Origin of the sequence: Streptomyces sp. NPDC014656 (genome assembly GCF_043084305.1) — a bacterium.
Lineage (GTDB): Bacteria > Actinomycetota > Actinomycetes > Streptomycetales > Streptomycetaceae > Streptomyces.
On the sequence record NZ_JBIBZN010000002.1, the window covers coordinates 288,358 to 389,975 of the forward strand.

93 protein-coding genes, 2 tRNA genes, 1 pseudogene and 1 riboswitch (1 of these 97 running past the window's edge) are annotated in these 101,618 nt (G+C 73.5%); of the genes and pseudogenes, 40 read left to right on the forward strand and 56 right to left on the reverse strand.

What is annotated here, in order from left to right:
* From ACF1ED_RS05090 to ACF1ED_RS05100, 3 genes are all read left to right on the forward strand, one after another.
* Positions 1 to 74 carry the end of an ASCH domain-containing protein gene (locus ACF1ED_RS05090; RefSeq protein WP_391757011.1) on the forward strand. 292 nt of this gene lie to the left of the window's left edge, so 74 of the gene's 366 nt are visible here — the last part of the coding sequence; the start codon falls outside the window, past its left edge; the stop codon is at positions 72 to 74.
* Positions 75 to 409: 335 nt separating this feature from the next.
* Positions 410 to 952: an SLATT domain-containing protein gene (locus ACF1ED_RS05095; protein WP_391757012.1), complete on the forward strand. Its 543-nt coding sequence runs from the start codon at positions 410 to 412 to the stop codon at positions 950 to 952.
* A 7-nt stretch (positions 953 to 959) separates the two neighbouring features.
* On the forward strand, positions 960 to 1,829 hold the full coding sequence (locus ACF1ED_RS05100) for a nucleotidyltransferase (RefSeq protein ID WP_391757013.1): 870 nt from the start codon (positions 960 to 962) through the stop codon (positions 1,827 to 1,829).
* Between the two features lie 156 nt (positions 1,830 to 1,985).
* Here ACF1ED_RS05100 and ACF1ED_RS05105 read toward each other — a convergent pair whose 3' ends face one another.
* Complete coding sequence (locus tag ACF1ED_RS05105; protein WP_391757014.1) at positions 1,986 to 2,438, reverse strand: hypothetical protein; 453 nt, start codon at positions 2,436 to 2,438, stop codon at positions 1,986 to 1,988.
* 316 nt (positions 2,439 to 2,754) lie between these two features.
* Positions 2,755 to 3,714, reverse strand: a complete 960-nt coding sequence (locus ACF1ED_RS05110; RefSeq protein WP_391757015.1) for a LysR family transcriptional regulator — start codon at positions 3,712 to 3,714, stop codon at positions 2,755 to 2,757.
* A gap of 188 nt (positions 3,715 to 3,902) precedes the next feature.
* Here ACF1ED_RS05110 and snpA point away from each other — a divergent pair, with 188 nt between their 5' ends.
* Complete coding sequence (gene snpA / locus ACF1ED_RS05115) at positions 3,903 to 4,562, forward strand: snapalysin (RefSeq protein WP_391757016.1); 660 nt, start codon at positions 3,903 to 3,905, stop codon at positions 4,560 to 4,562.
* A gap of 39 nt (positions 4,563 to 4,601) precedes the next feature.
* Here snpA and ACF1ED_RS05120 read toward each other — a convergent pair whose 3' ends face one another.
* The 5 genes from ACF1ED_RS05120 to ACF1ED_RS05140 all read right to left on the reverse strand — a co-directional run bounded on the left by ACF1ED_RS05120 (position 4,602) and on the right by ACF1ED_RS05140 (position 8,618).
* Positions 4,602 to 5,018 (reverse strand): DUF6304 family protein, encoded by a 417-nt coding sequence (locus ACF1ED_RS05120; protein ID WP_391757017.1) that lies wholly within the window; start codon positions 5,016 to 5,018, stop codon positions 4,602 to 4,604.
* A 42-nt stretch (positions 5,019 to 5,060) separates the two neighbouring features.
* Entirely contained in the window at positions 5,061 to 5,324 is a 264-nt protein-coding gene (locus ACF1ED_RS05125) for a hypothetical protein (protein WP_391757018.1), read from the reverse strand.
* Between the two features lie 36 nt (positions 5,325 to 5,360).
* A complete protein-coding gene (locus ACF1ED_RS05130; RefSeq protein WP_391757509.1) occupies positions 5,361 to 5,942 on the reverse strand; it encodes a dihydrofolate reductase family protein in 582 nt (193 codons plus the stop codon).
* 113 nt (positions 5,943 to 6,055) lie between these two features.
* Positions 6,056 to 7,105 carry a family 2 encapsulin nanocompartment cargo protein polyprenyl transferase gene (locus ACF1ED_RS05135; RefSeq protein ID WP_391757019.1) on the reverse strand — a complete coding sequence of 350 codons (1,050 nt, stop codon included), beginning with the start codon at positions 7,103 to 7,105 and terminating at the stop codon, positions 6,056 to 6,058.
* Positions 7,106 to 7,205: 100 nt separating this feature from the next.
* Positions 7,206 to 8,618, reverse strand: coding sequence for a family 2B encapsulin nanocompartment shell protein (locus ACF1ED_RS05140; protein WP_391757020.1), 1,413 nt, complete (start codon positions 8,616 to 8,618; stop codon positions 7,206 to 7,208).
* A 250-nt stretch (positions 8,619 to 8,868) separates the two neighbouring features.
* Here ACF1ED_RS05140 and ACF1ED_RS05145 point away from each other — a divergent pair, with 250 nt between their 5' ends.
* Together ACF1ED_RS05145 and ACF1ED_RS05150 are read left to right on the forward strand one after the other, a co-directional pair.
* Positions 8,869 to 9,459, forward strand: a complete 591-nt coding sequence (locus ACF1ED_RS05145) for an N-acetylmuramoyl-L-alanine amidase (protein WP_391757021.1) — start codon at positions 8,869 to 8,871, stop codon at positions 9,457 to 9,459.
* Positions 9,460 to 9,568: 109 nt separating this feature from the next.
* Positions 9,569 to 10,474, forward strand: a complete 906-nt coding sequence (locus ACF1ED_RS05150; RefSeq protein ID WP_391757022.1) for a 1-aminocyclopropane-1-carboxylate deaminase/D-cysteine desulfhydrase — start codon at positions 9,569 to 9,571, stop codon at positions 10,472 to 10,474.
* Here ACF1ED_RS05150 and ACF1ED_RS05155 read toward each other — a convergent pair.
* On the reverse strand, positions 10,453 to 12,048 hold the full coding sequence (locus tag ACF1ED_RS05155; protein ID WP_391757023.1) for a Na+/H+ antiporter: 1,596 nt from the start codon (positions 12,046 to 12,048) through the stop codon (positions 10,453 to 10,455). The genes ACF1ED_RS05150 and ACF1ED_RS05155 overlap by 22 nt on opposite strands.
* Positions 12,049 to 12,125: 77 nt before the next feature.
* On the opposite strand from ACF1ED_RS05155, the gene ACF1ED_RS05160 reads away from it, so the two are divergent.
* The 3 genes from ACF1ED_RS05160 to ACF1ED_RS05170 all read left to right on the forward strand — a co-directional run bounded on the left by ACF1ED_RS05160 (position 12,126) and on the right by ACF1ED_RS05170 (position 14,156).
* Positions 12,126 to 12,386: a UBP-type zinc finger domain-containing protein gene (locus ACF1ED_RS05160; RefSeq protein ID WP_391757024.1), complete on the forward strand. Its 261-nt coding sequence runs from the start codon at positions 12,126 to 12,128 to the stop codon at positions 12,384 to 12,386.
* A gap of 289 nt (positions 12,387 to 12,675) precedes the next feature.
* Entirely contained in the window at positions 12,676 to 13,089 is a 414-nt protein-coding gene (locus ACF1ED_RS05165) for an anti-sigma regulatory factor (protein WP_043225060.1), read from the forward strand.
* Positions 13,086 to 14,156 (forward strand): RNA polymerase sigma factor SigF, encoded by a 1,071-nt coding sequence (locus ACF1ED_RS05170; RefSeq protein WP_391757025.1) that lies wholly within the window; start codon positions 13,086 to 13,088, stop codon positions 14,154 to 14,156. The genes ACF1ED_RS05165 and ACF1ED_RS05170 overlap by 4 nt, the downstream gene beginning before the upstream one ends.
* A gap of 33 nt (positions 14,157 to 14,189) precedes the next feature.
* Here ACF1ED_RS05170 and ACF1ED_RS05175 read toward each other — a convergent pair whose 3' ends face one another.
* The gene (locus ACF1ED_RS05175) at positions 14,190 to 14,618 is read right to left on the reverse strand and encodes a hypothetical protein (protein ID WP_391757026.1); all 429 of its coding nucleotides are present in this window, start codon (positions 14,616 to 14,618) and stop codon (positions 14,190 to 14,192) included.
* Positions 14,619 to 14,742: 124 nt separating this feature from the next.
* Between ACF1ED_RS05175 and ACF1ED_RS05180 the strand changes: the two genes are divergently transcribed.
* The gene (locus tag ACF1ED_RS05180; RefSeq protein WP_391757027.1) at positions 14,743 to 15,711 is read left to right on the forward strand and encodes a diacylglycerol/lipid kinase family protein; all 969 of its coding nucleotides are present in this window, start codon (positions 14,743 to 14,745) and stop codon (positions 15,709 to 15,711) included.
* 318 nt (positions 15,712 to 16,029) lie between these two features.
* Complete coding sequence (locus ACF1ED_RS05185) at positions 16,030 to 16,287, forward strand: WhiB family transcriptional regulator (RefSeq protein ID WP_003953983.1); 258 nt, start codon at positions 16,030 to 16,032, stop codon at positions 16,285 to 16,287.
* Between the two features lie 170 nt (positions 16,288 to 16,457).
* Here ACF1ED_RS05185 and ACF1ED_RS05190 read toward each other — a convergent pair whose 3' ends face one another.
* Positions 16,458 to 17,924 (reverse strand): sensor histidine kinase, encoded by a 1,467-nt coding sequence (locus ACF1ED_RS05190; protein ID WP_391757511.1) that lies wholly within the window; start codon positions 17,922 to 17,924, stop codon positions 16,458 to 16,460.
* 386 nt (positions 17,925 to 18,310) lie between these two features.
* A complete protein-coding gene (locus tag ACF1ED_RS05195; protein ID WP_391757028.1) occupies positions 18,311 to 18,907 on the reverse strand; it encodes a TetR/AcrR family transcriptional regulator in 597 nt (198 codons plus the stop codon).
* Positions 18,908 to 18,990: 83 nt separating this feature from the next.
* On the opposite strand from ACF1ED_RS05195, the gene ACF1ED_RS05200 reads away from it, so the two are divergent.
* Positions 18,991 to 19,740: an SDR family oxidoreductase gene (locus ACF1ED_RS05200; RefSeq protein ID WP_391757029.1), complete on the forward strand. Its 750-nt coding sequence runs from the start codon at positions 18,991 to 18,993 to the stop codon at positions 19,738 to 19,740.
* Positions 19,741 to 20,099: 359 nt separating this feature from the next.
* Positions 20,100 to 20,885: a glucosamine-6-phosphate deaminase gene (nagB, locus tag ACF1ED_RS05205; protein WP_391757030.1), complete on the forward strand. Its 786-nt coding sequence runs from the start codon at positions 20,100 to 20,102 to the stop codon at positions 20,883 to 20,885.
* A gap of 76 nt (positions 20,886 to 20,961) precedes the next feature.
* On the opposite strand, the gene ACF1ED_RS05210 is transcribed toward nagB, so the two are convergent.
* The 4 genes from ACF1ED_RS05210 to ACF1ED_RS05225 all read right to left on the reverse strand — a co-directional run bounded on the left by ACF1ED_RS05210 (position 20,962) and on the right by ACF1ED_RS05225 (position 25,826).
* Complete coding sequence (locus ACF1ED_RS05210; protein WP_391757031.1) at positions 20,962 to 22,488, reverse strand: glycoside hydrolase family 3 protein; 1,527 nt, start codon at positions 22,486 to 22,488, stop codon at positions 20,962 to 20,964.
* A gap of 9 nt (positions 22,489 to 22,497) precedes the next feature.
* Positions 22,498 to 23,334 carry a carbohydrate ABC transporter permease gene (locus tag ACF1ED_RS05215; protein ID WP_391757513.1) on the reverse strand — a complete coding sequence of 279 codons (837 nt, stop codon included), beginning with the start codon at positions 23,332 to 23,334 and terminating at the stop codon, positions 22,498 to 22,500.
* A gap of 53 nt (positions 23,335 to 23,387) precedes the next feature.
* A complete protein-coding gene (locus ACF1ED_RS05220) occupies positions 23,388 to 24,410 on the reverse strand; it encodes a carbohydrate ABC transporter permease (protein ID WP_391757032.1) in 1,023 nt (340 codons plus the stop codon).
* Positions 24,411 to 24,536: 126 nt separating this feature from the next.
* Positions 24,537 to 25,826: an extracellular solute-binding protein gene (locus tag ACF1ED_RS05225; protein WP_391757033.1), complete on the reverse strand. Its 1,290-nt coding sequence runs from the start codon at positions 25,824 to 25,826 to the stop codon at positions 24,537 to 24,539.
* A 282-nt stretch (positions 25,827 to 26,108) separates the two neighbouring features.
* Here ACF1ED_RS05225 and ACF1ED_RS05230 point away from each other — a divergent pair, with 282 nt between their 5' ends.
* From ACF1ED_RS05230 to ACF1ED_RS05255, 6 genes are all read left to right on the forward strand, one after another.
* Positions 26,109 to 26,873, forward strand: coding sequence for a GntR family transcriptional regulator (locus ACF1ED_RS05230; RefSeq protein WP_351106017.1), 765 nt, complete (start codon positions 26,109 to 26,111; stop codon positions 26,871 to 26,873).
* Positions 26,874 to 27,063: 190 nt separating this feature from the next.
* Complete coding sequence (locus tag ACF1ED_RS05235) at positions 27,064 to 27,327, forward strand: DUF3311 domain-containing protein (protein WP_391757034.1); 264 nt, start codon at positions 27,064 to 27,066, stop codon at positions 27,325 to 27,327.
* Positions 27,324 to 28,928, forward strand: a complete 1,605-nt coding sequence (gene mctP, locus ACF1ED_RS05240; protein WP_391757035.1) for a monocarboxylate uptake permease MctP — start codon at positions 27,324 to 27,326, stop codon at positions 28,926 to 28,928. The genes ACF1ED_RS05235 and mctP overlap by 4 nt, the downstream gene beginning before the upstream one ends.
* Positions 28,929 to 29,011: 83 nt before the next feature.
* Positions 29,012 to 29,515 carry a GNAT family N-acetyltransferase gene (locus tag ACF1ED_RS05245; RefSeq protein ID WP_391757036.1) on the forward strand — a complete coding sequence of 168 codons (504 nt, stop codon included), beginning with the start codon at positions 29,012 to 29,014 and terminating at the stop codon, positions 29,513 to 29,515.
* 50 nt (positions 29,516 to 29,565) lie between these two features.
* A riboswitch (cobalamin riboswitch) is annotated at positions 29,566 to 29,724 on the forward strand.
* Between the two features lie 130 nt (positions 29,725 to 29,854).
* Positions 29,855 to 32,224, forward strand: coding sequence for a ribonucleoside-diphosphate reductase subunit alpha (locus ACF1ED_RS05250; RefSeq protein WP_391757037.1), 2,370 nt, complete (start codon positions 29,855 to 29,857; stop codon positions 32,222 to 32,224).
* Positions 32,224 to 33,240 (forward strand): ribonucleotide-diphosphate reductase subunit beta, encoded by a 1,017-nt coding sequence (locus ACF1ED_RS05255; RefSeq protein WP_391757038.1) that lies wholly within the window; start codon positions 32,224 to 32,226, stop codon positions 33,238 to 33,240. Before ACF1ED_RS05250 ends, ACF1ED_RS05255 begins: the two co-directional genes overlap by 1 nt.
* Positions 33,241 to 33,311: 71 nt before the next feature.
* Here the strand turns inward: ACF1ED_RS05255 and def are convergent, their stop codons facing one another.
* The 8 genes from def to ACF1ED_RS05295 form a co-directional block, all read right to left on the reverse strand.
* Positions 33,312 to 33,962 (reverse strand): peptide deformylase, encoded by a 651-nt coding sequence (gene def, locus ACF1ED_RS05260; RefSeq protein ID WP_391757039.1) that lies wholly within the window; start codon positions 33,960 to 33,962, stop codon positions 33,312 to 33,314.
* Positions 33,963 to 34,028: 66 nt separating this feature from the next.
* Positions 34,029 to 35,009 (reverse strand): tetratricopeptide repeat protein, encoded by a 981-nt coding sequence (locus tag ACF1ED_RS05265; RefSeq protein WP_391757040.1) that lies wholly within the window; start codon positions 35,007 to 35,009, stop codon positions 34,029 to 34,031.
* A gap of 79 nt (positions 35,010 to 35,088) precedes the next feature.
* Complete coding sequence (locus tag ACF1ED_RS05270) at positions 35,089 to 36,345, reverse strand: HD-GYP domain-containing protein (RefSeq protein ID WP_391757041.1); 1,257 nt, start codon at positions 36,343 to 36,345, stop codon at positions 35,089 to 35,091.
* Positions 36,342 to 37,700, reverse strand: coding sequence for an HD-GYP domain-containing protein (locus tag ACF1ED_RS05275; protein WP_391757515.1), 1,359 nt, complete (start codon positions 37,698 to 37,700; stop codon positions 36,342 to 36,344). Before ACF1ED_RS05275 ends, ACF1ED_RS05270 begins: the two co-directional genes overlap by 4 nt.
* A gap of 120 nt (positions 37,701 to 37,820) precedes the next feature.
* Entirely contained in the window at positions 37,821 to 38,183 is a 363-nt protein-coding gene (gene rsrA, locus ACF1ED_RS05280; protein WP_391757042.1) for a mycothiol system anti-sigma-R factor, read from the reverse strand.
* Complete coding sequence (locus tag ACF1ED_RS05285; protein WP_030758313.1) at positions 38,180 to 38,836, reverse strand: sigma-70 family RNA polymerase sigma factor; 657 nt, start codon at positions 38,834 to 38,836, stop codon at positions 38,180 to 38,182. The genes rsrA and ACF1ED_RS05285 overlap by 4 nt, the downstream gene beginning before the upstream one ends.
* 251 nt (positions 38,837 to 39,087) lie before the next feature.
* Entirely contained in the window at positions 39,088 to 39,729 is a 642-nt protein-coding gene (locus ACF1ED_RS05290; protein ID WP_391757043.1) for an alpha/beta family hydrolase, read from the reverse strand.
* Positions 39,730 to 39,821: 92 nt separating this feature from the next.
* Positions 39,822 to 40,637 carry an SOS response-associated peptidase gene (locus ACF1ED_RS05295; RefSeq protein ID WP_391757044.1) on the reverse strand — a complete coding sequence of 272 codons (816 nt, stop codon included), beginning with the start codon at positions 40,635 to 40,637 and terminating at the stop codon, positions 39,822 to 39,824.
* Positions 40,638 to 40,686: 49 nt separating this feature from the next.
* Between ACF1ED_RS05295 and ACF1ED_RS05300 the strand changes: the two genes are divergently transcribed.
* The 4 genes from ACF1ED_RS05300 (at position 40,687) to ACF1ED_RS05315 (ending at position 44,173) form a co-directional block, all read left to right on the forward strand.
* Positions 40,687 to 41,370, forward strand: a complete 684-nt coding sequence (locus tag ACF1ED_RS05300; protein WP_391757045.1) for a M50 family metallopeptidase — start codon at positions 40,687 to 40,689, stop codon at positions 41,368 to 41,370.
* 20 nt (positions 41,371 to 41,390) lie between these two features.
* Complete coding sequence (gene aroA / locus ACF1ED_RS05305) at positions 41,391 to 42,743, forward strand: 3-phosphoshikimate 1-carboxyvinyltransferase (protein WP_391757046.1); 1,353 nt, start codon at positions 41,391 to 41,393, stop codon at positions 42,741 to 42,743.
* A 3-nt stretch (positions 42,744 to 42,746) separates the two neighbouring features.
* Positions 42,747 to 43,757, forward strand: a complete 1,011-nt coding sequence (rsgA, locus tag ACF1ED_RS05310) for a ribosome small subunit-dependent GTPase A (protein WP_391757047.1) — start codon at positions 42,747 to 42,749, stop codon at positions 43,755 to 43,757.
* A 92-nt stretch (positions 43,758 to 43,849) separates the two neighbouring features.
* Positions 43,850 to 44,173, forward strand: coding sequence for a multidrug efflux SMR transporter (locus tag ACF1ED_RS05315; protein WP_351111513.1), 324 nt, complete (start codon positions 43,850 to 43,852; stop codon positions 44,171 to 44,173).
* On the opposite strand, the gene ACF1ED_RS05320 is transcribed toward ACF1ED_RS05315, so the two are convergent.
* Positions 44,065 to 44,700, reverse strand: a complete 636-nt coding sequence (locus tag ACF1ED_RS05320; RefSeq protein WP_391757048.1) for a TetR/AcrR family transcriptional regulator — start codon at positions 44,698 to 44,700, stop codon at positions 44,065 to 44,067. The two genes, ACF1ED_RS05315 and ACF1ED_RS05320, sit on opposite strands and share 109 nt — an antisense overlap.
* 160 nt (positions 44,701 to 44,860) lie before the next feature.
* Here ACF1ED_RS05320 and hisN point away from each other — a divergent pair, with 160 nt between their 5' ends.
* From hisN to ACF1ED_RS05335, 3 genes are all read left to right on the forward strand, one after another.
* Positions 44,861 to 45,673, forward strand: coding sequence for a histidinol-phosphatase (gene hisN / locus ACF1ED_RS05325; protein WP_391757049.1), 813 nt, complete (start codon positions 44,861 to 44,863; stop codon positions 45,671 to 45,673).
* A 138-nt stretch (positions 45,674 to 45,811) separates the two neighbouring features.
* Positions 45,812 to 46,198, forward strand: a complete 387-nt coding sequence (locus ACF1ED_RS05330; protein ID WP_043225018.1) for a cyclic nucleotide-binding/CBS domain-containing protein — start codon at positions 45,812 to 45,814, stop codon at positions 46,196 to 46,198.
* Positions 46,199 to 46,327: 129 nt separating this feature from the next.
* Positions 46,328 to 46,747: a Fur family transcriptional regulator gene (locus ACF1ED_RS05335; protein ID WP_391757050.1), complete on the forward strand. Its 420-nt coding sequence runs from the start codon at positions 46,328 to 46,330 to the stop codon at positions 46,745 to 46,747.
* Positions 46,748 to 46,860: 113 nt separating this feature from the next.
* Here ACF1ED_RS05335 and ACF1ED_RS05340 read toward each other — a convergent pair.
* From ACF1ED_RS05340 to ACF1ED_RS05355, 4 genes are all read right to left on the reverse strand, one after another.
* Positions 46,861 to 46,934 (reverse strand) — tRNA-Met (locus ACF1ED_RS05340).
* A 48-nt stretch (positions 46,935 to 46,982) separates the two neighbouring features.
* Positions 46,983 to 49,019, reverse strand: a complete 2,037-nt coding sequence (locus ACF1ED_RS05345; RefSeq protein WP_391757051.1) for a tetratricopeptide repeat protein — start codon at positions 49,017 to 49,019, stop codon at positions 46,983 to 46,985.
* A gap of 203 nt (positions 49,020 to 49,222) precedes the next feature.
* Positions 49,223 to 49,296: transfer RNA gene (locus ACF1ED_RS05350), tRNA-Met, on the reverse strand.
* A 44-nt stretch (positions 49,297 to 49,340) separates the two neighbouring features.
* Positions 49,341 to 52,247 carry a UPF0182 family protein gene (locus tag ACF1ED_RS05355; protein ID WP_391757052.1) on the reverse strand — a complete coding sequence of 969 codons (2,907 nt, stop codon included), beginning with the start codon at positions 52,245 to 52,247 and terminating at the stop codon, positions 49,341 to 49,343.
* A gap of 135 nt (positions 52,248 to 52,382) precedes the next feature.
* Between ACF1ED_RS05355 and ACF1ED_RS05360 the strand changes: the two genes are divergently transcribed.
* Complete coding sequence (locus ACF1ED_RS05360; RefSeq protein WP_391757053.1) at positions 52,383 to 52,922, forward strand: PPA1309 family protein; 540 nt, start codon at positions 52,383 to 52,385, stop codon at positions 52,920 to 52,922.
* 50 nt (positions 52,923 to 52,972) lie between these two features.
* Here ACF1ED_RS05360 and ACF1ED_RS05365 read toward each other — a convergent pair whose 3' ends face one another.
* The 4 genes from ACF1ED_RS05365 to ACF1ED_RS05380 form a co-directional block, all read right to left on the reverse strand.
* Positions 52,973 to 54,061 carry a PDZ domain-containing protein gene (locus ACF1ED_RS05365; RefSeq protein WP_391757054.1) on the reverse strand — a complete coding sequence of 363 codons (1,089 nt, stop codon included), beginning with the start codon at positions 54,059 to 54,061 and terminating at the stop codon, positions 52,973 to 52,975.
* A gap of 85 nt (positions 54,062 to 54,146) precedes the next feature.
* Positions 54,147 to 54,359: a hypothetical protein gene (locus ACF1ED_RS05370; protein ID WP_391757055.1), complete on the reverse strand. Its 213-nt coding sequence runs from the start codon at positions 54,357 to 54,359 to the stop codon at positions 54,147 to 54,149.
* A 203-nt stretch (positions 54,360 to 54,562) separates the two neighbouring features.
* A complete protein-coding gene (locus tag ACF1ED_RS05375) occupies positions 54,563 to 55,024 on the reverse strand; it encodes a molybdenum cofactor biosynthesis protein MoaE (RefSeq protein WP_391757056.1) in 462 nt (153 codons plus the stop codon).
* 80 nt (positions 55,025 to 55,104) lie between these two features.
* On the reverse strand, positions 55,105 to 56,214 hold the full coding sequence (locus ACF1ED_RS05380) for an SDR family oxidoreductase (protein ID WP_391757057.1): 1,110 nt from the start codon (positions 56,212 to 56,214) through the stop codon (positions 55,105 to 55,107).
* A gap of 190 nt (positions 56,215 to 56,404) precedes the next feature.
* On the opposite strand from ACF1ED_RS05380, the gene ACF1ED_RS05385 reads away from it, so the two are divergent.
* Positions 56,405 to 57,877 (forward strand): zinc-dependent metalloprotease, encoded by a 1,473-nt coding sequence (locus tag ACF1ED_RS05385; protein ID WP_391757058.1) that lies wholly within the window; start codon positions 56,405 to 56,407, stop codon positions 57,875 to 57,877.
* Positions 57,874 to 58,395, forward strand: a complete 522-nt coding sequence (locus ACF1ED_RS05390; protein ID WP_391757059.1) for an NUDIX hydrolase — start codon at positions 57,874 to 57,876, stop codon at positions 58,393 to 58,395. Before ACF1ED_RS05385 ends, ACF1ED_RS05390 begins: the two co-directional genes overlap by 4 nt.
* Positions 58,396 to 58,457: 62 nt before the next feature.
* On the opposite strand, the gene ACF1ED_RS05395 is transcribed toward ACF1ED_RS05390, so the two are convergent.
* The 4 genes from ACF1ED_RS05395 to ACF1ED_RS05410 all read right to left on the reverse strand — a co-directional run bounded on the left by ACF1ED_RS05395 (position 58,458) and on the right by ACF1ED_RS05410 (position 62,286).
* Positions 58,458 to 59,213: an AIM24 family protein gene (locus tag ACF1ED_RS05395; protein ID WP_391757060.1), complete on the reverse strand. Its 756-nt coding sequence runs from the start codon at positions 59,211 to 59,213 to the stop codon at positions 58,458 to 58,460.
* A 19-nt stretch (positions 59,214 to 59,232) separates the two neighbouring features.
* The gene (locus tag ACF1ED_RS05400) at positions 59,233 to 59,913 is read right to left on the reverse strand and encodes an AIM24 family protein (RefSeq protein WP_043225037.1); all 681 of its coding nucleotides are present in this window, start codon (positions 59,911 to 59,913) and stop codon (positions 59,233 to 59,235) included.
* Positions 59,914 to 59,927: 14 nt separating this feature from the next.
* Entirely contained in the window at positions 59,928 to 61,589 is a 1,662-nt protein-coding gene (locus ACF1ED_RS05405; protein ID WP_391757061.1) for a TerD family protein, read from the reverse strand.
* A gap of 112 nt (positions 61,590 to 61,701) precedes the next feature.
* A complete protein-coding gene (locus tag ACF1ED_RS05410; protein ID WP_391757062.1) occupies positions 61,702 to 62,286 on the reverse strand; it encodes a M48 family metallopeptidase in 585 nt (194 codons plus the stop codon).
* Positions 62,287 to 62,397: 111 nt separating this feature from the next.
* Here ACF1ED_RS05410 and ACF1ED_RS05415 point away from each other — a divergent pair, with 111 nt between their 5' ends.
* Both ACF1ED_RS05415 and ACF1ED_RS05420 read left to right on the forward strand, forming a co-directional pair.
* Positions 62,398 to 63,606, forward strand: a complete 1,209-nt coding sequence (locus ACF1ED_RS05415) for a TOMM precursor leader peptide-binding protein (protein WP_391757063.1) — start codon at positions 62,398 to 62,400, stop codon at positions 63,604 to 63,606.
* Positions 63,599 to 64,948 carry an ABC1 kinase family protein gene (locus ACF1ED_RS05420; RefSeq protein WP_391757064.1) on the forward strand — a complete coding sequence of 450 codons (1,350 nt, stop codon included), beginning with the start codon at positions 63,599 to 63,601 and terminating at the stop codon, positions 64,946 to 64,948. Before ACF1ED_RS05415 ends, ACF1ED_RS05420 begins: the two co-directional genes overlap by 8 nt.
* Before the next feature lie 52 nt (positions 64,949 to 65,000).
* Here ACF1ED_RS05420 and ACF1ED_RS05425 read toward each other — a convergent pair whose 3' ends face one another.
* The 5 genes from ACF1ED_RS05425 to ACF1ED_RS05445 form a co-directional block, all read right to left on the reverse strand.
* A complete protein-coding gene (locus tag ACF1ED_RS05425; protein WP_391757065.1) occupies positions 65,001 to 65,183 on the reverse strand; it encodes a hypothetical protein in 183 nt (60 codons plus the stop codon).
* A 98-nt stretch (positions 65,184 to 65,281) separates the two neighbouring features.
* On the reverse strand, positions 65,282 to 65,641 hold the full coding sequence (locus ACF1ED_RS05430; RefSeq protein WP_391757066.1) for a hypothetical protein: 360 nt from the start codon (positions 65,639 to 65,641) through the stop codon (positions 65,282 to 65,284).
* Positions 65,638 to 66,006 carry a WhiB family transcriptional regulator gene (locus ACF1ED_RS05435; RefSeq protein ID WP_031013886.1) on the reverse strand — a complete coding sequence of 123 codons (369 nt, stop codon included), beginning with the start codon at positions 66,004 to 66,006 and terminating at the stop codon, positions 65,638 to 65,640. Before ACF1ED_RS05435 ends, ACF1ED_RS05430 begins: the two co-directional genes overlap by 4 nt.
* 171 nt (positions 66,007 to 66,177) lie before the next feature.
* Positions 66,178 to 66,492 (reverse strand): hypothetical protein, encoded by a 315-nt coding sequence (locus ACF1ED_RS05440; RefSeq protein WP_391757067.1) that lies wholly within the window; start codon positions 66,490 to 66,492, stop codon positions 66,178 to 66,180.
* 171 nt (positions 66,493 to 66,663) lie between these two features.
* Positions 66,664 to 68,856, reverse strand: coding sequence for an ATP-dependent DNA helicase UvrD2 (locus ACF1ED_RS05445; protein ID WP_391757068.1), 2,193 nt, complete (start codon positions 68,854 to 68,856; stop codon positions 66,664 to 66,666).
* Between the two features lie 252 nt (positions 68,857 to 69,108).
* On the opposite strand from ACF1ED_RS05445, the gene ACF1ED_RS05450 reads away from it, so the two are divergent.
* On the forward strand, positions 69,109 to 69,363 hold the full coding sequence (locus ACF1ED_RS05450; RefSeq protein WP_391757069.1) for a mycoredoxin: 255 nt from the start codon (positions 69,109 to 69,111) through the stop codon (positions 69,361 to 69,363).
* A gap of 61 nt (positions 69,364 to 69,424) precedes the next feature.
* Here the strand turns inward: ACF1ED_RS05450 and nudC are convergent, their stop codons facing one another.
* The 7 genes from nudC to ACF1ED_RS05485 all read right to left on the reverse strand — a co-directional run bounded on the left by nudC (position 69,425) and on the right by ACF1ED_RS05485 (position 81,219).
* Positions 69,425 to 70,372 (reverse strand): NAD(+) diphosphatase, encoded by a 948-nt coding sequence (nudC, locus tag ACF1ED_RS05455; protein WP_351855266.1) that lies wholly within the window; start codon positions 70,370 to 70,372, stop codon positions 69,425 to 69,427.
* A 58-nt stretch (positions 70,373 to 70,430) separates the two neighbouring features.
* Entirely contained in the window at positions 70,431 to 71,849 is a 1,419-nt protein-coding gene (locus ACF1ED_RS05460) for a dipeptidase (protein ID WP_391757070.1), read from the reverse strand.
* 10 nt (positions 71,850 to 71,859) lie between these two features.
* On the reverse strand, positions 71,860 to 75,168 hold the full coding sequence (locus ACF1ED_RS05465) for an ATP-dependent helicase (protein WP_391757071.1): 3,309 nt from the start codon (positions 75,166 to 75,168) through the stop codon (positions 71,860 to 71,862).
* A 60-nt stretch (positions 75,169 to 75,228) separates the two neighbouring features.
* Positions 75,229 to 76,041 carry a hypothetical protein gene (locus tag ACF1ED_RS05470; protein WP_391757072.1) on the reverse strand — a complete coding sequence of 271 codons (813 nt, stop codon included), beginning with the start codon at positions 76,039 to 76,041 and terminating at the stop codon, positions 75,229 to 75,231.
* A gap of 76 nt (positions 76,042 to 76,117) precedes the next feature.
* The gene (locus ACF1ED_RS05475; protein ID WP_391757073.1) at positions 76,118 to 76,885 is read right to left on the reverse strand and encodes a hypothetical protein; all 768 of its coding nucleotides are present in this window, start codon (positions 76,883 to 76,885) and stop codon (positions 76,118 to 76,120) included.
* 159 nt (positions 76,886 to 77,044) lie between these two features.
* A complete protein-coding gene (locus ACF1ED_RS05480) occupies positions 77,045 to 80,449 on the reverse strand; it encodes an ATP-dependent helicase (RefSeq protein ID WP_391757074.1) in 3,405 nt (1,134 codons plus the stop codon).
* A gap of 329 nt (positions 80,450 to 80,778) precedes the next feature.
* The gene (locus tag ACF1ED_RS05485; RefSeq protein ID WP_391757075.1) at positions 80,779 to 81,219 is read right to left on the reverse strand and encodes an MGMT family protein; all 441 of its coding nucleotides are present in this window, start codon (positions 81,217 to 81,219) and stop codon (positions 80,779 to 80,781) included.
* Between the two features lie 150 nt (positions 81,220 to 81,369).
* On the opposite strand from ACF1ED_RS05485, the gene ACF1ED_RS05490 reads away from it, so the two are divergent.
* The 3 genes and pseudogenes from ACF1ED_RS05490 to ACF1ED_RS05500 all read left to right on the forward strand — a co-directional run.
* Positions 81,370 to 84,021: a flippase-like domain-containing protein gene (locus tag ACF1ED_RS05490; RefSeq protein WP_391757076.1), complete on the forward strand. Its 2,652-nt coding sequence runs from the start codon at positions 81,370 to 81,372 to the stop codon at positions 84,019 to 84,021.
* Between the two features lie 101 nt (positions 84,022 to 84,122).
* A complete protein-coding gene (locus ACF1ED_RS05495; protein ID WP_391757077.1) occupies positions 84,123 to 85,703 on the forward strand; it encodes an alpha/beta hydrolase in 1,581 nt (526 codons plus the stop codon).
* A 210-nt stretch (positions 85,704 to 85,913) separates the two neighbouring features.
* Positions 85,914 to 86,087 (forward strand): annotated as a pseudogene (locus ACF1ED_RS05500) (alpha/beta hydrolase); the annotation flags it as partial.
* Between the two features lie 57 nt (positions 86,088 to 86,144).
* On the opposite strand, the gene moeZ reads toward ACF1ED_RS05500, so the two are convergent.
* The 7 genes from moeZ to ACF1ED_RS05535 all read right to left on the reverse strand — a co-directional run bounded on the left by moeZ (position 86,145) and on the right by ACF1ED_RS05535 (position 95,597).
* On the reverse strand, positions 86,145 to 87,323 hold the full coding sequence (gene moeZ, locus ACF1ED_RS05505; RefSeq protein WP_391757078.1) for an adenylyltransferase/sulfurtransferase MoeZ: 1,179 nt from the start codon (positions 87,321 to 87,323) through the stop codon (positions 86,145 to 86,147).
* Between the two features lie 79 nt (positions 87,324 to 87,402).
* Positions 87,403 to 88,143 (reverse strand): spherulation-specific family 4 protein, encoded by a 741-nt coding sequence (locus ACF1ED_RS05510; protein ID WP_391757079.1) that lies wholly within the window; start codon positions 88,141 to 88,143, stop codon positions 87,403 to 87,405.
* Positions 88,131 to 89,102 (reverse strand): NAD(P)-dependent oxidoreductase, encoded by a 972-nt coding sequence (locus tag ACF1ED_RS05515; RefSeq protein ID WP_043228915.1) that lies wholly within the window; start codon positions 89,100 to 89,102, stop codon positions 88,131 to 88,133. The genes ACF1ED_RS05510 and ACF1ED_RS05515 overlap by 13 nt, the downstream gene beginning before the upstream one ends.
* A 123-nt stretch (positions 89,103 to 89,225) precedes the next feature.
* Positions 89,226 to 90,836, reverse strand: coding sequence for a hypothetical protein (locus ACF1ED_RS05520; protein ID WP_391757080.1), 1,611 nt, complete (start codon positions 90,834 to 90,836; stop codon positions 89,226 to 89,228).
* A gap of 13 nt (positions 90,837 to 90,849) precedes the next feature.
* Positions 90,850 to 92,511 (reverse strand): glycosyltransferase, encoded by a 1,662-nt coding sequence (locus ACF1ED_RS05525; RefSeq protein ID WP_391757081.1) that lies wholly within the window; start codon positions 92,509 to 92,511, stop codon positions 90,850 to 90,852.
* A 685-nt stretch (positions 92,512 to 93,196) separates the two neighbouring features.
* Positions 93,197 to 94,609, reverse strand: coding sequence for a DUF3152 domain-containing protein (locus tag ACF1ED_RS05530; protein ID WP_391757082.1), 1,413 nt, complete (start codon positions 94,607 to 94,609; stop codon positions 93,197 to 93,199).
* Positions 94,610 to 94,616: 7 nt separating this feature from the next.
* A complete protein-coding gene (locus tag ACF1ED_RS05535; protein WP_391757083.1) occupies positions 94,617 to 95,597 on the reverse strand; it encodes an alpha/beta fold hydrolase in 981 nt (326 codons plus the stop codon).
* A 185-nt stretch (positions 95,598 to 95,782) separates the two neighbouring features.
* Here ACF1ED_RS05535 and ACF1ED_RS05540 point away from each other — a divergent pair, with 185 nt between their 5' ends.
* The 4 genes from ACF1ED_RS05540 to ACF1ED_RS05555 all read left to right on the forward strand — a co-directional run bounded on the left by ACF1ED_RS05540 (position 95,783) and on the right by ACF1ED_RS05555 (position 97,935).
* Positions 95,783 to 95,998, forward strand: coding sequence for a hypothetical protein (locus ACF1ED_RS05540; protein WP_391757084.1), 216 nt, complete (start codon positions 95,783 to 95,785; stop codon positions 95,996 to 95,998).
* 147 nt (positions 95,999 to 96,145) lie between these two features.
* Positions 96,146 to 96,805: a TetR/AcrR family transcriptional regulator gene (locus ACF1ED_RS05545; protein ID WP_391757085.1), complete on the forward strand. Its 660-nt coding sequence runs from the start codon at positions 96,146 to 96,148 to the stop codon at positions 96,803 to 96,805.
* A gap of 137 nt (positions 96,806 to 96,942) precedes the next feature.
* Entirely contained in the window at positions 96,943 to 97,170 is a 228-nt protein-coding gene (locus ACF1ED_RS05550; protein WP_043228927.1) for a DUF3107 domain-containing protein, read from the forward strand.
* A gap of 489 nt (positions 97,171 to 97,659) precedes the next feature.
* The gene (locus tag ACF1ED_RS05555; RefSeq protein WP_391757086.1) at positions 97,660 to 97,935 is read left to right on the forward strand and encodes a hypothetical protein; all 276 of its coding nucleotides are present in this window, start codon (positions 97,660 to 97,662) and stop codon (positions 97,933 to 97,935) included.
* 81 nt (positions 97,936 to 98,016) lie between these two features.
* Here the strand turns inward: ACF1ED_RS05555 and ACF1ED_RS05560 are convergent, their stop codons facing one another.
* Entirely contained in the window at positions 98,017 to 98,769 is a 753-nt protein-coding gene (locus ACF1ED_RS05560) for a ferritin-like fold-containing protein (RefSeq protein ID WP_391757087.1), read from the reverse strand.
* 483 nt (positions 98,770 to 99,252) lie between these two features.
* Between ACF1ED_RS05560 and ACF1ED_RS05565 the strand changes: the two genes are divergently transcribed.
* On the forward strand, positions 99,253 to 101,618 hold a 2,366-nt coding region (locus ACF1ED_RS05565), incomplete at its 3' end, for a DEAD/DEAH box helicase (protein ID WP_391757517.1).

The following is a 101,618-nucleotide window of genomic DNA, read 5'->3' on the forward strand; positions in this document are numbered from 1 at the left end:
TCTACGGCCCTGAGAAGGAAGCCCTCGGAGCCCTCGCCATCGAGATCACCCTTTCGCGAGCATGCCAGGCGTGACAGTCCCATCCGGGTCGTTCGCTCTGGGTCCCTGGTCTCCCCATCGGCAATCAGGCGACGGGAATCGGTGACGGTCAACTCGATCAACGGGCTGTCCTGCCGCTCGGCATTAACAGGCCCTTGCGGCGTTGACGCCCAGCAGTCACGGCGCCAGCGCGGCGGCTGTCCGGTCTCTGCACACCTGGCGAACGACCGCTCAAGCTGGCGAACTTTGGGCTCTCTTGTCCCGATGAACCTGGCGAAGGTGGCAGGCAGGAAGTCCACGACGGCGGGAGGGCCGCCGGACGGTGAAAACCGCGGACTAGCTGTCACTGTCTGCCCGTACCTTGGTCGGCATGACGGAACCTGATGGCCCAACCGAGGCCACACGCCGAAGCGCGATAGAGACCGAACTGAAGCGGCTAGAAGAGAGCGCGAAGTACAGCGGGCAAATGCAGTTCGAGCTGACCAAGCAGTGGCGCGGTGTCAATCTTGGGCTCGGTCTGCCAGCAAGCGTGCTGGCAGGCATCTCTGGCGCTGCCGCGCTCGTTTCCACAGCCGGGCGGGTCCCTGCTGGCATCCTCGCGCTCGTCGCGTCTGGTTGCGGTGCCATCCTCACCACCATCAACGCCTCGCATCGGATGAACCAAGCTGCGGCGGCAGGCAATGCCTACTTGGAGATCCAGACCGCAGCCCGTCAGGCCAGGGAGATCGACCTGCCTTACTCGTCCATCGATGAGGCACGCCAGGCCCTGGCCGAGCTCACGGCTCGGCGGGATGAGCAGAACAAGACCGCCGAGCCCCCGAACAAGCGGGCCTACAGGCGGGCCCAGCGCAACATAGACGGCGGCGGGCAGACCTATGCCGTCGACGAATCGACCATGCCGACGGGGCGGTAGAGCAGCGATGACACTCACGGTTTCCCAAGCATTCGGCGTCTTCTTGGAACGCCTCACACCCCTCCAGAGCGATCGAGACGCCAAAGCCCGGCATAGGTCCAGCGTCGAAACCTCGCTGAAGGGTTCCACTCGTTTCGGCGTGTACCTCTTCCGCGAGACCGGATCATTTGGTCACGGAACCGGCGTTCGGAACCACTGCGACGTTGATCTGCTGGTCAGCATGACCGGCAGCAAGCCCACTTCCGACACCGCTCTGCAATGGGTGAAGGAAGCCCTGAAAGCCAGCTTTCCGGCGACCACCGTCGAGATCCGCCGGCCCACCGTCGTCGTCAGGTTCGCCGGTGGAGCGGAGCAGTGGGAGATCCTCCCGGGGTTCCGCACGTCCCCCAAAGGCACAACACCCATCTACGACATCCCCGGACCAGCCAACGGGTGGATGAGTTCGGCCCCGACAGTGCACTTGGACTACGTCAACGGGGTCAATCAACAGGCTGGCATCGTCGGCGGCGCGAAGAAGTTGGCCCGTCTCGCCAAGGCGTGGAAGTACTACAACCAGGTACCAATCTCCTCCTTCTACCTGGAGATGCGTGCAGCCCAGTACATGGCGGTCCAGACACACTTCAGTGCCGCCCTACATCTATGCGGCTATCTGGAGTGGCTCGACAAGATCGCGCTAGCAGACATGAACGACCCCCTGGGGAAGGCAAGCCGGTTCTCCGCGTGCTCCAGCACGGCAACGAAGACAACGGCCTTGTCCAACCTCCGCACCGCCGCGACTCGCGCCCGCAAGGCCGTCACCGCCGAGAATGCCTACAACATGCCGCAGGCTTTCGACTACCTGAACCTGCTGTTCGGCCACCAGTTCCCCAAGCGCTGACTGGCCGGTACCCCTGCGGGCGGGAACAGCAGACCTGCGACCGTTGTGTACGCCCCCGAGGGCCTCGACGCTCCCGTGGAGCGGACAGTTCCCGCCAAGTAGCGGCGAGGGTGCCCACGGCCTCGCCCCCGGGCCGTCCGGCTGCCAATCTTGCGATCAGTGGAACCAGACGACAAGCCGCACCTGGTCCGCTCCGTGGAGTTCGCCGAGCGTTCGCATCACGCTCCAGACCGGTCCCCAGTCGGTCTCGTTCCCCGCGACGCCGTCGCGACTGCGCGTACCGGAACCGTCCGTTTCGCTCCAGTCAGCGGCGGCGAGCTCGGACCAGGTGATCCACGTTGTGCCGTGTACGTCAGGAGGGCCGCCGTAAGTGGCGTACTCGGTTCGCAGTGCCTCGGACGCGTCGGCTGGAAAGCCGCGGCCTTCGGCCAGCGGACGGAAGCCGAAGGAGTTGCGGATGCCGAAGAGGCAGGCGAGGCCGTCGTAGGCGTTGCCGTTGTTGACGAGGAAGAGGTCCATGGCGACCCACCACACGGAGTCCTCGTCTTCGGGGCCCCAGAGGCGGGCTCCCGGGCGGCACTCGATCATCCCGCTGACTTCGGTAGACATAGCGGGATCGTGCCCGACGAGCGCCTGGCGCGGCATCCGTATTTGCCGCCACCACGCTGCGCCCATCAGTCCAGCTTGAACGCAGTGTCGCTCGTGCCGGGTCCTCGGCCAGTCCGCACACAATCCGCAGGACACCCGATCAAGACCGTCGCACCCCATCGCCACCCAACACCAAAAGGCCAGGTCAGCGACCTGCGGCACTCATCCCCACAGGTCACCGACCCGCCCCATTACTAGGAGACCAAGAAGGCCTGACCCGGCCTCTCCCTGTCGAAGGGGTCCCGCCGTCACGAGCGGTGGGGCCCCTTCGGTGTGTCTACGGGTGGGCGGGGAGGAGGCAGGGGGCGGCCGTGCCGCCGGCGTGGAGCCAGGCGCGGTAGGGGGGCGAGCGGTGGGCGGCTTCGCGGTAGGCGGCGGTGAGGTCGGTGTGCAGGGGGTCGAGGGGGGTGCCGGGGCGGGCGTAGAGGAGCAGGCGGACGGCCAGGGGGTCGCCGCGGAGGGGGCGGACCGCCAGGTCCTCGCGGGGGACGGAGGTCGGCTGGCAGGGGGCCACCGCCTCGCCCAGGGAGATGAGGGAGGCGGCCGTGTGGTAGTCGCCGTGGAGGAGGGGCGGGGCGATGCCGGCGGCCGTCAGGACGCGGCGCAGGCCGTCCCACTCGCCGTCCACGTTCGGGTCGACCATCCAGTGGTCGCGGGCCAGGTCCGCGAGGTCCACCACCGTCCGGGCGGCGGCCGGATGGGTGGGGGCCAGGGAGACGAACTGGGGCTCGCGGGCGACGAGGACGCGGTGGACGAGGCCGTCGGGCACCTGGAGGGGGCAGCCCTCCACCTCGTGGACGAAGGCCACGTCCAGGCGGCCGGCCGCCAGCTCCCGCAGCAGCGCGTGCGCGGAGACGTCGACGCGCAGGCCGACGTCGGCGCCCGGGAAGCGGTCGCGCAGCCGCCGCAGCCAGCCGGGCAGGGCCCGGCTGGCGGTGGAGCCCACGCGCAGCCGCGGGCCGTCGGCGCGGGCCGCCTCCGCGCGGGTCTCGGTGACGAGCGCGGCCATGTCGGCCACCAGCGGGCGGGCCCGGCTGAGGACGGAGCGGCCGAGCGGGGTGGGGCGGCAGCCGGTGCGGCCCCGGGAGAAGAGCTCGGCGCCGAGCGCGTTCTCGATGCGGCGCAGCTGGGTGGTCAGGGAGGGTTGGCTCATGCCCAGTTGCCGCGCGGCCTTGTGCAGGCTGCCGGTGTCCGCGATGGCGCAGAGCGCGCGCAGGTGTCTCACCTCCAGCTCCATGCGTCGAGCGTAGGGCGGGGTTCCGGTCCCGCACCAGATGGCCGGATGCGCTCAACTCTCCTTAAAGGGGGGCCAATTGAGGATTGCCGAGGGTGGTGATGCGTCCGCGTTATCGGGAGTCGGCATCCTTCCCCCGCTCCCCCGTCGCCCCGAGACTCACTCCCGACCCCGATCAGGAGGAGCCCCCCATGCGACACCCCAAGGTCCTCACCCGCACCCTGACCGCCGCCCTCGGCCTCGGTCTGGCCGTCTCGCTCGGTGCCGCGGCGCCGGCCGGCGCCGCGCCCGACACCGCCGCGGACCGGTCCGCGCGGGCGTACGCCGCCTACGCCGGTTCCGCCGAGGAGGCCAGGGCCAACCAGGCGTTCTTCGACGCCGTCATGAAGTCGGTGGCGAAGAAGCGGGCCGCGGCCCCGAGCGCCACGGCGGCCGTCACCGTCGTCTACAGCGCGTCCAACGCGCCCAGCTTCCGCACCCAGATCGCCCGTTCCACCCAGATATGGAACAGCTCGGTGGTGAACGTGCGGCTCGTCGAGGGCAGCAACCCGGACTTCCGCTACTACGAGGGGAACGACTCCCGGGGCTCGTACGCGAGCACCGACGGGCACGGCAGCGGTTACATCTTCCTCGACTACCGGCAGAACCAGCAGTACAACTCCACCCGCGTGACGGCCCACGAGACGGGGCACGTGCTCGGTCTCCCGGACCACTACAGCGGTCCGTGCAGCGAGCTGATGTCGGGCGGCGGCCCGGGCACGTCCTGCCAGAACGCCACCCCGAACTCCCAGGAGCGGGCCCGCGTCGACCAGTTGTGGCGCTACGGGCTCGCTTCGGCCTTCAAGGGCTGACCGGTACGGACCCCGCCAGGGGCCCCGAGGGCGCCGTCGTCACGCGGCCGACAGGATCCGCCGGCCGAAGTCGGCGCCCTCGGGGAGCTGGCCGCGCAGCCGGGCCAGCGCTCCCTCGAAGTCGCCGCCCGCGACGACCGCCTCGAAGGCGGTGCCGCCGTAGTGCAGGGTCAGGCTGAGGTCGGCGCGCTCACCGAGGGTGAGCAGGCAGCTGAGCGTGGCCTGTTGGGCGGTGCCGTCGGTGACGACGGGGAGCGGCAGGTCCCACTCCAGGACGCATCCGGTGAGGGCCTCCCCGCCCTCGCCGGCGGTGAGCGCGGCGAAGCTCGCGCCCGTGTACTCGATTCCCCTGACGCGGACGGTGAGGTGCCCGCCGTCGGCCGTGATGACGAGCGCTTCCGCACCGCGGCGGTCCCGGTACCAACCGGTCCAGACTTCTGTCGACTCCGATGACATGCGCGGACTGTAGCGGTATGACCGGCTCCGGCGCGCGGCCGGTCACCCGGTGGCCGGACTTCTCCCGTTCTCGCCGTTCTTGCCGGTGACCTGCGTGGTAGTGGCTTCCGTACCCTCGGAACCCTCGGATTCCACCGCCTCGTAGAGCGGGCAGTCGGGGTTGCGGCAGGGCCGCACCTGCCACTCGGGCACCCAGGCGCCGAGGACCTTGTGCCGGGTGGCCGCGACGGCCAGAGCGCTTCCGCAGGCCGGGCACTTCGGCGCGGCCAGCGGGTCCCGCGTCGTGCGGGGCGTCTCGTCACCCATGTCTCCAGGGTAGGCCGCCCCGCCGCGGTCCGCCCGCTACCGCTTCCTGGTGTACGTGCGGACCAGCACGCCGTTGTCGAAGGCGCGGACGGTGCCGAGCGCGAAGTCGCGGGGCTCGAAGCCGGCGCCGAACATCGGCATGCCGGAGCCGTACACCTGCGGGTAGGTCTTGATGACCAGCTCGTCGATCTCGTCGACGAGGGCGCCGGCGACGGTGGAGCCGCCGCAGAGCCAGACGCCGAGCCCGCCGTCCTCGGCCTTGAGCTCCCGGATCCGGCCGACGAGGTCGTCGGCGATCAGCTCGACGTTCGGGTCGGGCGACTCGGCGAGCGAGCGGGTCGCGACGAGCTCGCGGAGGTGGCCGTACGGGCTGGTGATGCCCGCGTCCAGGGCGATCCGGTACGAGGCGAGGCCCTGGACCACCGTGTCGAAGTGCTTGTTGTCGGCGTCGATCCCGAGCGCGGCCCGTGCGTGGGCGGGGATGGTCTCGGGGTACTCGGCGTTCATCCACGCCTGGTACTCCTCGTTCACGAAGGAGTACATGGACGAGGCATCGCCCTGCGGGTCACCGATGAAGCCGTCGATGGAGCAGGCGATGTAGTACGTCAGCTTGCGCAAACCGGGTCCTGTTTCTTTCGGGGGCGCGGCCGCGAGCGCGACCACGACAGACATAGTGCTTCATCTGTAGTGGTCGCGCAAGCCCGAAAGGGGACCGACTTCGGGGCCCCGCGTCAGCGGGTCCTGCGGGTCACGAACTCCGCCAGCGCCAGCAGGTCCCCGGCAGCCGAGAGGTCCGGCACCGCCCGCGCCAGGTGCTCGACGGCCCGGCCCATCCGCTCGGCCGCCTGGGCCTGGGCCCAGTCCCGGCCGCCGGCCCGCTCCACGGCGTCGGCCGCCGCCCGCACCGCCCGCTCGTCCAGGGCCGTACGGGAGTACAGCTCGGCCAGCTCCTCGCCGGCGGCGGTGCCGGAGGCGAGCGCCGCGACGACGGGCAGCGACTTCTTGCGGGCGGCCAGGTCGGCGCCGGCGGGCTTCCCGGTGCGCTCCGGGTCGCCCCAGATGCCGATGAGGTCGTCGATCAGCTGGAAGGCGAGACCGGCCTCGCGGCCGAAGGAGTCGAGCGCCGCGACCTCCTCCTCGTCCCCGCCCGCGTAGAGCGCGCCGAGGGCGCAGGAACAGCCGAGCAGGGCCCCGGTCTTGGCGGTGGCCATGGCGAGGCACTCGTCGAGGGAGACCTCGCGGGGGCCGCGCGCCTCGAAGGCGCAGTCGGCCTGCTGACCGGCGCAGAGCTCGATGACGCAGGCGGCGAGGCGCGCGGTGGCCGTGGCGGAGGCGGGGTGCGGGTCCTCGGCGAGCAGCCGGAGCGCCAGGGCGTTCATGGCGTCGCCGGCCATCATGGCGTCGGGGATCCCGAAGACGGTCCAGGCGGTGGGGCGGTGACGGCGGGTCGGGTCCTCGTCGACGATGTCGTCGTGGAGCAGGGTGAAGTTGTGGGCCAGCTCGACGGCGGCGGCCGCCTTCACGGCCCGGGCCTCGTCGGCGCCGAGCGCGCGGGCGGCGGCGAGCACCAGGGCGGGGCGGATCGCCTTGCCGGCCCGGCCGTCGACGGGCGTGCCGTCGGCGTCCTCCCAGCCGAAGTGGTACATCGCCACACGGCGCATCGAGGCCGGCAGGGTCTCGACGGTGGAGCGGATCTGGGGGTCGACGGCGGTCCTCGTCCGGTCGAGGAGCGCCACGGCGCCCGGCCCGTCGGTGACGGGGTCCGCGCTCGTCAGCGTCACGGTCTTTGTCGTCCTTCTTCGCGGCTGGTTGCGTTCACGGCTGGTCCGTCGCGTGCCGGGGCCGGCCGGACCGGGGGTGGGGCCCCGGTCCGGCCGGAGCTCAGCGGCGGCGGCTGATCTCGACGTTCTCCAGGACGCCGAGCGCGTCGGGCACGAGGACCGCCGCGGAGTAGTAGGTCGTGACGAGGTAGGAGATGATCGCCTGCTCGTCGATGCCCATGAAGCGGACGGAGAGGCCGGGCTCCACCTCGTCGGGGAGGCCGGTCTGGTGCAGGCCGATGACGCCCTGGTCGGACTCGCCGGTGCGCATGCAGATGATCGAGCTGGTGCCGGCGGCGGTGACCGGGATCTTGTCGCAGGGGTAGATCGGGACCCCGCGCCAGGTCGGGATCCGGGTGCCGGCCACGTCGAGGGTGTCGGGCACCAGGCCCCGCCGGTTGAGCTCGCGGCCGATGGCGGCGATGGTCCTCGGATGGGCGAGGAAGAGCTTGGAGCCCCGGCGGCGGGAGAGCAGCTCGTCGAGGTCGTCGGGGCCGGGGACGCCGTCGCGCGGCTGGATCCGCTGCCCGTAGTCGCAGTTGGCGAGGAGGCCGAACCGGCTGTTGTTGACCAGTTCGTGCTCCTGGCGCTCGCGCAGGGCCTCGACCGTGAGCCGCAGCTGGTGCTCGGTCTGGTTCATCGGGTGGTTGTAGAGGTCGGCCACCCGCGTGTGGACCTTGAGCACGGTCTGGGCGAGGCTCAGCTCGTACTCGCGCGGGGCGGCCTCGTAGTCCACGAAGGTGTGCGGGACGACGGCCTCGCCGACGTGGCCGGCGGAGAGGTCGATGGCCGCCTCGCCGTAGTCGTTGGTGGGCCGCTCGGCGCGGCCGGCGACCCCGGCGAGGTGCGAGGCGAGCGAGCCGGCGCGGGCGGCCAGGGCGGTCACGTGGGCGCGGGTGAGCTCCAGGACCGTGCAGGAGGTGGCGGCGCGGGCGGTCCACTCCCAGGCGGCGTCCTCGGCGAGGAGGGCGGCGTCGCCGAAGTGGGCGCCGTCGGCGAGGACGTCGAGCACCGTCTCGTCACCGTACGGCCCCTCGCCGATCCGTTCGACGCGGCCGTGCGCGAGGAGGTAGACGCGGTCGACGGGGGCGCCGGCGGCGGCGATGACCTCGCCGGCGGCGATCTCGCGCTGGGTGCAGCGGGCGGCCAGCTCACCGAGGGCCGCCCCGTCCTCGTACCCGCGCAGGGCCGGCAGCTCGCCGAGCTCGGCGGGGATCACGGTGACGCGGTCGCCGGTCTGGACGAAGGTGACGCGGCCGTCGCCCACGGAGTGGCTGAGCCGCCGGTTGACCCGGTAGGCACCGCCCTTGGCCTCGACCCAGGGCAGCGTCCGCAGCAGCCAGCGGGAGGTGATCTCCCGCATCTGCGGGGCCGACTTGGTGGTCGAGGCGAGGTTCCGCGCGGCGGCGGTGCCGAGACTCTGCTGCGGGACCCGCTCCGCGAGGACCTCGTCGCCGACCGAACCAACGGACATGGAACTCCCTCTCGTACGTCTGGTTTGCGAAAGGAAGCCTTTCAGCACGGAGCGTGTCGACGCCATTACACAATCGGGTGGGACTGTTCGGCGACCTTCGGGGCATGTCGCCCGATTTCCCGCCGGTCGGAGGAGCGCACGGCTCGGCCGGACTGTCCGGATCGGCTCGCACACGGTCCGAACGGATGGCGGTGGAAGATCGGAGTCCGGTACTCCGGAAGCTCGGTCCTCCCTCTGGAAGGAGCACGCCATGGCGGTTCCGCTGTCCGCGAGCAGGATCCTCCGCGCACTGCGCGACGAGGGCCTGTCGGTCGTCGAGGTCGGCGACTGGTCCACCCACAACAGGAACCACAAGGGCCCCTGGGGGCCGGTGCACGGGGTGATGGTCCACCACACCGTCACCCGGGGCACCGCGCACACCGTCCGGATCTGCCGCGACGGTTACCAGGGGCTGCCGGGCCCGCTGTGCCACGGGGTCGTCGCCAAGGACGGCACGGTCCACCTGGTCGGCCACGGGCGCGCCAACCACGCCGGGCTCGGCGACGACGAGGTGCTGCGGGCCGTGATCGCCGAGCGGAGGCTGCCGGTGGACGACGAGGCCACCACCGACGGCAACCGGCACTTCTACGGCTTCGAGTGCGAGAACCTCGGCGACGGCGAGGACCCCTGGCCCAAGGTCCAGCTGGAGGCGATCGCCAAGGCGTCGGCGGCGCTCTGCCGGGCGCACGGCTGGACCCACCGCTCGGTCATCGGCCACCGCGAGTGGCAGCCGGGCAAGGTGGACCCCCGCGGCTTCACCATGGCCTCGATGCGCGAGCGGATCGCCGACCTGCTGCGCTGAGCCCCGGCTCCGGCACGCGCGCGTGCGGCCGGGGGCGGCTCATCCGCGCGCGTGCCGGCGGAGCCGCCCCCGGCTCCCCCACGCGCGCGTGGCCCGCGAGAATGGCCGGGTGGACACGTACGCCCTCACCGCCCTCCGGCCCCGGCTCCCCTCGCCCCTGGAGCCGGTGGAGGACGAGCGGTTCACCCGGCGCGGGCTGACGCTCCTGCTGAAGCGGGACGACCTGATCCACCCCGACCTGCCCGGCAACAAGTGGCGCAAGCTCGCGCTCAACCTCCGCGCGGCGGACGGCCGGCCGGTGCTGACCTTCGGGGGCGCGTACTCCAACCACCTGCGGGCCACCGCGGCCGCCGGGCGCCTCCTGGGCTTCCCCACGATCGGGGTGGTGCGCGGCGACGAGCTGGCCGGGCGGCCGCTGAACCCCTCGCTGGCCCGGTGCGCGGCGGACGGCATGCGGCTGGAGTTCGTGGACCGCTCCACGTACCGGGCGAAGCACGAGCCGGCGGTGCTCGCCGCGCTCCTCGGCCGGGCCCCCGGGGGGACCTACGTGGTGCCCGAGGGGGGCAGCAACGCCCTCGCGGTGGAGGGGTGCGCGGCGCTGGGGCGGGAGCTGGCGGGGCGCGCGGACGTCGCCGCGGTGGCCTGCGGCACCGGTGGCACCCTGGCCGGCCTCGCGGCCGGTTTCGGCGGCCGGACGCTGGGGGTGCCGGTCCTGAGGGGCGGTTTCCTCGGAGGGGAGGTGCGGGCCCTCCAGGAGGCCGCCTTCGGCGGCCCGCGCGGCGACTGGTGGCTGGACGAGCGCTTCCACTGCGGCGGCTACGGCCGGACGACCCCGGAACTCGACGCGTTCGCACGGGATTTCGAGGCGCGGCATGAACTCGCCATCGAGCGGCTGTATGTCGCCAAAATGCTCCTCGCGGTGGTGTCCCTCGTCGAGGAGGGCGCCTTCCCGCCCGGGACCCGGATCGCGGCGGTGGTCACCGGGACCCGGGATCAGCCGGTCTCCTCGCGGTAGGCGGCGGCCTCCTCCAGGTCGAGGCGGCGCAGCAGGCTGCGCATCATCTCGTCGTCGATCCGGCGCTCGTCGCGGAGCCGGACGAAGACCTCCCGCTCGGCCTCGATCATCTCGCGCGAGAGCCGGCGGTAGGTGTCGTCGGCGGTCTCTCCGGTGAGGTCGTTGACCGCGCCGAGGCGCTCCCAGACGCTGTTGCGGCGGCGCTCCAGGACCGTGCGGAGGCGGTCGGCGAGGGGGCCGGGGAGGGCGTTGCGCTCGTCGGCGAGGAGTGCGTCGAGGCGGGCCTCGGCGGCCCGGGACGCCTCGCTCTGGGCCTGGGCCTCGGCCAGGGTCTCCTGGTGGCGGTCGCGGCCGGGGAGCTTCAGGGCGCGGATCAGCGGCGGCAGGGTGAGGCCCTGGACGACGAGGGTGCCGATGACGGTGGTGAAGGTGAGGAAGAGGACGAGGTTGCGGGCGGGGAACTCGACGCCGTCGGTGACGACCGGGATGGAGAAGGCGATGGCGAGGGAGACCACCCCGCGCATGCCGGCCCAGCCGACGACCACGGGCGCCTTCCAGTCGACGCCGGGCTCGCGCTCCCGGACCCCCGCGGAGAGCCAGCGGGGCAGGAAGGTGGCCGGGAAGACCCAGACGAAGCGCACCACGACGACGAAGACGAAGACCCCGGTGGCGTACCAGAGCGCCTCCCCGATGCCGTACTGGCCGAGCCCCTGGACGACGTAGGGCAGCTGGAGGCCGATGAGGGCGAAGACGGCCGACTCCAGGACGAAGGCGACCATCTTCCACACCGCCTCCTCCTGGAGGCGGGTGGCGAAGTCGACCTTCCACGCCTTGTGCCCGAGGAAGAGGCCGACCACGACGACGGCGAGCACTCCGGAGGCGTGCACCTCCTCGGCCGCCGCGTAGGCGATGAAGGGGATGAGGAGGGAGAGCGTGTTCTGGAGCAGGGGCTCGGTGAGCCGGGTCCGCAGCCAGTGGATGGGCACCATGAGGACCAGGCCGACGCCGACGCCGCCGATCGCGGCGAGGGCGAACTCGCCGAGGCCGCCCGCCCAGCTGACGCCCTCGCCGACGGCGGCGGCGAGGGCGACCTTGTAGGCGGTGATCGCGGTGGCGTCGTTCACCAGGGACTCGCCCTGGAGGATCGTGGTGATCCGGTGGGGCAGGCCGAGGCGGCGGGCGATGGCGGTGGCGGCCACCGCGTCCGGCGGGGCGATCACCGCGCCGAGGACGAGGGCCGCGGTGAGGGGCAGGTCGGGGACGAGGACGTACGCGAGCCAGCCGACGGCCACGGTGGCGAAGAGCACGTACCCGACGGAGAGCAGGGCGACGGGCCGGATGTTGGCCCGCAGGTCCAGGTAGGAGGACTCGACGGCGGCCGTGTAGAGCAGCGGCGGCAGGATCAGCGGCAGCACGACGTGCGGGTCGAGGGTGTAGTCGGGGACCCCGGGGGCGTACGAGGCCAGCAGGCCGACCGCGACGAGGAGGAGCGGAGCGGGTACGGGGGTGCGGCAGGCCAGTCCCGCCACCGCCGCGCTCGCCGCCACCAGTGCCACCAGCCGCAGTGCGTCCATGCCGCCCCTCCACCGTCCCGTCTCGCCGCTCGCCTCGTCCGCCCGGTCCGGGGCGTCCGCCACGTACCCTGGCCATCATGATCGAGTGCCCGCACGTAGCAGAAATGCCGCGCCCCGAGCCGGCCCCGCTCCACGAGACCTGCCCCGAGTGCCTGGCCGACGGGACGAACCCGGTGCAGCTGCGGCTCTGCCTGACCTGCGGGCACGTGGGCTGCTGCGACTCCTCGCAGGGGCGGCACGCCACCGGGCACTTCGACGCGACCGGGCATCCGGTGATGCGGACCTTCGAGCCGGGCGAGGCATGGCGCTGGTGCTTCCTGGACGAGGCGCTGGTCTGAGGGGGCCCGGTCTCTTCGGGGGCCGGGCGGTTCGACGGGCGGGCCGTTGGGTACGTCACCCCTCCGCCGGTCGCCGCTCTTTTCCACCCCCGCGCACCCCTGGCCACGTTCCGCACCCATGGGCCTACCATGAGTGACGGACCGGGCTCGGGGGCCGGGGGGCTTGCGGCGACACGGCAGGATGGATCGCGATAGCGTCACGGCGGACCGCGCAGCCCTGCGTGACCCGCCCGGTCCGGGGGCCTTCCCCCCGGGCCCCGAATGAGCTTGTGCCACCTTGGAGGTGAGGGTGTCCCAGATCGCAGGCGAGCCCGGGACCCAGGACTTCGTGGAAGTCCGGCTGCCCGCTGCGGGTGCCTATCTGTCCGTGCTGCGTACGGCCACGGCCGGTCTCGCGGCGCGCTTGGACTTCACCCTCGACGAGATCGAGGACTTGCGGATCGCGGTGGACGAGGCGTGCGCGATCCTGCTCCAGCAGGCGGTGCCCGGCTCGGTCCTGAGCTGCGTCTTCCGGCTGGTGGGCGACTCCCTCGACGTGACCGTGTCCGCGCCGACGACGGACGGCCGGGCCCCCGAGCGGGACACCTTCGCCTGGACGGTGCTGTCGGCGCTGGCCGGGAAGGTGGAGTCCTCGGTCGCGGAGGACAACACGGTCTCGATCAGCCTGTACAAACAGCGCGGCGCGGGGCCAGGCCCGGCGTGAGGAGCGGGGACGCGACGGCCGGCATCCCTGGGCAGCAGGCACGGCCGCATGAGGTCGCTACGGAGCAGCAGGCGGACCAGATGAGCGAGCACGAGCAGCAGCACGACGAGGCTCCCCCGGCACCGGACGGGAGCACCGGGCCCGGCGCCGCCGCGGCTCCGGCCGCCGCGGCTCCGGCCCCCTCGGACGCGGCACTGCCGGACCCGGCCACGGGGGCCGCGGCGGGGGAGGCCGAGCCGGCGGACCACGAGCCGGCGGACGACGGGGCCGCGGACGCGGCGGCCGGAGCCGTCGCCACGCACGGTCACCATCCGCAGGACCGCAGCGGTGCCCGGGCGCTCTTCGTGGAGCTGCGGTCGCTGCCGGAGGGCTCCCCGGAGAAGGCCGAGCTGCGCCACCGGCTGGTACGGATGCACCTGCCGCTCGTCGAGCACCTGGCGCGGCGCTTCCGCAACCGCGGCGAGCCGCTGGACGACCTGACGCAGGTCGCGACGATCGGCCTGATCAAGTCGGTCGACCGGTTCGACCCGGAGCGGGGCGTGGAGTTCTCCACGTACGCGACGCCGACGGTGGTCGGCGAGATCAAGCGGCACTTCCGCGACAAGGGCTGGGCGGTCCGGGTGCCGCGCCGGCTCCAGGAGCTGCGGCTGTCGCTGACGACGGCGACGGCGGAGCTGTCCCAGCAGCACGGCCGCTCGCCCACGGTCCACGAGCTGGCCGAGCGCCTCGGGATCTCCGAGGAGGAGGTCCTGGAGGGCCTGGAGTCGGCGAACGCCTACTCGACGCTCTCCCTCGACGTGCCGGACACCGACGACGAGTCGCCGGCGGTCGCGGACACCCTGGGCGCCGAGGACGAGGCCCTGGAGGGCGTGGAGTACCGGGAGTCGCTCAAGCCGCTCCTGGAGGACCTGCCTCCCCGGGAGAAGCGGATCCTGCTGCTCCGGTTCTTCGGGAACATGACCCAGTCGCAGATCGCACAGGAGGTCGGCATCTCGCAGATGCACGTCTCCCGGCTGCTCGCCAGGACCCTGGCGCAGCTCCGGGAGAAGCTCCTCGTGGAGGAGTGAGGCCCGAGGAGCGGGGCCCCGGGCTCCGGGGTCTCAGCTCTCCTGGCCGGGGCGCCGGATGCCGAGCGCCTCGGTCGTGGCCGGGTTGACCAGGAGGACGAGCCCGGTCACGGCGAGCGCGGCGAGCACGATGCCGTACGGGATCACGCCCTCGGTCCGCAGCATCTGCCAGGCGACCGGCAGGGCGAGGATCTGCGTGATGACGGCCGGGCCGCGGCTCCAGGAGCGCATCCGCCACAGGCCGCGGGCGGCGGCGAGCGGGATCAGGCCGAGTGCGAGGAGCGTCACACCGCCGGTCACCCCGCCGGTCAGGTCCGCGCCGTCGTCGAGGAGCGTCCGCACCAGCAGGTAGACGCCCCCGGCGAGGAGCCCGACGGCCTCCACGAGGGCCACGCCCGCGGCGGCGGCCAGCCGGGCCGGGCGGGGGGTCTGCTCCGTACTGCTCTGCTCCGCACTGCTCATGGAGGGCAGCGTAACGGGGGCGGCCGGGGAGCCGGGGCCGGGACCCCGGAGGGGGCCGCGGCGGAGGTGTCCGGGAGACGGTCGGGGCTGGGATCGGTACCGCCGGGTAGGTACGCTGGCGGTCATGCGCGCACTTCTCGTGGTCAACCCGGCAGCCACCACCACCAGTGCCCGCACCCGTGACGTGCTGATCCACGCGCTGGCCAGCGAGATGAAGCTGGAGGCCGTCTCCACCGAGTACCGGGGGCACGCGCGGGACCTCGGCCGGCGGGCCGCCGAGTCGGGGGAGATCGACCTGGTCGTGGCCCTCGGCGGCGACGGCACGGTGAACGAGGTCGTGAACGGGCTGCTGCACGGCGGGCCCGACCCGGACCGGCTGCCGGGCCTCGCGGTCGTGCCGGGCGGTTCGACCAATGTCTTCGCCCGCGCGCTGGGACTGCCGAACGACGCGGTGGAGGCGACCGGCGCCCTGCTGGACGCGCTGCGCGAGCGGAGCGCCCGGACGGTGAGCCTCGGGCTCGCCTCGGGGACGCCGGGCACCCCGGACGAGGAGGTGCCGGCCCGCTGGTTCACCTTCTGCGCCGGCCTCGGTTTCGACGCCAGCGTGATCGGCCGCGTCGAACAGCAGCGCGAGCGGGGGAAGCGGTCCACCCACGCCCTCTATCTGCGCCAGGTGTTCCGCCAGTTCCTGGAGGAGCCGAACCGGCGGCACGGGACGATCACCCTGGAGCGGCCCGGCGCCGAGCCGGTGGAGGACCTGGTCCTCTCCATAATCTGCAACACCTCCCCCTGGACCTACCTGGGCAATCGCCCGGTGTACGCGTCCCCGGAGGCGTCCTTCGAGACCGCGCTCGACGTGCTCGGACTGAGCCGGCTGTCGACCCCGGCGGTGGCCCGGTACGCCACTCAGCTGCTCACTTCCAGCCCCGAGAAGGGGCCCCGCGGCAAGCACGCGACGACTCTGCACGACCTGACCGACTTCACCTTGCATTCGAAGGTGCCGCTCCCGCTCCAGATGGACGGAGACCACCTGGGACTGCGTACGAGCGTGACGTTCACAGGCGTACGCCGTGCACTGCGTGTGATTGTGTGAGTGGAAGGGCCGAAAGTCCTTGCACTCGAACGTTTAGGCGCGCATCCACCCCTTAGAAGTACGGCTGTGACCTAGCCGACACCGAGGAATCAAAAAAAACTTTCCGGAAGGGGTTGTATCCGCTGCCGAGGTTTGCGAGTCTCTTCTTGGCGATCGGGACGGCCCGCAAGACCGGCCTCCACTGAAAGCCAGAACCCCTCCTCAAACCAAGGACCACACCGGTTCATCCGGCAGTCGGCCCTTCACTTGTTGAGGGATTCGTGAAAGCGTTCACATTCACAAGCAACTTGCACGTAATAACCAAGAGAGGTAGCAGCCATGGACTGGCGTCACAACGCCGTTTGTCGTGAGGAAGACCCCGAGCTGTTCTTCCCCATCGGCAACACCGGTCCTGCGCTGCTGCAGATCGAGGAAGCCAAGGCCGTCTGCCGCCGCTGCCCCGTCATGGAGCAGTGCCTGCAGTGGGCGCTCGAGTCCGGCCAGGACTCCGGCGTCTGGGGTGGCCTCAGCGAGGACGAGCGCCGCGCGATGAAGCGCCGCGCCGCCCGCAACCGGGCGCGCAACGCCAGCGCCTGAGCCACCTGCACAGCCTGAGGCACGCGGCGCGTACACCGCGTACGCATTCACCGCCCCCGAGCCGCAGCGCGCAGCAGTAAGCAGTACCCACAGCATTCGAGCCCCGGACCGATTCACTTCGGTCCGGGGCTCGCTGCTGTGCGTCACCGCCCGGGGGCGGTGACGGGAGGTCACTTCTGCGGGCGCACCGGGACGTCCAGGACCACCTTGGTGCCGCCCTCGCTGCCGGGCCGCATGTCGAAGGTGCCGCCCAACTCCCCTTCCACCAGGGTCCGTACGATCTGGAGCCCGAGGTTGCCGGCCTTCTGCGGGTCGAAGCCCTCGGGCAGGCCCCGGCCGTCGTCCCTGACGGTGATGAGGAGCCGGGCGTCGGGGCGGGGCTCGCCGCGGACCGCGCTGACCTCGACCGTGCCGTGCTCGCCGGGGGCGAAGGCGTGCTCCAGGGCGTTCTGCAGGACCTCGGTGAGGACCATGGAGAGCGGGGTGGCGACCTCCGCGTCCAGGATGCCGAAGCGGCCGCTGCGCCGGCAGGTCACCTTGCCCGGGGAGATCTCGGCGACCATCGCGATGACCCGGTCGGCGATCTCGTCGAACTCGACCCGTTCGTCCAGGTTCTGGGACAGCGTCTCATGGACGATGGCGATCGAACCGACGCGCCGGACCGCCTCGTTGAGCGCCTCGCGACCCCGGTCCGAATCCATCCGGCGGGCCTGGAGGCGCAACAGGGCGGCCACCGTCTGGAGGTTGTTCTTCACCCGGTGGTGGATCTCCCGGATGGTGGCGTCCTTGGTGATCAACTCGCGCTCGCGGCGGCGCAGTTCGGTGACGTCCCTGAGCAGCACCAGGGAGCCGATCCGGCTGCCCTTGGGCTTGAGCGGGATGGACCGCAGCTGGATGACCCCGCCGCTGCCCTCCACCTCGAAGTTCCTGGGGGCGTAGCCGGAGGCGAGTTTGACCAGGGCCTCGTCGACCGGGCCGCGGGAGGGGGCCAGTTCGGCGGTGATCTGGCCGAGGTGCTGGCCGACCAGGTCGGCGGCGAGGCCGAGCCGGTGGTAGGCGGAGAGGGCGTTGGGCGAGGCGTACTGGACCATGCCGTCGGCGTCCAGGCGGACCAGGCCGTCGCCGGCCCGCGGCAGCGAGTCCATGTCGGACTGCTCGCCGGGGTAGGGGAAGGTGCCGGCCGCGATCATCTGGGCGAGGTCGGAGGCCGACTGGAGGTAGGTGAGCTCCAGCCGGGAGGGGGTGCGGACGGTCAGCAGGTTGGTGTTCCTGGCGATCACGCCGAGGACCCGGCCCTCGCGGCGCACGGGGATCGACTCGACCCGGACCGGGACCTCCTCGCGCCACTCGGGGTCGCCCTCGCGGACGATCCGGCCCTCGTCGAGGGCGGCGTCCAGGAGCGGCCGGCGGCCCCGCGGGACCAGGTGGCCGACCATGTCGTCCTGATAGGAGGTGGGGCCCGTGTTGGGCCGCATCTGGGCGACGGAGACGTACCGGGTGCCGTCGAGGGTGGGGACCCACAGGACGAGGTCGGCGAAGGAGAGGTCGGAGAGCAGCTGCCACTCCGACACCAGCAGGTGCAGCCACTCCAGGTCGGAGTCGCTCAGGGCGGTGTGCTGGCGGACGAGGTCGTTCATGGAGGGCACGGTGCGAGCGTACCCGCGGAATTAACGGCTGGTGAACCTGGCTCTTCCGGGCTCCGTGTTGGAGGATGGGCCCGGAAACACCGCGTTCAGGTGGATGGACAGACAAGAATGGTCTAGTCCACAATGAGCGCATCGAACTCCACACAGCCTCCATCCTCCCCGCACAGGAGGATGGACGAGGTACCCGGCGCTCTCTGCCCTGACTGCGCCGAGACCTCCCTACACGGCCGAGGGTCCGCACACCCCCGGCCGGGCACACCCGGGCTGCGGTGCCGGGCGGGTTGAGGGTCCCGCCAGGCGCCGCGGCCCGCGGTCTTTTCCGGCGCCGGGAAGGTGCGGGCCGGCCCGTGGCCCGGCCCCGGGGCCGGGCCTCCGGTTCAGGCCGTGGGCCAGAGCCGCATCGCCGCCTCGGCCACCGCCGCCAGCTCCTCCCCCGTCGCCCCGTCGCGGGCCTGCTGGGACATGCCCTGGAGCACGGCGCCGCTCAGACGCGCGAGGGCACGGGGGTCGGTGGCGGCGGGCAGCGCGCCGGCCTCGACGTCCCGGCGGATCCGCTCCTCGATGGCGGTCAGATTCGCGTTGCGCCGGTCCCGCAGGGCGTCCTCCACCTCCGGGGTGGAGCAGTTGACGGCGGCGGAGATCACCAGGCAGCCCGGCGGGTGGCCCGCCTCCGTGTACGCGACGGCGGCCTCGCGGAGCATGCGCGCGACGGCCGCGCGGGCGGTCGGCTCCTCCTCGAAGGCGCGGGTGCCGAAGGCGCCGTGCGAGAGCGCGTACGCCGCCACGACCTCCTCGAAGAGCGTCCGCTTGTCGCCGAAGGCCGCGTAGAGGCTGGGGGCGCTGATGCCCATGGCCCGGGTGAGGTCGGAGACCGAGGTCGTCTCGTAGCCGTGCTCCCAGAAGGCCATCGTCGCCTGCTCCAGGGCCGTGGGCCGGTCGAAGGAGCGGGGGCGGCCGCGCTGTTTCGTCGCCATGGGGTGAATTCTATAGCGCGCGTTACGGATCGTGGGGTACGGTCTTTCTGTAACGACCACTAGGAAATGAGGGGGGCGTCGCCATGGGCGTGCTCACAGGGAAGACGGCACTGGTCACGGGCGCGAGCCGGGGCATCGGGCGGGGGATCGCCGAGCGGCTGGGCCGGGACGGGGCGCGGGTCGCGGTCCACTACGGGACGAACGAGGCGGCGGCGAAGGAGACGGTCGCCGCGATCGAGGCGGAGGGCGGCGAGGCCTTCGCGATCGGCCAGGAGCTGGGGGCGCCGGGGGACGCGGAGGGCCTGTGGGCGGCCTTCGACGCCCACGCGGACGGGCTGGACGTCCTGGTGAACAACGCGGGGATCGGAGCGTCGAGCCCCTTCGCCTCCATCGGGGAGGCGGAGTACGACCGGATCTTCGCGGTGAACACGAAGGCGCCGTTCTTCCTGGTGCGGTCGGGCGCGGAGCGGCTGCGGGACGGCGGCCGGGTCGTGAACGTGTCGACGGGCCTGAGCAGGACGGCACTGATGCCGGACCTGATCGCCTACTCGATGTCGAAGGCCGCGCTGGACGTCTTCACCCGCGACCTGTCGAAGCTGCTGGGCCCGCGCGGGATCACGGTCAACTCGGTGGCGCCGGGCGTGGTGGCCACGGACAACACGGCCTGGCTGGAGGGGGACGAGGAGGCCCGGGCGCGGGTGGCGGCGTACTCGGCGCTGGGCCGGATCGGGAGCACGGGCGACATAGCCGACGTGGTGGCCTTCCTCGCCTCGGACGACGCGCGCTGGGTGACGGGGTCCTGGATCGACGCGACGGGCGGTTCGCTGACCTGAGGCGGCGGGACCCGGACGGCCCGCGCGGGGGTGGGGCCGTCCGGGCCCCGGCGGCCGGCCCGCGCGCCGGCCGGGGCGGGGACCGGGACAGGGGCCGGAGGAGGGTCGGGGCGAGGGGCGGGGACGGCCGGGACGGGGGCCGGGGGACGGTCGGGGCGGGGCGGGCCGGGGGGAGGGAGGAGAGGGGTTCGAGTGGCTGGGAGGTGGCGTGCGGCCGACGATGGAGGGGCCGGGAGGCGCGGGCCGTCCGGGGTGCGGAACGGCATGAGGAGAGGGGGCTCATTCTGCTAGATTTGGACTTCGATTGGTCTATACCACACGGCCCCTCCCCAGCCCCTCACCAGATCGGCAGGCACAGCGTGGAAGTTGTCATCGTCAAGGACGCCAAGGCGGGCGGAGAGCTCATCGCGGACGGCATCGCCGACCTCCTGCGCCGCAAGCCCGACGCGCTGCTCGGCGTGGCCACGGGCTCGACCCCGATCCCGATCTACGACGCCCTGATCGCCCAGGTCCGGGCCGGTTCCGTGGACGCCTCCCGGGCCCGCATCGCCCAGCTGGACGAGTACGTCGGACTGCCGGCCGGGCACCCGGAGTCGTACCGCTCGACGGTGCTGCGCCAGGTCGTGGAGCCGCTCGGCCTGACCGAGGACCACTTCATGGGCCCCGACGGCTCCGCCGAGGACGTCCAGGCGGCCTGCGAGGCGTACGACAAGGCGCTCGTCGACGCCGGCGGCGTGGACCTCCAGATCCTCGGCATCGGCACCGACGGGCACATCGGCTTCAACGAGCCGTGCTCCTCGCTCGCCTCCCGCACCCGGATCAAGACGCTCACCGAGCAGACCCGGGTGGACAACGCCCGCTTCTTCGACGACGACATCGAGCAGGTCCCGCACCACGTCATCACCCAGGGCATCGGCACCATCCTGGAGGCCCGCCACCTGGTGCTGCTCGCCACCGGCGAGGGCAAGGCCGAGGCCGTCGCGCAGACCGTCGAGGGCCCCGTCGCGGCGCTCGTGCCGGCCTCCGCGCTCCAGCTCCACCCGCACGCCACCGTGGTCGTGGACGAGGCCGCCGCCTCCAAGCTGAAGCTCGCCGACTACTTCCGCCACACCTACGCGAGCAAGCCCTCCTGGCAGGGCATCTGATCACCGGACCGCCCACCGGCACGCGGAAGGGGCCCGGCACCTGGATCAGGTGCCGGGCCCCTTCGCGTGCCGGCCGTCAGGCGCCGGTGCCGACCACGGCCTCGGCCGCGGCGCGGCCGCAGACCCGGGCGGCGCCGTGGGTCGCGATGTGCAGGGCGCCCCGGGGCTCCGCCTCGTTGAGCCCCATCTCGACGACCACGGTGTCCGGGCGGACGGCCACCAGGCCGTCCAGGGCCGCGGTCATCCACGGGTGCCGGTGGAGGTCGCGGACGACCGCGACGATCCGCCGCTCCCCCGCCGCCGCGAGCACGGACTCGACCGTGGCCTCGGCGTCGAAGGAACCCGAACCGGTGCCCGGCAGCAGCCGGTCCAGCTCGGCGGCGACGCCCCACGGGGTCTCGTCGCCGACGGCGAAGTTGGCGACCGGGGTGAAGGACGCCACGAACGGAGCGCTCGACACCGGGGTGTGGAGCCCCGCCCCCCGGGTGATCCGCAGGGCCCTGCGGGCCGCCACGAGTCCGATGTCGGCGCCGGGCGCGGTCCCCTCCTGCACTGCCGCGCCCGGCACCGAACCAGCCCCCCTCGCCCGGTGCGCCTGGGTCCAGGCCGCCAGGGCGCGCACGCGCGCCGCGGCGTCGGCCAGCCGCTCCTCGGGCAGTTCACCGGTCCGTACCGCGCCGACGAGCGCGTCGCGCAGCCGCAGTACGGTGTCCTCGTCGCACAGCCCGCCGCCGACGCAGATGGCGTCGGCGCCCGCGGCGATGGCGAGGACGGATCCGCGCTCGATGCCGTACGTCGCCGCGACGGCCTGCATCTCCATGCCGTCCGTGACGATCAGCCCCTCGAAGCCCAGCTCCTGGCGGAGCAGACCGGTGAGGATCTGCGGGCTCAGGGTGGCCGGACGTTCGGTGTCGAGCGCGGAGAGCAGGATATGCGCGCTCATGACCGCTTTGGTACCCGCGGCGACGGCCGCGCGGAAAGGCACCAGCTCACGGGCGTGCAGTGTGGCGAGGTCCACATCGATCCGGGGCAGCGCGTCGTGTGAGTCGACGTTGGTGTCGCCGTGTCCGGGGAAGTGCTTGGTGCAGGCCGCGACCCCGACGGCCTGGAGGCCGTCGACGTACGCCACGGTGTGCCGGGCGACCAGGTCCGGGTCGGGTCCGAAGGAGCGGACCCCGATGACCGGGTTCTCGGCGTTGGAGTTCACGTCGGCCGAGGGGGCCCAGTTGAGGTCGATGCCGCAGGCGACGAGCCGGCGGCCGAGCTCGCGGGCGACGGCCCGGGTCAGCTCGACGTCGTCGACCCGGCCCAGGGCGTAGTTGCCCGGGAAGGACGAGCCCTCGTTGACCTCCAGGCGGGTGACGTCGCCGCCCTCCTCGTCGATGGCGACGAGGACGTCCTCCCGCTCGGCGCGGAGCTGGGCGGTGAGGCGGGCGAGCTGTTCGGGGCCCGCGACGTTGCGGCCGAAGAGGCCGACGGACGACAGGCCCTCGCCGATCCGGCGGAGCAGCCAGTCGGGGGCGGTGGTGCCGACGAAGCCGGGCTGGAGCACCGTGAGCGCGTCACGGGTCAGGGTGTCCGAGCCGCGTACGAGTGTGGTCATGGGGCGCCGTTATCCCTTCACCGCGCCGGCGGTCATGCCGCCGACGGCCTTGCGCTGGAGGAAGAGGAAGACGATGAGCACCGGAAGGGCGAAGAGCGTCGAGGCGGCCATGGTGGCGCCCCAGTCGTCGCCGAACGCGGTCTGGAACTGGGTGAGCCAGAGCGTCAGGGTCTGGTTCGTCTTGTCCTTGTTGAGCACGAGGACCATGGCGAACTCGTTCCAGGCCGTGATGAAGCCGAAGAGCGAGGTGGACATCAGGCCCGGCGCGAGCAGCGGGAAGATGACCTTGCGGAAGGCCTGGCCGCGGGTGCAGCCGTCGATCTGGGCGGCCTCCTCCAGCTCCACCGGGACGGCGGCGATGAAGCCGCGCAGGGTCCAGATGGTGAAGGGCAGGACCATCACGAAGTAGATCGCGGTGAGCAGCGGGATGCTGTTCAGCAGGTCGTTGTCGCGGGCGATCATGTACATCGCGATGACCATGACCTCCCAGGGGGCCATCTGGGCCATCATCACGACGAGGACGATGCCCTTGCGGCCCTTGAACTTCATGCGGGCGATCGCGAAGCTCGCGGCGAGGGCGACGAGCAGGGCCAGGAGGACGGCGCCGACCGTGACGATCAGGCTGTTGGTGACGTACGTCCAGAAGAGGTCGACACCGGTGGCCGTCGAGTAGTTCTCGAAGGTCGGCGTGAAGAAGAAGACCGGGTCCTTGGAGAGGATCTCGCTCTGCGGCTTCAGCGAGGACGAGAACATCCAGTAGACCGGGAAGACGAAGATCACGGCCAGGACGATCGCCGCGGCGTTCTTCGCGACGGCGCCGACGGTCAGCGGCTTGCGGGTGCGCAGCTTCTGCGGAGCCGGCGCCGGAGCCGTGGCCTTGGGGGTCTGTGCGGTGGTGCTCAACTCTCGTCCTCCTGCTTCAGGATCAGGCGGAAGTAGAAGGACATGGCCACGAGGAGCATCACGATGGTGAGGATCGAGATGGCCGCCGCGACGCCGTAGTGCTGCTGGCTCATGCCTTCGATGTACGCGAAGACGGGGAGGGTCTCGGTGGCGCGGTCGGGGCCGCCCTGGTTCATGGCGTAGACCTGGGTGAACGCCTTGAAGACCCAGATGATCTCCAGGAAGGTGGTGATCATGAAGAAGGGCTTGAGGTTGGGGAAGACCACCGACCAGAAGGTCCGCCAGCCGTTGGCGCCGTCCATGCGGGCCGCCTCGTACAGCTCGGTGCCCACGGTGGTGAGGCCGGCGTACATGTTGAGGGCGACGAAGGGGACGGAGCCCCAGATCACCAGGACGGTGATGATCACGAAGGTGGAGAAGCCGGTCTCGAACCAGTTGTGCTGCTCGTAGCCGGAGAAGCCGAGCGTGCGCATCAGCCAGTTGGCGACGCCGAACTGCTCGTCGAAGAGCCACTGGAAGACCGTGACGGAGGCGACGATCGGCATGGCCCAGGCGAAGGCGAGTGCCAGGGAGAGTACGAGCCGCATCTTCTTGCCGAGGCGGTTGAGGAGCAGGCCGATGCCGGTGCCGATCGCCATGATCAGCGCCACGTTGGCGGCGGTGAAGGCGACCGAGCGGAGGACGACGGTCCAGAACTCGGAGTTCCCGAGCAGCTCCGTGTAGTTGTCGAAGCCGACCCAGGGGGTCTCGCGGCGGATCAGTTCACGCCGGTTGACCGACTGGAAGGAGAGGATCAGGTTGCTGATCAGGGGGTAGAGCAGCAGCACCGCCATGGACAGCAGGGCGGGCGTGACGAGCAGGTACGGCAGTAGCCCACTGGGCAGCGAACGTCTGCCGCGCGAGGGCTGAAGGGCTTCCTTCGCGCCGGAAGGGGGTGGCGGAGTCTGCGACTTCCCTGCCGCCCTCCCGGGCGCGTCCTGGGAACCGGCGGTCGCCGTCCCCTGGGAGTCCACGGTCATGGTCTTCTTCCTCGCGGTTCTGGGGCTCCCGCGCCCACCGGGGCGCGGCCCGGGGGAGCGGGCCGCAATCACTGCAACGCCCAGGTGGCGCGGCCGGGGGGAACCGGCCGCGCCACCGGGGTGGGATTACTGCTGGTTGATGCGCTCGGCGATGACCTTGTCGGCCTCTTCGCCGGCCTTCTGCGGGTCCTCGCCCTTCAGGACCTTGGTCATGTAGCCCTTGATCGGGTTGGGCTCGGTCTCGACGTTGGCCCAGCCGCCGGTGATCGGGGTGATGCGACCGACCTCGGCGACCTTCACCATGGCCTCGGCGAAGGAGCCGGCCTCGGGGGTGACCTGCGCGGAGGTGTCGACGGGGATGATGCCGCCCTTGTTGGCGGTGCCGTACGACTGGAGCTGCTTCTTGTTGGTGACGAAGGCCAGCCACTCCTTCGCCAGCTCCTGGTTCTTGGAGCGCTCGGCGACGGCGAGGTTGGAGCCGCCGAAGAAGACGGAGCCCGGCTTGTCGGCGGTCTTGCCCGGGATCGGGAAGTAGCCGAAGTCGGACTTGCCGCCGGCCTTCTCGATGGCCGCGATCGCGCCGCCGGCCTCCCAGCCGAGACCGATCCAGGACGCGACGCCGCCCTTGGGCACGACGTCGACGGACTGCTGCGGGGTGGCCTCGTCCTTGTCCTTCGGAGCGGTCGAGTACGACTGCAGCTCCTTGTAGAAGTTCATGGCGGCGGCGGCCTGCGGGGTGGCCAGGCCGCCCTTCCACTTGTCGCCGTCCTTGACCGCGAGCTCGCCGCCCTCGTCCCACAGGAAGCCGGCGAGGACGTACCAGCTCTGGCCCGGGAGGTAGATGGGCTGCGACTTGGCGTCGGCGGCCTTGAGCTTCTTCAGGCCGTCGATCCACTCGGTGCGGGTCTTCGGCGGGGTGACGCCGGCCTTCTTGTACGCGGCCTTGTCGTAGATCACGACGCGGCTGGCGGCCCACCACGGAGCGGCGTAGAGCTTGCCGTCCAGCTCGGCCGAGGGCAGCATGCCCTTGCTCCAGTTGTTGTAACCGAGCTTGTCCTTGTCGCCCGAGAGGTCGGCGAGGCCGCCGGTGACGGCGTAACCGGTGGTCTGGGTGTTGCCGAGCTCCAGGACGTCCGGCGGGGTGTCCTCGGAGAGCGCCGTGGTGACCTTGGTCTGGATGTCGGTCCACTGCTGGACCTCGACCTTGACCTTGGTGCCGGGGTGGGCGGCCTCGAACTCCTTGTTGACGCCGTCGATCCACTCCTTGGGAGCGGAACCGTCCATGACCCAGACGGTGAGCGACTTGTCGCCGCCCTCGGCCTTGTCCTTCTTGTCACCGCTGTCGGAACCGCCACACGCAGCGATAGAGACCATCATGCCCGCGACGCCGATCGCCGCGATGAGCTTGCGCTTCACGCCACCCTCCTCAGGGATGCCTGCAACCCCTGCCCACCGCGCGAAGACATACGTCAGGTAGTGCTCGTGGGGCTGGGACCTGGTCTTTAATGGTTTAGACCAGTACCCGGAGCTTGGCCTAGACCTTTAGGGGTGTCAAGGGTGTATAAGAAGGGCAGTCGCGTCCGTTATCGGACCGACACCTGAGGGAGGCCGACGACCCGTGACCGGTCCGTGCCACCATGTGAGCCGCGACAGACGGAGGAGCCGGTGACGGCAGCAGCACAGTCGGGAAGGCAGGCCATGGCGACGGAGGCGGGCAGCACGGAGACAGAGGGCGGGCCGGCGACCCGCACCGCGCGCGTGCCCAAGTACTACCGGCTGAAAAGGCACCTCCTCGACATGACGGAGACCCTTCCGCCCGGTACCCCGGTACCGCCCGAGCGGACGCTCGCGGCCGAGTTCGACACCTCGCGCACCACCGTGCGCCAGGCCCTCCAGGAACTGGTCGTCGAGGGCCGGCTGGAGCGCATCCAGGGCAAGGGCACCTTCGTGGCGAAGCCGAAGGTCTCCCAGTCCCTGCAACTCACCTCGTACACCGAGGACATGCGCGCCCAGGGCCTCGAACCCACCTCGCAGCTCCTCGACATCGGCTACGTGACGGCCGACGACACCCTCGCCGGACTGCTCGACATCTCCGCGGGCGGCCGGGTGCTGCGCATCGAGCGCCTCCGCCTGGCGAACGGCGAGCCGATGGCGATCGAGACCACCCACCTCTCGGCCAAGCGCTTCCCGGCGCTGCGCCGTTCGCTGGTCAAGTACACCTCGCTGTACACCGCGCTGGCCGAGGTCTACGACGTGCACCTCGCCGAGGCCGAGGAGACCATCGAGACCTCGCTCGCGACCCCGCGCGAGGCCGGTCTGCTCGGCACCGACGTCGGCCTGCCGATGCTGATGCTCTCCCGGCACTCCCTGGACGCCCAGGGCGAGCCCGTGGAGTGGGTGCGCTCGGTCTACCGCGGCGACCGCTACAAGTTCGTCGCGAGGCTCCAGCGGCCCAACGGCTGAAAATCGATCTGAACCGGTACCCCGGCGCATCCGTGTGATGTGTCGGGGTACGTCTTTTCTCCGGGGTGACGGCAGGCATCGAGACCCGCCCGATACAAGTCCGTTATTCGGACAAGGCTTCCCAGAGACTGGACGGTCCCCTAAATTTCGTCGGCACCAGCCGGTGATCAGTGAGGGGACTTCTTTCGCCATGTCAGAAACCACAACCGGGAAACCACCGGTCGTCACACCGCTCAGGGCCGTCATCGCGCTCTGTCTGATCGCGCCGTTCGTGGCGATGCTCTGGGTGGGTTCCTACGCGAAGGTCGACCCGCTGCTCGCCGGCATCCCGTTCTTCTACTGGTACCAGATGCTGTGGGTGCTGGTCTCGACCCTGCTCACCGTCGTCGCGTACAAGCTCTGGCAGCGCGACCAGCGCGCCCGCCGCGTCCGTGAGGGTGGTGAGGAGCGATGAAGGACGTCAACGTCGTCGCGCTCTGCGTGTTCGTGTTCTTCTTCCTGGCCGTCACGGTCATGGGCTTCCTCGCCGCGAAGTGGCGCAGGGCGGAGAACGAGAACAGCCTCGACGAATGGGGCCTGGGCGGCCGCTCGTTCGGCACCTGGGTCACCTGGTTCCTGCTCGGCGGCGACCTCTACACCGCGTACACCTTCGTCGCCGTCCCGGCGGCGATCTACGCGGCGGGCGCGGCCGGCTTCTTCGCCGTCCCGTACACCATCCTGGTCTACCCGCTCGTCTTCACCTTCCTGCCGCGCCTGTGGTCGGTCTCGCACAAGCACGGCTACGTCACCACCTCCGACTTCGTCCGCGGCCGCTTCGGCTCCAAGGGCCTGTCGCTCGCGGTGGCGGTCACCGGCATCCTCGCCACGATGCCGTACATCGCGCTCCAGCTCGTCGGCATCCAGGCCGTCCTGGACGTGATGGGCGTCGGCGGCGGCGAGAACACCCACTGGTTCGTCAAGGACCTGCCGCTGCTCATCGCCTTCGGCGTGCTGGCCGCGTACACCTACTCCTCGGGCCTGCGCGCCCCCGCGCTCATCGCCTTCGTCAAGGACACCCTGATCTACATCGTCATCGCGGTGGCGATCATCTACATCCCGATCAAGCTGGGCGGCTTCGACGCCATCTTCGACGCGGCGAACGAGAAGTTCACCACCAACAAGGTGGGCGGGCTCGTGCCGGCCGAGGCCGGACAGTGGACGTACGCGACGCTGGCGCTCGGCTCGGCGCTCGCGCTCTTCATGTACCCGCACTCCATCACGGCGACCCTGTCGTCGAAGAGCCGCGAGGTCATCCGCCGCAACACCACGATCCTGCCGCTCTACTCGCTGATGCTGGGCCTGCTCGCGCTGCTCGGCTTCATGGCGATCGCCGCCGGGATCAAGGTCCAGAACGGCCAGCTCGCCATCCCGCAGCTCTTCGAGGACATGTTCCCCGCCTGGTTCGCGGGCGTGGCCTTCGCCGCCATCGGCATCGGCGCGCTGGTGCCGGCCGCGATCATGTCGATCGCCGCCGCCAACCTCTTCACCCGGAACATCTACAAGGACTTCATCAAGCCCGAGGCCACCCCCGAGCAGGAGACCAAGGTCTCCAAGCTGGTCTCCCTCCTGGTGAAGGTCGGCGCCCTCGTCTTCGTCCTCACCATGGACAAGACGGTCGCCATCAACTTCCAGCTCCTCGGCGGCATCTGGATCCTCCAGACCTTCCCGGCCCTGGTCGGCGGCCTCTTCACCCGCTGGTTCCACCGCTGGGCGCTGCTCGCCGGCTGGGCGGTCGGCATGGCGTACGGCACCATCGCCGCGTACAACGTGTCGACGCCGAAGCAGGCGCACTTCGCCGGTTCCTCCGCCGAGATCCCGGGCATCGGGGAGATCGGCTACATCGGCCTCACCGCCTTCCTGCTCAACCTCGCGGTGACGGTGGTCCTCACCTTCGTCCTCAAGGCCGTCAAGGCCCCCGAGGGCGTCGACGAGACCTCTCCGTCGGACTACACGGCCGACGCCGGCGACGCCGGCGTCCGCACCGAGCTGCCGAAGGTCGGCGCCGGCTCCCACTGAGCCGCCGGCAGGCACGCGGTACGAGGGCCCGGGGCGGCGAAAACCCCGGGCCCTCGCCGTGCCCGCCGGGCAGACTGCCGGGCATGGACTTCACGATCAGGGCCGTACGGCCGGACGAGTACGAGGAGGTGGGCGAGCTCACCGCCCGCGCCTACCTCGACGACGGGCACCTCACCTTCGGCGAGGACGACGACTACCTGCCGGTGATGAAGGACGTCGCCCGGCGGGCCGCCGAGGCGGAGGTGCTCGTCGCCGTGGACCCCGGCGGGACCCTGCTCGGCGCGGTCACCTTCACGCCCGGCGGCCGGGAGTGGGCGGACATCGCCCGCCCCGGCGAGGCGGAGTTCCGGCTCCTCGCCGTGGCCCGCGCGGCGCGCGGCCGGGGCGTCGGCGAGGCGCTGGTACGTGCCTGCGTCGACCGGGCCCGGGCCCTCGACGGGTGCGAGCGGCTGGTGCTGTCCACCCAGGACCGGATGACGACCGCCCACCGGATCTACGAGCGGGTGGGCTTCGCCCGGCTGCCCGAGCGGGACTGGAGCCCGGTGCCCGACCTGTCCCCGCTGCTCGCCCTCAGCCTGGAACTCTGACGCCCCGGACCCGTCTTCCGGCCGTCTCACACCCACGAGGGACACAACATGTGGGGGGTGCCGTGATCGGCGCCCCCCACATGTATGCTCGTCCTCGCTGTCGCCGCAGGGGAATCCGGTGCGAATCCGGAACTGTCCCGCAACGGTGTACTTCGTGCGCTTTCGCCACGAAGGGAGTCCGAAGACCTGCCGACGGTGCGCCCGGTCCGTCCGTTCCGGGTGCCGAAGACGTCCGGGCCTCGCGGAATGGGCCGGTGGACGCGGACGGGGCCGCGCGTGCGGCTGCCCGCCCGCCCCTCCCCCGCCGTGGCCCCGGGCCGAGCGAGGGAGAGCCCCCACGTGACCATCGCGCCTGCGGGTCCGTCAGCCGCCGAGGCCGCCGCGATCGAGAGCGACGGCCCCGGGACCGTACTGCTGCGGACCCTGACCGACCTCACCGCCGACCTCGCCGACACCGACCCCGGACGGGTCGCCGCCGCCGCGCTGCGCGGCCGGCACGCCGGTTCGGACGAGGCGGAGCTGCGCGAACTGGCCACCGAGGCCGCGGCCGGGCTCATCTCCGAGGACCCCGCCTACTCCCGCCTCGCCGCCCGTCTCCTGACCCTCACCATCGCCGACGAGGCGGTCTCGCAGGGCGCGGTCTCCTTCTCCGCCTCGGTCGCCACCGGCCACCGCGAGGGCCTGATCGCCGACCGCACCGCGGCCTTCACGGCCCTGCACGCGGACCGGCTCGACGCGCTGGTCGACCCGGCCGCCGACGACCGCTTCGGCTACTTCGGCCTGCGGACGCTCTACTCGCGCTACCTGCTGCGCCACCCGATCACCCGCAAGGTCATCGAGACCCCTCAGCACTTCATGCTCCGCGTCGCCGCCGGCCTCGCCGAGGACGACAGCGTCCGCGCCCTGGACGAGGTCGCGGCGCTGTACGGGCTGATGAGCCGCCTGGACTACCTGCCGTCCTCCCCCACGCTCTTCAACTCCGGCACCCGCCACCCGCAGATGTCCTCCTGCTACCTGCTGGACTCCCCGCAGGACGAGCTGGACTCGATCTACGACCGCTACCACCAGGTCGCGCGGCTGTCGAAGCACGCGGGCGGCATCGGGCTCTCGTACTCCCGCATCCGCTCGCGCGGTTCGCTGATCCGCGGCACCAACGGGCACTCCAACGGCATCGTGCCGTTCCTCAAGACGCTGGACGCCTCCGTCGCCGCCGTGAACCAGGGCGGCCGGCGCAAGGGCGCCGCCGCCGTCTACCTGGAGACCTGGCACGCGGACATCGAGGAGTTCCTGGAGCTCCGCGACAACACCGGCGAGGATGCCCGCCGCACCCACAACCTGAACCTCGCCCACTGGATCCCGGACGAGTTCATGCGCCGGGTGAACGCCGACGCCGAGTGGTCGCTCTTCTCCCCCGCCGACGTCCCCGAGCTGGTCGACCTGTGGGGCGAGGAGTTCGACGCGGCCTACCGCGCGGCCGAGGCGAAGGGGCTGGCCCGCCGGACCATGCCGGCCCGCGACCTGTACGGCCGGATGATGCGGACGCTGGCGCAGACCGGCAACGGCTGGATGACCTTCAAGGACGCCTCCAACCGCACGGCCAACCAGACCGCCGAGCCCGGCACGGTCGTCCACTCCTCCAACCTGTGCACCGAGATCATCGAGGTCACGAACGACGGCGAGACGGCCGTCTGCAACCTCGGCTCGGTCAACCTCGGCGCCTTCGTGGCCGACGGGGACATCGACTGGGACCGGCTCGACGCGACCGTCCGCACGGCCGTCACCTTCCTCGACCGGGTCGTCGACATCAACTTCTACCCGACCGAGCAGGCCGGCCGCTCCAACGCGAAGTGGCGCCCGGTGGGCCTGGGCGCGATGGGCCTCCAGGACGTCTTCTTCAAGCTGCGGCTGCCCTTCGACTCGGCGGAGGCGCGCGCCCTGTCGACGAGGATCGCCGAGCGGATCATGCTCGCCGCGTACGAGGCCTCCGCCGACCTCGCCGAGCGCAACGGCCCGCTGCCGGCCTGGGAGCAGACCCGTACCGCCCGGGGCGTGCTCCACCCCGACCACTACGGCGTCGAGCTGAACTGGCCCGAGCGCTGGGCGGCCCTGCGCTCCCGCGTCGCGTCGACCGGCATGCGCAACAGCCTCCTCCTCGCCATCGCGCCGACCGCGACGATCGCCTCGATCGCCGGCGTGTACGAGTGCATCGAGCCGCAGGTCTCCAACCTCTTCAAGCGCGAGACGCTCTCCGGCGAGTTCCTCCAGGTCAACTCGTACCTGGTCGCCGAGCTGAAGGAGCTCGGCGTGTGGGACGCGCAGACCCGCGAGGCGCTGCGCGAGTCCAACGGCTCGGTGCAGGGCTTCACCTGGGTGCCGGCCGAGGTCCGCGACCTGTACCGCACCGCGTGGGAGATCCCGCAGCGCGGCCTGATCGACATGGCGGCGGACCGCACGCCGTTCCTCGACCAGTCGCAGTCGCTGAACCTCTTCATGGAGACGCCGACCATCGGCAAGCTGTCGTCGATGTACGCGTACGCCTGGAAGCGCGGCCTGAAGACGACGTACTACCTGCGCTCCCGCCCGGCGACGAGGATCGCCCGCGCCGCGTCCGCGTCCGCCGCCGCCCCGATCCCCGTCCAGCAGGTCGCCGACCCCGACGCGGTCGCCTGCTCCCTGGAAAACCCCGAGTCCTGCGAGGCCTGCCAGTGATGAGCACCAACGAGAACAAGAACCTCCTGGACCCGGGCTTCGAGCTCACCCTCCGCCCGATGCGCTACCCGGACTTCTACGAGCGCTACCGGGACGCCATCAAGAACACCTGGACCGTGGAGGAGGTCGACCTCCACTCGGACGTCGCCGACCTCGCCAAGCTCACCCCCGGCGAGCAGCACATGATCGGCCGGCTGGTCGCGTTCTTCGCGACGGGCGACTCGATCGTCGCGAACAACCTGGTGCTGACGCTCTACAAGCACATCAACTCCCCGGAGGCGCGGCTGTACCTGAGCCGTCAGCTCTTCGAGGAGGCGGTGCACGTCCAGTTCTACCTGACCCTCCTGGACACCTACCTGCCCGACCCGGACGACCGCGCGGCGGCCTTCGCGGCGGTCGAGAACATCCCGTCCATCCGCGAGAAGGCGCAGTTCTGCTTCCGCTGGATGGACTCGGTCGAGAAGATCGAGCGGCTGGAGACGGCGTCCGACCGCCGCCGCTTCCTGCTCAACCTGATCTGCTTCGCCGCCTGCATCGAGGGCCTGTTCTTCTACGGCGCCTTCGCCTACGTGTACTGGTTCCGCTCCCGCGGCCTGCTGCACGGCCTGGCGACCGGCACCAACTGGGTCTTCCGCGACGAGACCATGCACATGAACTTCGCCTTCGAGGTCGTGGACACGGTCCGCAAGGAGGAGCCTGAGCTCTTCGACGACGAGCTGCGCGTGCAGGTCACGGACATGCTGAAGGAGGCCGTCGAGGCGGAGCTCCAGTTCGGCCGCGACCTGTGCGGCGAGGGCCTGCCCGGCATGAACACCGAGTCGATGCGCGAGTACCTCCAGTGCGTGGCCGACCAGCGCCTCGTCCGCCTCGGCTTCGCCCCGGTCTTCGGCTCCGAGAACCCCTTCGCCTTCATGGAGCTCCAGGGCGTCCAGGAGCTGACGAACTTCTTCGAGCGCCGCCCGTCCGCCTACCAGGTGGCGGTCGAGGGCTCGGTGGACCTGGACGAGGACTTCTAGCCCGTACGGACACGCGGAAGGGCCCCGCACCGGCGACGGTGCGGGGCCCTTCGGCGTGTGCGCGGGGCGCGTCAGCCGTTGGCGACGACCGGGTAGCGCGGGGTGCCCTCTTCCATCTGGCGCAGGGCGTCCTTGCGGTCGCGCTTGGAGAGCTTGTCGATGTAGAGGAAGCCGTAGAGGTGGTCCGTCTCGTGCTGGAGGCAGCGGGCGAAGTAGCCGGTGCCGCGGACCTTGATGGGGTTGCCGAGGAGGTCCTGGCCGTGGACCTCGGCGAAGTCCGGGCGGGCCAGCTCCGCGTAGGCGGTGGGGACCGAGAGGCAGCCCTCGTTGGAGTCGTCGAGGTGGCGGCGGTCGGCCGGCAGCTCCTGGAGCACCGGGTTGACCACGTGGCCGGTGTGGCGGACGCCCTCGTCGTCGGGGCAGTCGTAGACGAAGACCTTGAGGCCGACGCCGATCTGGTTGGCGGCGAGGCCGACGCCCTCGGCCGTCTTCTGGCTGGCGAACATGTCGTCGACCAGGGCGGCCAGTTCGGGGCCGAACTCGGTGACGTCCTCGCACTCGTGGTGCAGCACCGGGTTGCCGACGACCGTGATGGGCCGGGAGGTGCCCCGCTCGCGGTGCGCGAGCTCACGCGCCTCGCACTCCTCCGTGTCCACGATGTAGCCGTCGTCGTCCAGGGCGTAGCCCGTGAAGATCTGCTCGCCCGACTCCTGCTGCGCCATGTGCCGCCGCGCCTTCCTGAAAACCCGATTCCGTCGGGGACAGCCTACGGGGCCGGGACGGAAGGCTCAGCAGACCTCTTCGAGATCACGCCATTCGCGGCTGTCCGGGCTGTCCGCGACCCAGCCGTCGAGGAGCCCGCGCACCAGGTCGGCCGGGGCGGCGATCCCGCACTCGCGCTCGGGCACCCACAGCTCGCCGGGCGAGCGGTGGCCGAGCGGGCCGGGGTGGCCGGGCTCGCTGTGGTCGTGCGGGTCGACGTGGTCGCCCTCGCCCTCGGCGCTGGGCATGGTCGACTCCGAGCAGGCCCGGCAGAGGAGCCGTACCGACGAGGACCAGTCCTCGGCGGCGAAGCCCGCCTCGGCGGCCAGCTGCTCCAGGGCGTCCCGGTCGGCCTCGGTGGCGGCCTCCAGGAGGACCACCCAGGTGGGGACGGGCGAGGGGGCCCACAGCTCGATCTCGTCGAAGACCGGGTAGGAGGGGCCGGCGGTGGTGGTGCGCTCGCCGTTCGGCACGCCGTCGTGGAGGACGACCTCGCCCCAGCGGCGCCCGGAGGACGGCAGCGGGATGGAGAGGACCTCGATGCGGGCCGGGTCGAGCCTGCGGCCCCACACCACCTCGGCCTCGCCCTCCGGCGAGAGCCGCACGGCGGCGCTGCCCAGCTCCATGCCGACCGGCTCGCCGGTGGCGGAGGAGGCCCCGGGGACCTTCAGGCCGTAGGCCTGCCAGGCGCGGCGGGCCAGCGGCCAGTCCTGGAGCGCGGTGGCGGCGATGCCGACGTTCCACCAGTCGGGGGCGCCGGTCTCCTTGTCGAGGAGGGCCACGGCGCGCAGTCCGGCGGCGCGGGCCTGTTCCCAGTCGTGCCGGAACTTGTGCAGCAGCGCCAGGTTGAACCAGGACTCGGAGAGCCAGGGCTCCAGATCGGCCGCCCGGGTGAGCAGCGCTCCCGCGTCCTCGTACCGTCCGTCGCCGATCAGCGTGAACGCGCGGTCGGTGGCCTGCCGCCACGAGGCGGAGGGCCGATGCCGTACCTTCCCGAAGATCCTCACGATTCCCGCCTGCCGGTCGCTTCACCCTCTTGTTCGCATCCAACCATGCCCGGTCGGACGCGCGCTCATTACCCATGGGTTACCCCGTGGGGACCGAGGTCACCCCCGGAGCCGTGCCGCGGGCCAGGACCCTGGCCAGGCAGGCGACGACCTCGGGGTGGTAGTCGCGGGCGGTGCCGAGCCGGAGCGTCTCCAGGGCCTCCAGGGCGGCGCCCGCGCCCTCTCCGGCGAGGTCGTCGTAGGCGTTCACGGCGCGGACGATCCGGGCCGCCGTGGGCTGCTCGCGGTACGGGTCGGCCTGCCGCTCGACGACGTGGGCGACGGCCGCGGGGACGCCGGTCATCCGGACCACCTCGCCGCCGAGGAGGGCGATCCGGCGCTGGTCCTCGGCGGGCAGCAGCGCGGTGGCGCCGCCGGCGACGGGGTCGACGAGGGAGAGCTGTCCGATGTCGTGCATGAGCGCCGCGTATTCCAGGACGGTCAGCTCGGTGCCGCCGAGGCCCAGCTCGCGGCCGACGGCGGTGGAGAGGGCGGCGACCCGGCGGGCGTGGCCGGGCGGGGTGCAGCCGGCGATCTCGGTCGCCCGGGCGAGGGAGGCGATGGTCTGCCGGTTGACGGTGCGGACGGCCGCGTACCGCCGGTACGACACCTGGGTGAGCAGCAGCGGCACGGCGAGGACGGGCAGCGCCCAGAGCCCGGCGGTGGCGACGCCGAGGGCCATGACGACGCCGGTGGCGCAGACGGCGGAGCCGATGCCGAGGAGGGCGCGAAGTTCGTCGCGGAGGAGGGGGCCGTACGGGTACGCGGTGCGGGCGCGGAGCAGCAGGGCGGCGAGGACGGCGTCGCAGAGGCCGGTGAGGCCGAGGACGAGCAGCAGGAAGAGGGCGTAGGGGGCGCCGGTGCCGAGGTGGCCGGTGACGGCTCCGGCGTTGTAGAGCGGCTGGAAGCAGAGGGCGGCGAAGCCGACGGTGAGGACCCGGCGGGCGAGGTGGTCGGGGTCGGGGCCCCGGCCGCGGGCCATGTGGGGGACGATCCCGGCGAGCCCGCCGGCGCAGACGACGGCGACGATCTGGAGGACGCCGTGGGTGGTGGCGGTTCCGGCGTCGTGGCCGAGCAGGGCGTAGGCGAGGGCTCCGGCGGCGGCGAGCGGGGCGGGTTCCCGCTCGCCGGGCTGGGCGCCCCGGCGGGCCAGTTCGCCGAGCGCGATGAGGGTGCCGAAGGCGAGGGCGTTGCCGGGTTCGGCGAGGCCGTGCCAGAGGGTGGCGGCGAGGCCGGCCGCGCCGAGGAGGAGGGCGGCGGCGCGGACGGCGCCGATGGTGACCGCGCCCGGTCTCATGCGGGCTCCCCGGTCCTGGCGCCGAGCGGGCCGGGGGCGCGGGGCGCGGGGACCTGCGTACCGGGTTCGTCGGCGGTGACGGCGGTCTGCCAGCCGTGGCGGGCGAGGGCGCGGACGAGCGCGGCGACCATCCGGGGGTCGAACTGGCCGCCCGCGCACCGCTCCAGTTCGGCGAGGGCGGTGGAGACGGGCCGGGCGCGGCTGTAGGAGCGGGTGGAGGTCATGGCGTCGAAGGCGTCGGCGACGGCGACGACCCGGGCGCATTCGGGGATCTCCTCGCCGCGCAGCCCGTAGGGGTAGCCGCTGCCGTCGATGCGTTCGTGGTGGTGGAGGACGGCGTCGCGGGCCTCGCCGAGGAAGCCGATGCCGCGGATCATCTCGTGGCCGTACTCGGGGTGGAGTTCGATGATCCGGCGCTCCTCGGGGGTGAGCGGGCCGTCCTTGCGCAGGACGCGGGTGGGGACGCCGAGCTTGCCGACGTCGTGGAGGATGCCGGCGAAGCGGACGACGTCGAGCCGGTCGTCGGCCATGCCGAGCTCACGGGCGATCAGGACGGAGGCGTGGCCGACGCGTTCGCTGTGGCCGCGGGTGTAGCTGTCCTTGATGTCGACGGCCTGGACGAGGGCGCGGATGGTGGCCTGGTGGGCGGCGCGCTCGTGGTGGTACTGGGCGAAGACCCAGCAGGAGAGGTACATGGGCAGCAGGACGAGGAGGGCGGCGGCGGGGCCGTGGGCGCCGTGCCAGAGGACGCCCATCATGAGTCCGGCGAGGCCGTGGACGAGGTGGGGGGCGAGGGCGCGGCCGAGGAGTCCGCGCCAGGCGGCGCGGAGCGGGAGGCCGTCGGCGGTGGCGCGGACGCCGCCGTCGAGGGCGGTGAGGACCAGGCAGAAGACGAGGGCGGCGGCGAGGGCGGGCCGGAGCGCGCCGGGGAAGTCCGGGGCGGCGAGGGCGGCGCGGCCGTCGAGGGCGGCGGCGGTGTGGGCGGCGGCCCAGGTGGCGAGGGCGGGGGCGGCGGCGCGCCAGGTGCGGCGCCATCCGGCGGGGGGTTCCGCGACGCGGGCGAGGAGGCCGCCGGGGAGGGCGGTGAGGGCGGCGGCGGCCGGGGGCAGCAGCAGGGCGGCGGCGAGGAGGACCGGGTAGAAGGAGCCGGTGCCCATGGGGACGGAGCCGCCGAGGGCGCGGCCGAGGAGGCGGCAGCGTCCGGGCAGCTCGCAGAGCGCGTACAGGGCGGCGAGGAGCGCGGCCGTCGCCCAGGGGGTGGGCGACGGGGGGAGGAGCGCGGGCAGGGCGCACGCTCCGGCTCCGAGGGCGGCGCAGACGATGTACGCGCGGGCCGTTCGCGGGAGGGGCTTCACGACCGTCACGCGGTCACGCTAGCGAGGACGGCGGCCGCTCACGGCGGGCCGCCGTCGATTCCTACCATCGGGTGATACAAGCTGACGGGTGCGCGGGCTATGTCTCGCACACCCGTGCGGTCATTCCTGGGTGGCCGGGGTCTGCGAGGCCGGGGGGAGCGGGGCCGCCGGGGCGGCCGAGGTCTCCGGAGCCTCCGGGGCGGCCACGTCCTGTTCGGGCACCAGGTGCCCGGCGCGGATCAGGTCGATCCGGCCCATGACCTTGGCGCGCAGGTCGGTGGGGACGTCGTCGCTGCCGCAGCAGCGCTTGACGAGCTTCTTCACCGCCTGCTCCAGGCCGTACTTCTCCAGGCACGGGGAGCACTCCTCGAAGTGCACCTCGAACTTGGTGCACTCACCGTCGGGCATCTCCCGGTCGAGGAACTCGTAGAGGTGGTCCAGGACTTCCGAGCAGTCCGTCTCGTGCGGGTCTCCGCAGCTCATGAGTCCGCGCCTTTCAGATCCTTGGACGACTCTCCGGCGCCGGCGGGGACGAGGCCTCGCTCGCGGGCGTAGTCCTCGAGCATGCCGCGGAGCTGGCGGCGGCCCCGGTGCAGGCGGGACATCACCGTACCGATGGGGGTCCCCATGATGTCGGCGATCTCCTTGTAGGCAAAGCCCTCGACGTCGGCGAGGTACACCGCGATGCGGAACTCCTCGGGGATCGCCTGGAGGGCGGCCTTCACGTCCGAGTCGGGGAGGTGGTCGAGCGCCTGCGACTCGGCGGAGCGCAGACCGGTCGACATGTGCGACTCGGCGCGGGCGAGCTGCCAGTCCTCGATCTCCTCGGCGGCGCTGCGCTGGGGTTCACGCTGCTTCTTGCGGTACGAGTTGATGAAGGTGTTGGTGAGGATGCGGTACAGCCACGCCTTGAGGTTGGTGCCCTCGCGGAACTGGTGGAAGGAGCCGTACGCCTTCGCGTAGGTCTCCTGCACCAGGTCCTCGGCGTCCGCCGGGTTGCGCGTCATCCGCAGCGCGGCCGAGTACATCTGGTCGAGGAAGCCGAGGGCGTCCCGCTCGAAGCGCGCGTTGCGCTCCTCGGTCGTCTCCTCGGGGCCGTCGTCGGTCCCTGTGTCGGTCCCAGTGACCGGACCCACCTCCTCCAGCGCGGTGACGGGGCCGGTGCCGGACCCGCTCGTCTCGGAGGATAGACGAGGAACGGCTCCGCCCGCCGCCCGAACGGGGGCGGCCTTGGGGGCGGGCAGCACGGTCCAGTCGAGCTCCGCGGACCTGGCCCGCTCCGGGCAGATGGTCGAACCCATGCGACGGACTCCCTCTCTCGCTTCTCACACCGACGCTCTGCACAACAGCGCCCCCCGCCCCGGCATTCCCGGGACCCCGGTGGGGTTCAGCGCAGGGCGTCGAGCCAGTCGGCGACGCTCCCGACGATCCGTCCGACGGCCTCGTCCTGGCCCACCGGCGCCCGCTTGGGGACGGCGAAGCCGTGGTCGCCGTACGCGATCTCGACGAGCTCGTACGGACCCGCGGGCGGGAACTCGGCGGGCTTGCCGAAGGGGTCGTTGCCGCCCTGGACGACGAGCGTGGGCAGTCCGGTGCCGAGGAGTTCGGCGGCGCGGGAGCTCTCGGGCCTGCCCGGCGGGTGGAGCGGGAAGCTCAGCGCGAGGACGGCGGCGGCGCCGAGCTCCGCGCCGGTCCGGCAGGCGACCCGGGCGCCGGCACTGCGGCCGCCGGCGACGACCGGGAGCCCGGGCGCCGCGAGGGCGGGCCACAGGCCGCGCCAGCCGGTGTCGAGGGTCTTCGGCGCGGGGGCGACCTTCTTGCCCGCGACCCGCCAGGGCTGCTCGACCAGGGCGACGGTGACGCCGCGGGCGGGCAGGGCTGCGGCGAGGGCGGCCAGGTCGCGGGCCTCAATGCCGCCGCCGGCGCCGTGGCCGAGGGCGAGGACCCGGCGGGCCTTCGGGGCGGGGTGCCAGGTGATGCGGGCCTCACCGGCGTCGGTGGTCACGGTCTCGGTCTCGGTCTTCGTCACGCCCCCCATCCTGCTCGGTCCTCGCCACGTCACCGTCCCGCCGTCCGGGGCCGCGCCGGTCGGCGTGCGGACGGGGCCGCGCCCGCCGGCGTTCAGAACAGCGTGCCGACCTCGGGTCCCGCCAGCTCGGCGAGCAGCTCGGGGCCATTGTTGCGGACGTTGCTGACGGCGGTGGCGACCGGGTAGGCCCGCATCAGGCCCTCCGGCGGCGGGGCGAGCAGGGCGCGCAGCTCGTCGGGGCCGGTGGTGGCCGGGTCCAGCCAGGCGTCCCAGCGGTCCTCGGTGAGCGTCAGCGGCATCCGGGGGTGGATCTCCGCGAGCGTGCCGGGGCCCTCGGCGGGCGCCACGCCGAGCGGGGCGGTCTCCGCCTCCGTGGTGATCACCGAGCAGGTGGCCCACCAGGCGCCCGGGTGCTCGGGCGGCAGCGCGGGGTCGCGCCAGAACTCGTACAGGCCGGCCATGGCCATGACCGAGCCGTCGGCCGGGGTCACGAAGTACGGCTGCTTGCGGGCCCGCTTCCGCTTCCCCTCGACCTCCAGGTCGCGCTCGGCCGCGCCGGTCACCCACTCGTAATAGCCGTCGGCGGGGAGGATGCAGCGGCGGGACCGGAAGGCGCTCCTGAAGGAGGGCTTCTCGTGCAGGGTCTCGGCCCTGGCGTTGATCATCCGGGCCGCGCCCTCCGGCGACTTCGACCAGGACGGGACCAGCCCCCACCTCAGGGCGCGCAGCTGGCGAACCGGGCGCCGGCTGTCCGCGTCTTTCAGAGGGCGTTCGAGGACCACGTGGACCTCCTTGGTGGGGGCCACGTTCCAGTCCTGGTCCAGGGTCTCCGTCGGCTCCCACTTCTCGATCCCGAAGGTCTCGACGAGGTCCTCGGGCCGCCGCCCGGCCGCAAAACGTCCGCACATACGTGCCACACTGCCACGATCCCCGAGCCCGAGAGGAGCGGATCGAAGGATGGACCTCTTCGCCCCGCAGGCCGCCCCGGCCGAGTGGCTGGTGATCGCCACCGGCGTCGCCGCGCTCGCCGCCACCGTGCCCCGCCGTCTCTGGCTGCTCGCGCGGGGCGCGATCACCATCGCCCACGAGGGCGGCCACGCCCTGGTCGCGCTCGCCGCCCGCCGCCGCCTGCAGGCGATCCGGCTGCACTCGGACACCAGCGGAGTCACCGTCACCCGGGGCCGCCCGACCGGCCTCGGCGTCGTCCTCACCCTGGCCGCCGGCTACACGGCGGCCCCGCTGCTCGGCCTCGGCGGCGCGGCGCTGCTCGGCGCGGGCCGGGTCACCGTGCTGCTGTGGGCGGCGACCGCCCTGCTGCTCGCCGTGCTGGTGATGGTCCGCAACGCGTACGGGGTCCTCAGCGTCCTCCTCACCGGCACGCTCTTCGTCCTGGTGTCCTGGCTGACCGCCCCGGAGGTGCAGGCCGTCTTCGCGTACGCGGTGGTGTGGTTCCTGCTCCTGGGCGGGGTCCGGCCGGTCTTCGAGCTCCAGTCGAAGCGCCGGCACGGCGGGGCCCCGGACTCGGACGCCGACCAGCTCTCGCGGCTCACCCACGTGCCCGCGGGGGTGTGGCTGGCCTTCTTCCACACGGTGTCCCTCTGCTGCCTGATCGGCGGTGCCACCTGGCTTCTGGGGCTGTGACACCCCCGTACAGTGAGGGCATGACCGCAGCTTCCCCCGCGCTCCCCGATCCGTCGCACTCCGCCGCCCCCGCCGGCCCGGACCTCTGGCCCGCCCCGTACGCGAGCGGCCCCGTCGACGCGACCGTGACCGTGCCCGGCTCGAAGTCGGTCACCAACCGGGCCCTGGTGCTCGCCGCGCTGGCCGCCGAGCCCGGCTGGGTGCGGCGCCCGCTCCGCTCCCGCGACACCCTCCTGATGGCCGAGGGCCTGCGCACCCTGGGGGTGCGGATCGAGGAGGGGATCGGTCCCGACGGCACCGGCGAGGCGTGGCGGATCCTCCCGGCCCCGCTGCGCGGCGACGCCACGGTCGACGTCGGCAACGCGGGCACGGTCATGCGCTTCCTGCCGCCGGTCGCCGCCCTCGCCGACGGCCCGGTCCGCTTCGACGGCGACCCCCGCTCCCACGAGCGCCCGCTGCACGGCGTGATCGACGCGCTGCGCGCGCTCGGCGCCCGGATCGACGACGAGGGCCGCGGCGCCCTCCCGATGACCGTGCACGGCGCCGGCGGCCTGGAGGGCGGGGTGGTCGAGATCGACGCCTCGTCGTCCTCCCAGTTCGTCAGCGCCCTGCTGCTCTCCGGCGCCCGCTTCAACCAGGGCGTCGAGGTCCGGCACGTCGGCGGCCGGCTGCCGTCGATGCCGCACATCCGGATGACGGTCGACATGCTCCGCGCGGTGGGCGCGAAGGTCGACGAGCCGGAACACGGCGGCGAGCCGGACGTGTGGCGGGTGGCCCCGTCGGCGCTGCGCGGCCGCGACCTGGTCATCGAGCCCGACCTGTCGAACGCCCAGCCGTTCCTGGCGGCCGCGCTGGTCACCGGCGGCCGGGTGACCGTCCCGGACTGGCCGGCCCGCACCACCCAGCCCGGTGACGAGCTGCGCCGGATCTTCACCGAGATGGGCGGCGCCTGCGAACTCACCGACGCCGGCCTCACCTTCACCGGCACCGGCCGGATCCACGGCATCGACGTGGACCTCGGCGAGGTCGGCGAGCTGACCCCCGGCATCGCGGCGGTCGCCGCGCTCGCCGACTCCCCCTCCACCCTGCGCGGGGTGGCCCACCTGCGGCTCCACGAGACCGACCGGCTCGCGGCGCTCACCCGGGAGATCAACGGCCTGGGCGGCGACGTCACCGAGACCGAGGACGGCCTCCACATCCGCCCGCGCCCGCTCCACGGCGGCGTCTTCCACACGTACCACGACCACCGGATGGCGACGGCGGGCGCGCTCATCGGCCTCGCCGTGAAGGGCGTGGAGATCGAGGACGTGGCGACGACGGCCAAGACCTTGCCGGACTTCCCGGGGATGTGGACCGAAATGCTCGGAGCCTGAACCATGCGGCGCTACGGCAAGCACACCGACGAGGACGACATCCGCCAGCGGCCCAACCGCAAGGGCACCCGGCCCCGGACCACCATCCGGCCCAAGCACGAGGACGCCGTCGAGGGCATGGTCCTCACGGTGGACCGCGGCCGGCTGACCTGTCTGGTCGAGGACCGGACCGTGTTGGCGATGAAGGCCCGCGAGCTGGGCCGCAAGGCGGCCGTCGTCGGCGACCGGGTCTCCCTGGTGGGCGACCTCTCCGGCGAGAAGGACACGCTGGCCCGGATCGTGCGGATCGGCGAGCGGGAGTCGCTGCTGCGCCGCACGGCCGACGACGACGACCCGTACGAGCGGGTGGTCGTCGCCAACGCCGACCAGCTCGCCATCGTCACCGCGCTCGCCGACCCCGAGCCGCGCCCCCGGCTGATCGACCGCTGCCTGGTGGCCGCGTACGACGGCGGCCTGGAGCCCTTCCTGGTGATGACCAAGTCGGACCTGGCGCCCCCGGAGCAGCTCCTGGAGCTCTACGGCGACCTCGACATCCCGTACGTCGTGGTGAACCGCGAGGAGCTGTACGACGGCGGCGCGGCGGACCGGGTGCGCACCTTCCTGGACGGGCGGGTCACCGCCTTCGTCGGCCACTCCGGCGTCGGCAAGACGACGCTGGTCAACGCGCTGGTGCCGGAGGAGAAGCGGCGGATCACCGGCCATGTGAACGCGGTGACCGGCCGCGGCCGGCACACCACCACCTCGGCGCTCGCGCTGCCGCTGGAGGCGGCCGAGGGCTGGGTCATCGACACGCCGGGCGTGCGCTCCTTCGGCCTGCACCACGTCGATCCCGGCCGGGTCATCCACGCCTTCCCCGACCTGGAGCCGGGCACCGAGAACTGCCCGCGCGCGTGCAGCCACGACGAGCCGGAGTGCGCCCTGGACGCCTGGGTGGCGGAGGGTCACGCGGATCCGGCACGGCTGTTCTCGCTGCGGCGGCTGCTGTCCACCCGGGAGCGCCGCGAGGGCGACTGACGGCCGCGCGGGGGTGTTTACGCCCGCCTCCAGACCGGTAAGGACATATCCGCACAAGTGCGAGGAATCCGAACGGGTGGGAGGCGGGAGCGATGGCGTGGCTGCTGGTGGTGGTCGCCGGGATCCTGGAGACGGGCTTCGCGGTCTGCCTGAAGCTCTCCCACGGGTTCACCCGGCTCTGGCCGACGATCGCCTTCGCCTGCTTCGCCCTGGGGAGCTTCGGGCTCCTGACGCTCGCCCTGCGGAAGCTCGACGTGGGGCCGGCGTACGCGGTGTGGACGGGGATCGGGGCGGCCGGCACCGCCATCTACGGCATGCTCTTCCTCGGTGACGTGGTCTCCACGCTCAAGATCGTCTCGATCAGCCTCGTCATCGCCGGGGTCATCGGCCTCCAGCTGTCCGGCTCCGCCCACTGACCTTCCGGCGGCAGCGCCGGGGCCACCACGTGGCTGACGGCGAGCCGCAGGGCCAGCTCGCAGCCGGCCGCCCACCGCTCCCCCGCGCAGAGCGCGGTCGTGGCGAGCAGCTCCCCCGGCGCCGGCGGCCCCGCGTCGGCCCTGCGCTGCGCCGGTACGGGGGCGGGCGGGGCGCCCGGCCGGGCCGGACGGGGCCGGGGCAGGCCCTCGGTCCAGGCGCCGGTGAGCAGCGCGCGCAGTATCGGGCGGTCGCCGGCCCGGACGACGGTCCACTCGGCGACGGCCGCGAGGGTGCGCGCGGACGGTCCGGGGGCGGCGAGCAGCCGGCGGACGCCGTCGAGGTAGGCGTCGGCCTCGCGGCGGACCAGGGCGCGGGCCAGCCCCTCCTTGCTGCCGAACTCGTTGTAGAGGGTCTGCCGGGAGACCCGGGCGGCGACGGCGAGGTCGGCCATCCGGACGGCGGACCAGGGGTGGCGGGCCAGGGCGGTGAGAGCGGCGTCGAGGAGGGCCTCGCGGGCGGTCGGCACGGACACCTCCTGGGCCGGGCGGTGGCCCCCCAGCGTCCGCAGGCGCGCGGGCGCTGTCAAGAGCGCGGGGCGCGCCGCCCGCCGGGGCGCACGGGACGTTCACCGGGGGCGGGTGAGACGGTTCACCGGGCGGCTTCCGGGCGGCGCTAGAGTGCCGGACATGGCCGATTACCACGATGACCTGCGTCTTGCCCATGCCCTCGCGGATGCCGCCGACGCGGCCACCATGGCCCGCTTCCAGGCGCTCGACCTCAAGGTCGAGACGAAGCCGGACATGACCCCGGTGAGCGAGGCGGACCGGGCCGCCGAGGAGCTGATCCGGGCGGGGCTCCAGAAGGAGCGGCCCGCGGACGCGATCCTGGGCGAGGAGTACGGCGTCGAGGGCACCGGCCCGCGCCGCTGGGTGATCGACCCGATCGACGGGACCAAGAACTACGTGCGCGGCGTCCCGGTGTGGGCGACCCTGATCGCCCTGATGGAGGAGGGCGAGACCGGTTTCCAGCCGGTGGTGGGCGTGGTGTCGGCGCCCGCGCTCGGCCGCCGCTGGTGGGCGGCGAAGGGCCTGGGCGCCTTCACCGGGGCCGGCCTCGGGTCGGGGACGCGGATCGGCGTGTCCCAGGTGGCCTCGCTGGCGGACGCCTCGTTCGCGTACTCCTCGCTGAGCGGCTGGGAGGAGCGCGGCCGGCTCGACGCCTTCCTGGACCTCACGCGCGCGTGCTGGCGGACCCGGGCGTACGGCGACTTCTGGCCGTACATGATGGTCGCCGAGGGCACGGTGGACCTGTGCGCGGAGCCGGAGCTGTCGCTGTGGGACATGGCGGCGGTGGCGGTCGTGGTGCAGGAGGCCGGCGGTTCGTACACGGGCCTGGACGGGCGGCCCGGCCCGCACAGCGGGAACGCGGCGGCCTCCAACGGACTGCTGCACGAGGCGCTCCTGGGGCACCTGGGGTACGAGGAGACGCCGGGCGCCTGAACGCGCCCCCGCCCGCCCCCGGGGGCGCCTCGCGCGCCCCCTTGTCGGCCCCCTCCCCCGGTGCGACTCTGAGAGCCCCCACTTGTGCATTTGTGAACCGTCCCGCGCGGGCGGTTCGCCGAGGAGGTGGCTCCATCCATGCTCGTCCGTGACGCCATGAGCACGGTGGTCCTCACCGTCGGACCCGCCCACACCCTCCGGCAGGCCGCCCGGCTGATGTCGGCCCGCCGGGTGGGCGCGGCCGTCGTCCTCGACGGCGACACCGGGATCGGGATCCTCACCGAGCGCGACATCCTGAACTCCCTCGGCCGGGACGAGGACCCCGACCGCGAGACGGCCGGCTCCCACACCACCCACGAGGTGGTCTTCGCCGCGCCCGGCTGGACCCTGGAGGAGGCGGCCGGGGCGATGACCCGCGGCGGCTTCCGCCACCTGGTCGTCCTCGACGGCCTCGGGCCGGTCGGCATGGTCTCGGTCCGCGACATCATCCGCTGCTGGCTCCCGGCCCACAGCGTGGCGGACTGAGGCGCCGCCGGGCCCGCTGGGCGGGCGGGCCGGCGGACGGGTCCGGGCGGCCCGCGGGCGGTCCACGCGCGGGTCCACGGGCTGGAAGCCCGTTCCGCCCCGTTTCCGCCCGCTGTTACCCTGGCCCTCATGAGCGACCTGTTGGAACGACTGCGCGGACGCGGCTGGCGGATGACCGCCCAGCGCCGGGTCGTCGCCGAGGTTCTCGACGGCGACCACGTGCATCTCACCGCCGACGAGGTGCACGCCCGCGCCGTCGAGCGCCTGCCCGAGATCTCCCGCGCGACCGTCTACAACACGCTGGGCGAGATGGTCACGCTCGGCGAGGTCATCGAGGTCGCCACCGACGGCCGCGCCAAGCGCTACGACCCCAACGCCCACCGGCCGCACCAGCACCTGGTCTGCGCCGGCTGCGGCGCGATCCGGGACGTCCACCCGGCGGGCGACCCGCTGCGGGACCTGCCGGCCGGGGAGCGCTTCGGCTTCACCATCTCGAACGTCGAGGTCACCTACCGGGGCCTCTGCCCGAACTGCGCGGCGAAGGCGTAACCGACCGGGTCGAGGGCGCCCCCGCGGGGGCGCCCTTCATCGTGCCGCGCCGCCCCCGGGAACGCCGAAGGCCCGGATCGTCTGGAGACGATCCGGGCCTTCGTGCTACTGAGTAGCGGGGACAGGATTTGAACCTGCGACCTCTGGGTTATGAGCCCAGCGAGCTACCGAGCTGCTCCACCCCGCGTCGGTGAACCCAACCTTACGGGACTCGTGGGACAGGAGCAAATCGCTTCTAGGCCGTGAGCTCCTGGTGCAGCGCCTCGCTGAGCCGCGCCGCCCGCTCGGCGACCTCGGCGGGGCCGAGCTCCACCGCGCGGGCGCACCACTTGCGGCCCTCGGACAGCTCGCCCCGGCGGGCGGCGAGCAGCGCGAGCCGGAGCGCGGCGCGGCCGTGCCCGGCGTGGGCGGCCCGGGTCCACCAGAGGGCGGCCTCGCGCTCGCTGCCCTCGCGGGCGAGGAGCAGGCCGAGGTTGAAGGCGCCGTTGCGGCTGCCGGCCTCGGCGGCCTCGCGGTACCAGCGGGCGGCCCCGGCGAGGTCGCCCCGCCCGGCGGCGAGCATGCCGACCCGGACCTGGGCGCGCCGGTGCCCCTGCTGGGCGGCCCGCTCGTACCACTCCTCGCACTCGGTCTTCTGGTCCACGGGCGCGCCGAGGACCACCGGGCCGGGCTCGGGGCGGCGGGCGTCGAGGAGCGTGGCGAGCCGGAAGGCGGCCTCGGGGCTGCCGCCGCCCGCCGCGCAGCGCAGGTGCCGCTCGGCGGTCCGCTCGTCGCCGTCGCGCAGGGCGGCGATGCCGACCTGGAGGGCGGCCTCGGTGTGCCCGGCGGCGGCGGCCCGCTCGTACCAGGCGAGCGCGGAGCGGTCCTCGTCGCGGCCCGCGTGGATGATGCCCAGGTTGAAGGCCGCGTCCACGGAGCCGGCCTCGGCGGCCTTGGAGAACCACGGCTCGGCGCCGCCCGCGTCGCCGGCCTGGAGGAGCAGCACGGCGAGCGCGTTGGCGGCCTCGCGGTGGCCCGCGTAGGCGGCGCGGCGGTACCACTGCTCGGCCTGCGGGAGGCGGTCCTGGGCGGCGCAGAGCAGGCCGAGATTGTAGGCGCCGTTGACGTCTCCGGCGTCCATGGCGGCGCGGTACCAGCGCTCGGCGGTCTGCTGCTCGCCGCGGGCGGCGTGCAGGGCGCCCAGCGCGTTGGCGGCGTTGCCGTCGCCGTCCTGGGCGGCGCGCAGCCACCAGACGGCGGCGGACTCCTCGTCCCCGGCGTCGCGCAGCAGGAAGCCGAGGGCACAGGCGGCCTTGGCCTCGCCCTCCTTGGCGGAGCTGAGGTACCAGCGCCCGGCCTCCTTCAGCTCGCCGCGCTGTTCCAGGATGGCTCCGAGGTGCAGCGCGGCCCGGCGGTGCCCCCGGGCGGCCGCCTGCCGGAACCACTGCTCGGCCTCGCCGAGCGGACCGGCGGCGCCGTCCCCGGGGCGGGGCGGGGCGGCCTCGGGCCGCGGGGCGGCGGGGAGCGGCTGCTCGCCCGCGCGGAGCGGGTCGGCGGCGCGGAGCCGGCCGGCCGTGTCGTACGCGTGCCCCGCGCGGCCCGAGGCGGCGGCGGGGCCGTAGGCGTGCGGGCCGCGGAGGGTCTCGGTGGCACGCCGCTCCAGGGCGAGGGCGAGGCGGTAGGCGGCCTCGCGGTGGCCCTGCTCGGCGGCGGCGCGCAGCCAGCGCTCGGCGCCGACGTCGCTGCGGTGCTCCAGGAGGTCGGCGAGGGCGTAGGCGCCCAGGGCGTGGCCCTGCTCGGCGGCCTGGCGCAGCCAGTACTCGGCGGCGGGCTCGTCGCCGCGCTCGCGGTGGTGGCGGCCGAGGGCGTGGGCGGCCGGGGCGGAGCCGGCGACGGCGGCGACCCGCCACCAGCCGGCCGCCTCGTCTGGGTAGCCGCGCTGGTGGAGGAGGACGCCGAGGTTGTTGGCGGCGGCCCGGTCGCCCTCGGCGGTGGCGGCGCGCAGGAAGGGCTCGGCGCCGTCGAGGTCGCCGCGGCGCAGGAGGAGCGCGCCGAGGGCGCTCATGGCGTCGGTGTCACCGCGCTCGGCGGCCCTGCGGTGCCGGCCCTCGGTCTCGGCGTCGGACTCGTTCTCGGTGTCCGGGCCGGCGTCCGGGACGGTCCTGGCGGTGGTGTCGACGGCCGCATCGCCGGCCGGCACGGCCTCGATGATCTCGTCCGCGGCATTCCTGGCATGCCGCTGCACAAACCGCCCTGTCTCCAACAGAGTTGCCCTGTCCCCCATAAATACCATCGTCGCACCACCCACAACCCGCGCACACCCGGTATACCGCAGCCCTTGAGGTCACCTCAGGCGTTTTGTCGACATGCCCACAGAGAGACAAGTCAAACACGTCACGCCTCAACTCGCCCCTTCCGTACCGCTCTTCGGTGCCCCCCGTCACCACGACACGCGACGAGGGCCCGGATCCTTATGGATCCGAGCCCTCGTGTCAGTAGCGGGGACAGGATTTGAACCTGCGACCTCTGGGTTATGAGCCCAGCGAGCTACCGAGCTGCTCCACCCCGCGTCGGTGAAGTAACACTATCACGACGCGGGGTGAAGCCTCGCAGGTCAGCTGCCGGAAGCCCCCTGCGGCTGGATCTTGGCACCCGCCTCGGCCGCCTTCTGGAGCGCGGCCTGGAGGTCCTCCTGGGCCTTGCCGTAGGCCGCCCAGTCGCCCTTGGCGAGGGCCGCCTCGCCCGCGTCGTACGCCTTCTGGGCGTCGGCGATGGCCTGCTTCAGCGCCGCGTCCGCCGAGGCCGGCGGCTGTGGGGTGGTCGGCGGCTGCTCGGTGCCCGGCGGCGTGGTCGGCGGGGTCGTGCCCTCCACCCCGAAGACCGCGTTGAGGGCGTCCGTGAGGTTGTTCTCGAACACCGTGGTGTCCTTGGTGGTGTCGCCGTTCGGCTGGTCGGCGTCCACGTACGACACCGCGACCTTCTTCAGGAGCGGGTAGAGCGCGTTCCGCCCCTGGGCGTAGACCGGCTCGACGTACAGGAACCCGCCGTCGAGCGGCACGGTGAGCAGGTTGCCGTACTGGATGTCCGAGTCGGCGCCCTTCATGTCGCGGACGAAGGTGGCCACGTCGGGCAGACCGTTGAGCTTGCTCTGGACCTGCGCCGGGCCCGGCACGTCCTCGGTGACCCGGAGCAGTCTCAGCCGGCCGTACTCCTTGCTGGTGGCGTCGGCGTCGACCGCCATGAAGCCGCCCAGGTTGGGCCGTCCGTTCGGGGTGAACGTCGTGGTCAGCGAGAAGCGCTGCTCCGCGTCCCCGGGCATCTTCATGCTCAGGTAGTACGGCGGCACGGCCACGTTGTCCTTGTTGGTCGGGTCGTCCGGCACCTGCCAGGCGTCCGAGCCGCTGTAGAACTGGGCCGGGTCGGTGACGTGGTAGCGGGTCAGCAGCTCGCGCTGGACCTTGAACATGTCCTGCGGGTAGCGCAGGTGCTCCAGCAGGTCGCCCTTGACCTCGGACTTGGGCTTCACCGTGTCGGGGAAGGCCTTCATCCAGGTCTTGAGGACCGGGTCCTCGGTGTCCCACTGGTAGAGGGTGACCGTGCCGTCGTAGGCGTCGACGGTGGCCTTCACCGAGTTGCGGATGTAGTTGACCTGGTTCTGCTGGGCGACGACCGCGCGCTGCTGGTTGCCGACGGTCAGCGAGTCGGCCGTGGTGTCGCCGAGCGTGGTCCGCGAGGCGTACGGGTAGCCGTTGCTGGTCGTGTAGGCGTCGACGATCCACTGGATCTTCCCGTCGACGACCGCCGGGTAGGCGTCGCCGTCGATGGTCAGCCAGGGGGCGACGGCCTCGACGCGCTGCTTGGGCGTGCGGTTGTAGAGGATCCGCGAGCCGTCGCCGATGGCCCCGGAGTAGAGGATCTGCGGCTCGCTGAAGGCCACCGCGTAGGCCGCGCGGTTGAAGGCGTTCTCCAGGCTGACGCCGCTCTTGCCCTCGTAGCTGGTGGTCTTCTCGCCGTTCTCCTCGTAGTCCAGCTCCTTCTGGGGGCCGCCCACGATCGAGTACTGGTCGGTCTTCTCGCCGTAGTAGATCTTCTGCTGGTACTTCCCGAGGTCACCGGTGGTCGGCAGGCCCGACTCGGTGAAGACCGGGGAGCCGTTGGCGTCGGTCTGGGTGCCGCGGGCCATGATGGCGCCGTAGCCGTGGGTGTAGGTGAAGTGGTCGTTGATCCAGTTCCGCTTCGGGATGCCGCGGATGTTCAGCTCGCGCAGACCGATGACGACGTCCTGGCCCTGGTAGCGGTCCACGTCGAGCGTCGTCGGGAACTGGTAGTACTTCCGCTTCTGCTCCAGCTGCTGGAAGGTCGGCGAGACGATGTTCGGGTCGAGGACGCGGTAGGCGGCCGCCGTGTCGGCGTCCGTGCGCAGCTTGTCCTTGGCCTTGACCGTCGACTTGCCCGAGTAGTTCTCCAGCTTGGTGTCGTCGATCGCGTACGCCTTGCGGGTCGCGTCGATGTTGTTCTGGATGTACGGGGCTTCCTTGGCCTGCTCGTTCGGCTGGACCTGGAACTTCTGCACGATCGCCGGGTACAGGCCGCCGATGAGGACGGCGGAGAGCACCATCAGGCCGAAGCCGATGACCGGCAGCTGCCAGGTGCGGCGCCACAGCGTGGCGAAGAAGAGCACGGCGCAGATGACCGCGATGCAGAAGAGGATCGTCTTGGCCGGCAGGTAGGCGTTGGCGTCGACGTACCGCAGGCCCGTCCAGTTGCCGGTGGCCTTGAAGTCGCTGGACTTCACCGCCAGGCCGTACCGGTCGAGCCAGTACGCCACGGCCTTCAGCGCCACGAAGACGCCGAGCAGCACCGAGAGGTGGCCGGTGGCGGCGGCGGTGGCGCGGGCACCGGGGCTGGTGACGCGCAGTCCGCCGTACAGGTAGTGGGTGATCGCCGCGGCGATCAGGGAGAGCACGACGGCGGCGAAGCCGAAGGCGAGGAGGAAGCGGTACCAGGGGAGGTCGAAGGCGTAGAAGGAGACGTCCTTGCCGAACTGGACGTCCTTCTCGCCGAACTTCACGCCGTTGATCCACATGAGCCAGGTGCGCCACTGGCCGGAGGCGGAGGCTCCGGCGATCAGGCCCACCAGGGCGGTGACCGCGAGCAGCACCCACTTCTTGAAGGGGGCGACGCCCATCCGGTACCGGTCGAGGCTCTGCTGTTCCAGCGACATCGCGCTCAGCGGCGGCCGCAGGCGGTACGCCAGCCAGATGTTGAGGCCGACGGCCAGGGCCATGAGCAGGCCGAAGACCGCGAACAGGCCGATCTTGGTCCACAGGGTGGTGGTGAACACGGACGAGTAGTGGACCGAGCGGTACCAGAGCCAGTCCGTCCAGAACCCGGCGAACATCACGAACGCCATGGCCAGGACGGCCAGCACGCCCAGTGTCATCAGCAGGGTGCGGGCCCGCCGGGACGGCCGGCCGACTCTGATCCTTGGCCCGGACGGGCTGCCGCCACGGTCCGGCATCTGGAAAGCCAACGTGCGCCCCTCGGTGTTGATGCGTCGGAAAGCGGGCCCCGCGATCGTAGGGCCCACAGATGCAACTTACCGACGCTTTACCTAGTTCCCGTCTCGGGGGGAAGAGGAGGCAGGATATTGGTCATGTCCAATGTTTCCCCCTCGGGCCCGCCGATGGCCTCCAGTCCCCTCACCCGTGCGGTGCTCGAGATCGACGAGTACGCCTCGGGCCTCGGCTGGGACCGGCCCGCCCGCCTCTTCGCCCTGGTCGACACCGCTCGGCTGCGGGCCCAGGCCCCCTCGCTGAAGCTCGGCGAGGACGCCACCGCCTACACCCCGATCGAGCAGGAGGAGATCCCCAGGGGCAAGCCGCTCGACGAGTTCCTCGGCACCATCGCCTGGCCGGACGGGGTCGCCGGCTGCGCCCTGACGGTGGAGCGGCTGATGCTGCCGCCGTCGGCGGAGGCCCAGGTCCCCAAGGACCTGAGCGGCGCCAAGCTGAACAAGTGGGTCGCCGGCCACCCGGACCGCCAGGAGGTCCGGATGACGGTGGCCGTGCTGCGGACCGGCGCCCGGGAGGCGGCGATCCGGCTGCGCGAGAAGGACTCGCCGACCGAGGTGCTGACCGGCCCGGACCTGGTGCCGGGGCTCGCCGACGCGCTGGCGGCGACCTTCGAGGGCTGAGCGGTACGGGTACGGGATCCCGCGCGGGGTCCCGTACCGGCCGGGGGGGGTCAGCCCTTCGAGCAGCTCGGCAGGTCCGCGGTGTCGCCCTTGCGGAGCTTCTCCAGCGACGCCGTCGCGTCGGCGATGGTGTCGACCTTCACGAGGGTGAGTCCGTCGGGCGTGTCACCGGCCGCCGTGGCGCAGTTCTCGGCCGGGGTGAGGAAGTACTCGGCGCCCGCGTTCCGCGCGCCGACCAGCTTCATCTGGATGCCGCCGATCGGGCCGACCTTGCCGTCGTCGTCGATGGTGCCGGTGCCCGCCACGAACTTGCCGCCGGTGAGGCTCTCCGGGGTCAGCTTGTCGACGATGCCGAGCGCGAACATCAGGCCGGCGCTGGGGCCGCCGACGTCGGCCAGCTTGATGTCGATGGTGAACGGGAAGACGTGGTCGGTGCCGGCCTGGATGCCGACGATCGCCCGGTCGCCCTCCTCGGACTTCACGGTGGTGACGACCACCTTCCGGGTGACGGTGGCCTCCTTGTGCGCCTTCTCGGCGGCGGCCGCCTCCTTGGCCGGGACGATGGTGAACTCGACCTTCTGGCCCGGCTTCCGCTTGGTCACCTGCGCGGCGACGTCGGCCGGCTTGACGACCTCCGCCCCGTCGACGGCCTTGATCACGTCCCCGGCGTGGAGGGTGCCCTCCGCCGGGGAGTCCTTCACCACGGAGGCGACGACGACCCGGGTGGTGAAGGGGATGCCCAGCTCGTCGAGGGCGGCCACCTTGGCGCTCTCCTGCGACTGGCTGAACTCCTCCGCGTTCTCCTGGCTCGACTCCTCCTCCGTCTTCCCGTCCGGGTAGAGGGTGTCGTGCGGCACCACCACGTTGTCGTGGGCCAGCCAGCCGTAGACCGCCTCGACGGCGTTCATCTTGTAGTCCGCGCTGGTGACCCTGACCGTGGTCATGTTGAGGTGGCCGTCGGTCGGGTAGGTCTTGCGGCCGGAGATCTGGAGGACCGGCTCGCCGCGGGCCTCGCCGAGCGTGTTGACCGTCGGGCCGGGGCTCATCTCCGAGTACGGCACCGGGATCAGGACGCCGGCGATCAGCAGGCAGATCAGGACCAGGGTGGAGGCGAGCATCGTCGCGGTGCGGCGTGGCATGGAACGACAGTACGGGACTCGCCTGTGCGCGCACCCCTGGGGCGGGTCCGTACGGGACGCGCCCCGGGCGGCCTCCGGCGGGCCGTCAGGACTCCGCGGAGGCGGCCTCGTGCACGGGGCGGAACGGAGCGGAACCGGGTGTGGTGGGGTGGGCGCGCTCCATGGCGTCCCGGAAGCGGGCGTAGCCGGCGAGTTCGGCCACGTCGCCTATGGTCTTGCTCCTCTGGACCCAGCTTCCCCATATCGCCGCGCCGACGACTGCGAAAAGCGGAATCAGCAACCAGGCCAGCGCTGCCATCCCGACCTCCCATCCCCAGTGAGTTGATCAGCAGATTATTCATCTGTGCCATCAACGCTCGTGCCTGGGGGGCGGTTACGCAAATCGGGCGTTCGGCTACACGGTGTCGGCGCGCCGCCTTGCGCGACGGGAAAACCGATTCAGCAGGCTCCCGCCCTCCCCCAGACTCCGTCCGGGGGGACCCCCACTCTCGGGGCGAGGGATCAGCAGGCTCCCACCCACTCTTCGGTGCCGTCCGAGAAGGTCTGGTGCTTCCAGATGGGGACCTCGTGCTTGAGGTCGTCGATCAGCATGCGGCAGGCCTCGAAGGCCTCGCCGCGGTGGGGGCAGGAGACGGCGACGACGACCGCGAGGTCGCCGACCGTGAGGTCGCCGACGCGGTGGACGGCCGCCAGGGCGCGGACCGGGTAGTTCGCGACGACCTTCTCGGCGACCCGGCGCAGCTCGGCCTCGGCGCTGGGGTGGCAGGAGTAGCCCAGCGCGTCGACGTCGGCCCCGCCGTCGTGGTCGCGCACGGTGCCCACGAACAGGGTCGTGCCGCCCGCGGCGGAGTCGCCGACGGCCCGGAAGACCTCGTCGACCGAGAGCGGGGTGTCACGGATCGCGAGCAGCTTGATCGGGTCGTCCGCTGCCTGCTCACCGGGGTGGTCGTGCGTCGTGGTCATGCGGTCCATGGTGCCGCACGCCGCCGACATCCCGGAATAGCGTTTTCGACCGGTGGACCGGGACCCCCCGTAGGAGGGTCCTACAGGCCGCGCCGCTTCCGCATCTGCCGCACCAGGGCCGCGGTGCCCAGGAGGGCCACCGTGGCGCCCGCCGCGCCCGCCGCCGTGGCGTCCTTGCGGCCCAGCCGGCGGCCCGCGACCGTGTGCCGGCCCTGGACCTCCTCCAGGAGCGCCGCCAGGACCTCCTCGTTGGTCCACTTCGGGCGCCAGCCCGCGTCGTGGAGGCGTCCCACGCTCACCACCCAGGGGTGCATGGTGTAGGCGAGGTCCCCGGCCGGGGAGGGGGTGAGGCCGATCCGGTGCAGCCGGGCGGCGGCGCCGAGGGCGACCGCGGAGGGCAGCTCCATGCGGCGGATGCCCGACAGCTCCTCGACCTCCTCCTGCTCCAGCCAGCCCTCGCAGCCGACCGCGAACTCGCCGTCGACCTTCTCCAGGGCCGCGTACTCCAGCGCGCTGACCAGGTCGTCCACGTGGCAGAACTGCCAGGTGGGGCGGGATCCGGCGACGACGAGCAGCCGGGGCGACTCGAAGTAGCGGGTCAGCGCCGTGTCCGTACCGCCGACGAGGACGGCCGGGCGGACCACGGTCACGTTGAGGCCGGGGTGGGCGCGGGAGCCGCGGCGGCCGAGCCGCTCGATCTCCAGCAGGTCGCCGACGCCGGTCGCCTCGGCGGTGGCCCGCAGCTCGGCGTCCTCGGAGAGCGGGATGTCGTTGTCGGGCAGGGCGCCGTAGACCATGGTCGAGGTGCACAGGACCACCCGGTGGACGCCGGCCGCGGCGGCGGCCGTGAGGACCGTCTGCGTGCCGCGCACGTTGTAGGCCGTCCGGGCGGCGGGGTCGGTCTCCAGGTCGAGGTCGACGGCCAGGTGCACGACGACGTCGGCGCCGCGCAGCTTCTCCGCGATGGCCGGATCCCGCACGTCGAGGACGTGCCAGGTCGCCTCCGGCACCTCGCCCCGCCGCTCGTCGAGCGCGAGGACCTGCCGGACCTCCTCCGAATCGGCGAGACGCCTGGTCAGCAGGGCTCCGACGCCCGTGGCGGCGCCGGTGACCGCGACGACGGGGCCGCGCGCCGCGGACCGGGTTGAGGTGTTTCGCGCTCCGCGAACCTGCGGATCTGGGGAACTCACCGACCGACTCCAGTGGTTGTCTTCAGTACGTACGGGGATGACGCGTACGTACCAGGTGGCGTCCATCCTGCCGCAGGGCACGGCCCGACGGAGACTTGAGCCCATATCCGACACGGATGTCTACGCTGGTGTTGTGCAGCGGGCAGTCGCCACCGGCAGAAGCCGGTGGCCCTAGGAGCCGAGGAAACCTGTGAGTGACACCCCATTCGGATTCGGCCTTCCGCCGGAGGAGCCGGAGGACGGCGACGAAGGCAAGAAGAAGGACCCCGCCGGAGGTGGCCAGGGGTCCGGTGGCCAGGGCGGCGGCAATCCGTTCGGGGCGAACCCGTTCGGATTCGGCGGCATCCCCGGCCTGGGCGGCGGCCAGGGCGGCGCGGACAATCCGTTCGCCGCGATGTTCGGGTCGATGAACCCGACGGACCTCGGCGCGGCCTTCCAGCAGCTCGGGCAGATGCTCAGCTACGAGGGCGGTCCCGTGAACTGGGACATGGCCAAGCAGATCGCCCGCCAGGTGGTCGCCCAGGGCACCGCCGACGGTGTCAAGGACGCCAGCGTGGGCCCGGCCGAGAAGTCCGCCGTCGAGGAGGCGGTCCGCCTCGCCGACCTCTGGCTCGACCAGGCCACCTCGCTGCCCTCCGGGGCGAACGTCGCGGTGGCGTGGAGCCGCGCCGAGTGGGTCGAGGCGACCCTCCCGGCGTGGAAGGAGCTGGTGGACCCGGTCGCCGAGCGGGTGGGCAACGCCATGGGCGACGTGCTGCCGCAGGAGATGCAGGCCATGGCGGGCCCGCTGATCGGCATGATGCGGTCGATGGGCGGCGCCATGTTCGGCCAGCAGATCGGGCAGGCCATCGGCGCGCTCGCGGGCGAGGTCGTCGGCTCGACCGACGTCGGCCTGCCGCTCGGCCCGGCCTCCCGGGCCGCGCTGCTCCCGCTGAACGTGGAGTCCTTCGGCAAGGACCTGAGCGTCCCCTCCGACGAGGTGCGGCTCTACCTGGCCCTGCGCGAGGCCGCCCACCAGCGCCTCTTCGCGCACGTGCCGTGGCTGCGGGCGCACCTGTTCGGCGCGGTCGAGGCGTACGCGCGCGGGATCAAGGTCGACACCTCGAAGCTGGAGGAGGCCGTCTCCCAGCTCGACCCGACCCACCCCGAGCAGCTCCAGGAAGCGCTCCAGTCCGGCATGTTCCAGCCGCAGGACACGCCCGAGCAGAAGGCGGCCCTGGCCCGTCTGGAGACGGCGCTGGCACTGGTCGAGGGCTGGGTGGACGCGGTGGTCCACGAGGCCGCCAAGACCCGGCTGACCTCGGCGGACGCGCTCCGCGAGACGCTGCGGCGGCGCCGGGCCACCGGTGGCCCGGCCGAGCAGACCTTCGCCACCCTGATCGGTCTGGAGCTGCGTCCGCGCCGGCTGCGGGACGCCTCCCGGCTGTGGGCCTCGCTCACCGACGCCCGGGGCGTCGACGGCCGTGACGGCCTGTGGGAGCACCCCGACATGCTGCCGACGGCGACCGACCTGGACGACCCGGACGGCTTCGTGCACCGCGAGCACCTGGACTTCTCCGAGCTGGACAAGATGCTCGGCGAGGCGGCCCAGGGCGACCGGCCCGAAGACGAGCCGGGGGACGGGGACGGCACCGGGAGCGGGGACGGGGACTCCGAGAAGTGAGCCTGCACGACGACGCGGTCCTCGTCCTCAAGGGGTACGAGGGCCAGCCGGAGCTGCGCGAGCTCTACCTGGAGCACCTGGCGGCCCACCCGGACGGCATGTACAAGCCGTGCGGGGCGGGGCACCTCACCAGCAGCGCGCTGGTGGTCGACCCCTCGCGCGGGCGGGTGCTGCTCACCCTCCACAAGAAGCTCGGCATGTGGCTCCAGATGGGCGGCCACTGCGAGGAGGGCGATCCGACGGTCGAGGTGGCGGCGCTGCGCGAGGCCGCCGAGGAGTCGGGGATCGCGGGCCTGACGCTGCTGCCCGGCGGTCCGGTGCGGCTGGACCGGCACCCGATCCCGGCGCCCTGCCACTGGCACCTCGACGTGCAGTACGCGGCGCTGGCGCCGGCGGACGCGGTCGCGCAGATCAGCGAGGAGTCGCTGGACCTGAGGTGGTACGCGTACGACGAGGTGGCCGGTGTCGCGGACACCTCGGTGGTGCGGCTGGTGGAGGGCACGCTGGCCCGCCTGTGAGCGGACGTGCGAAGAGGCCCCCGGTTTCCCGGGGGCCTCTTCGCGTGCCGGTCGGTGTCCGGTCAGTTCCAGGCGTTGTTCTGGTTCTGGCCGTGGGCGCCGTGCTGGCCGACGCCGAACTGGGCGGCGGCGCCCTGTCCGATCACCGCGTTCTGCGGGGGCATGATCTCGCTGGGCTGGACCAGGGCGAAGCCCTGGCCGAGGAAGCTGAGCTCCCAGCCCTCGCCGGTGTTGCCGCGGCGGCTGCGGATGCTGCTGTTGTGCGTCTGGGCCTGCATCTGGACCCGCAGCGAGGTGGACCAGGCGACGATCGCGTCCGCGTCGGCGCTCACGTACTTGTCGGGCGTGACCTGGAGCATCAGCGGCTGGCCGGAGGTCATCAGGGCGACCTTGCCGCGGCCGGTGATGTTCAGCTGGTACTTGCCGGTGCCGGAGACCCCGTACTGGCTGTCGACGGCGATGACCTCGGTGTGCAGGCTCGTGTCGAGCGCCAGCACGTAGGAGCTGTCCACGGTGAGGCCCTCCTGCTCGACCTCGATGACGTGGATGTACTGGGCGAGGTTGGCGAAGTAGACCGTGCCCTGGCCGGAGCAGCGCATCAGGTCGAGGCCCTCGCCGGTGCGGGCGCGGGCCTGGCGCTGGGTGCTGGACTGGTACTCGCCGTCGAAGTCGACGAGGCCCTGGTAGGCGACCATGGCGCCCTTGCGGGCGAGGACGTCGTCGTGGCCGGTGAGGCTCACCCGCAGCAGCTGCGGGTTCTGGATGACGTACCGCTCCTGGCTCTGCTGCTCGGCGTGGTTGAAAAGCGGGCTCTGCATGATGTGTTCTCGCTCCCCCTCAGCCCCGGACCCGCAGGCGGTCGCTGCTGTCCTCGCTCGGCTGTACGACGACGATGCCCTGGCCCGAGAAGGCCATCTGGTATGCCTCGCCGCTGCCCCGCCCGATGAGGGAGGACGCCTTGAAGCTGCGCTTGCCCTTGACCTTGAGCGCCGGCGACCAGGCGACGAGCGCGTCGGGGTCGACGTACGTCTCGTCCTCGCCCCGTCCGCAGTCGACGACGATCGGGGTGCCGCGCGAGGTGAGCGCGACCCAGCCGGTGCCGGCGATCCCCACGTTGAACAGGCCCTGGCCGGCGAACTTGGCGAGGCCCTTGACCCGCTCGACGCCCCACGTCAGGTGGGCGTCGAAGGCGAGGAGGTTGGAGCCGTTGACCGAGATCGCGTCGTTCTGCAGGTTGATCACGACGACGTCGGCGCCGTAGTCGGCGAGGTAGAGCAGGCCGTCGCCGGCGCACTTCATGATCGGCGCGCCCTCGCCGGTGGCCCATTCCTTGGCGACCTGGCGGACGGCGGGCGGGTTGGGCTCGTAGCTGATGAAGCCCTCGTAGGCGACCATCGAGCCGGACCGGGCGTAGAGGTCCTGGCCGGTGGCCATGGCGACCTTGAGCATGGTGCGGCCGTGGTTCTCCATGCGGGCCGCGATGGGGGTCGGGGCATAGCCCGCGAGCTGCTGGTTCATGGTGTCGGGCTCCCTCAGACCTCGTACGGCTGGACGACGATGAAGTTGCCGGGGGCGCCCCGGAACTGGAGGTTCACGGTCTCCCCGCTGTGGCCGGGGTAGGCGTTGCGCCGGAGCCGGACCTGGCTGGAGAGGATCACCTGCGAGGCGGCCGACCAGGCGACGACCGCGTTGCAGTCGGCGAAGGTCGTCGGGGTGACGGGCAGGACCACGGGGACGCCGTGGGTCTTGACGATCACGGTGCCGGTGCCCTGGAACTGCATGGTGAACAGGGCGCCGCCGGGGATGCCGTGGCCCTCGATGCGGCGGACCTCGTACTGCAGGGACTCGTCGAAGGCGAGCACGTTCTCCGCGGAGACGCAGATGGCGTCGCCCTGGAGCTCGATCGGGTGCAGATGGGCGCCGTTCTCGGCGAGGAAGACCTGGCCGCGGCCGGTGCAGCGCATCAGCTGCATCTCCTGGCCGGTGGCGTTGCCCACGATCCGGCCGGCGAAGCCGGCTCCCTTGTAGGAGAAGTCGACCTTGCCCTGGTACATGACCATGGAGCCCTGGCGGGCGAGGACGGGGGTGCCGCCCATGCTGAGGTCGACCCGCATGAGCTGCTGGTTCTGCGGGGTCCAGCGGGCGCCGGTGGCGGTCTCCTTGAACGGGGCGAGCGCGGCGGCGAGCCCGGCGCCGGCCGCGGGCGCGCCCTGCGGGACGCCCTGCGGCGGCATGCCCGGGGGCATCCCGGGCTGCTGCCCGTAGGGGGCCGGCTGGCCGTAGCCGGGCTGCTGGCCGTACGGGGCCTGCGGCGGCTGGCCGTAGGGGGTGCCCGGCGGGGGGGTCTGGCCCGGGATCTGCCCGTAGGGGGCTTGCGGCGGCTGGCCGTACGGGCCGGGGGCGGCCGGGGCCGGAGCCGGCGGCGCCACCGGGGCGGGGGCGAGCGGCGCGACCATCGTGGGCTGGGTGTGCACGGGCTGCGGGGCCGGCGGCGGCGTGGGCGGCTGCGCGCCGTAGCCGGGCTGCGGGGTGCCGTAGCCGGGGGCGGGCGCGGGGGCCGGGGCGGCGGGGGCGCCGAAGGCCGGGGGCGCGGCGGCCTGGGCCGGGGCGCCGAAGGCGGGGGCCGCCTGCTGGGGGGCGGCCTGCTGGGGAGCCGCGGGCTCCTCCTCCATGACCTCGCCGCCGAAGTTCCGCAGCAGCGCTTCCAGGCCGCCGTCGAAGCCCTGGCCGACGGCGGCGAAGCGCCACACGTCCTTCAGGTAGAAGTCGCCGAGCATGACCGCGCGCTCGGTGGAGAACTCCGCACCGGTGAAGGCGTAGCGGGCGACCTCCTCGCCGCCCGCGACGATCCGGATCCAGCCGGGGCCGACCTGCGACATCTGGCCGTCGCCGTCGATGGTGGCGGTGAAGGCCAGCTTGTGGATCTGCGGGGGGATCCGGTCGAGGGTGACGCGGAACGACTCGGTGTCGCCGGACTGCGCCCCGAGCAGCTGGATGGACTCCTCGGGCGACTTCGGCTGGTTGAAGAAGACGAAGTACCGGTCGTCCGAGAGCCGCTCGTCGGCGTCGAGCCCGAAGCAGCTGATGTCGAAGGTGAGCCCGGGAGCCGCGATCTGCACGCCCACGTACAGATCGGTGCCCGCGGTCAGATCACTGATCTTGGCCTTGTGGCCGCGTTGGAATTCCCTGGCCATGCGTAACGACCGTCCCCCATCCCGATGGCGAATGACTCGCGCCAGGCTAACCGCTGGGGCCGACATTGAGACAGGGGAGGTCCGATCCGGTACGAAATCGGGAAATCGGGCGTCAGGCCGCGGGGTCCCCGCCCGGCGGGTGCGGGAGGCGGTCCGCGGCGACCACTCCTTCGAGGTAACCCCGGGCCCGCTCGGTACGCGAGTACGCCTCCAGAAGCCGCCAGAAAGCTGGGCCGTGGCCGGGGACGAGGAGGTGGGCGAGCTCGTGCAGCAGGACGTAGTCGACGACGTACTCGGGCATGCCCTGGAGGCGGTGGGAGAGCCGGATGGTGCCCTCGGCGGGGGTGCAGGAGCCCCAGCGGCCGTTCTGGTTGGTGACCCATCGCACGGAATCGGGCCGTGCCCTCCCGTCGAGGTACTGGGCGGAGAGGCGGGCGGCCCGCTCGGCCAGTTCGGCGTCGCCGCGGGTGGCGCGGCGCTCCCTGTCCCGGTCCTTGGCGTCGAGCTTCTCCAGCATCACGCCGACCCAGCGGCGCTCCTCGGCCTCCGACATCCGGGCCGGGATGAGGACGATCGTGCGGTCCCCCTCGCGGTAGGCGGAGACGGAACGGGTGCGGCGGGCGCTCCTGCGGATCTCGACTGGCACGCCTTCGACGGTACCCGTCGGACGCGACGGAATCCCTTTCGTATGACCCATATGACTTTCGGGCGCGCCTGTGGACAACTTTCGGCGCCGTTCCGCGGCGGTGGGCAGTCTGGTTCCGGTGGTCCGCGGAGACGGGCGAGGGAGACGGAGACGGGGGCGGGAATGCAGCCGATGGTGAAGCCGGCGCTGCGCCGGGCGTGGCGGAGTCTGACGTGCGCGCAGTACGGGGTGACGCCGGCGCACGCGGTGGTGCTGGATCCGGTGGACGCGGCGACGGGCCGGCTGCTCGGGCTGATGGACGGGACGCGCGGGGCGGCCTCGCTGCGGCGGGAGGCCGCGGCGCTGGGGCTCCCGGAGGGGCGGCTCGACGCGCTGCTCGGGCGGCTCGGCGCGGCGGGGCTGCTGGTGGACGCCGCCGCCGGGCGGCCGGGGCGGGCGGGTCCCGAGGCGGGGGCGGTGGACACGGCGCTGGATCCGCTGCGGGCGGACCTGGCCGCGCTGTCGGTGGTGTGCGCGGAGCCGGACCGGGCGCTGGCGACCCTGGCGGCCCGGCGGGAGCGGCGGGTGCGGGTGAGGGGCGCCGGGCGGGTGGGCGCGATGGTGGCGGCGCTGCTCGCGGCGGCGGGCGTGGGCGGCGTGGAAGTGGTCGACGGGGGCCGGGTCGAGCCGTGGGAGACGGCGCCGGGCGGACTGCCGGCCGAGGCGGTCGGCGAGCGGCGGGTGGCGGCGGTGCGGCGGCTGGTGGGGCGCTGGGCACGGGGTCCGGTGGCCGCGCGGCGGGCCTGCCCGCGGGCGGCACCGGGTGACGGGGGCGGCGGGAAGCCGGTGTCACTCGTGGTGGTGACGGACCGGGACGGCCTGGGGGTGCGGGTGCCGGATCCTGTGGTGGCGGAGCCGTGGATGGCGGCCGGGGTGCCCCACCTGTACGCGGGCGTGCTGGAGGCGACGGGGATGGTGGGGCCGCTGGTGCTGCCGGGCGGGACGGCCTGCGCCCGGTGCCTTCAGGAGGAGGCGACGGACCGGGACCCGGCGTGGCCCCGGCTGCTCGCGCAGTGGCGTTCGGGCGCCCCGCATCCGCTGCCGGCCTGTGACGTGGCGCTGGCGACGGCGGTGGCGGGGCTCGCCGCCTCGCACGCGCTGGCCTTTCTGGACGGGGAGTCGCCGGCGAGCACGGGGACCCGGTGGGAGGCGGCGATGCCGTCGCTGGGATGGCGGGCCGAGCGGCTGGTGCCGCACCCGGCCTGTCCCTGCGGGGCCGCGCGCGGCAGGGTGGGGGTGGGCGTCTCGGCAGGCGAGGGGACGCGGTTCACGAGGACGGGGCGCCGCCCCGCACGACAGGGCAGTCTGGGAATTGGAGGGGCGCATGTCTGATCTTCCCCGGAAGGCGGTCACCCGGACCGCCAAGTTGGCCGCGTTGCCGCTGGGCTTCGCGGGGCGCGCGACGTGGGGCCTGGGCAAGCGGATCGGGGGCAAGTCGGCCGAGTTCGTGGCCCGCGAGCTCCAGGAGCGGACGGCGGAGCAGTTGTTCAAGGTGCTCGGCGAACTCAAGGGCGGGGCCATGAAGTTCGGCCAGGCGCTGTCGGTCTTCGAGTCGGCGCTGCCGGAGGAGATCGCCGGTCCCTACCGGGCGGCCCTGACGAAGCTTCAGGAGGCGGCGCCGCCGATGCCGGTGCGGACGGTGCACGGGGTCCTGGAGGAGCGGCTCGGCGAGGAATGGCGGGAGCTGTTCCTGGAGTTCGAGGACAAGCCCGCTGCGGCCGCGTCGATCGGGCAGGTGCACCGGGCGGTGTGGCACGACGGGCGCGAGGTCGCGGTGAAGGTGCAGTACCCGGGTGCCGGGGAGGCGCTGCTGGCGGACCTGGCGCAGCTCGGCCGGTTCGCCCGGCTCCTCGGGCCGCTGCTGCCGGGGATCGAGGTGAAGCCGCTCATCGCGGAGTTGCGCGAGCGGGTGTCGGAGGAGCTGGACTACGCCCTGGAGGCGCGGGCCCAGCGGGAGCACGCGGAGGTCTTCGCGGACGATCCGGACGTGGTGGTGCCGGGGGTGGTGCACCAGGCGGAGCAGGTCCTGGTGACGGAGTGGATGGACGGCATCCCGCTCTCGGAGGTGATCGCGGAGGGTTGCCAGGAGCAGCGGGACCGGGCGGGGCAGCTGCTGGCCCGGTTCCTGTTCTCGGGTCCGGCGCGGACGGGGCTGCTGCACGCCGACCCGCACCCGGGGAACTTCCGGCTGCTGCCGTCCGGCACCGGCGACGGGGCGGACGATCCGGCGGGGTGGCGGCTCGGGGTGCTGGACTTCGGCACGGTGGACCGGCTGCCGGGCGGTCTTCCGGAGATGATCGGGACCTGTCTGCGGATGACGCTGGCCGGTGAGGCCGAGCCGGTGTACGCGCTGCTGCGGTCGGAGGGCTTCGTGAAGGAGTCGGTGGCTCTCGATCCGGAGGAGGTGCTGGACTACCTGCTGCCGATCATCGAGCCCGCGGTGGCGGAGTCCTTCGTCTTCACCCGGGGCTGGATGCGGACGCAGGCGGCCCGGATCGCCGATCCCCGCTCCCCCGCCCACCAGCTGGGGCGCCAGCTGAACCTGCCGCCGGCGTATCTGCTGATCCACCGGGTGACGCTGTCCACGATCGGCGTGCTGTGCCAGCTGAACGCGACGGTCCGGCTGCGGGACGAGCTGTCGTCCTGGCTGCCCGGCTTCGAGCCGGCGCCCTAGCCGGCGGCCGGTCGCCGAGGCACGGTCACCGGGGCGCGGTCACCGGGGAGGGTCACCACCAGGAGGAGTCGAGGCGGCCCTCGATGGCCCGGATGTTGGCGCGGGCGCACTCCTCGCAGAAGTACTCGCGGCGCCCGTTCTCGACGGAGCAGGTCCAGGTGATCGGGAGGGTGTCGGCGGTCCTGCCGCAGCGGGCGCAGGCCACGGGCGCCTCCGCGGCGCGGGGCTCGTTCATCCTCGTGACGATAGCCCGGCGGGGCGGCCGCGGCCGGGCAACGCACCGCGGGGGACGGTCCGTTCGGACCGGCCCCCGCGGGGACGCCTGGTGGGGCGTCAGTTCATGACGGCCATGGCGAGGGCGCGGCGGGCGCGCAGCGAGACGCGCTCGGCGCGGCGCTGCATGCGCCGGGCGGCGATCAGGCGCGCGGCCTGACGTTCCGCGTCGGCCTCACGCCGGCGCTCGTGCATATGGGCACGGGCCAGGGCTTCTGGGATGAGTTGCATGTCACGGGTCCTGTTCTGACGCGGCGCGGGGGCGCCGGCGGTGGAGAAGTCGGGGGTAGCGGAGCCGGTGGGCTCGGTGGCGGGCGTGGTCATCGGGGCCTGCTTCTGGGGATCGTGCGTGAGGGGGTGGTCGATCGTTCCGGTGCGCCTGGGGGCCTTGTGGGGTGCCTCCCAGGTGAGGGCGGTCATGCCGCGACCGGGTTCTTGCGCGGGCGGCCGCGGGGCCGCTTGCGGGCGACGACCACGCCCTGGACGAAGAGCTCGCCGCCCCAGACGCCCCAGGGCTCACGGCGCTCCTTGGCGCCGGCGAGGCAGGCCGCGACCAGCGGGCAGGTCTTGCAGAGGGACTTGGCGTACTCGACGTCGGCCGGGGACTCGGCGAAGAAGACCTCCGGGTCGTAGGCCCGGCAGGGAACCGGGACGCCGAGGTTCTCGATGGCGTCGTCGAGCGCGGTGAGCGATGTCAGGGGGGTCAAGGCGTGGTCCTCCGTGAGGCCGGACGGGGGGATCGTTTCGGAAGGCGGTACGGACGGGGCGTGCGCTTCGAGTTGCACGGGTGTCTTTCCTCGTCTGGTCGTTTCCGGCCGGTCGGCCGGGTCTTCGGCTGGTACCGGGTTCTCTTGTCCCGAGGCCCCCTCGCTCCGTCGTCCCCGTTCGGGGACAAACAGAAGGGCCGCGGATCCCGGGTGGGGTTCCGCGGCCCTGAAGGCGCCGGCCTGATCAGGTCAGGCTGGATCACTCCAGGGTTCGAGCCCACGGAAGGCCCACATCGTGTGGTGCTGCGTCGTCTGCTGCTTGCCGGCACCGGCCGCCGCGAAGCCATAGGCCGTGATTCCGGCCTTGGTCTCTGCAGCCACCCGTGCCTTGGTCGGTCGCTCATCGCGCTCGATGGCGGACATGCCACGACCGGACAGACCGGTGACGGGCAGACCGCTGCCAAGGAACGCAAAGGCGGAGAGGCCGAGCGAGCAGGCGGAGACGACCGAGCGATCGGTCATTTTGGCGGTGCTGACGATGGTGCTGTTGATGTTGCTGATCACTGGAATCGCCTCCTCTCGGCGTCTCGGAGAGCTCGGGTGCGAGCCGGGCTCTCGATGTTTATTTGGACAAGTACAGCACGAGACAGCGCTTCGGAGAAGCCGCTGTTGCGTGGTTAAGAACCTATGGGGCTTGACGGGGCGGGCGCAAACTATTTTTCCCACGAGTTTCGATCAGTCGTCACCGGCACCCGTCACACCCTCTTCACCTGCGCAGATGCTCAGGACATCGGCTCCGAAGCGGTCCAGCTTCCGGGCGCCGACCCCGGCGATCATGGCGAGCTCGCCGCCGGTGGCGGGGACGCGTTCGGCGATGGCCATGAGCGTCTTCTCGGTGAAGACGCAATAGGGGGGCTGGCCGAGCGCCCGGGCGCGCTCTTCGCGCCAGGCGTGCAGGCGCTCGTACAGGCCCTCGTCCATGTCGGAGGGGCAGTCCTCGCAGCGGAGCAGTTTCATGGCGCCGGCCTCGGTGAGGGTGGCGCCGCAGACCCGGCAGCGGACGGGGCCGCGCGGGCGGCGGCGGGGGCCCGTGCCGAGCGGGCCGCCCGGGCCGCCGCGCTCGATGCCGCCGGCCGCGCCGTGGCCGCCGGCCCGGCTGCCGGAGCCGGGGCGCAGGCCCTTGAGGAAGCGGCTGGGGACGCGGGAGGCGCGGCCGCCCGGGGAGCGGGAGAGCGCCCAGGAGAGCGTGAGGTGGACGCGGGCCCGGGTGACGCCCACGTAGAGCAGCCGGCGCTCCTCCTCGATCTGCTCGTCCGTCTTGGCGTAGGTGATCGGCAGCATGCCGTCGGTGAGGCCGACCAGGAAGACGGCGTCCCACTCCAGGCCCTTGGCCGCGTGCAGCGAGGCGAGGGTGACGCCCTGGACGGTGGGGGCGTGCTGGGCGGCCATCCGCTCGTCCAGCTCGGCGACGAGGTCGGCGAGGGTGACGCCGGGGCGGGCGGCGGCGAAGTCGTCGGCGAGCCGGGCGAGCGCGGCCAGCGACTCCCAGCGGTCCCGGACGGCGCCGGAGCCGGTCGGCGGCACGCTGGACCAGCCCTGGCCGGAAAGCACCGCCCGGACCTGGGCGGGGAGGTCGTCGGCGCCGTCGAGGAGCGAGTCGTTCGCCCCGAAGCGGGCGGCGCCGCGCAGGGCGGCGAGCGTCTCGCGCACCTCCTGGCGCTCGAAGAAGCGCTCGGCGCCGCGCAGCTGGTAGGGGACGCCGGCGTCGGCGAGGGCCTGCTCGTAGACCTCCGACTGGGCGTTGATCCGGTAGAGGACGGCGATCTCGCCGGCCGGGACGCCGGCGGCGATCAGGTCGCGCACCCGGCGGGCGGTGCCCTCGGCCTCGGCGGGCTCGTCGCCGTACTCGGTGTGGACCGGCTCGGGGCCGGCCTCGCGCTGGGAGATCAGCTCCAGGCGGTGGTCGGCGGCCCGGCCGGACGCCTGGTTCAGCAGGCCGTTGGCCAGGTGGACGACCTGGGGGGTGGAGCGGTAGTCGCGGACCAGCTTGACCACGGTCGCGCGCGGGTGGCGGGTGCGGAAGTCGAGCAGGTGGTCGGGGGTGGCGCCGGTGAAGGAGTAGATCGTCTGGCTGGCGTCGCCGACCACGCAGAGGCTGTCCCGCTCCCCCAGCCACAGCTCCAGGAGGCGCTGCTGGAGCGGGGAGACGTCCTGGTACTCGTCGACGACGAAGTGCTGGTACTGGCGGCGGATCTGCTCGGCGATGTCCTCCCGGTCCTGGAGGATGCCGACGGTGAGGAGCAGCACGTCCTCGAAGTCGATCACCGAGCGCTCGCCCTTGAGCTGCTCGTACATCGCGTAGAGCTGGCCGATCTCGGCCGGGTCCCGGGGGGCGTCGCGCCGGGAGCGGGCGACGGCCGCCGGGTAGTCGGCGGGCACGGTCTGGGTGACCTTGGCCCATTCGATCTCCGCCGTGACGTCCCGCAGCTCGTTCCGGTCGAGCCGGACCCGGCAGCGGGCCGCCGCCTCGGCGACGAGCTGGACCTTCCGCTCGACGAGCCGGGGCAGCGGGCCACCGATCGCTTTCGGCCAGAAGAACTGGAGCTGGCGGAGGGCGGCGGAGTGGAAGGTGCGGGCCTGCACCCCGCCCGCGCCGAGCTGGCGCAGCCGGCCGCGCATCTCGCCCGCGGCGCGGTTGGTGAAGGTGACGGCGAGCACGCTCGCGGGCTGCAGCACGCCCGCCCGCACCCCGTAGGCGATCCGGTGGGTGATCGCCCGCGTCTTGCCCGTGCCGGCGCCGGCGAGCACGCACACCGGGCCGTGCAGGGCCAGGGCGACCTCGCGCTGCTCCGGGTCGAGCCCGTCGAGCACCGCGTCGGCGGTCTCCGGGACCTGCGGGAAGAGAGGGGAGTGCGTTGCTGCTGTCACTCCGCCATGCTGCCAGGTCGGGCGGGGCGGTGCGGCGCGTCGTCCACAGGCCCGGGGCCGCACCCGTACGGTCGTACGATCACACCGGCCGAACGCGGACGCGGCCCTGGACCCGGACCGGCCCTGGACACGGCCCGGCCACGGACCCGGCCCCGGACGCGGCGCAGGTCACCCGGCGCGCGGGAATGGACGGGCCGGTGGCGTACGTTCTCCCTTCGGTACCGACCCCGACCCCTTGAGGAGCGCCTGGCCATGCAGGGCACCGTGACGATGTACAGCACCGAGTGGTGCGGCTACTGCCGCCGGCTGAAGGGCCAGATGGACCGCGAGGGCATCGCGTACACCGAGATCAACATCGAGCAGGACCCCGCGTCGGCCGCCTTCGTCGAGCAGGCCAACGGCGGCAACCAGACCGTCCCGACGGTCCTGGTCGTCGCGCCCTCCGGTGCGGAGTCGGTCATGACGAACCCGAGCCTGGCGCAGGTCAAGCAGGCGCTGACCGTCTGAGGCGCGGCTCCGCGGACGTGCGGAGGCCCCCGATCCGAGGGATCGGGGGCCTCCGCACGTCCTAGACCACGTCGCCGGGCTTCGGGAGCGGCTTGCCGTACCAGAGCTCGATCAGCCGGGAGGCGATCGAGATGCCGTACGGCGGCAGCACCTCGCCCGAGGCGAAGCCGGCCTCCAGGTCCTCGCGGGAGAACCAGCGGGCCTCGTGGATCTCCTCGCCGTCCACCTCGATCTCCGGGGAGGTGGCCCGGGCGAAGAAGCCGAGCATCAGGCTGGACGGGAAGGGCCAGGGCTGGCTGGCCACGTAGGACACCTCGCCGACGGTGACGCCGGCCTCCTCGAAGACCTCCCGGACCACGGCCTGCTCGATCGACTCGCCCGGCTCGACGAACCCGGCCAGCGTCGAGAAGCGGCCCTCCGGCCAGTGCACCTGGCGGCCGAGCAGCGCCCGGTCCTGGTCGTCCGTGACCAGCATGATCACCGCGGGGTCGGTGCGCGGGTAGTGCTCGGCGCCGCAGACCGGGCAGCGGCGGATGTGCCCGGCGGCGGCGATCACCGTGCGCTCGCCGCAGCGGGAGCAGAAGCGGTGGAGGCGCTGCCAGTTCTCCAGGGCGACCGCGTGGGTCATCAGGCCCGCGTCGCGGGGCGACAGGAGCAGGCCGGCCTCGCGCAGGCCCGCCGGGCGCGCCGACTGGTCCATGCGGCCGGGCAGCGAGTCCTTCTGGAGCGCGAAGTAGGAGACGCCGTCGGCGTCGGTGCCGAGGAAGTAGCGGTGGGTCTCGGTCATGGGCGCCTCGAAGGCCGGCGTCATGACGAGTTCGGTGGTGCCGTCGGGGCGGTCGTCGATCAGCACCTGGCCGCCCGAGACCACGAAGACGCGGGTGCTCGGGTGGCTCCAGGCGGCCGCGAGCCATGCCTCGTCGAGGCGGTGGTGGGCGGCGCGGTCGATCCCGCCCGGCGCGGTGAGCGAGATCGGACGGTCCGCGAACGCGTTGTTCAAGGTGCTCACAGGTACTTCCAGCTCCCCCGGATCGATGTCGGTCATTACGGCGTCCCGCGTCCGGCGCTCAGCGCTCGCCGGCCCGCAGGGCGGCCGGGAGGTCGCCCCACAGGTACGCGGTCGCCTCGACGCCCTTCATGAGGAGGTCCAGCTCGACCTTCTCGTTCGGCGCGTGCCAGCCGTCGGACGGGACCGAGATGCCCAGGAAGAGCACGGGCGCGTCCAGGACGTCCTGGAGGTCGGCGGCCGGTCCCGAGCCGCCCTCGCGGGTGTAGCGGACGGTGGCCCCGTCGAAGGCCCGGCTCATCGCCCCGGCCACCGCCGTGAGGGCCGGGTGGCCGAGCGGGGTGAGGCAGGGGCGGGTCGGGGCGCCGAAGACGATCCCGTACCGGATGCCGGCGGGCACGAGCCCGGCCAGCCACTCCCGGACCAGCGTCTCGATCCGGTCCGGGTCCTGGCCGGCGACCAGCCGGAACGACAGCTTGAGGTGGGCGGAGGCGGGCACGATCGTCTTGCCGCCGGGGCCCTGGTAGCCGCCGCCGATGCCGTTGACCTCGGCGGTCGGGCGGGCCCAGACCCGCTCCAGGGTGGAGTGGCCGGCCTCGCCGAGGGTGCCGTGGGACTTGGCGGTGCGCAGCCAGGCGGCCTCGTCGAAGGGCAGCTCGGCGACGAGCTTCCGCTCGGCCTCGGTGAGCTCGCTCACCCCGTCGTAGAAGCCGGGGATCGCGACCCGCTCGTCGGCGTCGTGCAGGGCGGCGACGATCCGGCCGGCGACGGTGGCCGGGTTGGGCACGGCGCCGCCGAAGGAGCCGGAGTGGATGTCCTGGTCGGGGCCGTGCAGCTCGATCTCGCAGTCGGCGACCCCGCGCATGCCGGTGCAGACGGTGGGGGTGGTCTCGGACCACATGCCGGTGTCGGAGACGATCACGACGTCGGCGGCGAGCCGGCCGGCCCGCTCCTCGACGAGCACCCGGAAGTGCGGGGAGCCGGACTCCTCCTCGCCCTCCACCAGCAGCTTCAGGTGGACGGCGGGGGCCGTGCGGCCGGTCGCGGCGAGGTGGGCGCGGACCCCGAGGGTGTGGAAGAACACCTGGCCCTTGTCGTCGGCCGCCCCGCGCGCGTACATCCTGCCGTCGACGACGGCCGGTTCGAACGGGTCGGTGTGCCAGCCGTCCTCGCGGGCCGCCGGCTGCACGTCGTGGTGGCCGTAGACGAGGACCGTCGGCGCGTCCGGGTCGGTGGACGGCCACTCGGCGAAGACCGCCGGGGCCCCGTCGGTCTCCCAGACCTCGACCGTGGTGAAGCCGGTCTCCTTCAGGGCGCCGGCGAGCCAGTCGGCGCTGCGCCGCACGTCCCCGGCCCGCTCCGGCTGCGCCGACACGGACGGGATGCGCAGCCACTCCGCGAGGTCGCCGAGGAAGGCGGCGCGGTGCCGCTCGATGTAGGCGCGTACGGGCTGGACGACGCTGTCCGGGGTCTCGCTCATGCTCACGAGCCTATCCGGCGCCGGGGGGTGCCCCGCCCAGCAGGATCGCCTCCAGCTCCGCCCGCCCGGGCAGCCGGGCCGGACGGGCCACCTCGCCCGTCCGCACGTACACGAACGCGGCGCCCACCTCCTCGGGGTCCAGGCCGTGCTGCTCGGCCCAGGCGAGCCGGTACAGCGCGAGCTGGAGGGGGTCGGCGGTCCGGTGGTGGCTGGTCTTCCAGTCGACGATCTCGTACGCCCCCGAGTCCGGGTCCCGGTAGACGGCGTCGATCCGGCCCCGGACCACCCGGCCCGCGAGGGTGAGGTGGACGGGGACCTCCACCCGGTGCGGGGCGCGGTGGGCGTACGGCGTGCGGGCGAAGGCCTCCTTGAGGGCCTCCAGGTCCCGCTCGTCGACGATCTCGGGCTCGCCGGCGAAGTCCTCGCCGCCGGGGAGCTCGTCCGGGCCGAGGAAGGGCAGCGGCAGCTCCTCGAAGCGGGACTCCACCCAGGCGTGGAAGCGGGTGCCGCGGCGGGCGGCGGGCTGCGGCGGCTTGGGCATGGGCCTGGCCAGCTCCTGCGCGAAGCCGTCCGGGTCCTCGGCGAGGCGTATCACCTGGGAGGCGGAGAGGTAGGCGGGGAGGAGGACGTCCCTGGTGGTGGCGCGGGTGCGGTGGAGTTCGGCGGTGAGGGCGGTGAGGTCCCTGTCCCAGGAGGCGATCGTGCGGGCCTCCTCCGGGGTGAGGGTCTCCCGGGGGTGCGGCACCGTGCCGGTGGGCCCCGTGGGGTCGTCCGGGAGCCAGAGGTCCTCGGGGTGCGGCTCCGCGGGCGCCGGCGCGTGCTCGGGCGGGGCGGCGTTCCACAGGTGGTGGTGGACCAGCTCGGCGGCCTTCCTGCGGCGCCCCAGCGCCTCCTCGTCCAGCGGCAGCGGCCAGGGGAGGTCGCCGGTCGCCTCGGCCAGGAGGGGGTTCTCGGCGTCCTTCGCGGGTTCCTCGGCCCAGGACTCGATGTCGCCGTGGCCCTTCTCACAGTGGGCGTACAGCGCGTGGAGGAAGGCCGAGGGGCCCCGGGGCTTCTTCTGGGCGGGGCCCCACCAGTGGGCGGAGGCGAGGAGGAGGGTGCGGGGGCGGGTGAAGGTGACGTAGCCGAGGCGGAGCTCCTCGGTGTGCTGGTGGTCCTTCATGGCGGTCTTGAAGGCCGACAGGGACTTGGCGTCCCAGGTGTCGAGGTCCGGGAGGGTGGCGGCGTCGCCGCGCAGGGCGTGCGGGAGGACCTGGGGCTGGGAGGTCCAGGACTCGCGCGCGCGTGCGGACGGGAACTGGCCGGTGACCAGGCCGGGGACGGCGACGACGTCCCACTCCAGGCCCTTGGACTTGTGCGCGGTGAGGACCTTCACGGTGTTCTCGCCGCCCGGCAGGACGTTGTCGAGGCCCTTCTCGAACTGGACGGCGGTGCGCAGGAAGCCGAGGAAGGCGAGGAGGCTCGCCTCGCCGTCGAGGGAGGCGAAGCCGGCGGCGACGTCCAGGAAGTTGCCGAGGGTCTCGCGGCGGCGGGCGGCGAGCGCGTGCGGGGAGGCCGACAGCTCGACCTCCAGGCCGGTGACGGTCAGGACCCGGTGGAGGACGTCCATGAGGGGGTCGGCGAGGGAGGCGCGCAGGGAGCGCAGCTCGACGGCGAGGCGGGCGAGGCGGACCCGGGCCTCGGCGGAGAAGGGCAGGCCGTCGTCGGGGTGGCCGGCGGAGTCGAGGAAGGTGTCGAGGGCGTCGGCGAGCGAGACGACCTCGGCGGGGTCGACGCCCTCGACGGCGGCGGCGAGCCGCTGTCCGGGTTCGGTCCCGGCGGCGCCGCGGTGGACGAGGAGGCGGGCGCGGCGGCCGAGGAGGGCGAGGTCGCGGGGGCCGATGCGCCAGCGGGGGCCGGTGAGGAGGCGGACCAGGGAGGCGTTGGCCCCGGGGTCCTGGAGGACCTCGCAGACGGCGACGAGGTCGGCGACCTCGGGGAGGTGGAGCAGGCCGGAGAGGCCGACGACCTCGACGGGGACGTCGCGGGCGACGAGGGCGGCGTGGATCGCGGGGAAGTCGCCGGCGGTGCGGCACAGGACGGCCATGGAGCCGGGCTCGCGGCCGGTGCGGACGAGGTGGGCGAGGGAGTCGGCGAGCCAGTCGATCTCCTCCGCGTGGGTGGGGAGGAGGGCGATCCGGACGGTGCCGTCGGTCTCGGCGCCGGGGGCGGGGCGCAGCGCCTCCACGCCCGCGTGCATCGCGCGCAGGGGGGCGGCGAGGCCGTTGGCGAGGTCGAGGAGGCGGCCGCCGCTGCGGCGGTTCTCGGAGAGGGAGTGGCGGCTCGCGGGGGTGCCGTCGGCGTGCGGGAAGTGCTCGGGGAAGTCGTCGAGGTTGGCGACGGAGGCGCCGCGCCAGCCGTAGATGGCCTGGCAGGGGTCGCCGACGGCGGTGACCGGGTGGCCGGTGCCCTGGCCGAAGAGGCCGGAGAGGAGCAGCCGCTGGGCGACGGAGGTGTCCTGGTACTCGTCGAGGAGGACCACCCGGAACTCGTCGCGGAGGATCGCGCCGACCTCGGGGCGGGTGGTGGCGAGCCGCGCGGAGAGGGCGATCTGGTCGCCGAAGTCGAGGAGGTCACGGGAGCGCTTGGCGGCCCGGTAGCGGATGACGAGTCCGGTCAGTTCGCGGCGGGCCGCGGAGGTCTCGGGAAGCTTGCGCAGGTCGTCGTTGGTGAGCTTGGCGGCGGCGAGGGCGGTGAGCAGGCCGTCGTCGTGGGCGAGGAGGTCGGCGGGTTCGACCAGGTGCTCGGCCAGCTCGGCGTCGAGGGCCAGCAGGTTCTCGACGAGGGCGGGGAAGGACTTGGTGAGCGCCGGGTACGGGCCGGGGGCCTCGCGCAGCACGCGCGCGGCGAGCTGGAAGCGGGTGGCGTCGGCGAGGAGCCGGGAGGTCGGTTCCAGGCCGATGCGCAGGCCGTGGTCGGTGAGGAGCTGCCCGGCGAAGGCGTGGTAGGTGGAGATGCGGGGCTCGCCCGGGGGGTTCTCCGGGTCCACCGGGTCGGGGTCGGTGACGCCGGCGCGGACGAGGGCGGTGCGGACGCGCTCGGCGAGCTCGCCGGCCGCCTTGTTGGTGAAGGTGAGGCCGAGGACCCGCTCGGGGGCGACCTGGCCGGTGCCGACCAGCCACACGACCCGGGCCGCCATCACCGTGGTCTTGCCGGAGCCGGCTCCGGCCACGATGACCTGCGGGGCGGGCGGCGCGGTGATGCAGGCCGTCTGCTCCGGGGTGAAGGGGATGCCGAGGAGCTCCTTGAGCTGCTCGGGGTCGGTGAGGTGAGCGGTCACCGGAAGAGGCTAGCGGGCGGGTCGGACATGTCCGTCCCGCGCGTCTCCCCCGGGCGGGCTTCAGGCGCGGGTGCCGGAGTCGAGGCGGGAGAGGTCGACGGTCTCGTCGGCCGGCGGGGCGGTGACCTCCAGCGGTCGGTCGAACTCCGAGAGGGTCATCGAGCCGGGTTCGTCGCCGCCGGTCCTGACGACCTGCCGGATGTACGGCTTGCCCTCCTGGGCGACGGAGACGGTGGTGGTCTCGCCGGACTCCTTCTTCACGAGGGTCGCGACGGGGGCCCGGTCGACCTCGCGGTCGGGGCCGCGCGTGAGACCGGCCCGGGCGTCCTCGTCCCGGCCGAGGTCGTCGAGGAGCGAGTCGAGGTCGCAGACCTCGTCGAGGTCGGCGCTGCCGGCCTGGCCGGGGCCGATCTTGAGCCAGCGGCCCTCGACGAGTTCGATGACCGGGGCGATCTGGTTCTCGGGGACTCCCTGGGCGGTCATGGAGATCCGCCAGAAGGCCTCGTCGCCCTTCATGTAGGTGACGTCGTCGACCCGGCGGAGTTCCGCGTCGCCCTCGTCGACGCCGATGCGGCCCTGGCAGGAGCCCTTGTCGTCGACGGAGAAGTCGACGTCGAGGTCCTGTCCGTCGGAGACGACCTTCCCGGTCATGCGCAGGGAGTCGGCGGAGCGGGTGGCGTCGACGGCCCGGTCGGCGATCTGCGCGGGGGTGAGCCCGTCGAAGGGATCCGGGGACGGGGCGGCGGGGGCCGGCGCGGGGCCCCGCGGCACCGTCGCCGCCAGGGCCGCCGCCGGGGCGGGGCCCGCGACGGCGACGGCGGCGCAGACGACCGCTGCGGCGCGGAGCCTCCGGTGGCTGGACTGGGACCGCATACGAGCCTCCTCGTCCCCCCGGACCCTGTCACCAGGGTCGCCCCCCGCGCGCGTGGCCGCTAGTCGGCGGCCGGGGTCAGCTGCCGGCGCCGGCCTTCATCAGCGCCTCCATGTCCATGACCTGGTCGGCCGGCGGGGCGGCTGCGTCCACCGGCTTGTCGAAGTCGCTGAGGTCGACGGTGCCCGGCTCGTCGCCACCGGTGGTGACGACGCGGAGGATGTACGGCTTGGCGGAGTCCTTGGCCACGTAGAAGGTCGGGGTCTCGCCGTCCTTCTCCGGCTTGCCCTTGAGGACGGCGACCGGGGTGCCGTCGACGTCGGCGTCGGCCTCACGGGTCAGGCCCTTGCGCGGGGTGTCCTCGTCCATGTCCTTGGTGATGCTCTTGAGGTCGCAGAAGGCGGCGGGGCTCTCGTCGCCGGCCGGCGTCTTCATCCAGCGGCCCTTGAGCAGGGTGGAGATGGCGCCGGTCTCCTCGGCGGAGGAGTCCTCCCCGCCCATGGTGCTCTTCCAGAAGGCGTCGTCGCCCTTCATGTAGGCGGCGTCGCCGGTGCCGATGATCTCGGCCTTGCCGCCCTTGGGGTTCTCCATGGAACCCTTGCAGTTGTTCTTGTCGTCGACCGCCATGTCGACGGTCATCGTTTCGCCCTCGTCGGCGAAGCTGCCCTTCACGCGGAGGGCGGTGACGTTCTTGGTGGCCTCGATGGCCTTGTCGGCGATGTCGTCGGCGGAGAGGCCCGCGAAGGGGTCGGCGGGCTTGTCGTCGCCCTTGCCGCAGCCGGTGACGCCGGCGACGACGGTCAGACAGATCGCCGCGGTGGCCCAGAGCTTCCGGTTGGCCCTCATGCGCGTACTCCTCAAGCGTGCGTGATGCCTTCGACGTGTTCGAAAGCGAATATTCACAGGTTTTCTTCACGGCGACCTTATGTGGTGCCGCGGAGAGAGTGACCAGCCGGGACGGAGAAAGGATGTACGACCGGGAACGTGACACCGGTCACGTGCCGTTCAGTCGACGACCTGGCGGCCCTCCGGACGGGCGCTGCACGCGGCGCGGAAGGAGCAGGTCTCGCAGTGCCGGCCGGCGGTCGGGGTGAAGCGCTCGTCGAGGACCCGGCCGGCGGCGGTGGCGAGCAGGTCGCCGACCCACTCCCCCTCCGGAGGCTGCTGCGCCTGCACCTTGGGCAGGGCGTCGCCGCCCTCCTTCTTCGGCGCGGCCTGGCGCAGCTGGACGAGTTCGGCGCCGCCGGGTTCGGGACGGCGGCCGCCGAAGACCTCGTCCAGGGCGCCCTCGCGGACGGCGAGCTGGTAGACGGCGAGCTGCGGGTGGCGGGCCACCTCGGGGCCGGTGGGGGCGGACTTGCCGGTCTTGAAGTCGACGACGTAGGCGCGGCCCTCCGCGTCGGTCTCCACGCGGTCCATGGAGCCGCGGATGCGGACCTGGTACTCCCCCGCGTCCAGGGTGACGTCGAAGCCGTGCTCGGAGGCGGCGGGGGTGCGGCCGCCGCGGTCCATGACGTGCCAGCGCAGGAACCGTTCGAGGGCCACGCGCGCGTGGCCCTTCTCCTGCGCGGACTTCCAGGGGGCGTCAAAGGCGAGCGCGTCCCACACGGTGTCGAGGCGGGCCATGAGGACGTCCAGGTCGGCGGGGGTGCGGCCGGAGGCGACCTCGTCGGCGAGGACGTGGACGACGTTGCCGAAGCCCTGGGCGGCGGAGGCGGGCTCGGCGGCCTTGACCTCGCGGCCCAGGAACCACTGGAGGGAGCAGGTGGCGGCGAGGTTCTCCAGGGCACTCGGGGAGAGCGCGACGGGCCGGTCGCGGTCGCGCAGCGGCACCTCGCCTCGGGTGGGCTCGTGGAGGCCCCACCAGCGGTCCGGGTGGGCGGCCGGAACCATCGGCTGGCCGTCCTCGTCGGTGAGGGCGGCCAGGGTGGCGAGGCGGCGGGCGGCGGCGTCGCGGAGCGCGGGCGAGGCGTCCGGGTCGACGGTGGTGGCCCGCAGTTCGGCGACGAGGGCGGAGACGGCGAGCGGGCGGCGGGGCCGGCCGGCCACCTCCCTGGGCTCCGTGCCCAGTTCGGTGAGGAAGCGGGAGGGCTGGTCGCCGTCCTCGGCGGGGGCCTTCACGGCGGTGACGACGAGCCGTTCGCGGGCGCGGGTGGCGGCCACGTAGAAGAGGCGGCGCTCCTCGGCGAGGAGGGCGCCGGGGGTGAGGGGTTCGGCGAGGCCGTCGCGGCCGATGCGGTCGGCTTCGAGGAGGGAGCCGCGGCGTCGGAGGTCGGGCCAGAGGCCCTCCTGGAGGCCGGCGACGACGACGAGGCCCCACTCCAGGCCCTTGGAGCGGTGGGCGGTCATCAGGCGGACGGCGTCGGGGCGGGTGTGACGGCGGGTCAGGGTGTCGGCGGCGATGTCCTGGGCGTCCAGCTCCTCCAGGAAGTTGAGGACGCCCCGGCCGCCGAGCCGTTCCTCGGCGCGGGCGGCGGTCTCGAAGAGGGCGCAGACGGCGTCGAGGTCCCGGTCGGCGTTGCGGCCGGCGGGGCCGCCGCGGAGGGCGGCGCGCTCCAGGCGGCCGGGCCAGGGGGTGCCGTCCCAGAGCACCCAGAGGGCCTCCTCGGCGGTGCCGCCGTCGGCGAGGAGGGTACGGGCCTCCCGGAGGAGGCGGCCGAGGCGCTGGGCGCCGCGGGCGTAGGCGGGGTCGTGGGCGGCGAGGCGGTCGGGGTCGGCGAGGGCGCGGGCGAGCAGGACGTCGGAGGGGGGCGGGACCTTGTCGCCGGCGGCGCGCGCCTCGTCGCGGAGGGCGCGGCCGAGGCGGCGCAGGTCCGCCGGGTCGACGCCGCCGAGGGGCGAGGCCAGGAGTTCGAGGGCGGTCTCCACCGGGAGCCAGGTCTCGGCCCGGGCCGGTGCGGGATCCGGCTCGGGGGCCTGGGCGGCGCCGTCGGCGGTCGTGCCCGCCCGTTCCGCCGGGGGTCCCCCCTGGACGGAGTCCTCGGCGGAGGAACGACTGCCCACGACCGGGGCGGGACGGTCGCCCACGACCGGGGCGGCCACCGCTCTCAGGGCCAGCAGCAGGGGGGCCACCGCCGGTTCGTGGCGGAGCGGGGTGTCGGCCGCGTCGGTCTCGACGGGGACGCCCGCCGACGTGAGGGCGCGGCGGAGGGAGGGGAGGGCGGCGGCGGCGCGGGTGAGGACGGCCATGTCGTGCCAGGGGACGCCGTCCTCCAGGTGGGCGCGGCGCAGCAGGTCGGCGATGTTCTCGGCCTCGGCGGAGGCGGTGGGATAGGTGTACGCCTCGGCCGAGCCGCCGTCCCGGACCGGCACGAGTTCGCGGTGGGCGCGGACGGCGGCGGCCGGCAGCCGGGTCATCGGCATCCGGCGGGTGAGCTGCCGGGTGGCGGCGAGGAGGTCCGCGCCGGCGCGGCGGGAGGTGCCGAGGACGCGGACGGGCGCGCCGCCGAAGGCGGCGGGGAAGTCGAGGATGCCGTTCACGTCGGCGCCGCGGAAGGCGTAGATCGACTGGTCGGGGTCGCCGAAGGCGACGACCGTGGTCCGGCCGCCGCCGGTGAGCGCTGTGAGGAGCCGGACCTGGGCGGGGTCGGTGTCCTGGTACTCGTCGACGTAGACGGCGTCGTACCCGGGGAGGGCGGTCCGCTCGGCGAGGAGCACGGCCCGGTGCACCAGTTCGGTGTAGTCGAGGACGCCCTGGAGGTCGAGGACGTCGAGGTACTCGGCGAGGAAGCCGGCGGCGGCCTTCCAGTCGGGACGGCCGACGCGTTCGGCGAAGCGGCGCAGCGCGTCGGGGCCGAGGCCGAGTTCGCGGGAGCGGGCGAGGACGGCGCGGACCTCGTCGGCGAAGCCGCGGGTGGTGAGGCAGGCGCGCAGTTCGTCGGGCCAGCGGACGCCGCCGACCCCGGTCCGTTCGAGGTCGATCTGGCCGGCGAGGAGTTCGCGGACGGCGAGGTCCTGCTCGGGGCCGGAGAGCAGCCGGAGGGGTTCGGCGAAGAGTTCGGCGTCCTGGTGGGCCCGGATGAGGGCGTAGCAGTACGAGTGGAAGGTGGTGGCCTGGGGCGGTCGGCGGCCGCCGAGCCGGGTGGCCATCCGGTCGCGCAGTTCGACGGCGGCCTTGCGGCTGAAGGTGAGGACGAGGATCCGCTCGGGGTCGGCGCCGCGTTCCACACGGGCGGCGACGGCCTCCACCAGCGTCGTCGTCTTCCCGGTGCCGGGTCCGGCGAGGACGAGGAGCGGCCCCCGGTCGTGCTCAACCACCGCCCGCTGCGCTGCGTCCAGCTGAGGGGGGTCCACCGGGGCCGGGGCCGTGCGCACCAGCCGGTACGCGCCGGGGGTCCGCTGCCTGCCCGCGCCCGGGTACGGCTGTCCCTGGTGCGGCGGCGTCGGCCGGGTGGTGGAGGAGGAGCTCACGTGGTTGGCCGGTCCTGGTCGATGGTGTCGTGGTGCCGGTGCCGCGGGCGGCGCGGGTGACGGCGGGGGCACGGAACGGCGGGGCGAGGGCCCCGGCACGCGCGCGTGCGCGTGCTCGTGTCCCTGCCGCCGTGGCCTCCGTGGGCCCCCCTGCCGTGTCCGCCGCCGTGTGCGGCACGCCCGTCGACGGTACGCGAAACCGGGCGGCGGCGGGCCCCGCTCGCCGGGACCGGCCGGCCGGGCCGGGCGGCGCGGCCGGGGCCGTACCGGCCCTCACGCCGTCCTGTGTGAGATCCCGCACGCCCGGCCGGGGCGGCGGGCCGCGCGGGTCATTCCGGTTCCGGTTCCGCTTCCGCTTCCGCGCGGGCCGCCCCGCCCTCGACGCCGTCCCAGCGGGCGCGGCGCATGTCGATCCTCGGCACGTGTCCCGCGGCGGCCGGGCCGCGCTCGCGGAGCGGGGTGCCCTCGGCGCGGTAGTGGCCGAGGGCGCGCGGCTCGTGGCCGGGGAGCAGGGTGCCGTCGGCGCGGACGACCCGCCACCACGGGGCGCCGCCGCCGTACAGGGCCATGACGCGGCCGACCTGGCGGGGGCCGCCCTCGCCGAGCCACTCGGCGACGTCGCCGTAGGTCATCACCCGGCCCGGCGGGATGCGGTCGGCGACGTCGAGCACCGCCTCCGCGTACGGGGGCAGCTCGTCCGCCGCCCCGGAGTCCTCGGCTCCGCTCGCTCCGGTCTGTCCCACGGGTCCCTCCAGGCTCATCCGTGTCATCCTGCCTCACCTCACCGACATGGCCCTGATGCCTCCGCCCGGCGGCTCTTCGTGCCACCATCGTGCGGGCGGTGACTGGTGATACGAGATCAACAGCGGCAGACGCAGGCAGAAGCAGCAGAAGTAGCAGAAGTACACGCAGAGACGGACATGGTGATGGGTCAGGACACTCAGCCTCCCGGTGAGGCTCGGCCCGACATGCCCGAGCGGGTCTCCGGCGACGAGCCGCTGCTCGCCGCCCGTGTCCACCGGCCCTCCGACCTGATGCGCCTGCTGGCCGGGGTGCTGGCCATCGCCGTCGTCCTCGCCATCGCCGCCTTCGCCCACGGCACCACCTCCGGCCTGGAGCAGGACATCAACAAGGGGGCCGTCGGCGCCTCCGACGTCTTCGTCAAGATCGCCGGGCTGGTCTCGTCGATCGCGATCCTGGTGCTGCCGGTGGCCTTCGCCATCGAGCGGCTGGTGAAGCGGGACGGGCTGCGGATCGCGGACGGCGTGCTCGCGGCGGTGCTCGCGCACGGCGTCACCCTGGCGATCGACCTGTGGGTGGCGAAGGCCGCCCCGGACACGATCCAGGACGCGCTGACCCAGCCGGCGAGCGGCGGCGGGCTGACCGATCCGGTGCACAACTACCTCGCGCCGGTGATCGCGTACATGACGGCCGTCGGCATGGCCCGCAGACCGCGCTGGCGGTTCTCGCTGTGGGCGGTGCTGCTGCTCGACGCCTTCACCATGCTGGTGGCCGGCTACACCACCGCCTTCTCGATCATCCTCACGGTGCTCATCGGCTGGACGGTGGCGTACGGCACCCTGTACGCGGTCGGCTCCCCGAACGTCCGGCCGACCGGCCAGACCCTCCTCGCCGGACTGCGCCGGGTCGGCTTCCGGCCGGTGACGGCGCTGCGCGCGGAGGAGGTGCCGGAGACCGCGGAGAGCGGGGACCGGGGCCGCAGGTACCTCGTGAACCTGGAGGACGGGCCGCCGCTGGACGTCACGGTCGTCGACCGGGAACAGCAGGCGCACGGCTTCTTCTACCGGCTGTGGCGGCGGATCACCCTGCGGACGGTGACGACCCGGCGTTCGATCGTCTCGCTGCGGCAGGCGCTCGAACAGGAGGCGCTGCTGGCGTACGCGGCGATCGCGGCCGGGGCGAACGCGCCGAAGCTGATCGCCACCTCCGAGCTGGGGCCGGACGCGGTGATGCTCGTCTACGAGCACATCGGCGGCCGGAGCCTGGACTCGCTGGACGACTCCGAGATCACCGACGAGCTGGTGCGGAGCGGGTGGCGGCAGGTGAAGGCGCTGCAGTCGCGCCGGATCGCGCACCGCAGGCTCTCGGGGGACGCGATCCTGGTGGATCGTTCCGGCAGGGTGTTCCTGACGGACCTGCGCGGCGGCGAGATCGCGGCCGGCGACCTGGTGCTGCGGATGGACATCGCCCAGTTCCTGACCACCCTGGGCCTGCGGGTCGGGGCGGAGCGGACGGTGGCGGCGGCCGTGGAGGTGCTGGGCCCGGACGCGGTGGCGGACTGTCTGCCGCTGCTCCAGCCGATCGCGCTGAGCCGGTCGACCCGCGCCACCCTGCGCAGGCTCGCGCGGGAGCGCTCGCAGCGGGAGCGGGAGGCGGTCCTCGCCGCCTCCGAGGAGGCGAAGCGGGAGCGGGAGCGGGCCAAGGCGGCCGCGCACGCGGGGCTCCCGGCGCCCGGCACCGACCCCAAGACGGAGAAGGCCGAGAAGCGGGCGGACAAGAAGGCGGAGAAGCGGGCGCTCGACGAGGCCCTGGACGAGGCCCGCGAGGAGGACCTGCTCGCGCAGATCCGCCGGCAGGTGCTGCTGATCCGGCCGCAGGCGCCGGTGGAGCCGGTCCGGCTGGAGCGGATCAAGCCGCGGACGCTCATCTCGCTGGTGGCGGGCGCGGTCGCCGCGTACTTCCTGCTGTCGCAGATCGCCCGGACGCCGCTGTCCACGGTCACCGAGGCGGACTGGCGGTGGGTGGCGGCCGCGGTGCTGTTCTCCGCGGTCAGCTATCTCGCCGCGGCGATGAGCCTGCTCGGTTTCGTGCCGGAGCGGGTGGGGTTCTGGCGGACGGTGGTCGCGCAGGTCGCCGGTTCCTTCGTGAAGATCGTCGCCCCGGCGGCGGTCGGCGGCGTCGCCCTCAACACCCGCTTCCTCCAGCGCGCGGGCGTGCGCCCGGGGCTCGCGGTGGCGAGCGTCGGCGCCTCGCAGCTCTTCGGGCTCGGGGCGCACATCCTGCTGCTGCTCTCCTTCGGCTATCTGACGGGGACCGAGAAGTCGCAGTCGTTCACGCCGTCGAGGACGGTCATCGCCGGTCTGCTGACGGTGGCGGTGCTGGTCCTGGTGATGACGGCGATCCCCTTCATGCGGAAGTTCGTCTCCACCCGGCTGCGGTCGCTCTTCGCGGGGGTGGTGCCGCGCATGCTGGACGTGCTCCAGCGGCCGATGAAGCTGGTCACGGGCATCGGCGGGATGCTGCTGCTGACGGGTGTGTTCGTCCTCTGCCTGGACGCCTCGATCCGCGCCTTCTCCCACGGGAACGCGTCGGTCAGCTACGCGAGCGTGGCCGTGGTCTTCCTCGCGGGCAACGCGCTCGGCTCGGCGGCCCCGACGCCCGGCGGTGTCGGCGCGGTGGAGGGCGCGCTCATCGGCGGCCTCGTCGCGGTGGGCCTGCCGATCGAGGTCGCCACCCCGGCGGTCCTCCTCTACCGGCTGATGACCCTGTGGCTGCCGGTCCTGCCGGGCTGGATCTGCTTCAACTGGCTCACCAAGCGGGAAGCCCTGTAGCCCGCGGCCGCCCGCCCCGGGAGCGGGGCGGGCGGCGCGGGCGACACCCGCTTGGGGGTGTGTCCCGCGCGGGGGCGGCGGGGGCCGACGAGCATGGGGGTATGCCGATCTCCGCCGTTCAGCGCGCCGCCGCCCTGCTCACCGTCTCCGCCGTCCTGTGCCTGGCCGGCTGCTCGGACGGCGGCGACGACGACCAGGCCGCCACGGCCCGCCCCACCGGCACCGGCGGCCTCTCGGCGCTGACCGAGCAGCGGCTGGAGTGGGACACCTGCCCGCCGCCGTCCGCGGCGGAGGGCGGCGGCTCGGCCCCGACCCCGCTGCCCGGCGGCACCGCGTGGGAGTGCGCGTTCCTCCGGACGCCGCTGGACTGGTCGCGGCCGGAGGGGGAGACGATCGAGCTGGCGCTGATCCGGGCCCGGGCCAGGAACGAAGCCCGCCGCATCGGCTCCCTCGTGTTCAACTTCGGCGGCCCCGGCGGCTCCGGCGTCACGGGCCTGCCGGGCTTCGCCGCGGACTACGAGACCCTCCGCTCCCGCTACGACCTGGTCTCCTTCGACCCGCGGGGCGTCGGCCGCAGCGAGCCGGTCGAGTGCGCCACCGACAAGGAGCTGGACGCCTACTACGCCCTCGACTTCACCCCGGACGACCAGGCGGAGGAGCGGACGCTGTCCGACGCCCAGAAGACGTACGCCTCGGGCTGCGAGAAGGACGCGGGCGCGGTCCTCCCGCACGTCGGCACCGAGAGCGCGGCCCGCGACATGGACCTGCTGCGCCAGGTCCTGGGCGACGACGAGCTGTACTACTTCGGCATCTCGTACGGCACGGAGCTGGGCGGCGTCTACGCCCACCTCTTCCCGGAGCGGGTCGGCCGGGCGGTCTTCGACGCGGTCGTGGACCCGGACGCGGGCGTCGAGGAGGGCGCGCTGGGGCAGGCGAAGGGCTTCCAGCTGGCGCTGGACAACTTCGCGCAGGACTGTGTGGACCGGGGCGACGAGTGCGCCCTGCCGGGTGCGACGGTCGCCGAGGTCGAGAAGGGCGTCACGGACCTCCTCGCCGCGCTGGACGAGAAGCCGATCGCCGGCATCGGCAGCCGGAAGCTGACACAGACCCAGGCCACCAACGGCATCGCCCAGTCGCTGTACTCGAAGGAGTTCTGGCCCTATCTGGAGCAGGGCCTGGAAGCCGCGGACGGCGGCGACGGCGCCCTCCTGCTGGCCCTCTCCGACTCGATGAACGGGCGTGGCGAGAACGGCAGTTACAGCAACATCCAGGCCGCCAACGCCGCCATCAACTGCGTCGACTTCAAGGAGCGCTACACCCTCGGCCAGGCCAAGGAGCGGCTGCCGCGGTTCCGCGAGGCCTCCCCCGTCTTCGGCGACTTCATGGGCTGGGCCCTCTCCAGCTGCTCGCAGTGGCCGGTGCCGGGCACCTGGGACCACCCGGACGTGTCCGCGCCCGGCGCGGCACCGATCCTGGTGGTCGGGAACACCGGCGACCCGGCGACCCCGTACGAGGGCGCCCGAGCCATGGTGAAGGCCCTCGGCGACGGCGTCGGGGTGGAGCTGACCTACGAGGGCGAGGGCCACGGCGCCTACAACGGCGGCAGCGCCTGCGTGAAGAAGGCGGTCGACGGCTACCTCCTGGAAGGCAAGGTCCCGGCCTCGGGCACCGTCTGCAAGTAGCCGCGGGGAGCCCCCTGGGATGACGGCCGTTCCCGGTCCTGGGGGGTTCCCCTGTCCATGCGCCGGCACCTGACGGTCCCCGCCGTCGGCGGACTGCTGGTCACCGGGTGCGCGGACACGGGGACGAGTACGAGTACGGGGACTCCCCCGCCCACCGGTTCGGCCGCGTCCACCGCCTCCCCTACCTCCCCGCCTCCGGTGCCGAGCCCTTCCCCCGAGGGCGCGGAGCGGATGGCGGAGGAGCTGGGCGAGGGCGTCGGGGTCCTGGTCACCGACAAGGGCGAGGGGCACGGCCCGTACGGCACCTCGGCGTGCGCGACGCGGACGGTCGACGCGTACCTGCTGGGCGGGAGGGTGCCGGCACACGGCACGACCTGCGGATAGCGCGGACGCGCGAAGGCCCCGGACCGGCATGCGGTCCGGGGCCTTTCGCCGTGCCGACTAGTAGACCGGCTTCTCGGGCTCGATCTGGTGGACCCAGCCGATCACGCCGCCGCCGACGTGCACCGCGTCCGCGAAGCCCGCGGACTTGAGCACGGCGAGGACCTCCGCACTGCGGACACCCGTCTTGCAGTGCAGGACGATCTTCTTGTCCTGCGGGAGGTCCTGGAGGGCGGTGCCCATCAGGAACTCGTTCTTCGGGATCAGACGGGCGCCGGGGATCGAGACGATCTCGTACTCGTTGACCTCGCGGACGTCGATGATGTCGATGTTCTCGCCCTCGTCGATCCACTCCTTGAGCTGCTTCGGAGTGATCGTGGAGCCGAGCGCCGCCTCCTGGGCCTCCTCGGACACGACGCCGCAGAAGGCCTCGTAGTCGATGAGCTCGGTGACGGTCGGGTTCTCGCCGCAGACCGCGCAGTTCGGGTCCTTGCGGACCTTCACCTGGCGGTACTGCATCTCCAGGGCGTCGTAGATCATCAGCCGGCCGACGAGCGGCTCGCCGATGCCGGCGAGGAGCTTGATGGCCTCGTTGACCTGGATGGAGCCGATGGACGCGCAGAGCACGCCCAGGACGCCGCCCTCGGCGCAGGAGGGGACCATGCCCGGCGGCGGGGGCTCCGGGTAGAGGCAGCGGTAGCAGGGACCGTGCTCGGACCAGAAGACCGACGCCTGGCCGTCGAAGCGGTAGATCGAGCCCCAGACGTACGGCTTGTTCAGCAGCACGCAGGCGTCGTTCACCAGGTAGCGGGTGGCGAAGTTGTCGGTGCCGTCGACGATCAGGTCGTACTGGCTGAAGATGTCCATCACGTTGTCGGCCTCGAGCCGCTCCTCGTGAAGGACCACGTTCACGTACGGGTTGATGCCGAGCACGCTGTCGCGCGCCGACTCCGCCTTGGAGCGGCCGATGTCGGCCTGGCTGTGGATGATCTGGCGCTGGAGGTTCGACTCGTCGACCTCGTCGAACTCCACGATCCCGAGCGTGCCGACACCGGCCGCGGCCAGGTACATGAGGGCCGGCGAGCCGAGGCCGCCGGCGCCGACGGCCAGCACCTTGGCGTTCTTCAGGCGCTTCTGGCCGTCCATCCCGACATCGGGGATGATCAGGTGGCGGGAGTACCGACGGACCTCGTCAACGGTGAGCTCGGCAGCCGGCTCGACCAGGGGTGGCAGCGACACGGGGGCTCCAGGGTCATCTCCGCTCGCGCGGGGAGGGGACAGGCATCGTTCTTCCCTCGTAACCCTGCCACGCCTTATTTCATTCCGAGACTCCCTGTCCGATACGCGAGACGATTTCGTCCCAGTAGCCGGGCAGCGAGTGAAATGGTGCGTTCTGTCCCGTTCCCCCTCCCGGCCGGTCGGTGAAGAAGATCGTGCCGGCGCCCTGCCAGCGGGCGATCCGCAGCGCCTCGTCGAGGTGGGTGCGCGGTACCCCGTGGACGAAGTGGGCGAACTTCCCCTCCGGGTGGTCCGCCGTCCAGTCCGCCGCCTGTGACCAGCGGTAGTCCGCCCAGGCCCCGGAGAAGGTCACCAGCTGGTCCGCCGCCTCCGCGTAGCCGGGATGCGGGTGGCCGCCCTGGCCGAGGACGAGGTGGGCCTCGCCGCCGAGGAGGGCCGACAGCGTGGCGGTGACCCTCCTCACTCCGGCCAGGTCCGTCCGGTCCGTGGGACAGCGGTCCAGATAGAAGCCGCCGACCCGGTACCAGTCGAGGAACCGCTGGGCCCCCGAGACGAGTTCCCCGAAGGGCCGCGAGCCGTGCGCCAGGTCCAGGTGCCCGAGCACCCGCACGCCCGCCTGCCGGAGCCGTCCCGCGGTCTCCAGGCAGTGCGGGTCGGGGCGGCTGCCGGGACCGTCGGAGACGTTGAGCACCGCCCAGTGGACGGGGGTGCCGGGGCGCGTCAGCTCGGCCCACTCGACCGGGGCGAGCAGCGGGTGGGCGTAGCCGGGGGCGCCGACGCCGAGCGCCCGGACGGTGCCGGTGGCGGTCAGATGCGACACGCCGCCTCCATCCAGATGTCGGCGAGCGACTCCTCCAGGTTGATGCGGGGGCGCCAGCCGAGCCGGTCGCGGGCGGTGCGCACGTCGGCCTGCTGCCAGGGCCCGCAGCCGTCGGGGTACGGGAAGGGGGCGGCGGCCAGCTGTTCGGCGATGGTCGCCTCGCCGCGCGGGGCGCCGATGACGGGCCGCTGCGGGATGCCGTGCGGGGCGTCGACCTCGTGGAGGTTGCCCGCGTAGCCGGCGACCCGGGCGAGGACGGCGGCGGCGTCCCGGAGCCGGACGGCCCGTCCCGTACCGATGTTCACGACGCCCTGGGCGGCGGAGAGGGAGGCGGCGTGCACGGCGCGGGCCACGTCCCGGACGTCCACGAAGTCCCGCTGCACGCCGAGGCCGCTGAGCTTGAGCTCGCCGTCGCCGGCCTGCATGGCCCGGCGCATCGCCTCGGCGAGCCGGCCGAGCGGCGAGCCGGCGGGGGTGCCGGGGCCGACCGGCGAGAAGACCCGCAGGACGACCGCGTCGAGGCCGGAGCCGAGGACGAGTTCGGTGGCGGCGAGCTTGGAGACGCCGTACGGGCCTCCCGGGCGCGGCACGGCGTCCTCGGCGGTGGAGGAGCCGGGCTGGCTGGGCCCGTACTCGGAGGCGCAGCCGACCTGGACGAGCCGGGCGCCGCAGCCGCTGCGGCGCAGGGCCTCGCAGACGGTGGCGACGGCGACGGTGTTGTGCCGGGTCAGGTCGCGGGCGCCGCCGCGGGTGGCTCCCGCGCAGTTGACCACCACGCCGGGGTGGACGGCGTCCAGGAAGCGGGTGAGCGCGCCGGGGCTGCCGGTGGCGAGGTCGAAGCGGACGTCGGCGTCGTCGCCGCGGCCGAGGGCCGTGAGGTGGACCGCCGGGTCGGCGAGCAGCCGGTCGGCGACGAAGCGGCCGATGAAGCCGTTGGCTCCGAGCAGTAGCACCCTCATCGTGCGGCCCCTTCGTGCCGACCGGCCGGTGCTGGGGAGGGAGGGGTCATGGTCTTCGTTCTCCTTGAGGGTGGTGAGTCGGGGCCGGGCGCCCGCGGCGTCGGCTCCGCGGGAGCGCCGGGGTCAGGGGGTGGTGTGGGCCGAGGCCCGGGTGAGGGCGGTGGTCGCGTGGGCCAGCAGGCCGATCGCGGCGGCGCCGCAGACGAGCGCGGGGAGGGCGCCGGGGCCCCAGGCGTCGGCGACGGTCCGCACGGGGACGGCGAGCGCGTCGAAGCCGGGGAGCGGGAGCCGGGAGGCCAGCACGCTCGCGAGGCCGAGGGCTTCGGCGGCGCAGGCGGCGGCGAGCGCGGCGGCCGCGGTCCCGGGGTGTCCGTGGACGGCGAGCAGCCGGGCGGTCAGGAGGAGGACGCCGAGGGCGAGCGCGCCGGCGGTGAGGCCGGTGAGCGCGAGCAGGGCGGTGAGGGCGGCGGCGTGGAGGAGGACGGCGGCCAGGAGCCACGCGCGCGTGGCGGAGGCGAAGTCGGCGAGGCCCCGGCTGTCGGCGATGCGGCGGCGGGCGCGGCCTGCGAAGAGGTGGGCGCACCAGGCGGCGGGGGCGACGGCGAGCGCGAGCCCGAGCAGCGGCGGGGCGTCGACGTCCCAGGCGCCGTCGGGTCCGCCGCGGAGCACCTGCTCCAGGAGGCCGTCGCCCGCGACGGCGTACGCGAGGAGCCAGAGGGTCCAGAGGCGGGCGGCGGGCGCGGCGGCGTCGGCGCGCAGGGGTCCGCGCCGAACGGCGAGGACGAGCGCGCCGGCGAGGGCGAGCGCCCCGGCGGTCCCGGCGACGAGCCGGGCGGCCCCGTCGAGGTGCAGCAGCGCGGGCACCAGCAGACCGGCGGCGGCGCCGGGGGCGAGCGCGGCGAGCGCCCACGGGGCGCGGGGGGCGGGCTCCTCCTCGGCGGGCGCGGGCTCCAGGTGGCCCCGGGGCACGCGGGCGTACAGCTCCTCGGCGAGCGAGAAGACGTCCCGGTGGCGGTAGCGCGCGGCGGTCCGGTCGGTGAAGCCCTGCGCTTCGAGCCCGGCGGCGATCTCCAGCGGGTCGACGGCGCGGGCGCACAGCTCCCCGTGCCGGCGCATCAGCACCTTGACGGGGTCCCCGGCGCTCCGCCGCGCCTTGCCGGCGGGTACGGGCTCCGCGGCCCCGGCGGCCCCGGCGACGGGCGGCTCGCCCCAGGCCGCCCCGGGGCCGGGGGCCACGGGGGCGAGGGGCGCGGCGGAGAAGGGGTCGGGCTCCGGCTCCGGGTCGGGGTCGGGATCGGCCTCCGGGTCGGGCTCGGGCTCCGGCCCGGCCTCCGGCTCGTCGGTGGGCAGGGACGCGCCGTCCTGAGGCTCGGGCTCGAACTCGGCATCGACGTCAAGCTCGGCATCGGCATCGGCATCGGCATCGGCCTCGGCGACGGGCTCCGGCTCCGCCGCGTCGGCCGTCGGGGGCGCCGGGTGCCGGGGCGGGCCGAAGGCGGAGAGGAGGTCGTCCAGGGCGGAGTCCTGGAGGGCGGGGCCGGAAGCGGGGGCGGGGGCGGGCCCGGGGGCCGGGGGCCGGGGGTCGGCGTGGAGGTCCAGGGTGGGGAGCGGGCCGGCGGGCCCCGGGGCTATGGCGGGGGGCGTGGGTTCCGCGTCCACCGCGGGGGCGCCGAGGAGGGCCTCGGAGCGGGCGTCCCAGGCTCCGGGGCTCGTCGGGGCGGCGGGGCCGCGCATGGGGGTGCCTCCTTCAGGCATCGGGGGCTCCAGTGCCCGCGGCGACGGCCTTCGGCGCCCAGCTGCCGGGGAGGTGCGCCTCGGCGGGGTGGGCGAAGGGCACGTCGGACCCGGCGCGGTGGCGTACCGGCGCGTGGGAGAGGAGTTCGAGGTAGACGCCGCGGAAGGCGGCGAGGTTCTGGTCGACGGTGAAGAGTTCGAGCGCGCGGGCCCGGGCGGCCGCGCCGAGCCGGTGCCGGCGCTCGGGGTCGCGCAGCAGCGCGAGGCAGGCGTCGGCGAGCGCGCGGGGGTTGCGCGGGGGGACGACGAGCCCGGTGCCGCCGATGATCTCGACGACCGCGCCGACGTCGGTGGAGACGGTGGCGCGGGCGCAGAACATGGCCTCGACGAGGCTCGCGGGGAAGCCCTCGACGGTGCTGGAGAGGACGACGACGGCGGCGGAGGCGTAGACGTCCTCCAGGGTGGGGGCCTCGGGGCCGCCGAGCTCCTCGAAGGAGACCGGGTTCTCGCCGACGGCGTGGGCGCCGGCGGCCTCGTCGGGGAAGAGCTGGGCGGCGAGCGCGGCGCACTGGGCCAGGTAGGCGCAGTGGTCGGCGCCCCGGTCGGGTCCGCCCGGGTCGGCGGGGACGGAGACGATCCGCAGCCGGGTGTCGGGCTGCCGGGCGCGGAGGTCGGCGAAGGCGTGGAGGAGGGCGACGAGGTCCTTGGCGGGTTCGACGCGGCCGATCCAGACGAGGGTGCCGGGCTCACCGCCCCGCTCGTCCTCGCCGACCTCGGCGAAGCGCTCGGCGGGCATGCCGGGGTGGACCGTGCGGACCCGGTCCCGGGGGGCGCCGAGCCTCTCCTGCCAGCGGCGGGCGTGGGCGTTGCCGGGTGTGAGGAGGGCGGCCTGGCGGTACGTCTCGCCGGCGAGGCGGCCGTGGAGGGCGGCGAGCAGGGCGCGCAGGGGGGTGGAGCGGCCGGCGGCGCCCGCGTCCAGGTAGTGGGCGCGCAGTCCGACGCCGTACTCGGTGACGAGGAGGGGGGTGCCGAAGAAGCGTTTGGCCAGGAGTCCGGGGAGGGCGACGGGCCCGCCCGCGGTGGCGTGGCAGAGGTCGGCGGCGGCGAGGGCCGTCTCGCCGTACCAGTCGAGGGAGAGGGGGCGCAGGGCCCGCTCCAGGTGGCCGGCGAAGGCGAGGTGGTCGCGGAGTCCCGCCGCGGCGGCGGCGCGGCGGGCACCGGGGGCGCGGCAGGCGGCCTCCAGGAGGCGGACGGCGTCGTCGGAGCGGAGCGCGCCGGGCAGTCCCCCGCTGTCGCGGGCGAGGTCGGCGAGGGCGCCGAGGCCGGTGGCGAAGGCGTGCGCGGGGTCCTCGTCCCCGGCCGGACGGCCGGTGGGGGCGGGCTCGGCGGTGAGGCCGGTGGCGAGGGCGTGGAAGCCCTCGGCGAAGCGGCGGCGGTCGCGGCGGCCGTAGGCGCGGCGGGCGGCGTGCCCGGGCGGTCCGGCGGGGAGGGCGCCTTCGCCGGTGGTGGGGACGGGCCGGACGCGGGGCGGGAGCGGGACGGCGGGGAGGGGGCCGCCGACGGCGTACAGGTCGAAGTCGTGGGGGGCGAGGCCGTGGACGAGCCGCTGCCACCACGCGCCGGTGTCACCGGTGGCGCACGGGGAGCCACCCTCCGTGAGGAGTCCGATCCGCACGAGCACACACCCCCGGTCTTCCGTGACGGCGCCCACCGGTCCCGTCGGTGGCGCGCGCTGCCGTCCCTCGGCGGGAATCCCACAGCGGGAAGAACGTAAGCGCAGCGACCGGTGGCGCGGCGGACGGTTGTCCGTCGCACCACCGGAAGGGGTGAATGCACGTAACTTTCCCCGCCCCGTCGCGTTCCGTCGCGGTACGCGCCGGCGGGGTCACGGAAGGTCAGATTCCGGTGGGTTCGGGGGCGGGCGCGGCAGGGCCCGCGGCCGCCGCCGAACCGGTGGCGGCCGCGACCGGGTGACGGGAAAGGGCGGACGGAGGACGCACGGAAAAGGGGCCTGCGGGGTGAACCGTGGTAAGGGAAAAGGGAATTGCGCGAAGGCGGGGGAACACCGGAAAAGGGGGCGCGGCCGCGGGAGGTCGCGCGGGCGCCGCCGGAAAAGGGAAAAGCCGTCGGCGCGCACCCGGTTCGAGGGATGCCGGGCGGAAAGCGCCGGGAGGCGTCGGCGACGGAGAATGCCGGCGCCCGGGTGTCCGGTCGCGCCGGGGAGCGCCGGACCGAGGGCGGCGCGCGCGGAGGCGGCGTGACGGCACCGCGCGCCGAGGAACGTCCGCGAGCGCCCGGACGGCGTCGGCGCGCCCGCCGCGTCCCCCGGACGCACGGCCGGGGAACGCGGAGGGCCGGGGTCAACTTCCCGGGTACACCCAGGGGTTGGGTCGGCAGCTGATGCCGTCGACGTCCAGGGACTTCGTCTGCTGCTGCATCACGGGAGCGAGCGCGCCCGGCGTCCGGCACGACACGTGGTTGTGGCCGAGCCGGTGGCCGACCTCGTGGTTGATGAGCATCTGCCGGTAGGCGTACATCGCCTTCGGGCCGAAGGTCTCCGCGCCCTGCGCCCAGCGGAAGGCGTTGATCATCACGCGCTCGGTGGAGGCGGAGTCGCAGGAGACGTTGTCGATGGTGGTGTCGAGCCCCGACTTGGCACACCACGTGCCGGTGGTGCCGGGGCTCGCGAGGGTGATGACGAAGTCGGGCTGCCCGCTGGAGATCCGCTCGAAGGTCATCGCCCCCCGACCGGCCCAGCTGCGCTTGTCGTTGAGGGTCTGCTGGATCGCCCGCGCGAAGAGCTTGGCGTCGAGCCCGAGCCCCTTCTCGACGTCCACCCGGTAGCGGTACTTCTGCCCCGAGCCGGGCGCCTTGTCGAGTCCGGGCACGGCCTCGAACTCGCCGGAGCCGGTCAGCTTCGGGTCGATCGGGAACTGATGGGTCATCAACTGCTCGTACGTGGGCGCCGGTCGGCTCGTCGCGGGCGCCGGGCTCGACGGGGTGGGCCGCTCGTCGGAGCGGGAGGCGGAGGTGTCGCCCGAGGCCCGGTCGGCCGGCTCCTGCGCGGCGCGCACGGCCGGGGCCCCGTCGTCCCGGTCGGCGACCTGACCGGCGACGACGATCGCGAGGCAGGTGGTGACCGCGGCGGCGGCGATGCCGGTGAGCGCCTTGCCCTTGCCGCCCCGGCCCGCGGCGTCGTCCGCGTCGACCTCGGGGGCGGGAGCCCCGACGGGCCCGGCGGGCGGGGCCGCGGCGGTCCGGCGGGGCCCGGGGATCAGGGGCGGACCACCGGTGGCCGGGCCGTACCGCTCGGGCCCCGGCCGCGGGGCCTCCTCGTGCGCCGGATGCCCGCCCCGCACCGGGGTGCCGTGCGCGGGCGTGTGCGGAGCGGCGTGCGCGGACGCGTCGTGGCCGCCCCCGCCGTACGCGGGCGTGCCGTGCCGGGGCGTCCCGTGCGCCGGGGTCCCGTGCGCCGGGGTCCCGTAGGGGGGCGCGCCGGGGGCGGACGCCCCGTACGAGGGCGCGCCCTGTGCCGGGGTCCCGTACGCGGGTGCCCCCTGTGCCGGGGGCCGGTGTCCGTGGAAGGCGCCGTGCCCGCGGGTGGTGCCCCGGGCCGCCGCGCCGCGCTCCTCCGGGGCGCCCTCGGCGCTCCGGCGGCGCCGTCCCGTGCCCGCCCCGCCCTCCACGACCGGCGTGCGCCCGGTGTCCGCCACCGGCGTGCGCCCGGTGTCGCCCGCCGAGGGCGCGGGCCCCTTGCGACTATGTCGTCCCACCCCGGGTTCAGCTCCCGTCGTGCCGCGCGTCGTGGTCCGCGATCAGTTCCCGCGCGGCCGCGGCGACCGTCTCGGGGTACTCCATCATCGCCACGTGACCGGCGTCGGGCAGGGTCAGCAGCCGCGAGCCCCGGAAGGCGGCGGCGGCCCTGCGGGCCATCCGGTACGAGACGAGCCGGTCACGGCCGCCGTAGATCAGCAGGGTGGGCGCGAGCACCCGCTCCGCCTGACGCCACAGGCCGTGCTGGCCGCCGAGCGTATAGGCGTCGACGATACCGCGCGAGGAACGCGCCATGGCGTCCCAGAAGTACGGGAGTTCCAGCCGCCGTTCCATCTCCTCGACGGCGTGCCGGAGGCCCTCGTCGGTGACCTGCGCGGGGTCGCCGTAACAGAGGGAGAGGACGCCGCGGACGCGCTGCTCGGCGGTCCAGTCACGGGAGAGGCGGGCGAAGAGCCCGGCCACGCCGGGCACGGCGAGCAGCGCGGTCGGCCAGGCGGTGCGCTGGGCGCGCAGCTCGGGCAGGGCCGGCGCGACGAGGGTCAGGGTGCGGACCAGGTCGGGCCGGACGGCGGCGACCCGGGTGGCGACGGCGCCACCCATCGAGTTGCCGAAGAGGTGGACCGGGCCGCGCCCGGAGGCGTCGAGCAGCCGGATGACGGCCCGGGCGTGCCCGGTGACCGAGTAGTTGCCGTCGTCGGGCGGCGGGGAGTCGCCGAAGCCGGGCAGGTCGACGGCCTCGCCGTCGACCAGGTCGGCGAGGAGCGGCATCAGGGCGGACCAGTTCTGCGAGGAGCCGCCGAGGCCGTGCACGTACAGCGCGGGCGGCAGGCCGGCGCGGCCGCCGGGCCGGGAGCGCACGGTGAGGCTGAGTCCGGGGAGCGCGACGGAGCGGAGCTCCTCGCCGTCGGCGACCCGGACGGCTCGCGGGAGCGGCGTCGCCTGAGCGGCGTCGGCGGTCCGGGTTTCCGGCAGCTCGGTCGAGGACATGGCCGCAATATTACGAGACGATCACGCGGGCCCGGGTGTGGGTGCGGTCACAGGCCGTGCGGCGCCGGGGGCGCGCCACCACCGGAGGCGGCTCGGGTGCGGGGGGAGGCCGGTGCTCCTACGCTCGAAGGGAGGTCACCGGCGCGGGCGGCCGCCCGCGTACGGGGAGGACGGGAAGGAACCGCATGACTGTCGATCCGTCCGAGCCGGACACGTTCCCCGAGGAAGAGGACACCGTGCTCGACGAGGAAGTCCCGGAGGCCGACGCGGCCGAGCAGCACACGGAACTGCGTCCCAAGGAGGACGAACCGCTCAGCGACGTCGACCACGACGCGGCGGACGAGGGCGACGTCTCGGAGCAGGCGCGCGTCGTCACTCTCGACGAAGACGACTATCGCTGATTTGTTCGGTTTAATCTTGAATAGCCTGTCGACCGCGGCGTCCGGTCCGTGAAATTCTGCGTCCGCACCGCGCACAGCCGGGTTACCCAAAAGTACGATGGCCGCGCGGCGCGACAGCGCACATGGATCGAATTCTTGGGAGGCCGCGTGAGCGCCATCGAGCAGACAGAGGCAGCACGCCCTCGCGGTACGCGGCTGCCGCGCCGTGCCCGGCGGAACCAGCTGCTCGGCGCGGCCCAGGAGGTCTTCGTCGCCCAGGGCTACCACTCCGCGGCCATGGACGACATCGCCGAGCGGGCCGGGGTCAGCAAGCCGGTGCTCTACCAGCACTTCCCCGGCAAGCTGGAGCTGTACCTGGCCCTGCTCGACCAGCACTGCGAGTCCCTGCTCTTGTCGGTCCGCACGGCCCTCGCCTCCACCTCGGACAACAAGCTCCGGGTCGCGGCGACCATGGACGCGTACTTCGCCTACGTCGAGGACGAGGGCGGCGCCTTCCGCCTCGTCTTCGAGTCCGACCTCACCAACGAGCCGGCCGTGCGCGAGCGGGTCGACCGGGTGAGCCTCCAGTGCGCCGAGGCGATCTCCGAGGTCATCGCGGAGGACACCGGCCTGTCCCAGGACGAGTCGATGCTGCTCGCGGTGGGCCTCGGCGGCGTCTCCCAGGTGGTCGCCCGCTACTGGCTCTCCAGCGAGTCGCCGATCCCCCGCGACACGGCCGTCTCCCTGCTCACCTCGCTCGCCTGGCGCGGCATCGCGGGCTTCCCGCTGCACGGCGTGGACGGCCAGCTGAGCGCCGAGGGGCACTGACCGCCCGCCCGGTTCCCGGCGCCTGTTCGCTCCTGGCGTGCGGCGGCTGAGCCGTGCGCGTCCCCTCACCGGGCTAATGTGTGCAGCGTACGGCGCGGGTTCATCGCGCATGGCTGACCGTTCGGAGGGACATAGCCGTGGAGGTCAAGATCGGCGTGCAGTACGCACCCCGGGAGATCGTTCTGGAGAGCGGGCAGTCCGCCGAGGACGTGGAGCGCGCCGTCGCGGACGCGCTGTCCGGCAAGGCACCGCTGCTCAGCCTTGAGGACGACAAGGGCCGCCGGGTCCTCGTCCCGTCGGACAAGATCGCGTACGTGGAGCTCGGCGAGACCGCCGTGCGCCGGGTGGGCTTCGGCACGCTCTGAGCTCCGGCTCTCGTGGAGGAGGCCCGGAGGGACACCCGTCCCTCCGGGCCTCCTCGCGTACGCCCGCCCTTCCGCACCCTCCGCCCCCGGGCACGCCGTCCCCGCCTACGCGGCCTCCCGGGTGCGCCGTCCCGCCTACGCCGCCTTCCGGGTACGGCGTCCCCGCGCGGCCCTTCCCGTACGGCGTCCCCGCGCGCCCTTCGCGTACGGCGTCCCCGCACGGCCCTTCCCCGTACGCCGTCCCCGCACGGCCCTTCCCGTACGGCGTCCCCTGGTACGCCGTCCCCGTCCCCGCGTACGCCCGTCCGGGTGTCCCTCGGTGCCGGGGCCTCGGGGGCTCCGGCGGGTCGTCCGGCGCGGGCCGCGGCCGTGACGGGCGGGTGGGCGGGGCGTCCCGCCGGGGCGCGGGGAGGATTGCGTTCCGGTGGGCCGGGGTAGAGGGGGCTTGACCGCACCACCCGCCCCGCACCCCTCGCGAGGTGACCCACCGTGTTCCTGGAAGCCCTCGGTTCCGCCCTGCTCGGACTCGCCCTGGCCTGGGCCGCCGCGCACCGCCTGCCCGACCGCCTCCCCGCCCGGGGGACCGTGCTCCTGACCGGTGCGCTCGGCGCCGTCTTCGGCGCCCTGGTCACCCACGGGGCGCTCGGCCCCGGCCACTTCCTCGCCACCCTCGCCGGCGCCGTCGCGGTCGCGGCGGTGCTGCTCTCGCTGCTCGTCCGGCCGGCCGCCCGCCGGCTGCGCCGATCATCCCCCGCGGCGTACTGACCGCCGCTCCGCACGCACGAAGGCCGCGCGGCCCGGGACCGAAGTCCCGGGCCGCGCGGCCGAGTCGTACCGCGGGAGGGCTCAGGCCGCGAGGCCCAGGGCCGCCATCCGCTTGGTGTGCGCCTCGGTGATCCGGGAGAACATCCGGCCCACCTCCGCGAGGTCGAAGCCGTCCGCCACCCCGCCGACGAGCATCGTGGAGAGCGCGTCCCGCTCCGCCACCACCCGCTGGGCCTGCGACAGCGCCTCGCCCATCAGCCGGCGGGCCCACAGCGCGAGCCGGCCGCCGACGCGCGGGTCGGCGTCGATCGCCGCGCGCACCTTCTCCACGGCGAAGTTGCCGTGGCCCGTGTCGTCGAGCACCGCGAGCACCAGGGCGCGGGTGTCCGAGTCGAGCCGGGCCGCCACCTCGCGGTAGAAGTCGCTGGCGATCGAGTCGCCCACGTAGGCCTTGACCAGACCCTCCAGCCAGTCCGACGGGGCGGTCTGGCGGTGGAAGTCGTCGAGCGCCTTCGCGAAGGGCTCCATCGCCGCGGTCGGCTCGGCGTCCACGGCGGCCAGCCGGTCCCGCAGCCGCTCGAAGTGGTGGAACTCGGCGGAGGCCATCTTCGCCAGCTCCGCCTTGTCCTCCAGGGACGGCGCGAGCTTGGCGTCCTCGGCCAGCCGCTCGAAGGCCGCCAGCTCGCCGTAGGCGAGGGCGCCGAGGAGGTCGATCACGGCGGCGCGGTACTGCGGCTCCGCGGAGGCCGTGGCCCAGTCCTCGGCGGCGATCCCGGTGCGGGTGTCGTCGGTGTCGGTCCCACCGGCGGGCGTGGCGTTGTCAGGCGTCTCCATGCACGGCACAATAGCCCGCCCTCCGGGCCCCGAAGGGCCTGGTCAGTCAGTGTGACCGTGCCCTCATCGTCATTTCGCCCGACACACATGCGCGATTCCGGGGTACAGTGATATTGCGCCTGCCGAGTATGCGGACATGCTTTCGCACGTTCGGACGTATCCGGTGGGCCGACGCATGAATGAGGATGCCCGGTCGGTGGCCCGATCGGCTCCGGCCCGACAGCCCTTCCGGCGCCTGCCGAAGGGTCCCTCAAGCGGTACGACGCTCGAGCGACGGCAGTGGTCCCGTGCCACCCGGCGGTGATCTTCCCCAGGATCCCGCGGGAAGAGCCCGGCACGATGACAGACCCCCTTCGTTCGCCTCGCGCCGCGTCTCACAGAAGAGGCAGCACCCTGACTACGTTCCGAGAGCTCGGAATCCTTCCCGAGACCGCCGAGGCGCTCGAAGCCGTCGGCATCATCAACCCCTTCCCCATCCAGGAGATGACCCTCCCGGTCGCCCTCACCGGCACCGACGTCATCGGCCAGGCCAAGACCGGCACGGGCAAGACCCTCGGCTTCGGCCTGCCGATCCTGGAGCGCGTCACCGTCCCCGCCGACGTCGAGGCCGGCCGCGCGAAGCCCGAGCAGCTGACCGAGGCCCCCCAGGCCCTCGTCGTCGTGCCGACCCGCGAGCTGTGCCAGCAGGTCACCAACGACCTCCTGACCGCCGGCAAGGTGCGCAACGTCCGCGTCCTCGCCATCTACGGCGGCCGGGCCTACGAGCCCCAGGTCGAGGCGCTCCAGAAGGGCGTCGACGTCGTCGTCGGCACCCCCGGCCGCCTGCTCGACCTGGCCGGCCAGCGCAAGCTCGACCTGTCGAAGATCAAGACGCTCGTCCTCGACGAGGCCGACGAGATGCTCGACCTGGGCTTCCTGCCCGACGTCGAGAAGATCATCAACATGCTTCCGGCCACGCGCCAGACCATGCTGTTCTCGGCCACCATGCCGGGCGCGGTCATCGGCCTGGCCCGCCGCTACATGTCGCGGCCGACGCACATCCGCGCCACCTCGCCGGACAACGAGGGCGTGACGCACGCCAACATCAAGCAGCACGTCTACCGCGCGCACAACATGGACAAGCCGGAGATGGTCGCGCGCATCCTCCAGGCCCGCGGCCGCGGCCTCGCGATGATCTTCTGCCGTACGAAGCGGACGGCGGCCGACATCGCCGAGCAGCTCCAGCGGCGCGGCTTCGCCTCCGGCGCGGTCCACGGCGACCTCGGCCAGGGCGCCCGCGAGCAGGCGCTGCGCGCCTTCCGCAACGGCAAGGTGGACGTCCTCGTCTGCACCGACGTCGCCGCGCGCGGCATCGACGTCGAGGGCGTCACCCACGTCATCAACTACCAGACCCCCGAGGACGAGAAGACCTACCTGCACCGCACCGGCCGCACCGGCCGCGCGGGCAACACCGGCACGGCGATCACGCTCGTCGACTGGGACGACATCCCGCGCTGGCAGCTGATCAACAAGGCGCTGGAGCTGAACTTCGCCGACCCGGTGGAGACCTACTCCAGCTCCCCGCACTTCTACACCGAGCTGGACATCCCCGAGGGCACCAAGGGCATCCTGCCGCGCGCCGAGCGGACCCGCGCGGGTCTCGCCGCGGAGGAGCTGGAGGACCTGGGCGAGCCCGGCGGCCGTCGTGGCCGCGGCGGCCGCGCCGAGGCCCCGGCCGCCGAGGAGCGCCCGGCCCGGACGCCGCGCCAGCGCCGCCGCACCCGCGGCGGCTCGGACGGCGACGCCCCGCAGGTGACGGCCGGCGCCCCGGAGACCACCGAGGCCCCGGAGGCCGTCGACGGCCCGCGCCGTCCGCGCCGCCGCCGCACCCGTGGCACCGGCCCGTCGACCGGCGGCATCCCGGTCGCCGGCGCCATCCCGGTCGCCGACGCCACCCCGGTGACCCCGGCCGCCCCGGCCCCGCAGGCCGCCCCGGTGGCCGAGGCCGCCGCGCCCGCCGAGGCCGCCGCGCCCGCCGAGGTCGCCGCCCCCGTCGAGGCCCCGGCCGAGGAGACGGCTCCGCGCCGCCGCCGCGGCCGTGGCGGCCGTACGGAGACCGAGAAGGCCGTCGTCGAGACGGTCGGGGCCCCGGTGGCCGAGGCCGCCCCGGCGGCACGGGTCGCCAAGGCCACCGCGCCCGTCGCGTCCGTCGAGACCCCGGCCGAGGAGACGGCCCCGCGCCGCCGCCGCGGCCGTGGCGGCCGTACGGAGACGGTCGTCACCGAGACGCCCGCCGCCCCGGCCCCGGCCTTCGCGCCGCGCAAGCGGCGGGTCCGGCCCCGCGTCGAGGACACGGTGAGCTTCCAGACGGTGGAGACCGCCGCCGCCGAGCTGGCCGCCGCCCGCAAGAAGTCCGCTCCGGTCCCGGCCCAGGCCGCGGAGGCCCGCCCGGCCGAGGCCGCCCGGACCGCCCCGGCCCGGACCACCGCCCCGGCCCAGGCCGCTCCGGCTCCGGCCCAGGCCGCTCCGGCCGCCGTCCCGGCGCAGGCCGTGGCCGCGCCGCCGCGCGCCCGGCGCCGGGCCACCCGCCCGGCCACCACTCCGGGTGCCGTCGTCGAGGCCGCTCCGGCCGTGGTCGAGGCCCCCGAGGCCCCGGTCGTCGAGGAGCCGGCCGCCCGCCCGCGCCGCCGCGCGGTCCGCAAGGCGTCCAGCCCCGTCACGACCACCGCCCCCGCGGAGGCCGTCGTGGTCGTCCCGGCCCCGGTCGCGGAGGCCCAGGCCGCCGCGGCCCCGGCCGCCGAGGCCCCGGTCGTCGAGGAGGCCCCCAAGGCTCCGCGCAAGCGCGCCGCCGCCAAGAAGACGGCCCCCGC

What these genes read in the sequence shown, in the direction of transcription:
- ACF1ED_RS05420 (WP_391757064.1), top strand. Translation starts at nt 63,599, where the DNA reads ATGTCTGATCTTCCCCGGAAGGCGGTCACCCGGACCGCCAAGTTGGCC.
- ACF1ED_RS05535 (WP_391757083.1), bottom strand. Translation starts at nt 95,597, where the DNA reads ATGTCCTCGACCGAGCTGCCGGAAACCCGGACCGCCGACGCCGCTCAG.
- ACF1ED_RS05300 (WP_391757045.1), top strand. Translation starts at nt 40,687, where the DNA reads ATGGACCTCTTCGCCCCGCAGGCCGCCCCGGCCGAGTGGCTGGTGATC.
- ACF1ED_RS05185 (WP_003953983.1), top strand. Translation starts at nt 16,030, where the DNA reads ATGGACTGGCGTCACAACGCCGTTTGTCGTGAGGAAGACCCCGAGCTG.
- ACF1ED_RS05095 (WP_391757012.1), top strand. Translation starts at nt 410, where the DNA reads ATGACGGAACCTGATGGCCCAACCGAGGCCACACGCCGAAGCGCGATA.
- ACF1ED_RS05375 (WP_391757056.1), bottom strand. Translation starts at nt 55,024, where the DNA reads ATGACCACGACGCACGACCACCCCGGTGAGCAGGCAGCGGACGACCCG.
- ACF1ED_RS05140 (WP_391757020.1), bottom strand. Translation starts at nt 8,618, where the DNA reads ATGTCCGTTGGTTCGGTCGGCGACGAGGTCCTCGCGGAGCGGGTCCCG.
- mctP (WP_391757035.1), top strand. Translation starts at nt 27,324, where the DNA reads ATGAAGGACGTCAACGTCGTCGCGCTCTGCGTGTTCGTGTTCTTCTTC.
- hisN (WP_391757049.1), top strand. Translation starts at nt 44,861, where the DNA reads ATGGCCGATTACCACGATGACCTGCGTCTTGCCCATGCCCTCGCGGAT.
- ACF1ED_RS05495 (WP_391757077.1), top strand. Translation starts at nt 84,123, where the DNA reads ATGCCGATCTCCGCCGTTCAGCGCGCCGCCGCCCTGCTCACCGTCTCC.
- ACF1ED_RS05245 (WP_391757036.1), top strand. Translation starts at nt 29,012, where the DNA reads ATGGACTTCACGATCAGGGCCGTACGGCCGGACGAGTACGAGGAGGTG.
- ACF1ED_RS05425 (WP_391757065.1), bottom strand. Translation starts at nt 65,183, where the DNA reads ATGAACGAGCCCCGCGCCGCGGAGGCGCCCGTGGCCTGCGCCCGCTGC.
- ACF1ED_RS05335 (WP_391757050.1), top strand. Translation starts at nt 46,328, where the DNA reads ATGAGCGACCTGTTGGAACGACTGCGCGGACGCGGCTGGCGGATGACC.
- ACF1ED_RS05415 (WP_391757063.1), top strand. Translation starts at nt 62,398, where the DNA reads ATGCAGCCGATGGTGAAGCCGGCGCTGCGCCGGGCGTGGCGGAGTCTG.
- ACF1ED_RS05155 (WP_391757023.1), bottom strand. Translation starts at nt 12,048, where the DNA reads ATGGACGCACTGCGGCTGGTGGCACTGGTGGCGGCGAGCGCGGCGGTG.
- ACF1ED_RS05430 (WP_391757066.1), bottom strand. Translation starts at nt 65,641, where the DNA reads ATGACCGCCCTCACCTGGGAGGCACCCCACAAGGCCCCCAGGCGCACC.
- ACF1ED_RS05400 (WP_043225037.1), bottom strand. Translation starts at nt 59,913, where the DNA reads ATGAACCAGCAGCTCGCGGGCTATGCCCCGACCCCCATCGCGGCCCGC.
- ACF1ED_RS05540 (WP_391757084.1), top strand. Translation starts at nt 95,783, where the DNA reads ATGACTGTCGATCCGTCCGAGCCGGACACGTTCCCCGAGGAAGAGGAC.
- ACF1ED_RS05255 (WP_391757038.1), top strand. Translation starts at nt 32,224, where the DNA reads ATGAGCACCAACGAGAACAAGAACCTCCTGGACCCGGGCTTCGAGCTC.
- ACF1ED_RS05195 (WP_391757028.1), bottom strand. Translation starts at nt 18,907, where the DNA reads ATGGCGACGAAACAGCGCGGCCGCCCCCGCTCCTTCGACCGGCCCACG.
- ACF1ED_RS05230 (WP_351106017.1), top strand. Translation starts at nt 26,109, where the DNA reads ATGGCGACGGAGGCGGGCAGCACGGAGACAGAGGGCGGGCCGGCGACC.
- ACF1ED_RS05485 (WP_391757075.1), bottom strand. Translation starts at nt 81,219, where the DNA reads ATGACACGGATGAGCCTGGAGGGACCCGTGGGACAGACCGGAGCGAGC.
- ACF1ED_RS05470 (WP_391757072.1), bottom strand. Translation starts at nt 76,041, where the DNA reads ATGCGGTCCCAGTCCAGCCACCGGAGGCTCCGCGCCGCAGCGGTCGTC.
- ACF1ED_RS05345 (WP_391757051.1), bottom strand. Translation starts at nt 49,019, where the DNA reads ATGGTATTTATGGGGGACAGGGCAACTCTGTTGGAGACAGGGCGGTTT.
- ACF1ED_RS05105 (WP_391757014.1), bottom strand. Translation starts at nt 2,438, where the DNA reads ATGTCTACCGAAGTCAGCGGGATGATCGAGTGCCGCCCGGGAGCCCGC.
- ACF1ED_RS05520 (WP_391757080.1), bottom strand. Translation starts at nt 90,836, where the DNA reads ATGCGCGGCCCCGCCGCCCCGACGAGCCCCGGAGCCTGGGACGCCCGC.
- ACF1ED_RS05145 (WP_391757021.1), top strand. Translation starts at nt 8,869, where the DNA reads ATGGCGGTTCCGCTGTCCGCGAGCAGGATCCTCCGCGCACTGCGCGAC.
- ACF1ED_RS05475 (WP_391757073.1), bottom strand. Translation starts at nt 76,885, where the DNA reads ATGAGGGCCAACCGGAAGCTCTGGGCCACCGCGGCGATCTGTCTGACC.
- ACF1ED_RS05125 (WP_391757018.1), bottom strand. Translation starts at nt 5,324, where the DNA reads ATGGGTGACGAGACGCCCCGCACGACGCGGGACCCGCTGGCCGCGCCG.
- snpA (WP_391757016.1), top strand. Translation starts at nt 3,903, where the DNA reads ATGCGACACCCCAAGGTCCTCACCCGCACCCTGACCGCCGCCCTCGGC.
- ACF1ED_RS05315 (WP_351111513.1), top strand. Translation starts at nt 43,850, where the DNA reads ATGGCGTGGCTGCTGGTGGTGGTCGCCGGGATCCTGGAGACGGGCTTC.
- ACF1ED_RS05120 (WP_391757017.1), bottom strand. Translation starts at nt 5,018, where the DNA reads ATGTCATCGGAGTCGACAGAAGTCTGGACCGGTTGGTACCGGGACCGC.
- ACF1ED_RS05410 (WP_391757062.1), bottom strand. Translation starts at nt 62,286, where the DNA reads ATGGGTCATACGAAAGGGATTCCGTCGCGTCCGACGGGTACCGTCGAA.
- ACF1ED_RS05460 (WP_391757070.1), bottom strand. Translation starts at nt 71,849, where the DNA reads ATGAGCGAGACCCCGGACAGCGTCGTCCAGCCCGTACGCGCCTACATC.
- ACF1ED_RS05200 (WP_391757029.1), top strand. Translation starts at nt 18,991, where the DNA reads ATGGGCGTGCTCACAGGGAAGACGGCACTGGTCACGGGCGCGAGCCGG.
- ACF1ED_RS05175 (WP_391757026.1), bottom strand. Translation starts at nt 14,618, where the DNA reads ATGAGCAGTGCGGAGCAGAGCAGTACGGAGCAGACCCCCCGCCCGGCC.
- ACF1ED_RS05190 (WP_391757511.1), bottom strand. Translation starts at nt 17,924, where the DNA reads ATGAACGACCTCGTCCGCCAGCACACCGCCCTGAGCGACTCCGACCTG.
- ACF1ED_RS05515 (WP_043228915.1), bottom strand. Translation starts at nt 89,102, where the DNA reads ATGAGGGTGCTACTGCTCGGAGCCAACGGCTTCATCGGCCGCTTCGTC.
- ACF1ED_RS05450 (WP_391757069.1), top strand. Translation starts at nt 69,109, where the DNA reads ATGCAGGGCACCGTGACGATGTACAGCACCGAGTGGTGCGGCTACTGC.
- ACF1ED_RS05330 (WP_043225018.1), top strand. Translation starts at nt 45,812, where the DNA reads ATGCTCGTCCGTGACGCCATGAGCACGGTGGTCCTCACCGTCGGACCC.
- ACF1ED_RS05560 (WP_391757087.1), bottom strand. Translation starts at nt 98,769, where the DNA reads ATGGAGACGCCTGACAACGCCACGCCCGCCGGTGGGACCGACACCGAC.
- ACF1ED_RS05365 (WP_391757054.1), bottom strand. Translation starts at nt 54,061, where the DNA reads ATGCCACGCCGCACCGCGACGATGCTCGCCTCCACCCTGGTCCTGATC.
- ACF1ED_RS05100 (WP_391757013.1), top strand. Translation starts at nt 960, where the DNA reads ATGACACTCACGGTTTCCCAAGCATTCGGCGTCTTCTTGGAACGCCTC.
- ACF1ED_RS05270 (WP_391757041.1), bottom strand. Translation starts at nt 36,345, where the DNA reads ATGAGACCGGGCGCGGTCACCATCGGCGCCGTCCGCGCCGCCGCCCTC.
- aroA (WP_391757046.1), top strand. Translation starts at nt 41,391, where the DNA reads ATGACCGCAGCTTCCCCCGCGCTCCCCGATCCGTCGCACTCCGCCGCC.
- ACF1ED_RS05490 (WP_391757076.1), top strand. Translation starts at nt 81,370, where the DNA reads ATGGTGATGGGTCAGGACACTCAGCCTCCCGGTGAGGCTCGGCCCGAC.
- ACF1ED_RS05180 (WP_391757027.1), top strand. Translation starts at nt 14,743, where the DNA reads ATGCGCGCACTTCTCGTGGTCAACCCGGCAGCCACCACCACCAGTGCC.
- ACF1ED_RS05295 (WP_391757044.1), bottom strand. Translation starts at nt 40,637, where the DNA reads ATGTGCGGACGTTTTGCGGCCGGGCGGCGGCCCGAGGACCTCGTCGAG.
- ACF1ED_RS05360 (WP_391757053.1), top strand. Translation starts at nt 52,383, where the DNA reads ATGTCCAATGTTTCCCCCTCGGGCCCGCCGATGGCCTCCAGTCCCCTC.
- ACF1ED_RS05220 (WP_391757032.1), bottom strand. Translation starts at nt 24,410, where the DNA reads ATGACCGTGGACTCCCAGGGGACGGCGACCGCCGGTTCCCAGGACGCG.
- rsgA (WP_391757047.1), top strand. Translation starts at nt 42,747, where the DNA reads ATGCGGCGCTACGGCAAGCACACCGACGAGGACGACATCCGCCAGCGG.
- ACF1ED_RS05160 (WP_391757024.1), top strand. Translation starts at nt 12,126, where the DNA reads ATGATCGAGTGCCCGCACGTAGCAGAAATGCCGCGCCCCGAGCCGGCC.
- def (WP_391757039.1), bottom strand. Translation starts at nt 33,962, where the DNA reads ATGGCGCAGCAGGAGTCGGGCGAGCAGATCTTCACGGGCTACGCCCTG.
- ACF1ED_RS05235 (WP_391757034.1), top strand. Translation starts at nt 27,064, where the DNA reads ATGTCAGAAACCACAACCGGGAAACCACCGGTCGTCACACCGCTCAGG.
- ACF1ED_RS05210 (WP_391757031.1), bottom strand. Translation starts at nt 22,488, where the DNA reads ATGACCACACTCGTACGCGGCTCGGACACCCTGACCCGTGACGCGCTC.
- ACF1ED_RS05405 (WP_391757061.1), bottom strand. Translation starts at nt 61,589, where the DNA reads ATGGCCAGGGAATTCCAACGCGGCCACAAGGCCAAGATCAGTGATCTG.
- ACF1ED_RS05370 (WP_391757055.1), bottom strand. Translation starts at nt 54,359, where the DNA reads ATGGCAGCGCTGGCCTGGTTGCTGATTCCGCTTTTCGCAGTCGTCGGC.
- ACF1ED_RS05355 (WP_391757052.1), bottom strand. Translation starts at nt 52,247, where the DNA reads ATGCCGGACCGTGGCGGCAGCCCGTCCGGGCCAAGGATCAGAGTCGGC.
- ACF1ED_RS05110 (WP_391757015.1), bottom strand. Translation starts at nt 3,714, where the DNA reads ATGGAGCTGGAGGTGAGACACCTGCGCGCGCTCTGCGCCATCGCGGAC.
- ACF1ED_RS05395 (WP_391757060.1), bottom strand. Translation starts at nt 59,213, where the DNA reads ATGCAGAGCCCGCTTTTCAACCACGCCGAGCAGCAGAGCCAGGAGCGG.
- rsrA (WP_391757042.1), bottom strand. Translation starts at nt 38,183, where the DNA reads ATGAGCTGCGGAGACCCGCACGAGACGGACTGCTCGGAAGTCCTGGAC.